Below are 111,916 nucleotides of genomic sequence, written 5' to 3'. Positions count from 1 at the left end.
CGCGCAATTCCTGCGCTTTCATCACCTGATCATCCTCGGCAGCGGCGTCCACTTCGGCCTGCTTGGCCGGGATGACGGTGTCGTCCAGTTCCTTGATCTTCTCCTCGCCCGCGGCGATGTAGAGCGCCAGTTCATCATAGAACTGCAACGTCTTTTCGTAGAGCAGGTCGAGCGACTTGATGTCCTTCAAGAGCGTGTGTTCATGCGCCAGCAGGTCGTCGGTGATCTTGTCGATTTGGCCCTGCACCGTCTCGAACTTGGCGGTGAACTTAGCGAAGGGGGCGGCACGGCCCAGCAACTTCTCCCAGAAGCTGCGCTCGCGCCGCACGTCTAGTTCGGAGACTGAAAAACCGCGGATCGTGGTGACGATGTTGCGTAGAGAGTCGCCTGCCGGGCCCACATCCTTGTTTCGGACGTCCTGCAGCATGGATTGGCTGATTTCCTGCAACTCGGCCTGCGCTGCCGACCCGAAGGACACGATGGATTGCGTGTCTTCCATGTCGATCTCGTCCATACGGGCGCGGATTTCTGTGCCCACGGGCGCGTCGGCTTGTTCGAGCGGGACAATCGCGTTGGCGTCCTTGGGTTCGGGCAGCACCACGGCGGTGACTTCCTCGACCTGGGCAAGGGCGGCTTCGGCCTTTTGGCGGACTGTTTCGGACATGACGTGATCCTTATCGTTAGACATCATCAGCGGGCGACACGCGCACGCCTTCGCGCTGCAAGCGGTCGCGCAGCACGTCGATTTCGATGGTGAGGTCGGAGCGATCCTCGGTGAGCAGTTTGCGGGTGCGCGCGGCGAAGTTTTTTTCCAGGTCGTCCAGAAGGGCCGCGTAGTCGGCACGGGCCTGTGCGTCGCGGCTGCGCCCGTAGATGTCGGCGAACTTGACCGTCGCGTCACGTGCGCCGATCAGGTAGACGCCCAGATATTTGCGGGCGGCAGTCAGGTCGCGCGGGTCTTCCTCGACCGTGCGGATGAGGTCGCGCACGGTGGTCTGGAACTGGTCGAGCCGCAGTTCCATCTTGCGATCTTCGGCCCGTTTCATGGCGTCGCGCATGTCGGTGAGCAGGTCTTCGGCGCCGTCCACGACGCGGGCCACGCGGTCCTGCTGGAAGCTGTCGACGCCTTCGAGCCCCTTGGATTTCAGGGGGTCAATGCCGAAGGCGGCAAAGTGCAGGCCGAAAGCTGCGAGGCCGTAGAGCAGTGGTGCGATGATCCCCGGATCAGAGCGGTAGGCGGCCAGCGTGATACCAAAGCCCACGAGGAAGGCTGCGATGATTTTGCGCGGCAGGGCAGGGCGGCGGGCGACCTTGCGGGTGTGGTAAGCGGCCTCGGCCTTGAGCCCCTCGCGCAGCATGAAGGCGCCGCCGGTCAGAAACCCTGCGGACACCAGTGCGGTGACAAGGCCCGCCGCACCGTCGTTCAGCGCCAGAAACACCATCGGGACGGCGGGCACGAACATCAGGTTGGCGCGCGCGCCGACGGGATCGACCTTGGCCCGGTCAAAGGCCGGGCGGTTGCCCGTGTCGGTTGCGTCGGTGGGGTCGGGGCTGAATTTGCCGCCAAAGCGCTTGGCCATTGTCTCAGCTCCTTCCCGCGCAGGGAACGGGGTAGGTCAGCGTTCCGGCGGGGTAGGTGCGCCCGGCTTCAAAACAGGTGACTCGGTTTGGCCCGTCTGCCCAGTATTGATGTGGGTTGGTGCCGCGCTTGCCATCCCGCAGATAGCGCATATGCCCCCAGAATGTGCCCTTTTCCGGTCCGCGCCACGCGCGGCCCAGTTGGAAATGCAGGTGGCGCACGGCCACGATGCACCTGAAATCCCTGTGGTTGTTGCCGAGCGCGCCGATGGTTTGGCCGCGGCGCACGGTCTGACCCGCCTTGACCTTCATCTGGCCGAGATGCCCATAGGCGGCGATCAGGCGTTTGCCGTCGGTGCCGGTGCCGTGATCCAAGACGATGGTCGGTCCCCAGCAGGATCCGACATCGGTTTCGAGCACGCGCCCGTCTGCGGCGGCGAGGATGGGCATGCCGTTGGGGCCCTTGATGTCGATGCCCTGGTGCCGTGCGCCACGGGGCAGACCGTTCACCCCTTTGCGCGACCGGAATTCAGAGGCGATTTTCGGTGCGCCCGGTGGATAGAGTACGGTGTTGCCCGTTTGGGCCTGTACAGGGGACAAAAAGACGCAAAGCACAGCAGCCGATAAGCCGGTGACTGCGCGGTTGATGGACCGGTGCACGTAAGCCAGATGCCCCCCCATCAGGTCAGAGACCACCGAGCAGGCCCAGCGTCACGCCGAACATCAGCGCAATCAGCGCGGCAAAGGCGATTTTCTGAAATGCGGTCGGCTCCATCCCGTCGTTCCCTGTTGGCTATCAATTATATAGCCCGTTTGTGGGTGCGGCACTAGGGGTGCGCGCATCCCCTCTGATCTATGAGAGGTGTGACGCGCAAATGACGGGCGCAAGGGGAATGTTTTGCGATATGCGTCACATATGCATCTAGCGCCGTTGCGGCTTGCGCGTGCGGCGGGGTTTGCCTTTGGGCTTGGCGCCGGGTGTATCAGGTTCGGGGTCGAGACCCAGCTGGTCGCGCAAGACACGTCGGCGGACTTCCTCGACCGCGCCCTGTTTCAGCTCGCCCAGTTGGAAGGGGCCGTAGCTGACGCGGATCAGCCGGTTCACGGCGAGGCCGATGCTGTCCATGGCGCGCCGGATTTCGCGGTTTTTGCCCTCGCGCAGACCGACGGTGAGCCACGCATTTGCGCCTTGCTGACGGTCGAGTGTGACCTGCATGGGTTGGAAGTGCTCACCCTCGACCGTGACGCCCTTGCGCAGAGGTTCGAGCTGCGGGTCGGTGGGACGCCCGTTCACCCGCACGCGGTAGCGGCGCATCCAGCCGGTGCTGGGCAGTTCGAGCTTGCGTTTGATGCCGCCGTCGTTTGTCAGGAGGAGCAATCCTTCGGAATTGAGGTCGAGGCGGCCGACGCTCATCACGCGCGGCATGTCTTCGGGTAGGGTGTCGAAGATGGTCTTGCGCCCCTGTTCGTCCTTGGTCGTTGTCACAAGGCCCGCAGGCTTGTGGTAAAGCCAAAGCCGTTCAGGATCAGGGGCTTGCAGGGGTTTGCCATCCACCGTGATCTTATCGCTGTCGGTTACGTTCAGCGCCGGGCTGTCGATCCGCTTGCCGTTCACGCTCACGCGGCCTGCGGTGATGATGTCCTCAGCGCCGCGGCGGCTGGCGATGCCCGCGCGGGCGAGAACCTTGGCGATGCGGTCGCCTTTGGGGGTGTCCTGGGTCATGGGCCGGGCTTACCCCTGGGTTGCGCGGCAGGCAAGCGGCGTGGCAGGGAAGCGCCATGGAGTTTCGATCATTCATGGATCAGGCGCTGGAGGAGGCGCGGGCGGCTGGTGCGCGGGGCGAGGTGCCTGTGGGGGCGGTTGTGGTGTCGCCTGAAGGGCAGATCGTGGCGCGGGCAGGCAACCGGACGCGGGAGCTGAGTGATCCGACGGGCCATGCTGAGGTTCTCGCAATCCGGGCGGCGTGTGCCGCTGCGGGGTCGGAGCGGCTGGTGGGTCATGATCTTTATGTGACGCTGGAGCCCTGTGCGATGTGTGCAGCCGCCATTGCTGCTGCGCGGATTGCGCGGGTGTATTACGGGGCGTCTGATCCGAAGTCGGGCGGGGTGGCGCACGGGGCGCGGGTGTTTTCGCATGCGCAGGCGCATCACGTGCCCGAGGTCTATGACGGGATTGGAGCGCGCGAGGCTGAAGACTTGCTCAGAGGGTTTTTCGCAGACCGGCGGTAGCCGTTTTCTTAGAAAGAAAACGGTCCGGAATTTTTTTGAATTTTTGAAAAATTCCGGGTGCGCCCGGTCAGAGGGTGATGGCTTTCATCATGTCGGGTTCGATCACCTTCACGCCCGGCAGCTCTTTCTTCAGCACATCTGCTGATTGTTCGAGAAGCGGAAAAGTCTTGTAGTGACAGGGGATTACCGTGTCGAAGTGGAAGTAGTGTCGTGCAGCATAGGCCGCGCCTGCCATGTCCATCGTGTAGTAGCCCCCAGCTGACAGGATGCCGATATCGGGTTTGTGGTAGTCCCCGATCCATTGCATGTCGGCCATGATATCGGTGTCGCCCGAGATATAGATCACCTTGTCTTCGCCCCGCAGGATGAAGCCGCATTCCTGGCCGGAATAGCGCGGGTTCTCATCGTCTCCGATAGAGGATGAATGTGATGCAGGGACGAGGGTCGCGGTGACATCGCCAAGGCTGATCGTGCCGCCGCGACCGTAGGCATGACCTTGGATCGCACCCTTGGCGAAGAGGAGATTGCCCAGTTCGAAGACCGCCGAGACGGGTGCGCCGGTTTGCTTGCTGATCTCGACGATGTCCGCGGTGTGGTCGAAATGGCCGTGCGTCACGAGGATGTGGGTGGCGTCTTGGATGGCCGCTTTATGCTGGTCTTCGGGGAGCATGGGGTTGCCTGTGAGCCATGGGTCGATCAGGAGGATCTGGTCTCCGATTTCGATGCGGAAGCTGCCGTGGCCGAGCCAGATGATGTTCATGATGTCTCTCCCTTTTGATCGAGTGTAGCGCCGAATTGAGAGTGCGGGAGCCTCCGGCGGGGATTTTTTTGAAACAGGGAATTCGGACCGGTCCGCGCAGCGACAAACACCGTGAGGCGAAGCCCCGGACCGGTGCGATTCGCTCTGGGATTTACCCGATATTCAGGGAGGTTAAGGGGTGGTGGCAGGGTGTCACCCCCTGTGCACCATCCGTACACCCCCTGTGCACCCCCATCGGGCGGTTTGGTGAGGGTTAACGCAACGTGCGGTGCCCCTCTTGAACGGCGCGGGTTGAGGGGTAGGTGAAAAGGCATGGAACTCTTGCGCCAGATTGACGGGTATTGCGAGCGGGTGGGGCCACATTATTGGGCCGAGCCGGTGAATGCGGTGACCAATGCGGCCTTTGTCATTGCGGCGCTCTGGATGTGGCGGCGCAGTGCGGGGGTGCCGCTGGCCCGTGCCTTGTGCGTCGTGTTGGCGTTGATCGGATTGGGCAGCTACCTATTTCACACTCACGCGCAGGTGTGGTCGGCCATTGCGGATGTGGCACCTATTGCCGGGTTCATCCTGCTTTATATCTTTGCCATCAACCGTGATGTCTGGGGTATGCGGACCGGCTGGGCACTGGGGGCGACGGCGTTGTTTTTTCCCTATGCAGCGGTGACCGTGCCGCTGTTTCAATATGTGCCGGTTCTGGGCGTGTCGGCGGGCTATTTGCCCGTTCCGGCCCTGATCGTGGTCTATGCGGTGCTGCTGTATCAGCGTCACCCGAACCTCGCGCGCGGATTTGTGATCGGCGCGGCGATCCTGCTTGTGTCGCTTACGGCGCGTTCTGTTGATGAAATGCTGTGCGCGCAGATCCCACTGGGCACGCATTTTCTGTGGCACATCCTGAATGGCCTCATGCTGGGCTGGATGATTGAGGTCTATGTGCGTCATATGCGCAGCCAATCAGGGGCCAACAGGCTTGAAGGCGCACCCGCCCCGCGATAAAGCCGCCAAAGACGCAAAAGAGGGATTTCATGTCCATCGATCAAAGCACCGCCGCGCGCGTGGCGAAACTGGCCCGGATCAAGGTCGAGGATGACCAGCTTCCGGCTCTGGCCGCTGAATTCAACACGATCCTTGGCTTCATCGAGCAGCTGAGTGAGGTGGATGTCGAGGGTGTGGAGCCCATGACCTCCGTCACCCCGCAGCGCCTGAAGCGCCGGGTGGACGAGGTGACCGATGGCAGCCAGCAGGACAAGGTGCTGGTGAATGCGCCTGATGCCCGCGAGGGGTTCTTTGCCGTGCCAAAGGTGGTTGAGTGATGGCTGAATTGAACAAGCTGGGGCTGGCCGAAGCCCGTGATGCGCTGCGCAAGGGTGATGTGACATCTGTCGAGTTGACCGAGGCGTGTCTGACCGAGATCGAAAGGGCAGGGGCGTTGAACGCCTTTGTCCACAACACGCCCGAGATTGCACGTGATCAGGCCAAGGCTGCTGATGCGCGGATCAAGGCGGGCGATGCGCCCGACATGTGCGGGTTGCCCATTGGCATCAAGGACCTGTTCTGCACCAAGGGTGTGCCGAGCCAGGCCGGGAGCCGCATTCTGGAAGGGTTCCTGCCGGAATATGAGAGCACCGTGAGTGGTAACCTGCTGGATGCGGGTGCGGTCATGTTGGGCAAGCTAAACATGGATGAGTTCGCCATGGGGTCGTCCAACGAAACGTCCGTGTATGGCAATGCCGTGAACCCTTGGAAGGTTGATGACCGTGAACTGACACCGGGCGGGTCGTCGGGCGGCTCGGCCAGCGCCGTGGCCGCTGACTTGTGCCTGGCGGCGACCGGGACGGATACGGGTGGCTCCATTCGCCAGCCTGCGGCGTTCACCGGCATCACGGGCATCAAACCGACCTATGGGCGTTGTTCGCGTTGGGGCGTGGTGGCCTTTGCTTCGTCTTTGGATCAGGCGGGGCCGATGACCAAGTCGGTTCGCGATGCGGCGATCATGCTGGAAACCATGTGCAGCCATGATCCGAAGGATTCGACCAGTGCCGATCTGCCAGTGCCGAATTTCGAGGCGATGCTGACCGGCGACATAAAGGGCAAGAAGATCGGCATTCCGGCGGAGTACCGCATGGACGGGATGCCGGATGAGATCGAGACGCTTTGGGCGCAAGGCCGCGAGATGCTGGCCGATGCGGGGGCGGAGATTGTCGATATCTCTTTGCCTCACACGAAGTATGCGCTGCCCGCCTACTACGTGATTGCGCCTGCCGAGGCGTCCTCGAACCTCGCCCGATATGACGGGGTGCGCTATGGCCATCGCGCCAAGCTGGATCAGGGCGACGGCATCACCGAGATGTATGAAAAGACCCGCGCCGAAGGCTTTGGCGATGAGGTGAAGCGCCGGGTGATGATTGGGACTTATGTGCTGAGTGCTGGGTTCTATGACGCTTACTACAACCGTGCCCGCAAAGTGCGGACGCTGATCAAGAAAGACTTTGAAGATGTCTTTGCCCAAGGGATTGACGCGATCCTGACGCCTGCGACGCCCTCTGCCGCCTTTGGACTGGGCGAAGCGTCGGATGATCCAGTGCAGATGTATCTCAACGATGTGTTCACCGTGACCGTCAACATGGCTGGCCTGCCAGGTATTTCGGTGCCGGCGGGAACCGATGCGCAGGGTTTGCCGTTGGGACTGCAGTTGATTGGTCGACCGTGGGAAGAGGGTGATTTGCTGAACACCGCCTACGCCCTTGAGGCGCGGGCGGGTTTTGTAGCAAAACCCGGTAAATGGTGGTAATTCGGTTCGACCAAAACCCAAAGAGGGTGGAGCAGATGATGAATTTCCGCAGCTTTCTGATGCTGGGCGCCGTGGCCGGACTGGCTGCGTGCCAGCCCGCCATTCCCGACAGCAATCCGGGCGATTTTGCCGATCCGGGGCGTGGTGTGGGCTTTGAAAACCCCAACACGCTGGAGGCCCGTCAGTCGCGTGATGCGCAGTTGACCGGACCTGCGGTGCAGGCAGCCCCTGCGGTTGGCACACAGCCGCTACCGCCGACATCGCAGGCTCAGGCCGCACGCCAGACGCCGCGTGCCGTGTCGAATCCGGCCAGTCTGGATGCGGAACTGGCGCAGATTGCGGCGGCCAATGACGCGGCAGCGGCGCAGGCCAATTCCGGGCAGGCGGTGGTCAATGCAAGCCCGTCCAATGCGGCACCCGTGATCCTGAACAACCCCGGCATTTCGGACGAGAATGACTTTGACGCTGTGTCGTCGCGCCAGTCCATCGAAAGCGATGCGGCGCGTTTGGAAGCGAACCGGCAGCAGTATCAGGTCGTGCAGCCTACAGCCCTGCCATCGCGGGCGGAGAGCGCGCAGCCGAATGTCGTTCAGTACGCCCTGCAGACGCGGCATCCGAAGGGCACGCGGGTGCATCGCCGGTTCGGCGTCGGTTCCGCTGCGCGCTTTGAACGCAATTGCGCGGCCTACAATTCCGCCGACGAGGCGCAGATCGACTTCCTTGCCCGTGGCGGGCCCGAGCGGGATCGCCAAGGGCTGGACCCGGATGGCGATGGGTATGCCTGCGCGTGGGACCCGGCCCCATTCCGCCGCGCGGCTGGCAACTGATCCTGCATCAGCATCCATCGCCCAATTGCGGACTGCGCCGTGACGGGCTGCGACCGACGCATGTCGTGCTGCATTACACGGCAATGGCAACGGCCGAGGCGGCGATTGAGCGACTATGCGACCCGGCGGCCGAAGTGTCGGCGCACTACGTGATCTGCAAAACAGGGCGAGTGACCCAGCTGGTGCCGGAGGGCCTGCGCGCCTGGCATGCGGGGGTTGGAGAATGGGACGGGTTGCAGGACATCAACTCACGGTCGATCGGCATCGAACTCGACAATGACGGGCAGGGACCTTTTGCGCAGCCATTGATGCAAAGCCTTGAGGTGCTGCTGGCGAGCATCCTCGCGGGCTGGGCGATCCTGCCTGAAAATGTCATCGGGCATTCCGACATGGCGCCGGGTCGCAAGTTCGACCCCGGACCGTTCTTTGACTGGGCGCGGCTTGAGGCACGCGGCTTGGCGGCACGGCGTGTGGTGGGTACGTCTTCATCCGGCATGGGCAACGACGCGTTTCGGCATCTGGCGCGGGCTGCCGGATACGCCGCTGACGTGTCAGACGATGCGCTTCTTGCTGCGGTTCGCCTGCGCCACCGGCCAGACGCGACCGGGCCGCTTGGTCCCGAGGACTTCGCCGCTTTGACATGCAGAACACCGGTCTGCACCTGAGCGTTGCGATCCTTCTTCATCTTGCCAAGTAAACTCCCGCCGGAGGCTCCCGCACCCACCACCTGCGCAACACCACCCATTGACGCGCCCCCGCCTTCACCCGTATGCGCGTCCAGCGCGGAGGGGCGGATGGCTGCGGCAGTGATGTCGAGGAAAGTCCGGACTCCCAGAAGCAGCGGTGCCGGGTAACGCCCGGGCGGGGCAACCCGACGGAGAGCGCCACAGAAAACAAACCGCCTCGCAAGGGGTAAGGGTGAAACGGTGGGGTAAGAGCCCACCGCCGGGCTGGCAACAGACCGGGCATGGCAAGCCCCACCGGGAGCAATGCCAAATAGGGATCGCGTGGACCGGCAACGGTCCGGGGCCGCTTCTGCCCCAGCAGGTCCGGGTTGGCAGCTAGAGCGGCACTGGCAACAGTGTCGCGAGATGAATGGTCATCTCGGGGCGGGCAACCGCCCTAGACAGAATCCGGCTTACAGCCCCTCCGCGCGTTTTTTCTGCTCCTGTTGCTGAACCCGCTCCGGTCGGGGTTGACTCGGGGCGGGGCGCGGGTAAAAGCGCGGTTCAAGACGAATTTCCCGCTGGCGGGCCTTGCAGGCTTTTCTGGCGACGCAGGAGACAGAACATGGCCAAGCCAACCACGATCAAGATCCGCCTGAACTCGACCGCAGGCACCGGCCACTTCTATGTGACCAAGAAAAATGCACGCACCATGACCGAGAAGATGGTCGTACGGAAGTACGATCCCGTGGCGCGCAAGCACGTCGAATACAAGGAAGGCAAGATCAAGTAAGATCGCCCCTCTTTCGATGTCAAAGGCCGCGCCCTCCGGGACGCGGCCTTTTTCTTTTTCTGGAGATGGATCATGGACAGCCTTACGCTCACCCGCCGGTCGGATGGCCTTGTGTACCGCTTTGCGCGCGACGCGCAGGTGGCGAGATGCTATCGGCGCGCGGATCGGCCGGACCTGACCCTTGTCTGGGATGAGGTTCTAGGCTGGATCATGCGTGACCCGCAGAGCCGTGCGCTGGTTGGACGGACATGGGAGGTGCCGGTGGCAGAGCAGGGTGCGTGCCCGCCTGAGGGCCCTTGGGTCACGGCAAAAGGGGCCAAGAGCTACGTCTATGATTTGTCCTATGCAGCGATGGAAGAGGAGCAGACATGATGCAGGTCAGACCCACGACCAAGGCGGATTTGGCTGCCGTGGACGCGCTGTTGGCGCGGACCTATCCGAAGCTGTTGAAGGCGGATTATCCGCCGTCTGTGCTGGTCACAGCGCTGCCCATCATCAGTCGAGCGCAACCGGACCTGCTGGCCTGCGGCACATATTATGTGGTCGAGGAGGATAATGTGGTGCTGGGCGCGGGCGGTTGGACGCCGGACCGCAAGGAGACCGGTGTGGGCCATATCCGGCATGTCGTGACCGATGACCGTGCATTGCGGCGCGGAGTGGGGCGGTTGTTGATGCTGCACTGTTTTGCTGTGGCGCGCGCTGCGGGTGTGGTGCGGATGGAGTGTTCGGCCACACGGACGGCGGTGCCTTTTTACGAAGCTGTGGGGTTTCGGCAGGTTGGGTTGATCGACGTGCCGTTGGGCGATGGGATCGTCTTTCCATCGGTGCGGATGACGCAGACGCTGTGATGTCGTCGGGTGCTCTGTTTTGCGCTGACGCGCAAAAGGCGCCCACCCGCCGACCCGGCAAAGAAAAAGGCCGGTCGCTTGGACCGGCCTTTTGTATCTGTGCGTGGTGTGCAGCCTATTCTTGCTGGCCCATGAACATCAGCAGGAACTGGAACATGTTCAGGAACGAGATGTAGAGGCTCAGCGCGCCGTCGGAGGCAGCTTTATCCAGCCATTCCTGATCGCCGTGCGATGCGTGGGCGATGTAGGTGTTCTTGATGTCCTGCGTGTAGAACGCGGTCAGACCTGCAAAGATCAGGACACCGAGCGCCGAGATGGCCATCATCATCGGTCCGGACTGCAGGAACAGGTTGATGATCATCGCCACGATCAGGCCGATCACACCCATCATCAGGAACGTGCCCATGCCGGACAGGTCCTTTTTCGTGGTGTAGCCCCAAAGGCTGAGGCCCGCGAAGGCGATGGCCGTCACCAGGAAGGTCTGTGTGATCGAGTAGGGTGTGAACACCAGGAAGATCGAGCTCATCGACACGCCCATGACGGCGGCGAAGATGAAGAAGCCTGTCTGCACGGCCGCGGCAGAACCACGGCGCATGAGCGCGCCCCAACCGAAGAGGATGAATGCCAGCGGGGCAAACATCACGACCCAGCGCAGCGGTGTCGTGTAGAGCACCTCACCAAGGCCCGTCAGGTACTGGCCTTCGCGCAGGGCGACGGTGGCACCTGTCGGATCTGTCGTCACAGCCAGTCCGGCAATCGACCAGGCCGCGAGGGCCGTGATCAGCATGCCGCCGGACATCGTGCCGTAGACTTTATTCATGTGGGCGCGCAGGCCCGCATCGATCTGGGCGGCGCGTGTACCGGCCGCGGACCGGATCGTATTCAACTCAGCCATATTTGACCTCCAAATTGATACAAAGCCCGGTGGTACATCCACCGGTCGCGGATTTCCGCCCGCGTTGCGTCAAATATCGGGTCAGTGCCCCTGTCATTCAAGGGTTTTTAAAGGGTTTTAGGCCCATGATGTGCGACATTCCGACCGTTTTTGTCATAAATGCCGCACAACATGTTGTGTGATCAGGTGCGCCAGGTGGCGGGCACGTCCCAGATGGGCTTGGCGCTCTCGCGGGCCGCGACCTTTGCGTCGATGCCGACATCGGAAAGTCCTTGCGCGTCAAGGCGCGCCAGCGCCCGGCGGGATCTCCAGACGGTCAGCAGGGTGCGCAACGAAAACGGACGACGGGGTGCCGGTGAAAGTGCGGAGTTGCGGGGGGTGACATCGATAAGGGCCATGGGTCGTCCTTTCTGATTTTGTGATTGAATTTTGCAGTTACATCATTTCTGTTGATGTATATGGTGCATGTCGGCATATTCTTGAAACGAATGTTTTTGATATGACCCATCAGGAGGATTGATGTGAGAAATCTGGACATCACAACGCTCAGGTCCTTTGTCGCGGTTGCGGAGAGCGGGGGGGTCACGCGGGCTGCGGGGTTTTTGCACCTGACGCAATCGGCCGTGTCCATGCAGCTCAAGCGTCTGGAGGAGCTTTTGGGCCTGGATCTGTTCGACCGGTCGGGCCGCACGATTGCCCTGACGGCATCGGGCGAGCAGCTGCTGGTCTATGCCCGGCGCATGGTGGCGTTGAATGACGAGGTGATCACCCGGCTGACCGACCAAGCCTATGAGGGCGAGATCACGTTGGGCGTGCCGCATGATATCGTCTATCCGGCGATCCCGCGGGTGCTCAAGCAGTTCCACGCGGCCTTTCCGCGGGTGAAGGTGCAACTCGACAGCTCTTACACCCGGCGGCTGAAGGCCGAATTTGCCAAGGGGGCCTGCGATATCATCCTGACAACCGAAACCGGCATTGATGCAGGCGGCGAGCAGTTGTGCACCAAGCCGCTGTGCTGGGTGGGTGCGCCGGGCGGGTCAGCATGGCGTCAACGACCGCTTAAACTGGCCTTCGGGCGGCAATGCACCTTTCGCCCGCGGGTGGTTGAGCAGCTGGATGCGGCGGGCATTCCCTGGGACGTGGTGGTTGAAACGGAAAGCGACCGGACGATTGAGGCCACGGTGAGTGCTGATCTGGCTGTCCATTCGATGATTGAGGGGACCGAGCCGCCGCACCTGGACCGGATCGAGCATGGCGGCGCGCTGCCTGAACTGCCTGCGCACAGCATAAACCTGTATGGGGCGGGTGGTGCGAGCGGTGAGGTGCATGACGCCCTTGTCGGTTTCCTGCGCAGGGCCTTTCAAGCGCCGGATGGCGTTGCATTGCGCGCTGTCTCGGGTGTTTGAAACGCTATCCCGAATCGAATGCGTCAGCGGAATTTGGCCGATGGGTGAAATGCGCCCCAAGACCCTTTCTCGGGACTGAATTGACGACTTTCGTTGCGAGATATGTTTTCGCTTTTCAATTATAGGTAGCAAAAAGCGCATCACGTTTACCGCGTAACGTGTTGAACCGTGCGAAGAAACGACCTGATCGCTGCATCATGCGGCACAGTGCAAATTGCGCGTGTGCGAGACCTGTTTTCTCAAAAATGTCCACAGGTTTTGATGTATTGCTGTGTCGTATTCGCGCGTTGCGGGTGGATTTCATTGAAAACTGGCGCGGTTCCAACTATTGTTAGTACAACTTTTCAGTGCCGAGCGGTATTTCGAATGCGCGTATAGGTGCTGTTGTAACGCAAGTATCAAGGTTGGATTCACATGGCACATCTGGTGGACGTTCATGTCGGCAAGCGGATCCGACAGCGCAGATGGCTGATCGGCATGACGCAGCAGAAGCTGGCGGACATGGTCGGTATCAAGTTCCAGCAGATCCAGAAATACGAAACCGGCGCGAACCGCGTGAGCGCCTCCCGGTTGTGGGACATTGGCGAAGCGATGGGTGTGCCCGTGGCGTTTTTCTTTGAAGGGCTGAAAGAGGACGCGTCGCAAGAAGCACCGACAGGCAACGTGCCGACGGATATGCTGAGCGACAAGGAAGCGATGGAACTGGTGCGGACCTACTACGCCATTCCAGAGGCCCAACGCCGCCGCCTGTTTGAACTGGCGCGTGTTCTGACGGACGTCGCATAGCACCACGTCAAGTCTTGCCTTGCACTGACCGCGCCGCTCTGGCACGCGGTTGGGCATGAGACACCTCCTACCAGAACTGACAGATGTCGCGCATGCGATGGCGGATGCTGCATCGGAGGCGATCCTGCCGCATTTTCGAGGCGCCGATCTGGGCACCGAAAACAAGGATGCGGGCGGGTACGATCCCGTGACCATTGCCGACAGGGCGGCCGAGCAGGCGATGCGTCTGGTTCTGGCCGAACGGCGCCCGATGGACGCCATTCTGGGCGAGGAATTCGGCACGCAAACGGGGCAGAGCGGTTTGACCTGGGTGCTTGACCCCATTGACGGCACGCGCGGGTTTGTGGCCGGGACACCGACCTGGGGTGTTTTGATTGCCGTCGGTGATGAGGCTGGCCCGGTCCTTGGCATGATTGATCAGCCTTACATACGCGAGCGGTTCTGGGGCAGCGACAAAACCGCGTGGCTCAGGGGCCCCATGGGCGAGGGTCGGATCAGAACCCGTGCGCCGCGTGGCCTGTCTGACGTGGTGCTGTTCACGACATTCCCCGAAGTGGGCAGCGCGACTGAGCGGGCAGGTTTCGAGGCTGTGGCCGACCAGGTCAAGCTGGTGCGCTACGGCATGGATTGCTATGCCTATGCGCTGCTGGCGGCAGGACAGATTGATCTGGTGATCGAGGCTGGCCTGAACAGCTACGACATTCAGGCCCCCATCGGTGTGATCGAGGCGGCGGGCGGTATCGTGACCGACTGGTCCGGTGCGCCTGTCCATATGGGCGGGCGGGTCGTGGCCGCGTCGCATGTGGATGTGCATCGCGCGGCGCTCGATATTCTGGCGGGCTTCGTTTGACCGAAACTCTGATCCGCCGCGCGTCCCATCTGGTCACGATGGATGATGACCGGCGTGTGTTGCGTGATGCCGATGTCCTGTTGAAGGACGGGCAGGTTGCCGAGATTGGCCACGGTTTGACACCAGCGGGGGAGGTTGTGGACGCCCAAGGCTGCGTGGTGACACCCGGCCTCGTCAACACGCACCATCATCTCTATCAGACGCTCACACGTGCCGTGCCGGCGGCGCAGGACGCGCTTCTTTTTGGCTGGTTGAAGACGCTCTATCCCATCTGGTCACGGTTCACGCCCGAGCACATGTTCGTCTCTGCCCAGATCGGGTTGGCGGAACTGGCGCTGTCCGGCTGCACGCTGTCGTCGGATCACCTCTATCTTTATCCAAACGGCGTGCGGCTGGAGGACACCATTGCGGCTGCGGCGGAGGTCGGGCTGCGCTTTCATCCCACCCGTGGTGCGATGAGCATTGGCGAGAGCAAGGGTGGCCTGCCCCCGGATGCGTTGGTCGAGGAGGAGGAGGCGATCCTATCGGATATGGTGCGTGTCATTGATGCGTTTCACGATGCCAGCGCGGGTTCCATGTGCCGGGTGGGTGTCGCGCCGTGCTCTCCGTTCTCAGTCAGCCGGGACTTGATGCGCGATGCGGCCGTTCTGGCGCGCGACAAGGGCGTGATGATGCACACCCATCTGGCCGAGAATGATGAGGATATTGCCTATTCCCTCGCACAGTTCGGCTGTCGGCCCGGCCAGTATGCCGAGGATCTGGGCTGGGTCGGACCGGACGTGTGGCATGCGCATTGCGTCAAGCTGGATGCGTCGGAGATTGATCTATTTGCCCGGACCAGCACGGGCGTCGCCCATTGCCCCTGTTCGAATTGCCGACTTGGGTCCGGCATCGCGCCAGTGCGTGCAATGCGGGATGCGGGCGTGCCTTTGGGGCTGGGCGTTGACGGGTCGGCCAGCAATGATGCGGGCAACCTCGTGGCCGAGGCGCGGCAGGCGATGTTGCTGCAACGTGTGGCGCGGGGTGCGGATGCCATGAATGCGCAGGAAGCGCTGGAGATCGCGACGCGCGGCGGTGCCGCCGTGCTGGGCCGTCCGGAGTGCGGTCATCTGTCGGTTGGTGCGCGAGCCGATGTGGCGATCTGGGATGTGAGCGGGATCGAAGCCGCAGGCAGCTGGGACCCGGCAGCGTTGCTGCTGGCGGGCCCGACGACTGTGCGCGATCTGTTTGTCGAGGGGCGCCAGCTCGTGCGGGACGGGCAGGTGGTGACCTTTGATCTGGCCACCGCCATCGCGCGGCAGACTGCGTTGGCCAAGGGGTTGAGCGAGGTGATATGAGGCATTTTGTTCTGATCGGGGTGTTTGCTGTGCTTGGGTCTGTCGTGTCGGCTGATCCTGTGGCCTTGGCCGCCATCAACGCCGAACGCGCGGCACAGAACCGGGCGCCTCTGGTTTATGATCCGGTGCTTGAGGCTGTGGCGGCTGGTCATGCGCGTGACATGGCCGCCAACGGTTTTTTTTCCCATAGCGGCTCGGACGGCTCCGACATTGGCCAGCGTCTGACGCGCGGCGGATACCGGTTTTGTTTTGGGGCGGAAAACATCGCCTCGGGCCAGCGGTCGCTGACCGAAGTGATGGCGTCGTGGATGGCGTCGCGCGGTCATCGCCGCAACATCCTGCACCGGCAGGCGCAGGCGGTTGGGCTGGCGCAGACGCCCGGCAACATCTGGGTGATGGTTCTGGCCGCGCCCTGCTAGGTGCGCCGCTGCCCTGCGACCCAGACATCCGCCACGGCCCGGTCATCGCCCATCATGATGGTGGGAAAGATGGCGTCCCAGACATCATCCGCCCGCGCGTGGCGTTGCGCGATAGCGGGTGTGGAGGCGAGGTTCAGCACGCACAGGTCGGCGGCAAGTCCCGGCGCGATCTGTCCGATTTCGTCCTGACGGTGCAGCACGCGGGCCGAACCTGCCGTGGCGAGCCAAAGGAGTTGCGCAGCGTGGACTGCCACGCCGCGCAGTTGCGCGATCTCGTAGGCTGCTGCCATGGAGCGCAGCATCGAAAAGGATGAACCGCCGCCCGTGTCCGTCGCAAGGCCTGCGCGCAGCCCCTGGGACGTGAGGCCCATCAGGTCAAAGAGACCGGAGCCGATGAACGTGTTGGAGGTCGGGCAATGCACCAGTCCGCCTTCCACCTCGCGCAGCCGGTCAATCTCGCGCGGTTCCAGATGGATGGCGTGGCCGTAAAGGCCTCGTGCGCCGAGGAGGCCATGGACCTCGTACGTGTCGAGATAGTCGCGCGCGGTGGGGTAGAGGCCGCGGACCCATTCGATCTCGTCCACCTGTTCGCTCAGATGCGTTTGCATCAGCGCATCGGGATGCTCGGCCCAGAGCGCGCCGAGGGCGGCCAGTTGGTCTTCGGTCGAGGTGGGCGAGAAGCGTGGCGTGATGGCGTAGCGCGCGCGGCCTATGCCGTGCCAGCGCTGCAGCAGCGCCTTGCTGTCGTCATAGGCGGACTGCGCCGTGTCGCGCAGCCCGTCGGGTGCGTTGCGGTCCATGCAGGTCTTGCCCGCGACCACGGCCATGTTGCGGTAGGCGGCTGCGGTGAAGAGGGCATCGACGCTTTCCGGGTGGATCGTGCAGAAGCTGGCAACGGACGTGGTGCCGTGATCAAGCAGCAGGTCCAGGTAGCGTTCGGACGTAGCCTGCGCATAGGCAGGATCACCAAAGCGCATCTCTTCGGGGAAGGTGTAGGTGTTGAGCCAGTCGATCAGCCGCTTGCCCCAGGACGCGATGATGGCCGTCTGCGGGTAGTGGGCGTGTGCGTCGACAAATCCGGGGCAGATCAGGTGGCCGGGGTAGTCGTGGCGTGTGGCATCTGCGCCCCTTGCCATGGCGTCCGCGCCGATGGCCGTGATCCGACCGTTTTCAATCAGAACGGCACTGTCTTCCTCGATCCGCACGGCGTCGGTCCATGGGACCACGAACGGGTCGTCGGAGAAGGTCAGGACATGGCCGGTCAAAAGCTGTGCATTTGTCATCCCCGCCTTATGCCGAGGCGGCCCGAACAGCGCAAAGCGAAATCCGGCCCATTGTCAGCCCAAGGGGTGCGCCCTATGGTCTGGCCAGACGCGAAGGAAGGGAGACGCACGCCATGTCAGATCAGATTGACGTGACTGAACCCGCCCAGGACGAGAACGCCTATGTCCTTGAACGCAAGGACGTTTCCGCGATCCTTTACGCTGTCGATATCGAGGATCGCGAGCAGCTGACCAAGCTGATGGAGCCGCTGCACGCGGCCGACATTGCTGACCTTCTGGAACAGATCAACGCCTTTGACCGGTCGCGCCTGATCCGGCTCTACGACCGCGAGTTTGACGGTGACATCCTGTCGGAACTGGACGAGTCGATCCGGGAAGAGGTGATCGGCGTCCTTAAGCCGGCCGTACTGGCCGAGGCGGTGCGTGATCTGGACAGCGATGACGTTGTGGATCTGGTCGAGGACCTGGATGATGCGCAGCAGGAAAAGATCCTCGACGCGCTTGAGGATACGGACCGCGCGCTGGTCGAGCAGTCACTGGCCTTTCCCGAATACTCCGCGGGCCGCCTCATGCAGCGCGAGGTTGTCATGGCACCCGAGCACTGGACCGTGGGCGAGGCGATTGATCGCCTGCGCAGTGCGGACGAGGATGCGTTGCCCAAGCAGTTTTACCACATCGTCCTGGTCGATCCGCGCCTGCATCCGGTCGGCAATGTCACCTTGGGCAAGCTCATGCGCTCGCGCCGCGAAGTGCCACTCGCTGATCTGGTGGAGGAGACGTTTCAGGTCATTCCCGCCACCCAGGAAGAAAGCGATGTTGCCTATGCCTTTAACCAGTACCACCTGATTTCGGCCCCTGTTGTCGATGACGAGGGGCGGTTGATTGGTCTGATCACCATCGACGACGCGATGGCCGTGCTGGATGACGAGCACGAGGAGGACATCTTGCGTCTGGCCGGGGTGGGCGAGGAGTCGGCGCTGTCCGATTCCGTACGGGAGACGACGAAGCGGCGCATTCCCTGGCTGGCCGTGAACCTTGTGACGTCGATCCTTGCTTCGCTTGTGATTGCGCAGTTCGACGCGGCCATCGCGCAGATCGTGGCCTTGGCCGTATTGATGCCGATTGTGGCGTCGATGGGGGGCAATGCGGGCACGCAATCGCTGACCGTGGCGACCCGTGCGCTGGCCACCAAGGACCTGACAGGTGCGAATGTGTGGCGCGTGATCCGGCGCGAGGTTCTGGTGGGGCTGATCAACGGAGCCGTCTTTGCCGTGGTGATGGGAGTGATTGGCATCATCTGGTTCGGCTCACCCGCGTTGGGCTATGTGATTGCGGCGGCCATGGTCGTGAACATGGTTGTGGCGGGTTTGGCTGGCACTGGCATTCCCATTGTTCTTGACCGGATCGGGATTGATCCGGCGCTGGCGTCGGGCGCGTTCGTGACGACTGTGACCGACGTGGTTGGGTTCTTTGCCTTTCTGGGCCTTGCTGCGGCGGTGCTGTTGTGACGGGTGCGGACGCTGTTTGCGCTGGCGCGCAAAGCCGCCCCGCCCACCGTCCCGTAGGGGGGTACTCATGGGACTGACAGACGAAAAAGCAGCCATCCGCAAGGCAGCCTTTGCGGCACGCAAGGCGGCGTTTGATCTGGATGCGGGCGGGGGGTCCGGCCTGTTGTCCTCCGTTCTGGCTGGCTATCGCGGTGTGCCCTTGTCGGGCTACATGCCTATCCGGTCGGAGATTGATCCGCTTCCTGCGATGTCCGAGGCCGCAGCACATGGCCCTGTCGCCGTACCGGTGATCCGGGCGGCGGGGCAGCCGCTGGTCTTTTCCCGTTGGACCCCCGATGCGCCGATGGCCGAGGGGCCATTCGGTGCGCAGGTCCCCGCGGTCGAGGACCTGCTGGAGCCTGAGATCGTGATTGTGCCCCTTGTGGCCTTTACCCGAACGGGCGGGCGTCTTGGTTATGGTGGTGGTTTCTATGATCGGACGCTGGAAGGGCTGCGCGCGCGGCGCGCGACCCTTGCCATAGGGTTCGCCTATGGCGCGCAGGAAATGCCGGACCTGCCCCTGGAGCCTACTGATCAGACGCTCGATATGATCGTGACCGACACCGACATCATCGAGGTCTGAGGGGGCCAGCCCCCCGGCCTGCGGCCGTCCCCCGGGATTTTTTTTGAAACAGAGAAGGGACATGGGCTGGCGCATTTCGCTTGCCGTTCCCGTCCGTCGGGGCATATGGGCAGGTATGAAACTGCTTTTTCTGGGTGATGTGATGGGCCGTGCGGGCCGTCAGGCGATCACCGATAATCTACCGCGTTTGCGTACCGAGTGGGATCTCGATTTCGTCGTGGTCAACGGCGAGAACGCGACCTCGGGCATGGGGCTGTCTGGTGCGCATGCCAAGGTGTTGCTTGAGGCAGGCGCAGACTGCGTGACGCTTGGCGATCATGCCTTTGATCAGAAGGACATGCTGGGCTTTATCGCGCAGGAGCCGCGCATTATTCGGCCCCTTAATTTCTCGAAGGCGGCACCGGGCAAGGGCGCGCGGCTGTTCACGGCCCGGAACGGGAAAAAAGTGCTGGTGGCGCAAGCGCTGGGTCAGGTGTTCATGAAGCGGCCCTTTGATGATCCGTTCTCTGCCCTGGAAACGGTGTTCCGGACCCATCCTCTGGGCGGTCAGGCCGACGCGATCATCGTGGATTTTCATTGCGAGGCGACGTCTGAGAAGATGGCCATGGGCCATTGGTGTGACGGGCGGGCGAGCCTGATGGTGGGCACCCACACCCATGTACCGACGGCGGATGCCATGATCCTGTCCAAGGGCTGTGCCTATCTGACCGATGCGGGCATGTGTGGTGACTATAACTCGGTCATCGGGATGCAGCGCGACGAACCCCTGCGCCGCTTTATCACCGGCATGCCGAAGGAACGGTTTGCGCCCGCCCTTGGCCCTGCCACGCTGTCGGGCGTCTATGTCGAGACGGGCGACGATGGACGTGCCACGCGGATCGAGATGGTGCGCGAGGGAGGGCTGCTGCGGGCCAGTGGGCCGTGACAGGGCGCGCGGCGCTGGGGTTCAGCCTGGTCCTTGTGGTGCTGGGGGCCGGGTGGGGGCTGACCATGCCCCTAACCAAGATCGCTGTCAGCACTGGCTACCAGCATTTCGGACTTCTGTTTTGGCAATTGGTAATCGGTGCGGTCGTGATGACCTTCCTGGCCGTTGTGCGAGGGCTTTCACTGCCGCTCGGGGCCGCACAGATGCGGGTCTATGTGGTGATCGCGCTGATTGGGTCCGTCCTGCCGAACTCTGCCAGCTATCAGGCGGCGGTGCATCTGCCGTCGGGGATCATGTCGATCCTGCTGAGCATGATCCCGATCTGGGCTTTTCCGATTGCGCTCTCCCTCGGCCTTGACCGGTTTGAATGGCGGCGATTTGGTGGCCTGTGCGTCGGATTGACCGCCGTGATGCTGATCGTGCTGCCCGGTGCGACCCTGGCGGGTGGCATTCCGGTCCTATGGGTGTTCGTGGGCCTGATCTCCGGTCTGTTCTATGCGTTTGAGGGCAACTATGTGGCCCGCTGGGGCACGGCGGGGCTGGATGCGATACAGGTGCTGTGGGGCGCATCCATCGTCGGGTCGATCATCGCCTTGCCGCTCGCCCTCTTCAGCGGCCAGTGGATTGATCCGCGCCCTTCCTATGGCGCGGCAGAGCTTGCCCTGATGTTGAGTGCGACGATCCATGTGCTGGTCTATGCGGGTTATGTTTGGCTTGTTGGGCGTGCAGGTCCCGTCTTTGCGGTGCAGGTCAGTTTTCTGGTGACCCTCTTCGGTGTCTTCTGGGCGCGGCTTATCCTGAGTGAAGATTACGCACCGACGGTCTGGATTGCCCTTATGCTGATGCTTTTGGGTATGTTTTTGGTTCAACCGCGCAGGCGCCGGGTTGAAGACCATGTCCCCTTGGGGGACAGTGTGCGCCGATCTGTGCACGACTAAGGATCACGGCATGGGGCTGATCGAGCTTTCGCAAACCGGCAACGCGGTACTGACACTGGCGGTGGTCGGCGTCATGTTTGTGTTGTTTCTGCGCGAGCTGTTTCCGACGGAAGTGGTTGCCATCACGGGCACGGCAATTCTGTTGGCCATGGGGGCCTTGCCGTATGAGCAGGCGTTGAGCGTATTGTCGAACCCGGCGCCGTGGACGATTGCGGCGATGTTCATCATCATGGGCGCGCTTGTGCGGACTGGTGCCCTTGATGCCTTTACCGGCTTGGCCGACCGGCAGGCCCGCACCAATCCTGCGGTGGCCGTGGTCATGTTGATGGCCTTTGTCATCCTCAGTTCGGCCATCGTGTCCAATACGCCCGTCGTGGTCGTGATGATCCCAGTGATCATTCAACTGGCCAAGACGATGGGGCTTGCGCCTTCGAAGATGCTGATCCCGCTGAGCTATGCGGCTATTCTTGGCGGCACGCTGACGCTGATCGGCACCTCGACCAACCTGCTGGTCGATGGCGTCGCGCGGACCCAGGGCATGGAGCCCTTCACCATTTTTGAGGTGACCCCGCTGGGGATCATCCTTGTGATCTGGGGCATGATCTATCTGCGCTTTTTTGGACCCATGCTGCTGCCCGAGCGGGACAGCATGGCGGGGCTCCTGAGTGATCGCAGCCGGATGAAGTTCTTTACCGAGGCGGTGATCCCACCGGAATCGAACCTTGTTGGCCGTGACGTCACGGGCGTGCAGCTGTTCAAGCGGGATGGCGTGCGCCTGATTGACGTGATCCGGGGTGACCAGTCCTTGCGTCGCAACATGGCTGGCGTCCAGTTGCAGGTGGGGGACCGGGTGGTGTTGCGCACCCAGATGACCGAACTTCTGAGCCTGCAGCGCAACAAGGAGCTCAAGCGTATTGATCAGGTGGGCGCGGTGGAGACGACCACGGTGGAGGTCTTGATCACCCCCGGTTGCCGCATGATCGGTCGGAGCCTTGGCGCGCTGCGCCTGCGGCGGCGGTATGGGGTGTATCCGTTGGCTGTGCACCGGCGGAACCAGAATATCGGGCGGCAGCTGGATGATCTGGTGGTGAAGGTGGGCGACACGCTGCTGCTGGAGGGCGCGCCCGAGGATATTCAGCGTCTGGCTGCTGATATGGATATGGTTGACGTATCGAAGCCCTCGCAGCGTGAGTTTCGGCGCAGCCACGCGCCCATTGCGCTGGCGGCTTTGTTGGGGATCGTGGTGCTGGCCGCCTTGGGTGTGGCGCCGATCCTGATGCTGTCGGTGCTGGCGGTCGCGACCGTTCTGATCACCGGCTGTATCGACGCGGATGAGGCGTTTTCCTTTGTGGATGGTCGGTTGCTGGCGCTGATCTTTTCGATGCTGGCCATCGGCGCTGCATTGGAGGCCACGGGGGCGGTGGCGTTGATTGTGGATGCTGTCGCGCCGGGGTTGATGGTTTTGCCGCCCTTCCTGATCGTGTGGGCGGTTTACCTGCTCACCTCGGTCCTGACGGAGCTGGTCAGCAACAATGCCGTGGCGGTCGTTTTGACCCCCATCGCGATTGGGTTGGCCACGGCTTTGGGGATTGATCCGCGGCCTCTGGTGGTGGCCGTTATGGTTGCGGCTTCGGCCTCGTTTGCGACGCCGATCGGGTACCAGACCAATATGCTGGTTTATGGTCCTGGCGGGTATAAATTCACCGACTTTATGAAGGTGGGGATCCCTTTGAATTTGAGTGTGGGTCTACTCGCCTCGGCGGTGATTCCGTTTATCTGGCCGCTTTGAGATGCACCACCTGTCCCAGCGTGGGACATGGGCGCAGCCTTGTAAGATCAAGGGCTTGCAGGGGCGACTTAACCTTTTGTTCAGGAAGTGTCGCGCCTCGGCGTGGCGGGTTTGCATCTTGAGAGATCTGGAAGCAAATCTGCTATTTGGCGTGGCGCGAAGCGTATAAAGATTGCTGATGTTCACAGTTTTGCCGCTTGCGTCGTAACCGATTTTTCACGACCGGCTGGTACCGGTTGGGCATAACGCCATGCCTGACCTTCGCCGCCCTCCACATCTGATCACGCCCGCCTATGAGGACAATGGCCTGTTCCGCTCGCCTGTCCGGCGGGTCACGGTTGGGCTTGTGCCGCAGGCGCATCGCAACAACCGGCAGGATCTGGTTGTGCGGGGCTTTCTGCCCGATGGTGCCGCCATAGAGGTGGTGTTTGCCGGGCGCCGCAACACGCAGGCGCTGGCCATTGAGCGCCGGTTGCGCGCCTTGCTGTTTCAGACGCGCGCCAAGACCCCCGGTTGGCGGGCGGAAGGTGTGGACACTGTGCAATTGCCCCTGCGTGTGGAGGGCGTGTGGCGGTCACGCTTTACCCGCGATGCCTGGGGGTGCGAGACGCGGCAGTACCAGTTGATCGCCGCGCGCTGGGCGATGTTTGATGAGGCGGGTGTCGCACATCTGTTTGGGGAGGCGCCTGTGCATCTGGCCCCGGACAAGCCGGTGCAGATCGATGGAGGGTAAGATGTAGGATGCCGTTGACCCATGCCGCATCGGCAGCGGTTGGGTGATCATCAAAGGGCAGTAGGGATCGGTGGTTTTGGTGAGGCGGCTGTGATTTCAGTCCCCTCGCGCCCGTCATCTGCGAGGTTGAGCACGGTCATACCTGTCGTGACATATACTTGTGTTCGTTCGGCAATCGGCGGCGAGGTGTCGGGTGTTTGCTTCCTGCACCTTTGCTATCGCTTCTTCGATTGGGGGCGTGTTTTCCGTGAGCCAAACCTTGGCCCAGCGTTTGCCTGAAACCCGGCCGAGATCGTTGTCTATGGCGCAGGGGCCATTGTGGCCCAAGTCGCTGATCTGGCTGCCTGACGAGGGCGGTTTCCCGGAACCGCACGCGCCCGCCGTCATGGCAGTGGTGCCTTCTGCTGTGGGAAAAACAAGCCCGCGAATCCCCGGCAGATCAACGTCTGTTTCATCATTGTGCGCTGGTTTGTCCGTGTGGCATCGGAGCATGGCAGTGGTGGTGCGATGTTTTTAACTGTCGCGCGCAAGGACGTGATCCCGGCCACGGGTTGCATGACGTTGCGCGGGTTTTCGGCTCAGGCGATGGCGGTTGAGCGGCCCGCGTTGCGGCCCGAGAAGATGCAGCCGCCTAGAAACGTCCCTTCGAGCGCGTTGTAGCCGTGGTAGCCGCCGCCGCCGAAGCCTGCGACTTCACCGGCCGCAAAAAGGCCGGGCACTGGCGTTCCGTCGGTGCCGATCATCTGGGCATCCAGCGTGGTGTGCAGACCGCCAAGCGTCTTGCGCGTGAGCACGTGCAGCTTGACCGCGATCAGGGGGCCGTTCGCGGGGTCGAGGAACTTGTGCGGTTTGGCCGTACGCAGCAGTCTGTCGCCCCGGTAGTTGCGTGCGGCGTGGATCGCCATCATCTGCGCGTCCTTGGAGAACGGGTTGTCGATTTGTGCGTCGCGCACCTCGATCTGTTTGCGCAGCTTGGCCTCATCAATGAGGTTGCCGCCTGCGACCTGGTTCATGCCACGCACGAGGGTTGTGAGGTCATTGGCCACTACGAAATCTTCGCCCCGCTCCTTGAACGCCTCGACCGGGGCGGTGGCGTTTTTGCCTGACAGGATACGCTGCTTGATCACCTCGGACCATTTTTTCGAGGTGAGGTCGGGGTTTTGTTCGGAGCCCGAGAGGGCGAATTCCTTTTTGATGATCTTTTGCGTGAGGACGAACCAGCTGTAGTCGTAGCCTGTGGCCAAGATCTCGCGCAGGGTGGACATGCTGTCGAAGCCGGGGAGCGCTGGGGGTGCGAACCGGTTGCCTGTTGCGTCGAACCACATGGAGGAGGGACCCGGCAGGATGCGGATGCCGTGGCTGGGCCAGATCGGGTCCCAGTTCTTGACCCCTTCGGTGTAGTGCCACATGCGGTCGCCGTTGATGACATGGCCGCCTGCGGCTTCCGAGATGCCGATCATGCGGCCGTCGACATGGGCGGGGACGCCGGCCACCATGGAGGCGGGTGCGGGGCCGAGCCGGTCGGTGGGCCAGACCTTGCGCACCATGTCGAAATTGCCGCCGATGCCGCCGGAGGTGACGATCACGGAGGGCGCTTTGAGGGCGAAGTCACCCACGGGGTCGCGGTTGGTTTTCTGGCCGCGTGCGGCGCTGTCGTCGGCGAGGAGGGTGCCGCTGACGCCTTTGGCGGTGCCGTTTTCCATGTCGATCCGGTCGACTTGGTGGCGGAAGTTGAACTGGATGAGGCCCGCGCGTTCGTGGTCTTCGCAGCGGCGGATGAAATGTTCGATGATGCCGGGGCCGGTGCCCCATGTGATGTGGAAGCGTGGGACGGAGTTGCCGTGCCCGTCTGCGTAGCTGCCGCCCCGTTCGGCCCAGCCCACGACGGGGAACCAGCGCAGGCCCATGGCGTGGAGCCAGGGGCGCATCTCGCCTGCGGCGAAGTCGATATAGGCCTCGGCCCATTTGCGGGGCATGGCGTCTTCGTCGCGGTCGAACTGGGCGCTGCCCATCCAGTCGTTGAGGGCGAGGTCGCGGCTGTCGCGGATCCCCATGCGCCGCTGTTCCGGCGTGTCGATCATGAAGAGGCCGCCCAAGGACCAGAAGGCTTGACCGCCAAGGAAACTGCGGGGTTCCTGATCGACGATGATGACCTTCTTGCCCCGGTCGCCCAATTCGGCGGCGGCGGCGAGGCCGGCCAGGCCGGAGCCCACGACGATGGCGTCTGCTTGATCCATGAGTGTCTCCTTAAGCTCTGCGGAACCACGCCACGAAGGGTGCGGCGACGATGTACATGAGGATACCATAGACGCCCGAGGGCAGGGCCATGGCGCTGAGCCCTTCGGCCTGGCCCGAGATCAGGGCGGCGAGGGTGATGCCGAGCGTGGCGTTCTGGATGCCGGTTTCGACCGAGATGGTCTTGGCCTGGTCCCAGGGCAGGGCGAGCGCGAGGGCGAGACCCAGGCCGATGAGGAGGAGGACGGCGTTCAGGACGATGAGGGCGGGGCCGAGCGTGCCGAGATTGGCGGTGAAGACGTCCCAGTTGGCGGCGAGGGCGGCGACCACGATGATGATGAAGAGGAGGGTGGCGAGGCGGGACAGGAACGGCTCGATCCGAATGGCGAAGTTGGCGGCGAAGTGGCGGATCAGGACACCGATGAGCACGGGAAGCGTCACGATGATGAAGACCGATATGGCGAGGCCGGTCACCGACACGTCGGGGGCTGCGTCGCCCATGAAATGCACGACGGACCATGCAGCGAGGATGGGCACCGTCAGGATGCTGAGCAGGCTGACCACGGCGGTGAGGGAGACAGACAGGGCGACGTCACCCTTGGACAGCCGCGCGATCATGTTTGAGGTGACCCCGCCTGGGCAGAAGCTGAGCAGCATGAAGCCCACGGCGATTTCGGGGCCGAGGCCGAAGGTGACGACGATGGCGTATGTGACGACGGGCAACAGGATGATTTGTGCTGTTGCGCCGATGGCAAAGGCCTTGGGTGTGCGCAGGACGCGGGCGAAATCGGCGAAGGTCAGGCCAACGCCAAGGCTGAGCATGATGATCGCCAGCGACAGTGGCAGTACCACGTTGAGTAATATGTCCATGATGTCTCTCCCTGATGGGGAGGTTAGACGGGCGGATTGGCGGCGCGCAACGCTGACGCTTGGTCAGCCGTTTTCTGACACAGAAAACGGACCGGAATTTTTGAAAAATTCCAGCGCCCGGTCAGAGGGGCCAGAAGACGAGGATGGCGGGGATCGATACGGCGATGACGATCACTTCGAGCGGCAGGCCGATGCGCCAGTAGTCGCCGAATTGGTAGCCGCCGGGGCCGAGGATCAGTGTGTTGTTCTTATGCCCGATGGGGGTGAGGAAGGCCGAGGAGGCCGCGACTGCGACGGCCATCAGAAACGGGTCGGGGGAGACGCCGAGTGTCTGTGCCATCTGGATGCCCACGGGGGCGGCCACGATGGTTGTGGCTGTGTTGTTGAGGACGTCAGACAGGCTCATCGTAACGATCATCAGTACTGTCAGCACGGCCCAGGCGGGCAGGCCGTCCGTCATCGTGACGAGCCAGCCTGCGATGAGTTCGGTGCCGCCCGAGGTTTCCAGCGCCGCGCCGAGTGGGATCATCGAGCCCAGGAGGACGACGACGGGCCATTCGATATGGGTGTAAAGCTCGGACAGGGGCACGATTTTGGACAGGACATAGGCCACCACAACGAGGCCGAGGGCGATGGGCAGGTAGAGCAGGCCCACGCTCGCGGCGGCGACGGCGCCTGCGAAAAGGCCGATGGCGAGCCAGACTTTTTCATCCGCCGTCACCGCCAGCCCGCGTTCCGCCAGCGGCAGGCAGCCGAGCCATTGCGTGACGTCTTGGCCGGTGTCGCGGGGCACCAGCAACAGGAGGATGTCGCCTGCGCGGATGGGGGTCTTGCGGATCTGTTTGGTGATCCGTTTGCCGCCGCGCGAGATGCCCATGAGCACCGTGGATTGTCGCCAACTGAGCCCCACGCTTTGCGCGGTGCGTCCGATCAGGCGGGACTGGTCTGTGACCACGACCTCAATGATTTCAACGCCTTCCCCGGCGGCCTTTAGTTGCTCTTCGCGTTTGGCGTCGGCGACGGACAGGCCGAGGGCGGCGCGGAATTCGTCGAGCGCGTCTGGCGTGGCTTCGAGCACCAGCGCGTCGCCCTCTTGCAGCAGCGCGTTGCGGGCGCGGCCGTAGCGGCGCTGGCCGTCGCGGATCAGGCCAATGATGGCGACATCCGCCTTTTCGGCGTCTTCGTAGAGTTCGCCGACGCGCTTGCCTGCGTGTTTGGAGCCTTCGGGGATGGTGAGTTCAGCGATGTAGGCTGAGAGTGCCTCGGTCGGGCCTTCGGCATCGGCGCGGGCGGGGATGAGCCGCCAGCCGATGAGCGCCACGAACGCGAGCCCGGCGATGGCCGCGAGACCTCCGACAGGGGCGAAGTCGAACATGCGGAAGGGTTCACCCAGTGCGTCCTCGCGGATCGTGGCGATGATGATGTTGGGGGGCGTGCCGATCAGGGTGACCATGCCGCCGAGGATGGTCGCGAAGCTGAGCGGCATGAGGCTGAGCCCCGGGGATCGCCCTGCCTTGCGCGCCGTTTGCATGTCCACCGGCATCAGGAGGGCGAGGGCCGCCACGTTGTTCATGAAGGCCGACAGCACGCCGCCGATGGCGCCCATGAGCGTGATATGTGCGCCGAGGGAGCGGGACGCATCGACCAGCGTGCGCGTGATCAGGAAGACCGCGCCGGAGCGCACCAGACCAGCAGAGACCACCAGCACCAGTGCCACCACGAGCGTGGCGGGGTGGCCGAAGCCGGAGAAGGCATCTGCGCTTGGCACCACGCCGAGGACCACGCCGAGCATGAGCGCTGTGAAGGCGACGATGTCGTAGCGGAGCTTTCCCCAGAGCAGGAGGCCGAAGACGGCGCCGAAGAGGGTGAAAAGGATGATCTGGTCTGTCGTCATCCCGGCAGGGTAGGGATGTGGGGGTGGCGGTGCCAGTTGTAATTCGGTCACGTGATTTGAATGCCGCGCTGAAGCGCGACGACATTTTGAAGGGGGCTCCGCCCCGGCGCTTGCGCGCCTCCCCCGAGGTATTTTTAGCCAGAAGAAAGGGCTAGTCGGGGCGTGGTATTGTGCGGTGGGGTGGTTGGGTCCAGTTGACCTTGGGGCCGGCGGGGATGATGCCCAGCGGGTTGCGCAGCTCGGATGGGGAGAAGTAGCCCGCTTTGTAGATGTCGGGTTTGACGGTGTCGGCCACGCCGGGCAGGGCGTAGAGCGCGCGGGCGTAGTCCCAGAGCGCGGGGTAGTCGCTGAGTTTGGCGAGGTTGCATTTGAAGGCGTAGTGGTAGGCCATGTCGAAGCGGGCGAGCGTGGGAAAGAGGCGGAGGTCGGCTTCGGTAAGTGTGTCGCCTGTGAGCGTTGTGTTGTTGGTGAGGTGGGTTTCGAGTTCGTTCAGTGTGGCGAAGAGGTCGGTGACGGCGGTGTCGTACGCCTCTTGCGTGCGGGCGAAACCGGCGCGGTAGACGCCGTTGTTGATTTTTGCGTGAATGAGGGTGTTCCAGCGGTCGATCTCTGCCTCGTGTTCGGGTGGGCAGAGGCGGCGGTGTGGGTCGAAGCCGGTGCCCAGCATCCGCACGATGTCCGCGCTTTCGTTGGAGACGATTTGTTCTGCTTCTTTGTCCCAGAGGACCGGGACCGTGATCCGGCCCGTGTAGGCGGGGCGGTGGCGGGCGTAGATTTCGTGCAGGGCGGTGGCTTGCAGTTCGGGGTCGGAGAATGCGCCGTCTGTGTCGAAGACCCAGCCCTGGTCTGTGCGGCGGGGTTTGGCGATGCTGATCGTGATCGCGTCTTGCAGGCCGAGGATGGCGCGGATCAGCAGGGTGCGATGTGCCCAGGGGCAGTTCCACGCCACGAAGAGGTGATAGCGGCCTGGGTCGGGGGTGAAGGGGCCGTCGGGGGTGATCCAGTGGCGCAGCGTGCTTTTGGCGCGTTCGTAGGTGCCGTTTTGGGTGGTGCCGGGGCCGGGGTCTTCGGCCTCGTACACGCCGTTGATCATCACGCCCATGGGTTGCCTCCTGTTTGTGTGCTTGCAAGGTAGCGGCGGTGCAGGCGTGCGCCACGCACGGGGGCTCTGCGCGGGTGCACAGGGTGGCCTTGCCCCGCCTGCGTGCGATGTCCTATAGACGCCCGGACCACCGAATTTGCGAGACAGGAGGCGCGCATGGCCGGGCACTCAAAATGGGCGAATATTCAGCACCGCAAGGGGCGTCAGGACAAGCTGCGCGCCAAGCTGTTTTCGAAGCTGTCGAAGGAGATCACCATCGCCGCCAAGATGGGCGATCCCGATCCCGACAAGAACCCGCGCCTGCGTCTGGCCGTGAAAGAGGCCAAGTCGCAGTCGATGCCGAAGGATAATATTGATCGCGCGATCAAGAAGTCTGTGGCCGGTGAGGGCGAGGATTACGAGGAAATCCGCTATGAGGGTTATGGGCCCAATGGTGTGGCTGTGATTGTCGAGGCGATGACCGACAACCGGAACCGGACGGCGTCGACCGTGCGGTCGACCTTTACCAAGAATGGCGGGAACCTGGGCGAGACGGGCAGCGTGGGCTTTATGTTCGACCGCAAGGGGGCTGTGAGCTACCCGGTTGAGGTTGGTGACGCGGATACCGTGATGATGGCCGCCATCGAGGCCGGGGCCGAGGATGTGGAGAGCACCGAGGATGGGCATGTGATCTGGTGTGCCGACACTGATCTGAACGAGGTGTCCAATGCGCTGGAGGCCGAGTTGGGCGAAAGCGAGAGCACCAAGCTGATCTGGCGTCCTACGACGACCACCGAGATGGACCTGGAGGGCATGCAGAAGCTGATGAAGCTGGTGGATGCGCTGGAGGATGACGACGACGTGCAGACCGTTACTACCAATTTCGAGGCCAGCGACGAGGTGATGGCGCAGCTTGACGGGTAGGGCGCGCTTTGCCCCCGCGTTGGGCGGAGGTGGTGCGTGTAGCAGTCGAATGGGCTGCTTGAACGAGGCCACTCGGCGACGATCACCTTCTGTCGCATTGCGTATCTCCAAATAGACTGAGCCGACCCTGTTTCCGGGATCGGCTCGTTCCTACCTCCGACGTCGGATGTCAGGAGGTGTAAATGGCGTTGTATCCAAGCGCCAAATCCAGAGAGACGCCGGAGATTGACGCGCCCGCCTGTCCGGCGAGGAACAGCGCGGTGTTGGCAATGTCTGCCGGGGTCAGCGCGGGGCGGTCGCCCACAGGCAGCATCGGATTGATCGCCGCATCCTGTTCCGCTGCTGTGGTCACGCCCATGGCTGCCATCTGCCCTTCGGACCGGTACATTGGAGTGTCGACCGGACCGGGTGCGATTGCGTTGACGGTGATATTGTCGGGACCGAGTTCGATCGCCGCTTGCTTGGTCAGGCCAATCACGGCCCATTTGCTGGATGTGTAAGCGCCGTTGCCGGGGACGCCCTGTCGGCCGCCAATGGAACTGATCGAGATCAGCCGACCACCGCCGCGCTGGCGCAGCGCAGGCGTGGCGGCGCGGAAGGTGTTGGCCACACCCCAGACATTGACGTCCAGAACACTTTTCCAATCCAGCGCGCGCCCGTCGGCAAAGCCGTGCCAGCGCACATAGCCTGCATTGGCGACGGCGATGTCGAGACCACCAAAGCGCGTGATGGCCTGCGAGACTGCGCCGTCCATATCGCCCTCGCTGCGCACATCGCCCCGGATCTGGGCGACATTCGGGTTGATTGCCCGCACAGCTTCGAATGCCACGTCGAATTCTTCGCTGTTGGCGATGCGGAACCCTTCGACCGGCGGCACGGCGGACGGGTTGGCCACATCAAGCATCACGACGGAGGCGCCGTGTCGGGCGTATTCTTCTGCGATACCGCGACCGATGCCGCTGGCCGCGCCGGTGATGAGTGCAACCTTGCCTTCGAGCGTGCCGGATGGGGCGGTCTGGGCGAAGGCGCCGGTTGCTGCGGCAAGGCCAGCGCCCGCGGCGGCGGCCCCTGCGATGCCGGAGGTCAGAAGGCTGCGGCGGGTGGTGTCGATGTGATCGGTCATGTTTTCGCTCCTTGGTTCTGGGCCCCGTTTCCGGTTGTGGCCCGTTCATGTCTGAAGCGAATATGTGCCCGTTGCCGTTGTTCGATAATCAGCTATCTTCTGGATGGCCTGTTAAGTCTGGCTAATGAATGAAGCGAACCGATCTTGATGGCGTGCTGCCCCTTCTTGCTGTTGTCGAGCACGGCAGCTTTCGCGCGGCGGCCAGCGCGCTTGGTGTGACGCCGTCTGCCGTCAGTCAGGCGGTCAAACTGTTGGAAGAGCGGATCGGCGTGCCCCTTCTGACGCGCACGACCCGGAGTGTGGGGCTGACGCAGGCGGGTCGCGTTTTTGTGGATCGGGTGCGGCCAGCGCTGGCTGAGGTGAGCGACACACTGGCGTCGATCCGCGAATTCGGAGAACGCCCCTCTGGCCTTTTGCGCATCAACGCGCCGCGCATCGCCTATCCGGTCATCTTTGAGCCGGTGCTTCCCGCCTTTCTGGAGGCCTACCCTGATGTCGAGGTCGAGGTGTTCCTTGACGATGGTCTTGCCGACATTGTGCGGGATGGGTTTGACGCCGGTATCCGGCTGGGCCGGATGGTGGCGCCGGACATGATTGCGCGCGCGCTGACGTCGCCGTCTCGCATGGTGGTGTGTGCATCGCCGGCGTATCTGGTTAGGCACGGCACGCCAGAGACACCGGATGATTTGGCGCATCATCGCTGCATCAATTTCCGCCGCCCGACACAGAAGACGATCTATAACTGGCGCTTTGTCGAGAGGGGGGAGGACCGGCACGTCCCCGTTCATGGATCAGTGACCGTCAACGATCCGAACGCCAAGATCCACGCGGCACTTGCGGGGTTGGGGCTGGCCTATGAGGTTGGTCCGATTGTGCAACCGCATCTTGATCGCGGCGATTTGGTGCAGGTTCTGGAAGGTCATTTGCCGGATATTCCCGGGTTCCACATCTATTACCCGGGGCGTGCGCAGATCATGCTGAAACTGCGTGTGTTCATTGATTTTGCCGCTGCCGCGCTGCGCACGTCACAGACCTAGCGACACATCCCGAAAGCCGTCATTTGCCATAGGGGGCTTTTGCGCTTGAGGTGGTCAGCGGCATCCTAGCTGAATGACAGCAGGTCCTTGCTGTTCTTCTGATGTCGCTGGACCAGGTTTTTCATCTGCTTGCCCTTTTCGGGGATGAACCGCGCGCTTGTCGGGGCGTAGTCGGGGTCGAGGATTTCGGGGAACAGTGCCGCGATTTCCTGTTGTGCATCCGGGGACACGGACTTGAGCGCTTCGGGGCCGGTATACAGGCTTTCTGTCGGCGCCCCGTTTGAAAACACGATCTCGTGGTGGTCGAAGAGCATGTGGAAATATGCGACGTCGTGCAGATCGTCGACAATGTCGATGCCGTCGATGTCCAGCAGCTTGATGGCGGGTATCAGGACCTCATCCGTGTCAAACATCCTGATCGCGATTGTGGAGCGTACTAGGACGCGGTGTTGCCGGGAGACCGTGAGATCGCTGGCGGGCAGGCCGCTTCCCAATGCCCCGGCGCGGATGCGGATGGGCCGCAGCTTTGGGTTTTCGGACAGCGTGTCGGCAGGCACCTGTGTGCCGCCGATCCACTGGACGCGCTGATAGCCGTTGTCCATCGTCAGGACACGGTCGCCAATCTGCAAATCCTCGATCAGACGCTCACCGTTGATTGTTTTGATCAACGTCCCCTTGGCGAAGCAGACGACGTTGGTGTTGTCGAATGTCAGATCGTCGCCTGCGACCGCGTTGCCAGTGCCGTCCAGCAGGGTGAGGTCGATGCCTCCGATCTCGGTCGTGTAGTCGGTGCCGTCGATGATGCCGTCCAGTCGGCCGTCGGCGGCATCGGCCCGCATCATGGCAAGCGCATTTCCGAAGTTGCCGCCAACCCCGTTCACAGTAGTGAGCGTTGTTGTGTTGTAGAAGCCGCTGAGGTCTACGAAGTCGTTGTTTGACTGGTCGCCGTCATTGATCGAGCCGGTGTTGCCAAAGTTAAAGTCCGTAATGACATCTGCGCCTTCACCGGCGCCTTCGTTAAAGATGTCATTGCCGAGGCCGCCGGTGACCGTATCGTCACCCGTGAACAGGTTGAAGATGTCATCGCCTGCGCCGCCGTCGAGCAGGTCGTTGCCCGCGCCGGAGTTGAAGACATCATTGCCTTCGCCGCCGGTGACCGTGTCATCGGCATCGCCCCCGGTGAAGGTATCGTTGCCTTCGCCAAGATCGATTGTGTTTGACGATCCCACGGCGTTGAAGACCGTGACTTGGTCATCATCCGCCCCGGCATCGATGTTGACGGTGATGACACTGCCTGTGACCGTTATCGCGTCGTTTCCGGCGCCACCGCTAAAGCTGCCGCCATCGCCATCATCGGTGATGAAATCGTCGCCCTCACCGGCGACGACGTTGTCGAACCCTTCGCCGGTGGTAATCGTATCATCGCCCGCGTTGGCGGCGACGTTGGCGTCTTCCAGATCTGTCGGGCCCGCGTAGTCCGGTCCGTCGATCGTGGAAAAGAGGCCAACCTGTCCGCCCGCCTCATAGTAGATGATGACGATTTCGTGCTGGCCGGGCCCCAGCGTTATACTGCCGGTTTCGATCGTCCCGACGGGCCGCGCCGCGTCGCTTTCGACGACTTCCTGGCCGTTCACATAGAGCCGCGAGCCGTCGTCGGAATTGAGCGTGAAGGTGTATTCGCCGCCCGTTTCGACCTCGAGTGTTGTCGAGATGCGGATGCCGAAGAAGTCGTCGTTGTTTCCAAGTGTGCCGGACTGGGTGGGCAGGTTCAGGGTGTTGGACGTGCCCGCATTGTAGACTGTCTGTCCGGGGCCCAGAGAGCCATCGGCGATGTTGAAGCCCGCAGCGGCCAGGCTGTTTTCAGACAGGCTTGGGAATTCGATCCATTCAAACCAGAAATTACCGTCCCCGAACGTGTTGTCCGGGTTCTGATTGACACCGCCCGTATTGTCGCTGCCCCTCACATTCGTCATTGTCAGTGTCCTTCAACTCTTAAAAAAAATGTGGCTTCCCTGAAAAACACGCCGCTTTGGCAGCAGGAGCGAAATGGGCGTTACTTTTGAGATGGCTTTTGTTCAGCAATGACGGACCTTGTTGATGTGGCGGCGACCGACGGCCAGAAGGGCGCAATTTCATTCACCCTCGTGCCGGAGGACGGCACAAAGTCAGAATTCAAATGGGGGTACCTGAGCCGATACACATAACCGCACTACACGTTTGGGTTGAAGGTTATGGCGGGGTAAACCGTCTTTCAAGCGCTTGGAATGTATCGATATGTCGGTGGCATGTTTTCGCGCAGGGCCGCGGTTTTGCTGGGCGCACCATGTGCGCCGTACCGCGCCGACGGCACGGTGCGCGTATCCCGGAAAGGGCCGGATTTCTGGGAAAAAGCACGAATTTTGGTTCCGCTGTACGGCGTGTAATAGAGCGTCGCGCGCGCCTGTCGTCTGGCTGTTTTTTATGCATTCCGTCGCGATGAAGTGCGGGCTTTCCCCTCAGTCTGATCCGGGCCGCGGCATTGCTGCCATGGACGCACGTTGCGGGATCGAAGGTCGGGGCTTGAGTTCAGGCATGTGCGCTTGCGAACACTGAACCCATGACATCAAAACGCCGCCCTTGGATATGGGGCGGCGTCATTGTATTGTTATGAAAATTTGATCTGAGCCGGATTAGAAAAACAGCTGCCGGGCCACCTGGCTCCAGCTTTGGGTGCCATCGGCATGGGGGGCAGGGGTCTGGCGGCGCAGGCGGCGCATCAGCCCTTTGAGATCATTGAGCCGTGTGCGAGCAGCGGCACCGCCCGCGCGGCTTTGCACGGACAGGATCTTTTCCTGGGTCTGGAGCGCAGCCTCGATCAATTCGAGGTCCTGCTTGGTCAGATCAACGGTATGTCTATCGTCAAGCATCGGATTTCATCCTTGTTATCGTTGACCAGCATATGGCGTCTGTAAGGTCATACGCCAATCATCAAAGATCAGATCAACGTGATACCTGTGTCAGATGACATCTGCTGGCAGTAGGAATGCGTGATATTGCACGCGGGTCGCCAGCATATAGGAAGTGTTTACCGAGAATACTCTGCACATTTGCGCAAGGCTGCTGTGCAAAAAACGTATGGCTCGTGCGGGGTTGCGGTGCGGAGTTCATATCGATGCGTCCTTTGGGCTTGCTGTGTGAACTCAGGTATTGCGCTTTCGTTCCCGGATGTTTTGTGTCGCTGTTGCGGATCCTTGCCATCCGAGCGTGACGGCGCTTGTCTTGTGACACGCGGTTTCAGTGATGCAGATGCTTTCTGCCGTGCATGACTGCCATCTGTTGCTGCTGCTGTCGCGCCTTGTGCTTAACCCCGCTTTTGGGGTTGATGGGCGCATGAACTCTTCCCCCTCTCGTCCGCTTGTTGCCATTTTCTGGATGCTGGTGACTGGCTTTTGCTTTGTCGCGGTCACGGCGCTGGTGAAATATATGGGCGACCGCATTCCCCCGGCTGAAGCGGCGTTTTTGCGGTATTTGCTGGGGCTGGTGTTTCTGCTGCCGATGTTGCCCGCGTTGAAGGCGGCGCATCTGACGGGGCGGCAATGGAAGCTGTTCACGCTGCGGGGGGCGTTTCATACCGGTGGCGTGATCCTGTGGTTCTTTGCCATGACCCGCATTCCCATCGCCGAGGTGACGGCGATGAACTACCTCGCGCCCGTGTACGTGAGCATTGGCGCGGCTCTGTTTCTGGGAGAGCGGTTGGCGTTGCGCCGGATTGCGGCGATTGCCGTGGCGTTGATCGGGACGGCGGTGATATTGCGCCCCGGGTTTCGCGAGGTGGCGCCGGGGCATATCGCGATGCTGTTCTGTGCCGTCAGTTTTGCGGGGTCGTACCTGCTGGCCAAGATCATGGCGGATGAGGCGAAACCGGCTGTTGTCGTGGCGATGCTGTCCATCGTGGTGACGATCTGTTTGGCCCCCTTTGCGCTTGCCAACTGGGTGTGGCCGACGGGGTGGGAGCTGGGCCTGCTGTTCCTTGTCGCCTGTTTCGCGACCGCCGGGCATTACACGATGACAATGGCCTTTGCCGCGGCCCCCGTGACCGTCACGCAGCCGGTGACGTTTTTGCAATTGGTGTGGGCCGTGTTGCTGGGCGCGCTTGTCTTTGCCGAGCCGGTGGATGTCTGGGTGATCCTGGGCGGGTCGCTGATTCTGGCTGCCGTTTCTTTCATCACCTGGCGCGAAGCGGTGCTGAAACGTGCGCCAATCACGCCGCCCAGCCCGGCGACGAAACTGTGACGGGTTTTGTTGATTGACGGGTCAATAAAAAACCGGCACGTTACGCCGCATCTTTGCGAATGGGGGTGCATGTGCCGAAAATTGGGATGGAACCGATCCGTCGGGCGGCGCTGGTCGAGGCGACGATTGCCGAGATCGGGGAGGCCGGGTCGCTTGATGTGACCGTGGGCCAGATCGCCAAGCGGGCGGGGATGTCCTCGGCCTTGGCGCACCATTATTTCGGCGGTAAGCACCAGATTTTCCTGGCGGCTATGGCGCAGATCCTGCGCGATTTTCGCAAGGAGGTTGTCGAAGAGCTGCGCGGCGCGCGGACATCGCGGGAACGGGCAGAGGCGTTGATTGCGGCCAGCTTTGCGCCATCGAGCTTTGCGCCAGCGACCGTGGGCGCGTGGATGACGCTCTATGCGCAGGCAACGACCCATCCTGAGACGCACCGTTTGCTCGCGTTGTACCAACGGCGTTTGCGGTCGAACCTGACCTATGCGCTGAGGGGGCTCAGCTGTGATCCGCGTGGGGATGCCGAGATGTTGGGGGCGCTGATTGATGGGCTCTATCTGCGGGCGGCGTTGTCGAAGGATGCGTCGCGCGATGCGGCGCAGGCGACGGCCTTGCGGGCGCTGGATACCTTGACGGGGGCCTATCAATGACGCGGCCCAACATCCTGATTTTCATGGTGGATCAGTTGAACGGGACGTTGTTTCCCGATGGTCCTGCCGAGTGGTTGCACGCACCGAACCTGAAGAAGTTGGCAGCGCGGTCGACGCGGTTTCGGAACGCCTATACCGCCTCGCCGCTGTGCGCGCCGGGGCGTGCCGCGTTTATGTCGGGGCAGTTGCCCAGTGCGACTGGCGTCTATGACAATGCGGCTGAGTTTCCGTCATCGATCCCCACCTACGCCCACCATCTGCGCCGCGCGGGGTATCAGACGTGCCTGTCTGGCAAGATGCACTTTGTCGGGCCAGACCAGTTGCACGGGTTCGAGGAGCGGCTGACCACGGATGTGTATCCACCCGATTTCGGCTGGACGCCGGACTATCGCAAGCCGGGCGAGCGGATTGACTGGTGGTATCACAACATGGGGTCTGTCACTGGCGCGGGGGTGGCCGAGATCACCAACCAGCTCGAGTTTGATGACGAGGTGGCCTATCACGCCACGCGCAAGATCTATGATCTGGGACGAGGGCATGATCGGCGCCCGTGGTGCCTGACTGTCAGCTTTACGCACCCGCATGACCCTTATGTGGCGCGTAAGAAGTATTGGGACCTCTACGAGGATTGCGAACACCTGATGCCGGAGGTGGGGCCGATCCCCTATGAGGATCAGGACCCTCATTCGCAGCGCATTCTGGATGCCAATGACCGGGATAACTTCACGATCTCGGATGAGGATATTCGCCGGTCGCGTCGGGCATACTTCGCCAACATCTCATATCTGGACGACAAGATCGGTGAGGTATTGGAGGCGCTGGAAGGCACGCGGCAAGAGGCCATCATCCTGTTCGTGTCCGACCATGGTGACATGCTGGGCGCGCGGGGGCTGTGGTTCAAGATGTCCTTCTACGAAGGGTCGTCGCGGGTGCCGTTGATGATTGCGGCCCCGTCGATGGAGCCGGGGCTGGTGACTGACCCGGTGAGCAACATTGATGTGTGCCCGACGCTCTGTGATCTGGCGGGTGTGGACATGTCCGAGGTGATGCCGTGGACCACTGGGCAATCGCTGGTGCCGCAGGGGCAGGGTGTGGAGCGCACCGAGCCTGTTGCGATGGAGTATGCGGCCGAGGCGTCTTATGCGCCGATGGTGTCGCTGCGCTATGGCAAGTGGAAGTACAACCGCTGTGCGCTGGACCCGGACCAGCTGTTTGATCTTGAGGCTGATCCGCATGAGTTGACCAACCTTGCGGATGTGCCTGCGCATCAGGGTACGCTTAGCCAATTGCAGGCCAAGGCAGATGCGCGGTGGGACCTTGCGCGTTTTGACGCCGACGTGCGCGCATCGCAGGCGCGGCGCTGGGTGGTGTACGAGGCTTTGCGGCAAGGTGGGTATTACCCCTGGGATTACCAGCCGCTGCAAAAGGCATCCGAGCGCTACATGCGCAATCATATGGATTTGAATGTTTTAGAGGAAAATCAGCGGTTTCCCCGCGGAGAATAAACCATCGCATGAAGACCCTTGGCGTGGGCAGACGATGGGTTCTTACCAAGCGCCACAGCCAACGGGTCAACATGGAGGGACCTATTTTATGCTTACGACAATCATTTCTTTCGGGGTGATCCTGGCCTTTGTGCTGGTTGCCTTTGTCACCATCAAATACTGGAATGTGCGCCTGACCGGGCCGCAACCGGTCAGCCTGTTTGTCTTTATCGCGATCCTGTTCACATCCGGTCTGGATGTCGGATTGATCATGTTCCCGATCGCTTTTGACTTCCCGCTTTATGCCGATACGGCGGCGGAACCGGCCTATGCGTTTACCAACCCGCTGGCGCTGGAGTTCGGGTTCTGGGGCTTTCTGATCTGGGCGTTCTACTTCCTGACCGCATTCTATTTCTGCGCCATCGAGCCGCGCGTGAAGTTCTTTGAGAACGGGATCGTGAAGCTGATCAACAACATGGTGATCATCACGACCTGTGCGTTCACCGGCGCGCTGTTCCTGATCTACATGCCTTACTACATCCCCGAAGTGGGCGACGGCGAGACGGTGATCCCGGCCTTTTACGTCATCTGCTTCCTGGTGATCCTGGCGGCGTCCTATTCCTCGACCGACATCAAATACGTGAAGATCCTGTCGGTCGCTTCGACTCTCGTGTTCTTTGCCCTGATTGCCGGCATGTGGATCAATGCGGGCATGGGCTTTGGCGAGTTCCTGAGCACCGGCAGCAATATCGGCGGGTACTTTGCCAACATCCACAAGTTCATCATTCCGCTGACGGATTATCACGAGTTCTACCTGTTCTGGTGGTTTGCGTGGTCGATCATGATCGGGCAGTTCACCTCGCGCTTCGTGGGCGGGCTGCGGACATGGCAATTGCTGGCCGCACTCCTGATCTTTCCGTCGATCCCTTTGGGCATATGGTTCACGGTGGCCTATTGGTATCACCTGAACAGCATCGACATGACCGGGCTGGTCAATTGGTCGATGACCGTTGTGGGCATCCTGTTTGTCATCAACTCGTTTGACTCGCTGATCCGGCTTTACACCGACAATCTGAACGTGACCGCCGACCGCTACGGGAAGGTGCAATACGTGCTGGGCAACGCCGCACTGCTGTTTGTGCTGACCTTGCTGTTCCAGAGCCAGTGGTTGCAGATCCAGTGGGTCGGGACCGCGGTCATCGGGATGTATGTGGCGTGCCTGGCCTGGGTGCTGACCCGCCGCGAGACGCTGGGTGATTTGCGCAGCATGCACGCCGCCCCCGCAGAATAGACATCGCGCGGGCGACGGGTGTGGCCCGTCGCCCCGTACAACACCATGAGGAATTGAATGCAGACCCAACCGACAGCGAGCCACTTCATTGGTGGCGCTTATGTGGAAGACACCGCGGGCACGCCCATTGACGTGATTTATCCGGCGACGGGAGAAGTCATTGGCCGCGTCCATTCCGCGACGCCCGCGATCATTGATCAGGCGCTGACATCCGCGCGCGCGGCACAGGCCGAGTGGGCCGCGATGACCGGGACGGAGCGGGGCCGCATCTTGCGCCGTGCCGCCGACATCCTGCGCGCGCGCAATCACGAGCTGTCGGTGCTGGAGACCTATGACACCGGCAAGCCCTATCAGGAGACGAGCGTGGCTGACGCCACAAGCGGGGCCGATGCGCTGGAGTATTTCGGTGGTCTGGCCGCAAGCCTGACGGGCGAGCATATCCCGCTGGGTGAGGACTGGGTTTACACCCGCCGCGAACCTTTGGGCGTGTGCGTGGGGATCGGGGCGTGGAACTATCCCACGCAGATTGCCTGCTGGAAGGGGGCACCTGCGCTCGCCTGCGGCAACACGATGGTGTTCAAGCCGTCCGAGACGACGCCGCTTTGTGCCTTGAAAGTGGCGGAGATTCTGCACGAGGCGGGCGCGCCCGCGGGTGTTTACAACGTCGTGCAGGGCTTGGGCGATGTGGGGGCGGCTTTGGTGTCCGAGCCCCGCGTTGACAAGGTGTCGCTGACTGGCTCGGTGCCCACGGGGCGCAAGGTCTATGCCGCCGCTGCGGCCGAGATGAAGCATGTGACCATGGAGCTTGGGGGCAAGTCGCCGCTCATCATCTTTGACGATGCCGATCTTGAGAATGCGGTGTCGGGCGCAATCATGGGCAACTTCTACTCCTCCGGCCAGGTCTGTTCCAACGGGACGCGGGTGTTTGTGCAGTCGGGCATCAAGGAGGCGTTTCTGGCGCGTCTGACCGAGCGGCTGGGCAAAGCGGTGATCGGTGATCCGCAGGATCCCGAGACGAGCTTTGGCCCCATGGTCAGCGCGCGGCAGACGGAGATTGTGCAGGGCTACATCGCCAAGGGGCAGGACGAGGGCGCGCGGCTGGTGACTGGTGGCAAGCGGGTGGAGCGGGACGGGTTCTTTTTGGAGCCGACCGTTTTCGCCGACGTGACGGACGACATGACCATCGCGCGGGAAGAGATTTTCGGTCCTGTCATGGCGGTTTTGGATTTCGAGGATGAGGCCGACGTCATGGCGCGCGCCAATGACACGGAGTTCGGGTTGGCTGCCGGGGTGTTCACACGCGATCTGACCCGTGCGCACCGTGTTGCTGCCGGGTTCGAGGCGGGAACCTGTTTCATCAACAGCTACAATGACGCGCCGGTCGAGGCGCCCTTTGGCGGGGTCAAGGCCTCGGGCGTGGGGCGCGAGAATTCGAAGGCGGCCATTGAGCACTACAGCCAGGTGAAGTCGGTCTATGTGCGCATGGGCGATGTGGAGGCGCCGTTTTGATGGGTCGGGACGCCCTTTTTCGGAGCGCGCCCGCCCACCCACCCCGCACTCCGAAAAAGGGCGGGCAGGGGGCGGATGTTGCGCGAGTTGCGATGTGAAGGATGTGTGCTGAGAGGTGCTTGAGGGCGCTTTGTCCGCCTCAAGACACCCTTTCAAGGATGAGATGCGATTCCCCGAAGCCTCAAGGACGAGCCGCGCCTGCGCGCGGTGCTGCGCATCCTTGACCCTTCGGAGAATCACGGAAGGTGAGAGATGGAAGCGGATTACGTGATTGTGGGGGCCGGGTCGGCGGGGTGCGCCGTGGCCTATCGTTTGGCCGAGGCGGGCAAGTCGGTGCTGGTGATCGAGCATGGTGGCACCGATGCGGGGCCGTTCATTCAGATGCCTGCGGCCTTGTCGTACCCGATGAACATGAAACGCTATGATTGGGGTTTCATGTCCGAGCCGGAGCCGCATTTGGGTGGGCGTCGGCTGGTCTGTCCGCGCGGCAAGGTCGTGGGGGGGTCATCGTCGATCAACGGGATGGTCTATGTCCGAGGGCACGCGCTGGACTATGACCATTGGGCCGAGAGTGGCGCCGATGGCTGGGCCTATGCCGACGTGCTGCCGTACTTCAAGCGGATGGAGGCATGGGATGGCAATGGCCATGGCGGCGATCCGGCTTGGCGTGGCAAGGATGGGCCGTTGCATGTCACGCGCGGGCCGCGCCGGAACCCACTGTTCCAGGCCTTTGTCGATGCGGGGCAGCAGGCGGGCTATGAGGTCACGGACGACTATAACGGGCAGAAGCAGGAAGGCTTTGGCCCCATGGAGCAGACCGTGCATAACGGGCGGCGCTGGTCAGCGGCGAATGCTTATCTGAGGCCTGCGCTGAAGCGACCCAATTGCGACCTGGTGCGCGGGCTGGTGGAGCGGATCGAGATGGCGGACGGGCGCGCGACTGGCGTGGTTCTGGCCGGTGGGCAGGTGGTGAAGGCGCGGGTGGAGGTGATCCTTGCAGCCTCGTCCATCAACTCGCCGAAGATCCTTATGTTGTCGGGGATCGGGCCAGGGGCGCATCTGGCGGAGCATGGGGTTGATGTGGTGGCTGACCGCCCCGGTGTGGGGGCGAACCTGCAGGACCATCTGGAGATGTATATCCAGTATGCCTCCAGCCAGCCGATCACGTTGTATAAGCATTGGAACCTGGCCTCGAAGGCGATGATCGGGGCGCAGTGGCTGTTCACGGGCACTGGCTTGGGCGCGTCAAACCAATTTGAAAGTGCGGCTTTCATTCGTAGTCGGGTTGGGGTTCCCTATCCTGATATTCAGTATCACTTCCTGCCGATGGCGGTGCGCTATGACGGGCAGGCGGCGGCCGAAGGGCACGGGTTTCAGGCGCATGTGGGGCCGATGCGGTCGCCGTCGCGGGGGGCGGTGACCTTGCGGTCGGCGGATCCTGTGGACGATCCTGTGATCCGGTTCAACTACATGAGCACCGATCAGGATTGGAAGGACTTCCGGGCCTGCATTCGCCTGACGCGCGAGATCTTTGCGCAAGAGGCGTTCGCGCCCTTCGTCAAGCATGAGATCCAGCCGGGTGCGGCCCATCAGAGCGATGAAGAGCTGGATGAGGTGATCCGCGAGCATGCCGAGAGTGCGTACCACCCGTGCGGCACCTGCCGGATGGGGCGGGCCGATGATCCGATGTCCGTTGTCGACCCGGAGGGGCGTGTGATCGGGGTGGATGCCTTGCGCGTCGTGGACAGTTCCGTCTTTCCGCGCATCACCAATGGCAACCTCAACGGGCCGTCCATCATGACGGGCGAGAAGATGGCCGACCACATCCTGGGCCGCAGCCTGCCGCGCAGCAATGACGTGCCGTGGGTGCATCCTGAGTGGGAGACCGCGCAGCGTTAAGAATAGTCACCGCCACCGTTTGAACTCGGTCAGGTCCGTTGTCATATTAACGGAATGTTAAGACTTTGTTCGGTGCTTGTTCTGTCCCTGTTGCCCTCTTTCGGGTTCGCAGATTTCATCGGTGTTGTGCGTGTGATTGATGCGGACACGGTGGATGTGGGCGACGTTCGCGTACGGTTGCACGCCATTGATGCGCCTGAACTGGATCAGACCTGTGAGACGGCGGCAGGCCAACCATTTGCCTGCGGGATGTGGGCGACCGCGCAGGTGGAGGCGCGGTTCGGCGGGCAAACGGCCCGGTGCGAGGCACTGGATACGGACCGGCACGGTCGGACTGTCGCCAAGTGCCGCGTTGGTGAGGCGGACATGGGGGCTGAGATCGTGAGCGCCGGATGGGCCTTTGCCTATCGGCGTTACGGGATGGACTATGATCTGGATGAAAAGGTGGCCTATGTCGCGGGGCGCGGATTGCATGGCTACCGGGTGCAGTCGCCTGCGGCGTTTCGTGAGGCGCGGGGGCAGGGGCGCCTGCCGCCTGATCCGGCCTGTCGGATCAAGGGCAATATCTCCGGTAACGGGCAGATCTTTCACGTGCCGGGGCAGGAATTCTATGACCGGACCGGCATCAACGAGGCGCGGGGCGAGCGGTGGTTTTGTTCAGAGGCCGAGGCGCTGCGGGCCGGATGGCGTCCCGCGCGGCGCTGAGGCGCAAGCGTAAGGCGGATCCTGGTCCGCCTAGTTCACCGCATAGGGCAGCACATCCCGTGTGTCGGGATCGACCGACAGCTTGCGTTCCAGCGGCGGGACGGAGCGCTGATGGCACATCTTGCGCTCGCAGATCCGGCAGGAGATGCCTATGGGCTCAAACGCCTCCGCCCGCGTGATGTCGAGGCCGTCGGCATAGACGAGCTGGCCTGCATGGGTCACCTCGCACCCCAGAGCAATCGCATAGCGCCGGACGGGCGCGCCGAAGCGGCCGCCGGATTTGGTCACATCGCGGGCAAGGCTGACATAGCGCACGCCGTCGGGCGTTTCGGCAAGCTGGCGCAGGAACTGGCCCGGTTGTTCGAACGCACGGTGCACATTCCAGAGCGGGCAGGCCCCGCCGAAGCGGGCGAATTGCAGGCGTGTGGCGGAGTGGCGTTTGGTGATCGTGCCTGCCTGATCGACCCGGACGAAGAAGAACGGGATGCCCTTGGCCCCCGGTCGTTGGAGCGTGGAGAGCCGGTGGCAGACCTGTTCGATGGACGCGCCGAAGCGGGTGGCGAGTTGTTCGAGGTCGTGGCGGGTGTCCTGCGCTGCTTGCAGGAACTGGCCGTAGGGCATGAGCGCGGCCCCAGCGAAATAGTTGGCGAGGCCGATCTTGGCGATCGCGCGCGCCTCTTCCGTCTGAAAGCGGGCGAAGTCGAGGGTCGCTTCGAGCAGTTTGTTCTGTCGCAGCAGGGCCACCTGTAGCAGCAGTTGGAAGGTCTGGCTTTCCTGGCTGGCGCGATGGGACAAGACGAGGGTTTGGGTCTCGGGGTCGTAGCGGCGCAGCGTGTCGGTGTCTTCGAAACTGACCTCGACACCACCATTGGCGAGGGAGGACACAGCGGCGACACGGATGTTGCGGTGGTGTCCTTCGGCATTTGCAAAGTGTTCGGCGGCGCGGTCCACGGCGTCAATGTAGTTGTCGCAGTAGTGGAAGAAATCGCGCACTTCCTCCCAAGGGCTGGGGCGTGCGCGGGCGTCCTCGCGCCCCAACGCTTCGTCCAGAGAGGCGAGCCGTTCGTGGGTCTGTCGGTAGGCGCGGTGCAGTTCGAGAAAGGCGTGTGCGAGGGCCGGGGCGTTCGAGGCGGCGAGCCGCAGGTCTGCCATCGGGGGCATGTCGCTGGAAAAGACCGGGTCGGACAGGGCCTCGCGCATGTCGGAGACGATCCGTTCGCCGTCGCCGGAGCTGAGTTCGGTCACGTCCAGCCCGAATTCCTGCGCCAGTGACAACACCACCGTCGTGCTGACCGGACGGTTATTATTTTCCATTTGGTTTAGATAGGGCAGGGAAACACCGAGCTTGGCGGCGAAGTCTTTCTGGGTCAGGCCGACGCGGGTGCGCACCTCGCGCAGCTTGGCTCCGGCATAGAGTTTTGGGGTGGCCATGGCGGTGTTGTCTTTGCAGGTTTGCAGTGCGGCGACACTAGGTTTGCAAAGCTGTGAGCGCAAGCGTTACGCGACTGCGAGCCTGCGTTCGCGCCGGTAGACCGCGCCGATGGCCAGCAACGCGCAGATGCCTGTGATGCACATGATATAGAGAAGCGGGTAGGCCCCGGTTTCTGGGGTCAGCAGGAAACCTGCGAGCGCCGAAAGGGCTGCTCCACCGCCGATCATGATCGCGCCGCCGAGGCCGGAGGCTGTGCCCGCCAGATGCGGGCGCACCGACAGCATCCCTGCGGTGGCGTTGGGTATCACGAGGCCGTTGCCGAGGCCCACAAAGGTCATCATGCCGAAGAAGGACAGGGGCGTGCCCATGCCGACAACGAAGATGGCGAGGGAGATGAAGGTGCCGAAAGCATTCGCGATGGAGCCCCAGAGCACCAGCCGGTTGACCCCGAAGCGGGTTGCGAACCGCCCGCTCAGGCCGTTGCCGATGAAGTAGCCGACGGCTGGGGCGCCAAAAAAGAAGCCGAGGACGGCGGGCGTCATGCCGAACACTTCGGTGCCCACGAAGGGCGCGCCGCCGAGATAGGCGAAGAATGAGCCGGAACAGAAGGCTGCCGCCAGCGAGTAGCCCCAAAAGCGGGGTGAGCGGAGCAATTCGGGGTATTCCTTGAACTGGCCGATCAGGGACTTGGACGATGGCTGGGCTGTTTCGCCGACATCCTTGTGGACAAGCCACAGGAGCAGGGCGCCGGTGATGAAGAAGAACCAGAAGACGGACTTCCATCCGAGCCCTTCGTCCAGCAAGCCGCCGAAGAAGGGCGAGATCATTGGGACGACCGCCATGCCCATTGTCACGTAGCCGATCATGGAGGCCGAGTGATCCTGATCGTAGAGGTCGCGAATGATGGCGCGGCTCAGCACCATGGCGACGGCGATCACCGCCTGACACATGCGGAAGAACAGAAAGACTTCGGCGTTGGGTGCGTAGATGCAGCCGAGTGTGGCCAGCATGAAAAGGCCAATCCCCCACATCAGCACCTTGCGCCGCCCGAGATTGTCGGAGATCGGGCCGATGATGGTTTGCATGATGGCCGAGACGGCCAGGTACAGTGCCACCGACAGCTGCATCAGCCGGTATTCGGTATCGAAATACTCGGTCATGTTCGGCAAGCTGGGCAGGAACATGTTCATCACCATGGCCGACACTCCGGCCAGGAGGATCAGTGTGATGATATGTGGCGGGGTCGTGCGGTCCAGAAAGCGGACCTTGGGCGGCGCTTGCATGGCGCAGAGGTATGCTTGGTCTACTACACTGTCCAGTGCAGTGGCGCACCAATAGGTGTGCTTTGCGGGTTTGCAATTTGCATCATGAATGCTGAATAGGGTTTGCAAATATTCGGATTGACCCTTCATCTTGGCCTATTTGCACTTGTATAAGCCAGTCAAACCACCAGCGGGGACAGCATGAAAGATATTCTGACCGAATTGGAATCGCGGCGCGCGGATGCGCGTCTGGGCGGCGGGCAAAAGCGGATCGACGCGCAGCACGGGCGCGGCAAGCTGACCGCACGCGAGCGTATTGACCTGCTTCTGGACGAAGGGTCGTTCGAAGAGTTCGACATGTTCGTCACACACCGCTGCACCGACTTCGGGATGGAGAAACAGAAACCCGCCGGCGACGGTGTCGTGACCGGCTGGGGCACGATCAACGGGCGGCAGGTCTATGTGTTCTCTCAGGACTTCACCGTGCTGGGCGGGTCCGTGTCGGCCACGCATGCCGCCAAGATCTGCAAGATCATGGACAAGGCGGTCGAGAACGGTGCGCCGGTGATCGGCATCAACGATTCCGGTGGTGCGCGTATTCAGGAGGGCGTCGACAGCCTTGCCGGTTATGGCGAGGTATTCCAGCGCAACATCATGGCGTCGGGCGTGGTGCCGCAGATATCTGTCATCATGGGGCCGTGTGCCGGTGGTGCGGTGTATTCGCCCGCCATGACCGACTTCATCTTCATGGTCAAAGACAGCTCGTACATGTTCGTGACGGGCCCGGATGTTGTGAAGACCGTGACCAACGAACAGGTGACGGCTGAGGAGTTGGGCGGCGCGTCCACCCACACCAAGAAGTCGTCGGTGGCCGATGCGGCCTTTGACAACGATGTCGAGGCGCTGGCCGAGGTGCGCCGCCTTGTGGACTTCCTGCCCCTCAACAACCGCGAAAAGCCACCCGTTCGCCCGTTCTTTGACGAGCCCGACCGGATCGAGACCAGCCTTGATACGCTGGTGCCCGACAACCCGAACGTGCCCTATGACATGAAAGAGTTGATCGTGAAGCTCGCCGATGAGGGCGATTTTTACGAGCTGCAGGAAGAGTTCGCCAAGAACATCATCACCGGGTTCATCCGGCTGGAAGGGCGCACCGTGGGTGTCGTCGCGAACCAACCCATGGTGCTGGCGGGTGTTCTGGACATCGATAGCGCGCGCAAGGCGGCACGCTTTGTCCGTTTCTGCGACTGCTTCGACATTCCGATCCTGACCGTCGTTGATGTGCCCGGCTTCCTGCCTGGCACCACGCAGGAATATGGCGGCGTGATCAAACATGGCGCGAAGCTGCTGTACGCCTATGGCGAGGCAACGGTGCCCAAGGTCACCGTGATTACCCGCAAAGCCTATGGCGGCGCTTACGTTGTGATGGCATCCAAGCATCTGGCGGCTGATTTCAACTATGCCTGGCCCACGTCCGAGATTGCGGTGATGGGTGCCAAGGGTGCGACCGAGATCATCCACCGCGCCGATCTGGGTGATGCCGAAAAGACGGCGCAGCACACGAAGGACTACGAGGACCGCTTTGCCAACCCGTTTGTGGCGGCCGAGCGCGGGTTCATCGACGAGGTGATCCAACCCCGTTCGACCCGCAAACGGGTCAGCCGTGCCTTTGCGTCACTGCGCAACAAGAAGACTCCTATGCCGTGGAAAAAGCACGATAACATCCCGCTGTGATGTCGCATCGCCACTGGCATATCCTGCGCGACAACACAGGGTTCACCCTGTGTCGGCATCTGCCGCCGCGGTTTGATTTTGCGGTCTGCACTGTTTTGCCCTGCGGGAAGGCTATTCGACTGGCCCATCAGATCCGTCAGGATCTGTGGCGCGCATTGCAGAATTTGCGTGGCTTTTCCCCGGTCGTGCGACTGGAGCGTGCCGCGGAGGGCTGGCTGGTTACTGCGGGTGGGCGCGCGGCGGGGCCGGTGCCTGCGGCCGTTGTTGCACGCGCAGATGCGGTTTTGAACGACGCCTCCAACCGGGTGCGTTGGGTGCGCCATGCGGGATGGCGGCCATGAAATTGTGGACAAAACAGGTCTTTGCCATCTCGCGCGCGGATATTGGTGTAGTCCAAGGCAGAGGCCTGTGTCCCTTTTTCGAACATCCTCAGCTTGGCAATTCCAAGACGATGAATAGTACCTATGGCACCGATGTGATCCGCGCTGTTCCCGGCATCGGAGGCCTCGGTGCGAGGCATTCGCGTGATCTGAATTGCCAGATGGCCGATGTCACCAAAAGCTCGGTAACCTTTGAATATGAAGGGCAGGGCGAACACGTTTTGAGTGCAGGGTGCCCCGTTCTACAACCTACTAGGATTGTGCACAGAGAAATTCGTCACTCTGACGTCCCGGAATTGATCGAAATCACCTCGCCTGCGACCTTTACAATGCAAGAAGAAGATGCACGATGAAGGGTAACAGGCAACATACTGTGCCGAATGGAATAGTGCGACGGGTTATCACCGCACGCACCGCAACCCCGGAGGGAGGAGCCCGGACCCGGAAACGGAGATGGGTCCGGGGTTGCGTTTCGGCTCTGTTGTTCTGCGCGTCTCCGGTCTTTGCGTTGGATGTGCCTTCGGGCCAGCCGGTGACATTGTCCGAAGTTCTTGTGGACGAGGTCGGTGCGGAACTGTGGATGCGGTTTCGGTTTCTGGCACCTGACATCGCGCGGGATGCAGCCGCTGTGACATACGCCGATGCCGAGGGTGACTTTCAGGCGCTGTGCGACGATTTTGCGTTGTCCTACATCGCAAGCTTTGGGTTCAGCGCTGACGTTGTTGTCATTTCGCTGATGGATCGCCCGGTGGCTTTTGGCGCTGCCGATCCCGAGGCCACGCAGTTTTTCGAAGCCTTCAGACCAAGCCCGGACGGCTGTGTGTGGGAGGAATTGTGATGCTTCGGCAAAAAACCGCATATGCGTCTTTGAGGCCACAACACGCGCAAGCCTGTCGGCCCCCGTATCTTTCAGCCCGAAAATCACGTATACGCAGGCCAAGGGGTCCCCAAGACCCCCCTACCTCGCATCGGGCGTGCAATTTCGTGCGTCTGGAAGTTGAATACAGGAGAGACAGATGTCGAAGAGCATCAAAGTGTTGGGCATGGTTAGCCTCATGGTTCTGGTCGCAGCATGCGCCCGCAACAACAACGAAGAGTTTGTCGTTGTTGAGCCTGAGCCCATCAGCACAGAGCCGGTCCACACGGGCAAGTTCAAGTAATTCTACAGGGCGGGCGGTTCAGCCCGCCCTGACACCCCTCGCCGCGGGGGGCAGCGCATGCTGAAACATCGCGGATTCCCCGGTCGGCTGACCGGCACAGACTTCCAGTTCACAATCCGGCGCCCGAACCCCAAAGGGGTGACACCGCTTCAGCGGCGTGAACGCTTTGCCGATCGCAAGCCCGCAGACCGGCGCGCGGACGCGGCATTTATGGCAGCGTTGTGGACCCATTTCGGCACAGACCCTTTTGAACGTGGCAATTTGGATGCCGGGCGCTTGTCCTGGCTGTTCGGGCGCGAGGTGATTCCAGCGACCGATCCCTTTGATCCCGCTGATTATGAAGCACTTTTGCAGATCGATGAGGCCGTGGCGCGTGCATCCTTTCCCGACTCATTTCAAGAGGGGTTAGCGTGATGTCTTTGGCACGCATAGGCGGTTTCTCGCCGCTCGATTCCCGTATTTGGCGAAACCTGGCTCATTCTCGCCGTGACACACACTTGCCCTTTGTGCGTCCTGACAAAGCGTGCGACCGTGTTCATGCAGCGTCGCTTCCCCAGGTTATCTGCGGCGCTGTGTACCATTTCCGTACCCCTTCCCCTGGTGGGCAGCAGGTGTCGCAAGATATTATGCTGCCCACCTTTTTTTTCGTTTCATTCGGCCTGGTGTTGGCCAATATCCGCCGGCTGGCGTTCGGTCGGCAGCAATTGGATGCATGCAAACATGCGTTTCGGCGGTCCGATGCGTATCTGCGGGCAGTTGGGTTGGAACGATTGATCGACCTTGGCGTTTGTCACACGACAAATGCGTCAAACAAAGGAAGATCAACATGCGTATCAAATTCGCAATTCTTGCCACAGCGGCCGCGCTCGGTCTGGCCGCGTGTGGTGACACAGTGGGTGAGCAGGCTGTGTTCGGGGGCGCTGCTGGCGGCGTCGGAAGTGCCGTTCTTGGCGGCAACGCCGTCGCGGGTGCCGCTGTCGGTGCCGGAGCGAACGTGCTTTATTGCGAAGCAAACCCAAGCAAATGCTAATATCCTGACGCGCGTAGCGCGAGTTTTTCAGTCACACGCGGAACGCCGTCTTGCCCCCGGGCAAGGCGGTGTTTTGCGTTTCAAGACCCAGAGAAGTGAGGCCCTATGTTCAACAAGATCCTGATCGCCAACCGGGGTGAGATCGCCTGCCGCGTCATCAAGACGGCGCGCAAGATGGGCATTCCCACGGTTGCCATTTACTCGGACGCAGATGCCAAGGCGTTGCATGTTCAGATGGCGGACGAGGCGATCCATATCGGGCCGCCGCCCGCAAACCAGTCCTACATTGTCATCGACAAGGTGATGGACGCCATCAAGCAGTCGGGCGCGCAGGCTGTGCACCCCGGTTACGGCTTCCTGTCGGAAAATGCCAAGTTTGCCGAGGCGCTGGAAGAGGCGGGCGTCGCCTTTGTTGGGCCGCCCAAGGGTGCCATCGAGTCGATGGGTGACAAGATCACCTCGAAGAAGATCGCGCAGGACGCGGGCGTCAGCACGGTGCCAGGCTACATGGGCCTGATCGAAGATGCCGACGAGGCCGTCAAAATTTCGACCGAGATTGGGTACCCAGTGATGTTGAAAGCCTCCGCTGGCGGCGGCGGTAAAGGGATGCGGATCGCCTGGAACGATGAAGAAGCGCGCGAGGGCTTCCAGTCGTCCAAGAACGAGGCCGCCAACAGTTTTGGTGATGACCGGATTTTCATTGAAAAGTTCGTCACCCAACCGCGCCACATCGAAATCCAGGTGCTGTGCGACAGCCACGGCAACGGCATCTATCTGGGCGAGCGCGAATGCTCGATCCAGCGCCGCAACCAGAAAGTGGTCGAGGAAGCGCCGTCGCCCTTCCTGGATGAAGCGACCCGCAAAGCCATGGGGGAGCAGGCCGTCGCCCTGAGCAAGGCTGTGGGCTATGCCAGCGCGGGCACCGTCGAATTCATCGTGGACGGGGACAAGAACTTCTATTTCCTCGAAATGAACACCCGTCTGCAGGTGGAGCACCCCGTGACCGAACTGATCACCGGTGTCGATCTGGTGGAACAGATGATCCGTGTCGCTGCGGGCGAAAAACTGTCGATCACCCAGGACGACGTGAAGCTGAACGGCTGGGCCATCGAAAACCGGCTTTATGCCGAGGACCCGTATCGCGGCTTCCTGCCGTCGATTGGCCGTCTGACCCGCTATCGTCCACCGGCCGAGACCGAAAGCTACAGCCCCGGCGTGACGCCCGAAAACATCGTGATCCGCAATGATACCGGCGTTTACGAAGGCGGCGAGATCAGCATGTATTACGACCCGATGATCGCCAAGCTCTGCACATGGGGGCCGGACCGCGCCACGGCGATTGAGGCGATGCGCGTGGCGCTCGACAGTTTTGAGGTCGAGGGAATTGGCCACAACCTGCCGTTCCTGAGTGCCGTGATGGACCATCCGAAATTCATTTCCGGCGATATGACCACGGCGTTCATTGCCGAGGAATATCCCGAAGGTTTCGAAGGTGTGGACCTGAAAGAAGATGATCTGCGCCGCGTGGCCGCTGCTTGTGCCGCCATGCACCGCGTGGCCGAAATCCGCCGCGCCCGCGTGTCGGGCCGGATGGACAACCACGAGCGCAAGGTCGGTACCGATTGGAATGTCGCGCTGCAGGGCCAGTCCTACGACGTGGTGATTGACGCGGACCCGGATGGCGCCACGGTCACGTTCGACGGTGGTTCCGCCCTGCGCGTGTCGGGCAACTGGACGCCGGGCGACCAGTTGGCAGAAATGACTGTCGATGGTGCGCCGCTCGTGCTGAAAGTTGGCAAGGTGTCGGGCGGGTTCCGCATCCGCACCCGTGGCGCTGACCTCAAGGTCCATGTGCGGTCTCCCCGTCAGGCAGAACTGGCGCGCCTGATGCCCGAAAAGCTGCCGCCTGATACCTCCAAGATGCTGCTATGCCCAATGCCCGGTCTGGTCGTGAAGATCGATGTGGCCGAAGGCGACGAGGTGCAGGAGGGGCAGGCGCTGTGCACCATCGAGGCGATGAAGATGGAAAACATCCTGCGCGCCGAGCGGAAGGGCATCGTGTCCAAGATCAACGCAGGTGCAGGCGACAGCCTGGCGGTCGATGACGTGATCATGGAATTCGAGTGAGTGCGACCCGTCATATCCTTGACGGGTTCGCCGCCGTTGATCCCCGCATCTGGCAGGCTGTCATTGCGGGGCTCTTTGTGGCTGTGGGGTGGATCGTCAACGGCGCGCAAAACCGCCGTGACGCCGCCCGGCTGCGGCTTGAACAGTGCGAGGATGTGCAGCGCGCGCTGGCGGCCGAGATCAAACACTATCTCGAGGTGCTGGAAGGGGAGGACCTGAATGCGGCGTGGGAGGCGATGCAGCCGCGCATCGCTGATGGCTATGTGCCGTTCCTGCCGACCGAATATAACGACATGGTCTTTCAGTCGGTGCTGGACAACATCCACATCCTGCCGAAATCTGTGATCGACCCGGTTGTGAAGTATTACTCTCAGCTCAACGCAATCGAAGTGCAGATCGCCGATTCACGCCTGAAGCCGTTTATCGACGGCACTGATGAAGCGAGCCGTAAACGGCGCGAGATTGCGTATTTTCAGTATCTGCAGATGAAGCAGCGCGCACGGACTTATGCCGTTGAGGCGCTGAAGCAACTGGGGGCGGACCCGGCTGTCAGTAGCCCGGGCTCGGCCCGTTCCGACCAGTGATGGGAGTGGTACGTTTGGGTGTATCCGACATATCCCTCTCCTTTCCAGCTGCGGCGCAGCCGCCATTTGGCTGCATCTGCAATATAGGATGTGCGTCTGTTTTGCACAAGCGCGAGGGCACAGCTAGCCCGCAATCGTTAACGTGCGGTGACGCGGGCGTTCAACTGCCGCTTCCGCGCCGTTCACGAATTTCGCGTTGCCGGATCGGCATCTTGTCGATGGAGCGTGTGATTTCGCGCACGTCCCATGGAAACGGTTTGCGCAATTTGACCGTGCCGTCCTTGCCCACAAGCACCAGCATGAAGCCGCGCGGGCGGAACTTCAGGCGCAAATCGCTGTCCACGGACGGGTCGGTGTCAGTCAGGACGATGACATCCCGGTCGGCCAATTCACCGGCGCGGTCTTCCAGAAAATCCATCTGTTGCCCGAAGTTCGGATCGTTCGGGCTGTCGGCAAACACGATGATGGGCCGCTTTTCCCAGACAAATTCGCTTAAATCCGGGATATTGCCGGTGACGAAGATGGAAGGCTCAGGCGCGTCATCACTTGCCGCAGCGACAACGGAACCGCCGAAAAGTCCAACCAGAACAATAGGTAATAGTTGTTTCATCTGCCCTCCTGCTCGCTTCTATGTAGCGGCTTTTTTTGCGATTGCGACGCCTGCTCGCGTCAATTTTAGCTTTAATCGCTCAGCAAGGCTTGCTGTGCGATCGCTGACCCATCTGCGTCTGCCCGATAAGGGGCGTTTGACGCGCATGGCAAAGGATCGCGGCGGCATGAAAGTTACTCTGCATATCGGGGCGCATCGGACGGCAACGACGTCCTTTCAGGCCTATATTCGGCAAAACGCGGACTTTATGCGCGCCCGGCGTCTGGGTTTCTGGGGACCGTTGCGAACGCGCAAGGGATTGTTTTCGGGTGTTCTGCCGTCGCCGACGTCGACGCCGCAAATGGCGCGCAGGGCCCGAGGGCGCGTCCTGTTGCATCTGAACAAGGCTGAGCAGAACGGCACGAAATCGCTGATCATCTCGGATGAAAACATGATTGGCACGATGCGCCGGAACATGCGCCGCCTCTCGCTCTATCACGACGTCGGAGAGCGGATGGCGCGTTATGCTGCTGGCTTTGATGGACGCATAGACACGGTCGTGTTGTCGATCCGGTCGTTGAACCACTACTGGACTTCGGCTGCCGCGTATTGCGTGGCGCGCGGCCATGCGATGCTTGAGCCCGATCAATATGTGCGCATCGCGTTTGGCGCGCGGACATGGCGGGATGTCGTGACGGATGTTGCCTGTGCCGTGCCGTCTGCGCGTCTTGTCGTTGTGCCGTTCGAGCGCACCGCCGGGCGACCGGATGCGATGTTCCGGGCAATGACCGGCCTGCACGGCCCCCGTGCAGGGGCGGAAACCTGGCTGAACCGGTCCCCGGATGTGACCCAGTTGCGCGACATCCTTGCGGACCGTGGCGAGGACCCGGGCATGATCCCCGGGACCTCCGGAAGCTGGGCGCCTTTTGATCCCGCCGCGAGCGCCGCCATGCGCGAGGCGTATCTGGACGACATTCACTGGCTGACCGCCGGTGCCGATGGACTTGCAACACTGACAGAGGATTTGGGCCAGAGAGGAGCGGGGCAAACCCTGCCGCATGGTCCGCTGACAAGAGGACATGGATATGACCAACAAGAAAGACGATTGGCAGACCCTCGCGGAGGGTGAGCTGCGGGGCCGCCCGGTCGAGGATCTGACCTGGAACACGTTGGAAGGGATCGACGTCGCGCCGATCTACACCGCTGACGATCTGGAAGGCGTCGACCACCTCGGCACAATTGCCGGTGAGGCGCCTTTCACCCGCGGTGTGAAGGCCACGATGTATGCGGGCCGTCCCTGGACGATCCGGCAATATGCGGGCTTTTCGACCGCCGAGGAATCCAACGCTTTCTACCGCCGCGCGCTTGCGTCGGGGCAGCAGGGTGTGTCGGTCGCCTTCGACCTTGCCACCCACCGCGGCTATGACAGCGATCACGAGCGGGTTGTAGGCGATGTGGGCAAGGCTGGCGTGGCCATCGACAGCGTCGAGGACATGAAAATCCTGTTCGACGGCATCCCGCTCGACAAGGTGTCGGTGTCGATGACCATGAACGGGGCTGTGATCCCCATCCTCGCCAACTTCATCGTTGCCGGGGAAGAGCAGGGCGTGGACCGCGCATTGCTGTCTGGCACCATTCAGAACGACATTCTGAAGGAGTTCATGGTCCGCAATACCTACATATATCCGCCCGAACCTTCGATGCGGATCATCGCGGACATCATCGAATACACCTCGAATGAGATGCCGAAGTTCAACAGCATCTCGATCAGCGGCTACCACATGCAGGAAGCGGGCGCGAACCTTGTGCAAGAGTTGGCGTTCACGCTTGCTGACGGGCGCGAATACGTCCGTGCCGCCATCGCGCGCGGCATGGACGTGGACAAGTTTGCCGGGCGGCTGTCCTTCTTCTTTGCCATCGGCATGAACTTCTTCATGGAAGCGGCCAAGCTGCGGGCGGCGCGCCTGCTCTGGCACCGCATCATGTCGGAATTTGAACCGAAGAACCCCAAATCCATGATGCTGCGCACCCATTGCCAGACCAGCGGTGTCAGCCTTCAGGAACAGGACCCCTACAACAACATCGTCCGCACCGCCTTCGAAGCGATGAGCGCCGTGCTCGGCGGCACGCAATCGCTGCACACCAACAGCTTCGATGAAGCCATCGCGCTGCCCACGCAATTCTCAAGCCGTATCGCGCGCAACACGCAGCTCATTTTGCAGAACGAGACGGGCGTGACCAACGTGGTCGATCCGCTCGCGGGCTCCTACTACGTCGAAAAGCTGACCCACGATCTGGCCGAGGAAGCCTGGAAGCTGATCGAAGAGGTTGAGGAGATGGGCGGCATGACAAAGGCCGTCGGCTCCGGCATGCCCAAACTGCGGATCGAGGAGGCCGCGGCACGCCGTCAGGCCATGATCGACAAGGGCGACGAGGTGATCGTCGGTGTCAACAAGTTCCGGCTCGAGAAAGAGGACGAGATCGACATCCTCGACATCGACAACGCGGCTGTGCGCGACGCACAGGTCGCGCGGCTGAAGAGCATCCGCGAGGATCGCGATGAAGCCGCGTGCCAAGCCGCGCTTGATGCGCTCAGCGCGGTGGCCGCGTCAGAAGGTAACCTGTTGGAGGCCGCGGTGAACGCGGCGCGGGCACGTGCAACGGTGGGAGAGATCAGCATGGCCATGGAAAAAGAGTTCGGTCGCCACCGGGCAGAAGTGAAAACGCTCGCCGGTGTATATGGCGCGGCATATGAGGGCGATGAAGGCTTCGCCGCGATCCAGAAATCGGTCGAGGATTTCGCCGAGGCCGAAGGCCGTCGCCCGCGCATGCTTGTGGTCAAGATGGGCCAGGACGGGCACGACCGGGGGGCCAAGGTGATCGCGACCGCTTTTGCCGACATTGGCTTTGACGTCGATGTAGGCCCGCTGTTTCAGACCCCAGCAGAGGCAGCGCAGGACGCCATCGATAACGATGTGCACGTGATCGGCATCTCATCGCAGGCTGCTGGTCACAAGACGCTGGCGCCCCAACTGGTTCAAGCGCTGAAGGAAGCGGACGCCGAGGATATCATCGTAATCTGCGGCGGCGTCATTCCGCAGCAGGACTACCAGTTCCTATATGATGCGGGGGTCAAGGCGATCTTCGGGCCGGGCACAAACATCCCGGACGCAGCGCAGGAAATCCTGACGATTCTACGCGCCGCCTAAAGCTTAAGGGCCGTACACGTTGCGCGGCCCTCTCCACCGGGACTAGGGAACTGTGAGCTGCAGTTTTGTGGTCTTGGCCCTTCAACTTGCGGTCATGCGCTGCAATACTACGCACCGGCGTGGTAGCACGCTGTTGAACCGCAAGTTGTTGGAACATTGATGCTATTTGATCATCTCGTTGTGGGGGGGCGCACACTCGCCTCTGCCCGCGCTTGCGTTGAGAATGCGCTGGGTGTGCAAATGCAGTCCGGTGGCGAACATGCCGTTTTTCAGACGCATAACGCGCTTCTGGGACTGGAAGATGGGCTCTATCTTGAAGCCATTGCTCCGAACCCTGCCGTGCCCGCGCCCAAACGGCCACGCTGGTACGACCTGGACCGTTTCACAGGCGTTGCACGGCTGTCAAACTGGGCCTGCTCCGTGACGGACATGGACAGTGAATTGGCAGAAATGCCGAATGGTTCCGGCGCACCGGTGGCCGTCCGCCGCGGTGATTTGGCCTGGCGGATGGCGGTATCGGATGACGGTACAACGCCGTTCGAAAACCTCTGGCCCGCGTTGATTGAGTGGCCAATCGGCGTACATCCGGCCGGGCGCCTTGAACCAACTGGTATCCGCCTGCAGCGGTTCACCCTGTCGCACCCGGACGGAGATACGCTGGCCGCAGTTCTTGCGCCGCACCTGTCAGATGATCGCGTCGCCTTTGAGGTCGGAGAGGTCGGTATGCATGCGGAGTTCGACACACCGCACGGGCCGCGTAGCCTATGATCCGGAACGCGACACCGCGCGACGCCCCGTGGATCGCCGACATCTGGAACGACGTGATTGCGCACACGCAAATTACATTCACAACGACGCCTAAGCGGTTGCTCTTTATCGAAGAAATGATCTCTGCATGGCCCGTTTTAGTTCTACCAAACGAGGGTGGATTTGCAACCTACGGCCCGTTCCGCAGTGGGCCGGGCTATGCTGCAACGGTCGAACACACCATTTTGTTGGCTGAAAGCGCGCGCGGACATGGCCATGGCAAAACGCTTTTGACGGCTTTGGAGGCGCGCGCGCAGGCAGACGGTCATCATGTCATGGTCGCTGCGATCAGCGGCACGAATGATGCGGCGATTGCCTTTCATGCAGCCATGGGCTTTGCCAAGGTCGCGCATATGCCCGAGGTTGGCCGCAAGGACGGCATGTGGCTTGATCTGGTGCTGATGCAAAAGCGGCTGGGTGCGACGGCAAGCGCTGACGCCACGCCAGAAGATACGGTATAGGTTACCGCCATGTCACTTTGGGCCCGAATATCCGACGCGCTTGCTGCGCTGACCGCAGGCGAAAGCCTGACAGACGTTTTTGACAAGTTGCGCGCCCCGCCGGAACGCAGCGTGGCCTTCGCCATCGCGGTCATCGCACTGGGGGCCAAGATGGCCAAGGCCGACGGGCAGGTGACCCGGGATGAGGTGACGGCCTTTCGCGAAGTCTTTCACATCGCCGCCAAGGACGAGGCGGGTGCGGCCAAGGTATTTAACCTCGCACGTCAGGATGTGGCCGGTTTCGAGGACTACGCCACGCGCATCCATGCCATGTTTGCGAGTCAACCCGAGACACTGACCGATCTCATCGAAGGGCTGTTTCACATCGCCATGGCGGACGGTTTCTATCACCCGAACGAGGATGCGTTTCTTGAGGAAGTGGCGCATATCTTTGACATCTCAGACTTGGATTTCCGCGCGCTGCGGGCACGTTTTGTCCCGGATGCGACGCCCGATCCGTACTCGGTTCTGGGGGTTGATCCAGCCTTGGACCTGAATGACATCCGCATGGCGTGGCGCAAGCTGGTGCGCGAGAACCATCCGGACGCGATGATGGCGCGCGGGGTTCCGGAAGAGGCGGTGCGCCTGGCGGAGAAGCGGATGATCGACATCAACCGCGCCTGGGAAGAAGTGCTGAGCACCCGAAGCTGATGCGCCTGGCCACCTACAACGTCGAATGGATGAACAGCCTGTTTGATGACGACGGGGCACTGCTCAACGATGACAACTGGTCGTCCCGTCAGGACGTCACGCGCGCCGCGCAGATAGAGGCGCTGCGCGTGGTCTTTCGGGCCATGGATGCCGACGCCATTATGGTGATCGAGGCACCTGATAACAGTCGCAGCCGCGATACGATACGCGCGCTGGAAACCTTTGCCCGTTTTGCCGACTTGCGCGCACGACAGGCGATCATCGGGTTCTCGAATGACACGCAGCAGGAAATCGCTCTGCTCTTCGACCCGGATGTGCTGACCGTGACTCACGCGCCGCAAAGCCATCCTGAGGCTCCGGGATTTGATGGCAGCTTCCGCATCGATCTGGATATCGACGCCACGGAAGATGCGGTGGTGTTTTCCAAACCACCCCTGGAACTGCTGGTCGAAACGGCTGGTGGCACGCTGCTCAGGATGATCGGGGCACATCTCAAGTCCAAGGCCCCGCACGGTGCCCGCGACCGGGACGAGGTCATGCGCATATCTATCGCGAACCGGCGCAAGCAGTTGGCGCAGGCCATTTGGCTCAGGACGCGGATCGACGCTGTGCTGGCCGAGGCGACGCCGCTTGTCCTGCTGGGCGATCTCAATGACGGTCCGGGGCTTGATGAATACGAACATCTCTTTGGCCGATCGTCGGTCGAGATCATCATGGGTGCGGGGGAGACGGCCCTTTTCGATCCGCACGCGCGACAGGCGTTGCAGCGGCGTCTGGGTGCAACCCCGACCACGGCGCGCTTCTGGATCGGGCCGGAACAGCGGTTTTTGCAGGCGCTCTTGGACTACATCATGATCTCGCCTGATCTGGCGGCGCGGTCCCCGACCTGGCGCATCTGGCACCCGCTTGATGATCCGCAGTGCTGGTCCGACCCTGCGCTGCGCGACGCTTTGGTCACCGCATCGGATCATTTTCCGGTGAGCTTGGATATCGTGCTATGATCCCCATATGGTTGGCATGAAACCGATTGTTGCCGCAGCTTGCATCGCGATCCTTGCCGGGTCCGCCACCGCGCAAGAGGCCGAGGATGAACGCGGGCTGTCCCTGATGGAACGCGGGGCGCAAATGCTCATGGAAGGGCTGATGCGCGAGATGGAGCCCGCGATGGACAATTTGCAGGGCATGGCCGAGGAATTTGGACCCGCCATGCGCGATTTCGCGTCACAGATGGGACCGGCCTTGCGCAACCTTCTGGATGAGGTCGAGGACTGGAGCGTGTATCACCCGCCCGAGAAACTGGAAAACGGCGACATCATCATCCGCCGCAAGACACCGCAAGAGCTTGAACAGACACCCGATGCAGGCAACGAGATCGACATCTAGCGCCGCCGTTTTTTCACCGTAACTTGCGCGCCCAGTGAGCTGGCGAGGGAGTTCAGGCGCGCTTCGGCCACCTCACCAAAGAGCGGCATGGCGTCAGGCGACAGGTGCAATTCCAACTCGCGTTTCTTGGGAAACCAGCGGAACTCGCCACGTTCTGCATCCTTCTCCATCCACAACATGGCCCCGAAGCGCATCGCCTTTCCCAGGATTTCGGCGTCGCGCTTGGTCTTGTCGTCGATCAGGTCGTAAAGTCCCTCGAAATGCGTGCCCTCGCGCTTGTTCGTATAACGGTGCAGCAACGCCAGCCCGAGGAAGATACGTTCAGAGTGTTTCAACCCGCCCAGATTGGCGCGGGTCGCATTGTCAAAACAGACCTCGGCCCGGTAATCGGGATGCGCGCGCCAACTGACGTCATGCAGCAGGCACGCGGCCTTGATCAGTCGTTTGCGCTGCTCCGGCGCGGATTTGAAGATCGGCTCGATGAATTGATAGAGCAGCTTGCCAAACCCGGGCATGCGCGCGTCCTTGGCCTCGGCAAAGCGGCAGGCTTCGATCAGCGGATCGCGATCACGCAGGCGTTGCGGCATCTGTTCATAAAGCATGCCCTCGCGGATGCCGTAGCTTGAGACGGCGATGTCCTTCGGCTTGAAGGTCTTGACTAGGCGCCACAGGACTTCGGCGGCCAGCGGGACCAGCGCCATGCGCGCAGAGGAGATGCCACAGGCGCCGCGCAGCGCTTCGTGATCTTCATGCTCACGGATGAATTTTGCAGTGCGTTGGACAGCCTGCGGCGTCATCCGGTATTCGTGCAGCACGTGCAGGGGGTAGCCGCGGCGGTGCATGTCGACGCGCGCAATGGCGCGCCAGGACCCGCCAACGAGGAACAGACGGTCGCGTTGTGCGCCCATTTCCGACTGCAACCGCTCCATAACCGCCTTGATATGCGCGCGCCGCCCTTTCTTGCCGCCCTTGACGGTTTGCAGCTTTAGCGGCCCAAGGTCCGAGGTCACGCGCCGCCCGACCTCGCCGTCGGAAATTTCGGCCAATTCCATGGACGACCCGCCGATGTCGCAAACCAGACCGTAGGATCCCGGCCAGCCCAGCAGCACGCCCTGCGCTGACAGCCGTGCCTCTTCCCGGCCGTCGATGACCCGGACGTTGAGCCCCGTTTTGCGCAACACGTCCGAACGGAACGCCAACCCGTCGCTTGCGTCCCGGACCGCAGCGGTCGCAACCACCGACAGATCCGACAGGCCCATGCCTTCGGCCAGCCGCTGAAAGCGGGTCAGCGCGTCAAGCGCGCGTACACGCCCTTCGGGATTGAGGTGCCCAGTGTCCGAAAGACCTGCGCCAAGGGCGCACATGATCTTTTCGTTGTAGAAATAGGCGGGCGAGCGTGCAGCCCCGTCAAAGACCACCAACCGGACCGAGTTCGATCCGACATCCACCACCCCCACACGCGACAGGGCGCGGGCCGACGGATCGTCGAACAAGGGCTTGCCGAAAAGGCTGCCGTCGCCGGTCTGTGGCGAAACCGATACGTTCATAAGGCCCCCGAAATACGCACGTTTACCCTTTGATGAACCAGCCGGAGGTGTGGGTCAATGACGGCGTCGGTCGGGTGGCTCTGTTTCGGCGAGCGCCGAAAGGCGCCCACCCGCCGACCCATCTGTCGCGCCTAGTCTTCTGTATGGGTCAGTTTTGGTACATCCGCGGCACCCGCCGACCCGCGACCCGAAAGGGACGGGTTTTCCATGAAGAAGCGGTGGCAGTTGAAGGCAAACGTACCTTCGGCCAGATCAGGCCGGGAAAACGATCCTTCGGGCGCCATCACCCAGCTTTGCGCGACGTCAGCGAGGTTTGCGGCCATCACCTGGCTTACGATCTGTGCCTTGACCGTGTTGTTTTCGATCTCGACCAGCGTTTCTACGCGCCGGTTCAGATTGCGCCCCATCCAGTCGGCAGAAGATATGAACACCCGTGCCTTTTTCGAGGGCAGTCCGTGGCCGTTGCCGAAACAGACGATGCGGCTGTGTTCCAGAAAGCGGCCCACGATGGACTTGACCCGGATGTTGTCCGATAGCCCCTTGATGCCGGGCCTTAGCCCGCAGATGCCGCGGATGATCAGACTGATTTTCACCCCCGCCTGGCTGGCGGCATAGAGTGCGTCGATTACCTCGCTGTCGATCAGCGAGTTCATCTTGGCCCATATTTCCGCAGGCTTGCCCGCGCGCGCGTAGTCTGCTTCCGCCGCGATCATCTCAAGCAGGCGGGGTTTCAGCGTGGTCGGCGAAATGGCGAGGTTGTCGAGCCCCTCGGGCGGGGCATAGCCCGACAGGTAGTTAAAGACCTTGGTCGCATCCCGCCCCAGCTTGGCATCGCATGTGAACAGCGAAAGGTCGGTGTAGATGCGCGCCGTAATGGGGTGATAGTTGCCGGTGCCGTAGTGGGTGTAGGTGACCAGTTCCTTGCCCTCACGCCGCACCACGGTGCTGATCTTGGCGTGGGTTTTTAAATCCATGAAGCCATAGACGACATGCGCACCGGCTCGTTCCAGCCGTCGCGACTGGCGGATGTTGGCGGCTTCGTCAAAGCGGGCCTTGAGTTCGACAAGGGCGGTGACGGACTTGCCATCCTCGGCCGCTTCGCACAGCGCCTCGACGATGGGCGAGTTCTTGGACGTGCGGTAGAGCGTCTGCTTGATGGCCACCACGTTTGGATCGCGCGCGGCTTGCTGCAAAAAGCGCACGACCATGTCGAATGTCTCGTAGGGGTGGTGCAGCAGCATGTCCTTCTGCCGGATGGCCGCCAGCATGTCGCCGTCAAAATCAGTAACCCGCTCGGGTACACGCGGCGTGAAGGAGGGCCAGAGCAGGTCGGGGCGGGCGTCAAAAACCAACTCACCCAGATCCGCCATGCCCAACATGCCGTCCATCTCGATCACTTCGGCATCGCTGACGCCCAGTTCTTCCATGATCACGGCCTTGAGCGCCTTGGGCGCGCCCGCGGAATGGGTCAGGCGCACAACCTCCCCCCGGCGGCGGCGCTTCAGGGCGACCTCGAACTCGCGCACGAGGTCTTCGGCCTCTTCCTCAACCTCGAGATCGCTGTCGCGCAAGACCCGAAACCCGAAATGGGACTTCAGCTTGTAGCCCGGAAACAGGCTGGGGATGTGAAGGACCAGCAGTTCCTCCAGCGGCAGAAAGCGGTGGCCGGGGCCGGGCAGGGCGATGAAACGATCGATCTGCGCAGGGATCGGCAGCAGGGCCTGAAGGGACCGTTTGTCCTTGGACCGTTCCAGCTGCAATGCCAGCGCGAAGCCGGTGTTCGGGATGAAGGGAAAGGGATGGGCAGGATCAATCGCCAGCGGGGACAGGACGGCAAAGACGCGGTTCAGAAAGACATCGGCCAGATGCGCCTTGTCTTCTTCGGTCAGGTCGGTGGCGGTCAGGACGGAAATCCCCTCGGCCTCCATCTCGGCCTTCAACGTTGACAGGACCTCGGTCTGGCGCTGGATCAGTTGGCGTGCGTTCTCGTCGATCAGGACCAGTTGTTCGGCTGGCGTCAGCCCGTCTGCGGCCGGGGTCGTGTTGCCAGCGATGGCCAGTTCGCGCAGACCCGCCACGCGGACCGTGTAAAACTCGTCAAGGTTGCCCGCGCTGATCGACAGGAACCGCAGCCGTTCCAGCAGCGGCACACGCGGGTTCTCGGCCTCTTCCAGCACCCGCCAGTTGAACCCGAGCCAACTCAGTTCGCGGTTGAAAAAACGACCTGGACCGCTGGTGTCCAGATCGGGAAGGGGCGTGGGCTCGGGAAAATCCGAGCCGAGAAAGTCAGCATTGGTCATGCGCGGCTTATCTGAGCGGAGTGTAAAGGTTGAGTGACACTTATCCGCCGGATCACCGGGGATTGTCCAGACATGCCGCTGCAAGCGCCCTTGTAATGGGCTTTTTCTGGGCAAGACTGCGCGCGTCTATGGCAGCCACGGCCGAGCGGGCGGCAGCAAAGCTGCGTTCCATATGGGTGACGAGGTAGGGGATGACATCCGGGCGCGGGGTCAGCTGCCGGTCGGCAAAGAGTTTCGCAAGAACCGCAGCCAGCAGGCTGTCATCGGGCGCATCCAGCGCCGCATGGCCTGCCGCATCTACCCGGCTTTGCAAATCCGGCAGGCTCAGACGCCACAGGTTTGGTGCCTGTTCACCCGTGATCAAAAGCGGGTGGCCCGCCGCCTGCAGGGCGTTGTGGATGTGAAACAGGGCGGTCTGGCACGCCATGTTTTGCGCAATGCGGTCCACGTCCTCGACGGCCAAAGGCCCGTTGAACAAGGTGTCCGGCGCCGTCGTCTCAAGGTCGTGGGCCGCAATGATCCGTGCGCCACTTTCGGCGGCCCAGACATGGGCCAGATGTGTCTTGCCGGACCCTGCGGGACCTGTCAGCGCCAACTTGCCCGAGGGCCAGGCCCGCCAGGCATCCACCATCGACAGGGCAACGGCATTGGACGGCGCGACAAGGAAATCATCCCGCCCCAGTGCCACGCGCACCGGAAGGTCAAAGCCAAGCTGCTGGGCCATGATCAGTCCTCGGCCTCTGGCGTGGCCGTTGGCGCGGGTGTCTCTGCCTGTGCCTGCCCGGTGACACCGGTGTAAAGACGGCTGCTTTGATACTGTTCGATGACAAAGCGCACCAGCACGCCGAGCGCTGCGGCCATCGGCACGGCCACCAACATGCCCACAAACCCGAAGAGCGCGCCGAAGACCGACAGGGCGAGGATCAGCCAAACGGGGTGCAGCCCCACGCTGTTGCCCACCAGCTTCGGGGTCAGGAAGTTGCCCTCGGCGATCTGTCCGATCTGGAACACGACCGCGACGGCCACGATCCACCACCACTCGCCCCAGAACTGAAAGAGCGCCAGCCCAACCGCCAGCAGCCCGCCCACAATGGCCCCGACATAAGGAATGAAAGTCAAAAGACCGGCCACAAAGCCGACGACCAGACCGAACTGCAAACCGATCAGCATCAGGGCGATGGCGTAGTAGGTGCCGAGGATCAGGCAAACGGTGCCCATGCCCCGAATGAACCCGGCAAGGGTCGTGTCCACATCTGCCGCAAGGCGCCGGATCACCGGCGCGTGGTCGCGCGGCAGCAATTCATCGACGCGGGCGATCATGCGGTCCCAGTCCAGCAGCAGATAGACACCAACCACCGGCACGATGACAAACAGCACAACGATGTTGATCAGGCTGGCCGCCGATGTCAGCGCGGTTTCAAGCAGCTGCCCGCCCCGTTCCGAGATCGTCTGGCCCAGCGAGTTGATCGTCTGGCGTACGGTGGAGCCTTCATCAAGCAGGCTGGGAAAGCGTTCGGTCAGGAACGTGCTCAGATCGCGCGCAAGCTGTGGCGCGGCGTTGAAGAGTTGAACGGCCTGTTCAACCAGCGTCGGTATGACCAGCAGGGCCACGATGACAAATATGATGATGGCGCTGATCGTGATGATGCCGGTGGCCAGCCCGCGGCTGCATCCGTGCGCCTCCAGCCAATCCGCGACCGGATCAAGAAAGTATGCGATGGCCGCGCCCAGAAAAAACGGCAAAAGCTGGTCGCCAAGGGCGTAGAGCAGAAAAAAGAAGACCGCTGCCGCGATCCCCCAATACTTGAATTGTTTGCGGACGGGCAGGGCCATGAGCATTCCACGTTTTGCGTTGCGCTTAGAGATGCGGGGTTTTGCCCGTGGCTTCAAGGGCCTTGGTGTCACGCTTGATCCAAAGGCGCGCTGACGCGCACGACATTTTTATGGGGGGCTCTGCCCCCGGCCTGCGGCCTCCCCCGGGATTTTTCTAAAACAGGGAAGGGGACGTTGCGGGCGTTTGGGCTTTGTCCTAATCAGGGCGAAATGTTGTGAGGGAGCGCGTAGATGCGTTTGAGCCGTTATTTTCTGCCCGTGCTGAAGGAAAACCCCAGCGAGGCGCAGATCGTCAGCCACCGTTTGATGCTGCGCGCAGGCATGATCAAGCAATCGAGTGCTGGGATTTATTCCTGGCTGCCTTTGGGCTTCAAGGTGCTGCGCAAGCTCGAAAACATTGTGCACGAAGAACAGGTGCGCGCCGGTCACATCCCGATGCTGATGCCCACTCTGCAATCAGCCGACCTGTGGCGTGAGAGCGGGCGCTATGACGATTACGGTCAGGAAATGCTGCGCATCAAGGACCGGCATGACCGCGACATGCTGTTCGGTCCTACGAACGAAGAGCTGATCACCGACATCTTCCGTGCACATGTGGGCAGCTACAAGGACCTGCCCCTGACGCTCTACCATATCCAGTGGAAATTCCGGGACGAAATCCGCCCGCGCTTTGGCGTGATGCGTGGCCGCGAGTTCTTTATGAAGGATGGCTACAATTTTGACCTGACGAAAGAGGACGCGCTGCACGCATATAACCGGCATCTCGTCAGCTATCTGCGCACGTACGAGCGCATGGGGCTTCAGGCCATTCCGATGCGCGCAGATGGTGGACCCATCGGCGGCGACTACACCCACGAATTCCTTGTGCTGGCCGAAACGGGCGAAAGCGAGGTGTTCTATGACAGTGCTGTCACGGACCTGACCTTTGGCGACCGCGACATCGACTATGACAGCGTGGAACAATGTCAGGCCGTGCTTGAGGAGTTCACCTCCAAATACGCCCGCACGGACGAAACCCACGACGAGGCGCTGTTCAACGACATCCCCGAAGACCGTCGCCGTGTCGCACGCGGCATCGAGGTTGGCCAGATCTTCTATTTCGGGACCAAGTATTCCGAGGCCATGAACGCGGTCGTCCAAGGCCCCGATGGCAAGCAGGTGCCGGTCCATATGGGCAGCCACGGTATCGGCGTCAGCCGCCTGATGGGTGCGATCATCGAGGCGAGCCATGACGACAAGGGCATCATCTGGCCCGAAGGCGTCACGCCCTATCACTGCGGGATCGTGAACCTGAAACAGGGCGACGAAGAAGCGGACGCGGCCTGTGACGCGCTCTATTCCAGCCTTACGGCGCTCGGGCTTGAGCCTCTATATGACGACCGCAACGAACGGGCAGGGGGCAAGTTCGCCACAATGGACCTGATCGGTCTGCCCTGGCGTATCACGGTCGGGCCGCGCGGGCTCAAGAACGGGGTGGTCGAACTGACCTCACGCCGCACGGGCGAAAGCGAGGAACTGCCGCCCGAGGCAGCGGTGCAAAAAGTGGCGGAGATCTACGCGGAGTTGTGATAACTTGACGGCAATGCAGGCGTTTTTCAGAACGGTTCTATGCGCGGCGGTTGTGTCCGCGCCCACGATACCGCACGCGGGCGAAGACCCGTCCGCGGTGCATCGGGCTTTGGAAAGCGCTTTTGTCGAGTGGTTGAAGGCCAACAACACCAGTGGCCTGATCGGTGCAAGCGTCTTTGATACGAGCGGTGCTTGGCAAACCCATCGCCACATCGCGCGCGCTGATACGACATCAACGGTCGCAGACCTAGCGAGCGTGTCCAAATCCATCACCGCCGTCTGCATGATGCACCTCGTGGACGACGGCCTTGCCGACTGGTCGAACCCGCTGCACAACTTCGTTGAGCCCGCGCCCGATGTCACTTTGGGCGAACTGGTCACGCACACGTCGGGCATCGCGCCAGATACCACCCAAATCGCGATGCTGGGCTGGCTGGGCCTGACAGCTGGTGACAGCGGCCATTTCAGCCGCCAAGTGCTCGACCTCGTCAACGCCAAGGGAGAGCCAAGCGGCCAGCGCGGCCAATACGCCTACAACAACGAAAACTACGCGATCCTGGGCCTGGTGATCGAAGTCATTGCTGGCCAACCATTCTTTGAGGCCTGCGCCGAGCGGCTGGACCTGCCATCCAGCATTCAGCCCGGCCCCGAAAGCGGGGTGTTCCAGCCCTGGGGGGGCCTGGCGTCTGACGTGGATGGCTATCTGCAGTTCATGCAGACGCATTTCCGGGCGGGCAGCCGGATCGCCTCCGATCCCTTTGCCCTACCGCACGTGGCCCTGGGCGGCGGCGCGTACTACGGCGTGGGCGTGGTGTTTCGCCCCTTCCGCGACAGCTACAACTTCTGGCACTTCGGCGCGCTCTGTTTTCCCAATCGGTTGCAAACGGGCAGCTTTGCCGTGATGTGGGAAGGCAAGGTGAGCGCGATCGCGATGTACGACACGTGCGTTGACCCACAAGCGATGGGTGATCTGGATGCGGCACTCGGCGCTGCAGTCTTTGGGAACCGGCCGTGATCCTGCGCGCCATCGTGCTGGCGGGCGGTCTTTTGGGCGGTGCCATGGCGTCGCAATTCCCCGAGTTCTCCCAGCAGTACCAACAGCGCCTCGGCGGTGCAGTCGATGCGCTGGGCGAGGTGGTCGCCGATTTCGACGCATCGGCGCAGGCGGCGGGCCTGACCCGCGATGCGGCATTGGCCCAGATGCAGGGCACCGACTTTCTGGACCGCAGGCGCACCGACATGACGCGCACCTTCGACCGGTACACGCGATTGCGCGCCGATCTTGACACACTTGCAACAGCCGGTCCTTTCATGCGCGCCTATCACGCAGCCCACTCGACGGATACAGAGGTGGCAAGTGCCGCACTCAGCGCCTTCAAACCCGCCATTCCGCTGACGCTGGCGGGGGTGATCTTTGCGGGTGCAGGCTTTCTCGCAGGTGCTACGGCCCTGTCGCTGCTGCTAAAACTCCTGCTCTGGCCCCTTACCGGTTGGCGACAGACCGCGCGCGGGACTTGACCTTGGCCCCTGACCCGGCCACATCTCACCAAGCCCGAGCAGGAGCCGTAAATGGCCAAACAGACAGCCCCCTTTGCCCCGTTTGAGTGGATGATCGCATGGCGCTATCTGCGCGCCCGCCGGGCCGAAGGTGGGGTCAGCACCATGACCTGGATCAGTCTGATCGGTATCACACTGGCTGTCTTTGCTCTTATCGCCACGCTGGCCGTGCGCTCGGGTTTCCGGGCGGAATTCGTTGACACGATCCTGGGCGCCAACGCCCACGTGACTGTCTACAACATCGGCGAAGTGACCGAGACGGGGCGCATCAACCGCACCATTTCCGACTACGACGCCCTTGCCGCATCTTTGGCCGAGGTGCCGGGTGTCGTCCGCACCGCGCCGCTGGTGCGCGGTCAGGTCATGGCCAACCTGCGCAGCCGCAATGCGGGCGTGCAGGTCTTTGGCATGAGCGCCGAAAACCTCGCCGGACTGCCCCGCATCGCGGACCCGGAAACGTCACAGGGCGACATCGCACGCTTCGAACAGGGCGTCGCCATTGGCTCGGGCGTGGCCCAGGAACTGGGCGCACAGGTGGGTGACCGGATCAAGCTCATATCTCCCAACGGCGTGCGCACCGCCCTTGGCACCAGCCCGCGCATCAATGCGTACGAGGTGACATACATCTTCTCCGCAGGCCGCTATGACATCGACCGGGTCCGCGTCTACCTGCCGCTCGCCGAAGCGCAGAGCTTCTTCAATCGCGAAGGGGTAGTCGACGAAATCGAGGTCATGGTCGACGATCCGGAATCCATCGACCAGTACTTGCCGGGCCTGTTGCAAAACGCGGGCGAACGCGGGCAGGTCTGGACATGGAAAGACGCCTCTGGCGGCTTTCTCCGCGCGCTCGAGGTCGAGGACAATATCATGTTCATCATCCTGTCGATCCTTGTGCTGGTCGCGGCGATGAACATCGTCTCGGGCCTGATCATGCTGGTCAAGAACAAGGGGCGCGACATCGGCATCCTGCGTACCATGGGCCTGACCGAAGGGTCGGTCCTGCGAGTCTTCTTCATCTGTGGATCGTTCACCGGGATTATCGGAACGGCCATGGGCGTGATCCTCGGCTGTCTCTTCGCGATCTACATCGACCCGCTCTTTGCGCTCGTGAACCAGATCATGGGCGGCGGCGTGTGGGATCCGTCCATTCGCGGCATCTACGCACTACCAGCCGAACTGCACCTGCGCGATGTGCTCAGCGCCGTTGCTCTGTCGCTCGGCCTGTCCTTCATCGTTACGATCTTTCCCGCGCGCCGCGCCGCCCGCATGAACCCGGTGGAGGCGCTGCGCTATGAGTGATGCGGTCCTGTCCCTGTCGGGGATCACCAAATCCTACAACAAAGGGTTGCCAGGGCAGGTGGACGTGCTGCGCGGCGTTGACCTTCAGGTCCGGCGGGGCGAAGTCGTGGCCCTCGTCGCCCCCTCCGGCGCGGGCAAGTCCACGCTCCTGCACATCGCTGGGCTGCTCGACACGCCAGACGCGGGCACGGTCACGCTGCACGGTCAGAACCTCACCGGCCAATCCGACAGGCGCCGCACGCTTGCGCGTCGGGCCGAGGTCGGGTTCATCTACCAATTCCACCACCTGCTGCCCGAGTTCTCGGCCCTCGAAAACATCGCGCTGCCGCAACTGGCCGCGGGCACGTCGCGCACCGACGCGGACGCGCGCGCGCTGGATCTGCTGGAAAAGGTCGGCGTCGGCCACCGCGCAACCCACCGGCCCGCCGAACTGTCCGGGGGCGAACAACAGCGCGTCGCCTTCTGTCGCGCGCTGGCCAACGGCCCGGCGTTGCTCCTCGCGGACGAGCCCACTGGCAACCTCGACCCGGCCACATCTGACCAGGTCTTTGACGCGCTGATGGGGCTTGTGCGCGACACCGGGTTGTCGGCGCTGATCGCCACGCACAACCTCGATCTCGCCCAACGCATGGACCGCACGGTTCGTTTGGATGCGGGTCTTCTGGCCTCCGAAACATCAGCGCCCGCTTGACGCCTGCGATTGGGTTTGGTCTGTCTTGACCTCGCGGTATTGGCTGCGGGGGACAGAACGACGATGACGGCAATCACACAGGCCGAGATTGAGCGCACCGTGCAGGCGGCCTTGATGGCGCACGGGGCAGGAGCCTTCCCTGCGGCCGAGGTTGCGCGCGCCGTCGCACAGGCCGAAGCACTGGGAAATCGGATCTGCGGTCTCTACTACCTCGAAAGCTACTGCCAGCAGCTTCAGACGGGCCGGGTGAAGGGCGACGTCATCCCTGTCGTGTCAGCACCCCGCCCGGCGACAGTCTATGTGGATGCGCTCATGGGCTTTGCGCAGCCCGCTTTCGCCTACGGGCTTGCTCCCGCCCTTGACGCCGCACGGCAATACGGCATCGCCAGCCTCGCTGTGGGTCACGCGCATACCTGTACGGCGCTTGGCTACTTCACAGAACAGATCGCGCGGGCGGGCATCATCGGCTTGGGCATGACCAACGCCTCGCCCATTGTGGCGCCGCCCGGTGGCAAGACCCGGATGATCGGCACCAACCCCATCGCCTTTTCCGTCCCCGACGGCGAAGGCAGGCTGGCGATGCAGTTCGACCAATCCACCACGACCGTTGCACTGGGCAAGATCACCATGGCCAAGGCTGCGGGCGAGGTAATCCCCGAAGGCTGGGCGGTCGATGCCGACGGCAACCCGACGACAGACCCCGAAGCCGCGCTTGCCGGATCGCTGGTCTCCACCGGCGGGCCCAAAGGCTGGGGTTTTGGCCTCATGGCTGAACTGCTGACGGCGGGCCTGACCGGCGGCGTTCTCAGCCGAAATGTCAAACCGCTCAAGGCGCCCGAGGGGCCGCCGCATGACCTTGGGCAGTACTACATCCTAATCGACCCCAGCGCATCCGGCGCTTTCATGGACCGGCTGGATCAGTTCAAAACCTACCTCGGCGAAGACCCCGCAGGCCGTATGCCAGGCCAGATGCGCAACCCCGCAGACCCAGTGAACGTCGATCCCGCCGCCTGGGCGCAAGCACAAGCGCTCGCAGGTATCGAAGACTAGGCCAACTGCGTCAGCCACACCCCCGCAGCCATCAACGCGATCCCACCCATCCGTGTCGCACTCAGCGCCGTGGCCTGTGCGCCAAACAGGCCGAAATGGTCAATCGCCGCGGCCGAGATCAACTGCCCCAGCAGCACGAAGAACACCGCATTGCCCACCCCGAAATGCGGCGCGATATAGGTGATGCTGAGCACGTAAAACGCAATCAGCACACCCGCCAAAAGCAGATGCTTCGGTGCCGCCGCAACCTTCGACAACCCCTGGGCCCCGGTCAGTACAAAGACGGTTGCCGCCGTAACAAAGGCGATGATGAACAGCACCGTGGCGGCTGCGGCAGGGCTGCCCACGCGCGTGCCAAGGGCGGCGTTCAAAGCCGCAAGGATCGGGATGCCGATCCCTGCCAGCAGCATGATCAGGGCGTATTGGGCCATGGAATTCCTCCGGGGTGGTGATGGTCAGCTGCAGATGCCGTTCACCTGCACCCCGTCCCAGGGCAGCAGCACATCGCTCTGACGGGACTGGGGCAGGGGGGCCACGGGCATCGACTGCGAAATCAGGGCGTGCAGGCGATGCGTCCGCTCGCCTTGCGGATCAAGGGCACGGCAGCACACGAACTCCTCGACGATAGAGCCCTGCTGTTCGAACCCGAAATCCAGAAACCGGCGGTTCTCCGATACGTCAAACAGGTACGGATCATCACTGATCCGATGCTCACGGGCCGCACGCAGCGGCGAATACCCCGTCACCTCCCGGTTCTGCCACTGCCAGATATGGGTCAGCTCATGGGCCAGCAGCATGGCGGCGATCAGGTTGATCTCACCCGGATAGTCCGGAACGTAATCGTCCAGATACCAGTCCTTGTCGAACAGCACGGTCTGCCACAGTGCCACTGCCGCAGGCTTGGCGGTGACAATATCGGTCGTGGGCGGCGGCAGGATCTTCTCCCGGCAGGTCGTGCGGGGCCGCGCCTTGCGCTTGAAGGTGACAGCGCGGGTCGGTGCACCATCCACCAGCCGCACACGGTCGTGGCTCAACTGATCGCCATGGATCGCGCTGGCAAAGGCGCGCTCGGCCTCTGTCAATGGACGACCGCAACCGGCCAGCAAGGTCAGGATCAGAAGAGCACGCAGGATCATGGCTGCAGTAGGGGCCAGATCGGGCCGGGGATCAAGACAGGAAACCGCAACACAGCGCACGACACCGTCGCATCTCCGTGATCAGAGGTGATGGATACGGGGGTGTTTGTGTCAACGGGGCGTCCCCACGTCTTAACCATCATCGCGGAAACACCTTCCGCGGACCGCACCGCAGGCCACCACTCACGGGTTCCCGGCCTGCCTGGAAAGGAGAAGATGAGATGGCAAAAGTCATTGTGCCGACCCTGTTCGGCTTCGCCAGCCTGATGAGCCTGTGGGCCATTGTCGGCGTCACGATCTGATGGGGTTCGCCCCCGGTTGTCTGGACGTCCCGGGGGTGATCAGCGCGGCGGAGGGCCCTTTTCGTTTGTCCCCCCTTAACGAGTATGTCCCCCGCCGCCTTTGACATGCCCCGAAGATGCCCCGCTTTGGTAAACGCTCGTTAACCATTGAGGGAGCATACAGAGGCAACACCGGCCACGTTGGCCAGGTTGGCTTAGCGAGTACCGGCGGAGGCGAAAGCCTCCGTCGTTTTTGTTTGCACAACACGAAGAGCCATGCGGTGTCTCCTCTGTCCTCATTAGAACTGCGCACCAGAGGGCGGAATCAAGGCCATAGGCCGCCGCCCGATCGCCGGGCCGCCCCCCGGGCACGGCGATATGGTTGATGTCTGCGCGTCGCTCGGATCGAAGATGTACCTTGCAACCATAAAGCGCTGCTGCGGAGAGGCCGGATCGTCGCACCGCGGCCCGTCGACGGGGCTTTCTCGAATGGCTAATGTGTGTAAACAATCTAGGATGATGAATCCTGAAAAATACTTGGAGTTGGTAAAGCAGGACCTATTCTCGGCACGTGTCGAATGGCGATTGTATCGGTCTCTTTTTGGAACAAATGAGGAAACTGTAGACCTCTTGAACGAGGTTTCTGGCCCAACTGCAAATACCCTCGAGCGAGTTTTATTCGAGCGGACGCTATTAAATATTCGGAAACTGAATGAACCCCCAAACAACGAAAGACGAAGGACTAAGTCTGTATCCGTTCAAGGGCTTCGCAAGTTTTGTTTTCCTGATGACCAAGTTTTGGCAAGCTTAGTGAAGACGTCCATCGAATTGGCTGCTTTTGCGAGAAATTGGTCGAACAAGCGTATCGCTCACTCGGATTTTGACTATCGCGATGGCCATGCGAAACTTGAGAAAGCCAGCCGAGCAAAAGTAGAGGCTGCGTTCGGCGCCATAGCTCAAACGCTAAAGCATGTATCAACGACGCATTTAGACACGACTTTGATTACACATCCTATACCGCCGTTGAATGACGAACGGCGGATGTTAGAGGTACTTTACTTGGGTCAAAGGGAGCGGCGGAATCTAAAGTCCGACAAAAAGAGGTACTTAGAAGAGCGAAACTACAGAGCTTTAGATGAGTTACGCAGTCAGGATCGGACACGTTTTCCCAGTTGGCTACACAGGGATAACCCGCCCTTGGACGTCGACTAAACATCCAACTCCTCCACAAACCGCGCGTTCTCCTGGATGTACTGAAACCGCATCTCCGGTTTCTTGCCCATCAAACGCTCGACCAGATCGCCGGTCTCGCCCGGTTCATCCTCGTCAATCGACACGCGGATCAGTTTGCGTGTCTCGGGGTTCATGGTGGTGTCCTTCAGGTCCTTCGCGTCCATCTCGCCCAGACCCTTGAAGCGGGAGACGTCGATCTTGCCCTTGCCGCCCAAACCGCGCTCCATCAGGTCGTTCTTCTCAATCTCATCAAGGCAATAGACACGGCGCGCGCCCTGCGTCAGCCGGAACAGGGGCGGGCAGGCGAGATACAGGTGCCCCGCATCGATCATGGGGCGCATCTGGGTGTAGAAAAAAGTCATCAAAAGTGCCGCGATATGTGCGCCGTCCACATCCGCGTCGGTCATGATGATGACCTTGTCATAGCGCAGATCATCCAGGTTGAACTTCGCCCCAAGACCCACGCCAAGCGCCTGAGTCAGATCAGAAATTTCGGCATTCGAGCCCAGTTTGGACGACGCCGCGCCCAACACGTTCAGGATCTTGCCGCGCAGCGGCAACAGCGCCTGCGTCTTGCGATCCCGTGCCATCTTGGCCGACCCGCCCGCAGAATCTCCTTCAACAATGAATAACTCCGTGCCGTCCCGTGTTGAAGAAGAGCAGTCCACCAATTTGCCGGGAAGCCGTAGTTTCTTAGTGGCGGATTTGCGTTGTGTTTCTTTCTCGGCCCTCCTGCGCAGCCGTTCCTCAGCGCGCAGGACCAGAAAATCAAGGATGGCCCCGGCAGATTTGGTGTCGGCGGCCAGCCAGTTGTCAAAATGGTCGCGGACCGAGTTCTCGACCATCCGCTGCGCCTCGACCGTGGCCAGCCGGTCCTTGGTCTGGCCCACGAATTCAGGCTCGCGGATAAAGCAGGACACCAGCGCACCGGCCCCGGTGGTCAGGTCTTCGCGGGTGATGGTGCTGGCCTTCTTGTTGTTGACCAACTCGCCATAGGCCTTGATCCCCTTCAGGATCGCGGCCCAGAATCCGGCCTCGTGCGTACCACCCTCGGGCGTGGGCACTGTGTTACAGTAGCTCTGGATGAACCCGTCGCGCGACGGCGTCCAGTTGATCGCCCATTCGACTTTGCCCGGCACCTGGAACTTCTCGAACGACACCGACCCGGCAAAGGGGGCTTGCGAATAGGTGGTCGCCCCGCCCAAGGCTTCAGTCAGGTAGTCGGACAGACCGCCGGGAAAGTGGAACGTCGCCTCGCGCGGCGTCTCCCCATCGTCGATGCCGGATTTCCAGCGGATTTCCACGCCCGAGAACAGATAGGCCTTCGACCGCGCCATCTTGAACAGGCGGGCGGGCTTCAGCTTGAGCGACCCAAAGATCTCCGCATCCGGATGGAAGGTCACCGCCGTGCCGCGCCGGTTGGGCGCCGCGCCGACCTTCTCAAGCTTGCTCTGCGGCACACCCCGGGCGAACTCCATCGCGTAAAGCTCGCGGTTCCGCGCCACCTCGACCCGCAGATGGTCGGATAGGGCGTTCACGACGGACGAACCAACCCCGTGCAAACCACCCGATGTCTCATAGCTGTCGCCGGAAAACTTGCCGCCCGCGTTCAGCGTGCAGAAGATGATCTCAAGCGCCGATTTCGAAGGGTCCTTTGGGTGCGGATCGGTGGGGATGCCACGCCCATTGTCGCGCACCGACACATGCCCGTTCTCGTGCAGTTCCACCTCGATCCACGTGGCATGCCCGGCTACGGCCTCATCCATCGAGTTGTCGATGATCTCCGCCACCATATGGTGCAGCGCGCGGTCGTCCTTGCCCCCGATATACATGCCGGGGCGCAGGCGCACGTGCTCCATGTCCTCCAACACCTGGATCGAGGATGCGTCATAGTCGGAAGACTTGGGTGTCCCGCTCAGAAGGTCGGTCATGGCAGCTGCTCTTTGTTGATTGGCGGCCACTATGCCAGAGCGGATCAGACGGGGAAAGAGTGATCAGGCAGGCCAGTGGGTGCCAAGCACGCCCGCTGCCTGTTGCGCAGTCACCATCTCCTGATACCTGTCCATCTGATGATCAAAACGCAGGAACTTGCGCTCGCCTTCACCGGCATGCACCTCGCCTAGATGCTGAAAGCTTGAGGGCAGGTCGCACACCCGGTCGTCATTGCGGTTCAGGCACAGGCATTTCGAGGCGGGCGCCGGTTGCACGATCCCCCGCGTCACGCGCGGCGCGGCAAAGGCGATGCCCGGAACGTCATGGGTGCGCACCAGGATCTGTGTCGCCGCCGCCCCCAGCGAGTGGCCAATGATGTATTTGGGACGATAGCGGTTCTTCTGCATCCAGTCGGCAATCACCTTGGCATGGCGCATGAACCCCTGATGCCAGATTACATCATGGGCACCCCACTTTTCGGTCAACTCGTCGTTCAAACGGTACTTCTTGCCGCCAAAATTCAGAACACGAAGGTTGAACTTCATATAATCGGCGACCGAGTTCGACCCGGGGATCAGCAGAATGTTCTGCTTTAGAAAGACAGCCTGTACGTGGTTCTTGTCCAGCGTGTCCTTCACACTCGTATCCAGCGACGTACGGGGCGGGCGGCGCTTGAACAAAAGGTAGGAGGCTTCGACCATCTGGGCCGCGCGTGCAATATCGTATCTATGGGTCACTGAAATGGTCCGTCGCTGCGAAATATGCGCACGACTATGACGCGAACGGATGCGTCTGTGAAGTCTGTTGGCTAGTCCAGCCAGTCCCGTATGATCCGCGCAACCTCGTCCGGTTGCTGATGCAACAGCCAGTGATCTGCGTCCGCCACATGCGCGCGCGTCAGCTCGGGGGCAAACGCCTCCAATCCCTCGGTCGATACCGGCAGCAGCGCCGTGTCGCCATCCGCCCAGATCAGCAGATGCGGACAACGCACCTGCAACCGCTCCAGCGGCAGGTCGGGCATCTCCACGGGCACACCCGGGTCCGCCACGATCAGGGGCGAGGCGCGGTACCAGTGGATCATCCCCTTCAGCTCCGACTGCCGCCAAACGGCCTTATAAGCCTCCAACCGGTCCCCATGCAGCCAGGACATGTCCATCTTGGCGGAAAACAGCTTCAACAGCTTGTCAAAATCATCGGCGGCCAAGGCATCTTCCGACCCCGGGCTGCGCAGAAAATTGATGTATTGCGACGCCTCGGATTGCGCACCGCCCGCGGCCATGGCCCGCTGAAACGGCACGGGATGCACACCATTGGCGATGATCAGGCGCGACACCAGATCGGGGCGGAACATGGCCAGACCATAGGCGACGGACGCGCCCCAATCATGGCCCATGACGATGACCGGACCCCGATCGCCAATCAGGGCCGCCATGTCACCCACCAGTTTCGACGTGGCATAGGCACCCACGTCATCCGGGGCATAGCTCGCGCCATATCCGCGCTGGTCGGGTGCCACGCAGTGGTAGCGATCCGACAACCGGGTCGCGACCTCGTCCCAGGCGCCCCCATATTCGGGAAACCCATGCAACATCAGGATCATCGGCAGCGCCGGATCACCCCAACTGCGGACTTTAAACTCATGCCCGCCAAGTGTGCGGGTCGCCACCTGCATCACTGGCCCTTGGGAAGCGTCTCGAACCGCAGGCCCTTTGCTGTGCGGGGGGCAAAGCCCTTCCAATAGGTGTGGTCTTCGGTCGGCTCGCCCGCATTGTCCACGGCAACGATCCCGTCGGCGGCATTGGGCACCAGCTCAAGATACTCCGCCTTCTCGGTGTCGCTTTTCAAATGCAGTCCCATAAAGGCGGTCGCGAAATGCTGGGCGATGTTGTTCATGCGCGTCGTGTCCCACACCGCATCCGCATAGTGTTCAAACGGCACGAATTCGAGGCCCTCAACCGGCTGCCAGCTTTCCTTGGGCGCAGGCATTGGGGCGGCAGCATTGTGGTTGGCATAGTCAAAGGTCAGCAAATGCCGGTCCGTGCCAGCCGCGCCGGTGAAAAAGGCGCGCATCGCATCGTAAACGGACACATCATCGTCACTGCCCGCCATGAACAGCGTGGGCACCCGCAGATCGGCGACACCGCTTGCGTCCCAGAACCCTGCATTGTTGCCCCACGGACCCACCGCAATGATAGCCTTGACCCGGCTGTCCAGCAGCGCCTCGTGGGTCTCCGACTGTTCAAGATGCACTTCAAGCAACCCGCCCGGGGCACCCCAGCTGAACTCGGTCGAGGCTTTGGTGACCCCGGCACCGCCAAAGATCAGCGCCCCATAGCCGCCCATGGAATATCCGATGACACCGGTGTTCTCGGCATCAATGATATCGCCCAAGGGGCCCTCCAACGCAGCCATATGGTCGAGGGTAAAGGCCTGGTCCAAGGGCCGGTTATACAGTGTCGAGCCAAAGGCCGCCTGATCCGAATAGGTGCTGTCGGTATGGTCGATCGAAACCGTGACATAACCTTTCGAGGCCAGGTTTTCGCCCAAATGGCTCATCAGGTAGCGGTTGCCGGGATAGCCGTGGCTGATGATGATCAGCGGATAGCGCGTGCCGGTCGCCGGGTCCGCGTCACGGGCGGCCCTGCCGGTAAGGGTCACTTCGGTCACGCCGTCGCGCATCATCGCTGTGTAGGCCTCGCCGGGCTCGGTGCCCTCCGCCGCCGGGTACCAGACCTCAAGCGTCAGGGGGCGGTCATATCTGGGAATGACACCTTCCTCGACATTGAGGATATCAATGCTTTCGGGGACCGTGACCTCCAATGTTTGCACGCCGACCGGCAGCGGACCATAAGGGGCCAGTTCGGGGGCGTCAGGCCGGATCTGATCAATGGGGTTGGCCCAGGCGCCAGCGGCCGCCAACGTGGCGGCAATTGCCAGACCCGGGGTGCGAGGAACGGTCATCCAAATGCCCTTTAACAAGATTCAACCTATGGTAACATAGTCACTCGCTACAGTGCCACAGTGACAGAGCCATTTTCCAGTGCAAGCAATGTCTTGTGATGAATTTGACAGTTCTGGCAGAAGCGCGGCTTTGCCCAAATGCCGAAACGGGGTTGAGGCCGCACCGGTCTGTGCCTAAATCTGGTCCCATGCGTTTTGTCCGCTCCTTAGCTCTTGCCGCAGTTTTTGCCTGGCCCGCGACCCTGCCGTCGGCGCACCCGCATGTGTTTATCGACACCAAGCTGCGGGTGATGGTCGGCGATGACGGCACTTTTGAGGGGGTCGAGGTGCAGTGGACCTATGACGACTTCTATTCCCTGCTTTTGCTGACGGATTACGGCCTGGACCAGGATGGTGACGGTCAGCTGACACCCAGCGAATTGAAGCGGCTGGATGGCTTTGATCTGCAATGGATACCTGGGTTCGAGGGCGACAGCTATGCGCTGCGCAACGGCACGCCGGTCACGCTTGGCAAACCGCAGGGCCGGGGCGTCTCGGTCGATGCCGGGCGGATCACCACAGTGCATTTTCGGCCCGCCGAGGGCAGGGCAGAGGGCCTTGTGCTCAAGGCCTATGACCCGACCTTTTACACCGCCTACGATCTGATCGCTCCTGTGGCCGTCGATGGCCCGTGCAACGCGGCAATCCAGCGTGCGGACCTCGATGCTGCCTATACGCTGGTCGAAGAGTTGCTCTACGCCACCCCCGCGGCCGAGGTCGAAGACACCTTTCCCGAAGTCGGCGAAGCCTTTGCTGACACGGTCACGCTCTCATGCTCTGGCTGAGGATTTCCGCCTGCCTCGTGATCGGCGGCACGCTGCTCTGGCTCTTTGGCTTTGGGGGCGTGTCCGATATTGGCCAATGGGCTGCGGCCCAGCAGCGTGACACGCAGAACGCCCTCGCCGGTGGCCTGCGGGCCGTGCGCGCGGGCGAGCCGGGCGCGTGGCTCGCGCTCATGGGCCTCTGCGGGGCCTACGGGTTCTTTCATGCCGCAGGCCCCGGCCACGGCAAGCTGGTGATCGGCGGCTACGGCGCTGCGGAACGGGTCACCGCGCGGCGTCTGTCTTTGCTGGCGGTCCTGTCCTCTCTGGCGCAAGCGGCAACGGCCATCCTGCTGGTGTCGCTGGGCGCCTTTGTCCTCGGCTGGGGGCGGACCGAGATGACGGACACCGCGGACAAGGTCCTCGCCCCCGCAAGCTACATCGCCATCGCCCTTGTTGGGCTATGGCTAATGGTGCGCGGCCTGCGCCGCACCCGGGGGGCCAAGGCGAACACACATCATCATCATCACCACATCGACGACCACGGGCATTGCAGCAGCTGCGGCCACGCCCACGCGCCAACACCTGCACAGGCGGCAGCCGTCACCTCCCTGCGGGATGCAGCGGCCATCATCGGGTCCATCGCGATCCGGCCCTGCACCGGGGCTGTGTTCCTGCTGATCCTGTGCTTTGGGCTGGGCATCCCATGGGCAGGCATCGCGGGGGCCATCGTCATGGGACTGGGCACAGCCAGCGTGACGGTGCTGGTGGCGCTGGCCGCTGTCGGGGCCCGGCAATCTGTCCTTGCAGGCTGGTCCGGCACAGGGGCCGTGCGCGCCATGGCACTGATCGAGGCCGCCGCCGGTGCCCTGATTGCCCTCATCGCCACAGCCCTTGTGCTGCCGCTGCTTTAAACATCCCGTCGCACGCATCACGCGAGGTCTTCCCTTGCCCAAAAAGCAGGCGTAAGGGTGAAGTATGTCCACAACACAGATGTCATATCTGGCCCACGCACGTGCGGTCCTTGTCCTCGGTCTGCCGCTTATCGGCGGGCATCTGGGGCAGGTGGCCATCGGCGTCACGGATACGGTCATGCTGGGCTGGTACGGGGTGGAAGAGCTTGCAGCCCTCGGCGTCGCAGGCAGCCTGTTCTTCGTGATGTTCCTAATGGGCTCCGGCTTTGCCTGGGCGGTCATGCCCATGGTCGCCTCCTTCCACGCTGAAGGAGACGAAACCAACCTGCGGCGCGCCACGCGCATGGGGATTTGGCTGAGCCTTGGCTTTGCGGTGTGCGCTTTGCCGGTGATGCTGATGGCCGAACGGGTGCTGCTTGCGCTGGGGCAGACGGATCAGGTGGCAAAGCTGGGGGCGGAGTATCTTTCCATCGCAGGCTGGGGCATCGTGCCAGCGCTCTTGGTGATGACGATCAAAAGCTATCTCGCGGCACTGGAGCGGACACAGATCGTGCTCTGGATCACGCTTGCCGCAGCTGTTGCAAATGCATTTGCGAACTACGCTTTCATCTTCGGCAACTGGGGGGCGCCGACATGGGGCATCGCGGGGGCGGCGGTGGCGTCCCTTCTGACCCAGTTCGTGATGCTGGCGGGGATCGTCGGCTACGCCCTGATCGCGCTGCCACAACACCAGCTGTTTAAACGCTTCTGGCGCCCCGATTGGGAGATGTTGGGGCGGGTCTTCCGCCTCGGCTGGCCCATCGGGCTGACCAACCTCAGCGAAGTGGGCCTCTTTGCGGCCTCGGCCTTCATGATGGGCTGGCTGGGCACGATCCCGCTGGCGGCGCACAACATCGCGCTGCAATTGGCGTCGATCACCTTCATGGTGCACCTGGGGCTCAGCAATGTCGCCACAATCCGGGCAGGCAACGCCTATGGGCGCGGCGACCTCGATCACATGCTGCGCGGCGCGCGCACGGTGATTGTGATGAGCCTCGCCATGGCACTTGCGACGATCATCCTGTTCATCGCGCTGCCCGAGCCGCTGATTTCGCTGTTCATGGAACGGGACGAACCTGCCCGCGACCAGATCCTTGAGATCGGGATCGTGCTCTTGGCCCTCGCGGCCCTCTTCCAACTCGTGGATGGGGCGCAGGTGATTGCGCTGGGGCTGCTGCGCGGCGTGCAAGACACGAAGGTGCCCATGGTGCTGGCCGCCGTCTCCTACTGGCTGGTCGGTATGCCCGCGTCCTATGTTCTGGGCTTTGTCCTGGGCTGGGAAGGGGTCGGCGTCTGGCTCGGCCTTGTCTTTGGTCTCGCCTGTGCAGGTGTTGCGCTGATGATCCGCTTCTGGACCGTGTCCGTGCCCAGATTGCGCGGCCCGGTCGGATCGGGCGCTGTTCCCGCCCCGTAAAGAGGGGCGGAAAGACGCCCCGCCCGCCGTCCCGTCAGCCCTTGATCAACCGGTCAGCCTTCTTGCGCACCAGCACCGACCGTAGGTCGTGCATGGCCAGCAGCAGCGCATCGGTCACATTCTCCAACTGATCATCCGTCGCCCGGCTTTGCGCCCATTGCGTCGTCAGGTTCAGGTAATCCACCGCCCGGTGAATGTCGTCGATGTCACGATGGGCCAGCACGTCAGCGCGCTCTTCCATCCACGCCTCGATCCGCGCCAAATCCTCCGGCGACAGGGTTCTGTCGCCATGCGGCTTGATCTCTCCATTGCGGATATTGATGACCGCGATCTGGTCCATCTCGATCCGGCGCTGCCGGTTTTCGGTATCGACCCGAAACACGGCCGCCCCATTTTCGCGCACACGGAAATAATAGTCAGGAAGCTCCGCGCCCATATACCAACCCTCGTTATGTAAGCCCCGCACAGAATGTCTGAATGCGGGTGCAGGCCTCTTTCAGGGCCTCGTCCGAGGTAGCGTAGCTGACGCGGAAGTTCGGCGATAGTCCAAAGGCGGCACCGAACACGACGGCCACGCCGGTCTCTTCCAGCAGGGCGGTGCAAAAATCCTCGTCATTCTCGATCTTTACGCCCCCGGCGGATGTCTTTCCGATGCAGCCCGCGATGGACGGATAGACATAGAATGCCCCGTCCGGCACCGGGCAGGCGATGCCCTCGGCCGCATTCAGCATGTCGACGACCAGATCGCGGCGACGCTTGAAGACCTCGTTGTTTGGCGCGATGAAGTCCTGCGTGCCGTTCAGCGCCTCGACGGCGGCATGTTGGCTGATCGAACAAGGGTTCGAGGTCGATTGCGACTGCACCTTGCGCATCGCCTTGATCAACTCTTCGGGGCCCGCCGCATAGCCGATGCGCCATCCGGTCATGGCATAGGCTTTGCTCACGCCGTTGACCGTCAAGGTGCGATCATAGAGACGCGGCTCGATCTGTGCCGGGGTCGTGAACTCGAAATCGTCATAGACGAGGTGTTCATACATATCGTCCGTCATCACCCACACATGCGGGTGCCGCATCAGCACATCGGTGATCTCTTTCAGCTCCTCGCGGGTGTATCCTGCGCCCGTTGGGTTCGAGGGCGAGTTGAAAATCAGCCACTTGGTCTTGTCCGTGATGGCGGATTCCAGCTGATCGGCGGTCAGCTTGAACCCGGTCTGCAACGACGCCTCGGCCACCACAGGCGTGCCGCCTGCGAGCAGGACCATGTCCGGGTAGCTCACCCAATAGGGGGCGGGGATGACAACCTCGTCGCCCTCGTTCAGCGTTGCCATCAGCGCGTTGTACAGGATCTGTTTGCCGCCCGTGCCCACGGTGACTTGGGCAGTCGTATACTCCAACCCGTTGTCCCGCTTGAATTTATCGACGATGGCCTGCTTCAGCTCTGGAATTCCATCGACGGGGGTATACTTCGTCTTGCCAAGCGCGATGGCCACCACGGCGGCGTCCTTGATATTCTGCGGCGTGTCGAAATCCGGCTCGCCCGCACCCAGGCCGATGATGTCCTTGCCCTGCGCTTTCAGGGCAGCCACTTGGCCCGTCAGGGCGACAGTCGGGGACGGTTTGACGCGGTCGAGTGTCGCGGAAAGGAATGTCATGTTGGCCTCTGGGTGCTAGCGCGGTATCCAGCCCCTCATAGGCGGCAGCCCCCGCGCAATCAAGCGCCAGGACCACGAAGGAGAAGACCACATGGACGATCTACAGGGCTGGTATAGCGCCGAGGCGGCAACCTTTGGCGACCGTGTGGCAGGCGCCCGCGAACAGGCGGGCATGACGCAAAAGCAATTGGCCAAGCGGCTGGGTGTGCGTCTGGCGACCCTGCGCTCGTGGGAAGATGACCTGAGCGAGCCGCGTGCCAACCGCCTGTCGATGATGGCCGGGCTGCTGAACGTGTCGATGATGTGGCTGATCAACGGCGAAGGCGAAGGGCTGGATGCACCGGTCGAAGAAGAGCCGCTGACCGCGGACATGCGCGACCTGCTGACCGAAGTGCGCGACATGCGCTCCGACATGCTGGCGCGGGCCGAGCAACTGGGCCGTCTGGAAAAGAAACTCCGCGCCGCGATGCAGGCACCCTCCGATGTCTGAGGAACTGCGCGAACACCGGCTCAAGCGGCTGCACATGCGCTCCATGCGCCGCGGGATCAAGGAAATGGACCTGATCCTGTCGACCTATGCGGGCCGTCATCTGGCGGACATGACGGATGCCGAGCTTGATACCTATGACGCGATGCTGAACGAAAACGATCAGGATCTCTATCGCTGGGTGACGGGGCAAGAGGCCGCGCCGGACCATATCGCCGCCCTGATCGAAGACGTCTCACGCACGTTTCAGCCCGAAAAATAAGGGCTCTGCAGCATTTAACTGAATATTTCCGAATCATCCGCATCTTCTGATCTGAGCAGATCAGGTCGGAGAAGACGGATGAGCATTCAGGACCCCATTGGCCAGGTCCCCGGGGTGGCCGAACGAAACGCAGCAAACGCGGGCTTCATGGTCGGGTATCTTGAGGCGCTGTCGCTGGTGGAGCGGTTGCACAGACTGCTGCTCGACGTCATCAAGGACGAGTTTGAGCGTGTCGGCGTGCTGGAAATCAACGCGGTGCAGGCGCTCTTGCTGTTCAACATCGGCGACAACGAGGTGACGGCAGGCGAGCTGAAAAGCCGCGGCTACTACCAGGGCTCCAATGTCAGCTACAACCTCAAGAAGCTGGTCGAAATGGGCTACATGCACCACCAACGGTGCGAGATTGACCGCCGCTCGGTCCGTGTCAAGCTGACCGACAAGGGGCGCAAGATCCGCGACGTGGTGAACGAACTGTTCCTGCGTCACGCCGAAGGGCTGCAATCCAAGGGTGTGCTCGGCCCCGAAGGGATCATCGACATCACCGCATCGCTCAAGCGGATGGAACGGTACTGGACCGACCAGATCCGCTATATCTACTGACGGCTACTCCAATGATTGCGCCGCATCAGCGGCAGGGGGCGCATCGGGAAACTGGGGCAGGGGGCCCTTGCCCAGAATAAGCGTTTCCAACTCGCGCTCCAGCTTGCGAGCCATGGCGGCGGCATAGTCCTCGAACCCCAGCGCGGTCTCCACAAAGCTGTCAGAGCCGACGATGACATTGTTCTGGAAATAGGCGGACAGTTCCGAAATCTCCGCCTGCCGCGCATCACCAAAGCTGGGCGCATCGGCACCAATGACCAGCGCATTGATGGTGATGCCCGTGGCCTCCACCTCCGGCTTTACATCCGCGGGCCTGATCCCAAGGTTCGACTTCCCGTCGCCGGAGATGTCCAGCGTCAGCTTCCAGCAGTCCGTCCGCTCCATCAGATGCGCCACACCCTCGCGCATGGCCAGACCCAGCGCGGTCCCAGGACTGGCCTGCCGCCGCTCGGTCGCGCGCAAATGTCCGATCACGGCGTCCAGGGCCGGTGCGCTGTCAATGGCCGTCCAGGGCAGGATCACGGCCGGGTCTTCGGGCCCGCTCCACTCGTACACCAGCAGGTGCACCGGCGCCGATGGCATCTGCAACAGGGCCTGCCGTACCCGACCGCTGTCCAGCGCCTCGGCCAGCCCGTCCATCTGCAACTGGTACTCCAGCGCATCAACCGACCCCGACACATCCAACCCCAGCGCCAGCGCCTGCCGACAGGCCCCCTGCGCGCTGGCACCGATCATCCCCGCACAACAGGCCATGATCAGCGCCGCCGTCCTCATCCGCCGCGCTGTCCGGTGTCGAGGCTGCCAATGATGGGCGGCGTCAACTCACGCTCCAGCTTCCGGCGCATGGCGCGCTCATAGTCCTCAAACCCCTGCGCCACCTCCAGAAACGCACCGGGTCCGCGCAACACCTCGCGCTCATAAAACTCGATCAGCATGGTCTCGGACGTAAACTCTGCCGCGTTCACCACCAGCCCGTTCACCGTCACCTCATCAAAGGGAAACTCGCGGTAGGCCAGTTGCGGCCCAAACCCTTCGTTGTTCTGCCCGTCGCCCGCCATGTCGATGGTGCGATACAGACACTCCGGCGCGCGCCCCAGCATCTCGGCCCCAAAGCCCAACGCATAGCCCATCGCTGTGGGAAACTCGTTATGTGACCGCTTGCTTGCGGCGACAGTCTCCGCCGCGTCCAACAACGCCGCAGGGCCGTCGATCAGCGTCCAGTCCAGCACCACTTCCTGATTATACCGGCCCGACCACTCGTACACGGCCAAGGCCACCGGATCATCGGTGGCAAAGAACGCGGCCCGCACCTCTGGCGCAGTCAGCGCCGCCACCAGACCGCCGCGCTGCAACTGGTCTTCTGTCGCATCGACCGAAGACGACACGTCGAGCGCCAACAGCAGCGCCAACCTGCACGCCGCGGCAGGGGATGCCGCGACGCACAAGGCCAAACAGACCGCAGGTCTTACCAATGGCCCGTGTTTTCCATGCTCGCCCACGGCTCTTGTGCGGGCAGGGCGTCACCCGCCTGCAAAAGCTCAATCGAGACGTTGTCGGGCGACCGGACAAAGGCCATGTGCCCGTCGCGCGGCGGACGGTTGATGGTCACACCATTGTCCATAAGGTGCTGACACATCTCGTAAATATTGTCGACGCGGTAGGCGAGGTGACCAAAATGCCGGCTGTCGCTGGGCAATTCGTCATCGCCATCCCAGTTGTAGGTCAGTTCAACCGGACACTCGGGCTGATCCGGCGGCGCCATGAAGATCAGCGAAAACCGCCCGCCTTCGCTGTCATGGCGCCGAGTCTCTTCCAGCCCCAGCAGCTTATAAAACGCCATCGACGCCTCCAGGTCTTTGACCCGAACCATTGTGTGCAGATATGTCAGTGCCATCGCAGCGCTCCCTTTGTCACAGTCACCGCAAGCCTAGCACGCCGACCCGCGCTGTCGAGACGGATGGCAATCACAAACAGGCGTTCAGAAGGATGAACTGATACCAACGCCCAGCGTGACCTGGTTCACGTCGTAGCGGTTGATGTTGGAGCCGGTGGCCCGTCCGCGCAACGTCACGGTCGGGTTGAAGCCGTAGTAATCAACATTCGTGAATGTGGCAGTGGCTGTCGCAAAAATCGACAGATCCTCGCGGCCCGCACGGTCAAAGGGTGACACGTCATAATCGCGCATCTGCGCTGTTACGCCAAAATTGAACTTCGTACCCATGATTTTTTTCGCTGGACTGTAACCTGCAGAAAGGCTGAACTCTTCAAATTCGGCCGGTTCTACCGGTGATGTCGTTTCCGCGACACCTATAGACAGGTCAAGGCGTGCTCCGTTTGATAGCGATCTGATCACGCCAGCCGAAACTCCGATCCTAGTCTCGTCCGCAGTCTGCTGTCCGACCACTTCTCTCAGATTGGCTGATAGACGCAGGTGTGTGCGTTCGTTCAGGCGCGTTATGCGGCCGACATTGGCGGTGGCAAAGCTGCTGTTTTCCTCGCCTCCAAACCAGGACTGGCCAACGGAAAATGCGAGGCTGTTGCGCGCCTTGCCGTCCGACGCAATATGTGTGAAAGCATAGCCGATTTCTGCGCTGCCGACGGCAAAGTCTGATCCAGAAGAGTTCGGGGCCTGCCTTCTTGCACTGTCCGACAGGACATAGGTGCGGTAGCTGCCGCGAAAAAACACGTCTTGCGCAACTTGATCTGTTTGCCTGAACCGGTAGCGCGTTGTTCCATTGACCCCGTATTCCAGCCCGGACAAGGCTTGTGCGTCGCCATCTAGCGCAGTTGCTACTTGTTCTACCGGGACCCCCAATAGCACTTCGATAATTTCTGCCAACGCATAGCCTGGCTGCGTTGTCTCTTTCGAACTGCCATTGTTCACATTCGATGTCGGGGCCAGGGTAAATGACAAGTCGGTGCGCCACGGGTTCCGGCTTTGAACATAGCGGAACCGGTCCTTGGCCAGCGCTTCATGGTTTGCGGTGGGTGCATGTTGCCCGGCCCGACGCAGCCACAGCTGCGCGCGCGTCCGCTTGCCATCCGACGACAACGCTTGCGCCATGATCATGGCAGCGGCAAAGCGGTCCTCGTCCTTCTCTGACAATGACCAGGCCGTACGGGCAGCATGTATTGCCTCGCGAAAATCACCCACATCGCGCAACGCCTGGCTTTTCAGCATCCAGGCGGTGTGATCGGATGTGTCCCGCTGGGTCAGCGCTGTGGAAAAGCGCAGCGCCTGGCGCGCTTGACCCACGCGCAAGGCCTCTGCCGCAGCCACGCGCAGCGCCTGGGGCGACAGCACATGTGATGCCGCGTCGTCGGCTTGTTGCGGTGCCGGATCATGTGTGGCGGGATCGGCAAGGCCCTGTGCGACAAGCACATTTGCCCCCATCGCGACCCCGCAAACAGCAGCCAATCGCGCCACCCTGTCCCGCACACGCCGCACTTTTTTTGCGGCCTGTGCCATGTGCTTACCTCAGAACAATGAAGCCGCTGGTGTCACGGACGGTCGCGCCGTTGCCACCGATACTGCTCGTCGCGACAATCACACCTACGACCTCGTCCGCGTTGTCACCCGAAATGATGGCGTAATAGTTGCCGGTTTCGTAGTTCACGGTCTGGCCGTTGTTGTTCACGAAGTTACTGGTCACCTCGCCAACAATCTCACCGTTCGCATCCAGAACACCCGGCCCAATGGTAAAGACCACCGCGGGGATGTTCGTCAGGCTTGCAGAGGCCTCGGTGTTGATACCGGTGACGATATCATTGGTGATGTCATTGCCGTTGATGTCGAACACCCGGCGATTGGACATCGTGCCGCGCACACCGCTGCCATTGTTGAAGTCGTTGAAATCGATGGCCATTTCCATGTCGGCGGTGGTGTACTGAATGCCACCCGCCCCGTTGAAATCACGCAAACCTGCGGCCTGTCCGGTGTAGACAGCCTGTCCCGTCGTCGGCAGCGTCACGGACCCGTCATGGGTCGCAGTCGCATTCCGCTGATACACAAAACCGCCAAACCCGTACGGAATATACGCCCCCGTCCGCACAATCGCGAACTGCGTCTCACCCGAGGCGCTGACGCCATAGACAGCGCGGTGCCGCAACTGGTTGATCGGCGTGCCAGTCAGGCTGTCGGTAAACTGCGTGTCGGCCTCATACACCGCATAGGGCCCAAGGCTCGACACCGCAGTGCCGCGCGAATAGGCGTTGTCACCATCAAAGGCGAGGTTGTCGACAGAGAACTGGTCCGTCGCAGGGTCATAACTGATGCCGGTCGCAAAGCCGTCCCCGACCTGACCACCCTGGGCTTCGGTCGGTTCAGACCGCACAATCCCGCTGTCGGCCGTCGGCGATGTGGTGCCCGGCGGCAAGTCACGGGCCGGGTTGTCAATTCCAGTGCCCGGGTCCGACCCGTTGCCTGTGTCCGTTCCGGTATCCGTGCCCGTCCCAGTATCGGGAGAGGTGTCACCTTGCTCATCCGTAAACGGATTGCCATCGCCACACCCGACAAGGCTCAGGGCCAACAGCCCTGGTACGACAATTCTTTTCATAGCGAAGCCTGCTCGATTTTATTGTAACTGCTTATTTTGGCTCAAGAGTCCGCTCTAACCCCCCAAAAGTCAACGCTTTCGTATGGGGAACGATTCGCGCCGCCCGTGAACCGTTGCCAAAAAACCGCCCTCATCTAGCGGTTCTCATGGCGCGATCCCCAAGATAAGGTGTAGGCCCGACAGATTCTGTGGATAAAGGACGCGCCCCATGCCGCTCAGCCCCGAACAACAGTCCGAAATCGACGCCCTGCGCGCCCAGTCCACCCAAACGCTCCGCGCCACCGTCGAAGGCATGGAGGCGCATCTGTATAAAGCGCACGAGGTCCTCGACCACGGCTTTGTCCGCGTCATCGACTACATGGGCGACGACGCCGCCATCTGCCAGGCCGCGCGGGTCAGCTACGGCAAGGGCACCAAGTCCGTGCAAAATGACGAGGGGCTGATCCGCTACCTCATGCGCCACTGGCACTCGACGCCGTTCGAGATGTGCGAGATCAAGCTGCACGTCAAACTCCCCGTCTTCGTCGCCCGCCAATGGATCCGGCACCGCACGGCCAACGTAAACGAGTACTCCGCCCGCTACTCCATCCTCGACCGCGAGTTTTACATCCCGGCCGAGGACGCACTCGCCGCCCAATCCGTCGTCAACAACCAGGGCAGGGGCGAAGCACTGACGGGCGACGAGGCGCAGCGCGTCCTCAACTACCTGCGCGACGACGCCATGCGCTGCTACGACCATTATGAAGAGATGATTTCCCAGGACGGGCAGGCAGGGCTGGCCCGTGAACTCGCCCGCATGAACCTGCCCGCCAATGTCTACACCCAATGGTACTGGAAAGTGGACCTGCACAACCTCTTCCACTTCCTCCGCCTGCGCGCGGACGCCCACGCCCAATACGAAATCCGCGTCTATGCCGATGCCATCTGCGAAATGGTCAAGGATTGGGTCCCCGCCGCCTATAAAGCGTTCGAGGATTACCGGATGGGTGGTGCGACACTGTCGGCTACGGCGCTGGGGTGCATCCAGCGGATGTTGAAGGGGGAAGAGGTGACGCAGGAAAACTCCGGCATGTCCAAGGGGGAATGGCGGGAGTTTATGGGGGTTTTGAAAGGCGCTTCTTAGTGGCTTCGAACGTATTTGTTGCGCCGCCAAGAGCTTCGGGAGCTTGAAGGCGGAAGTGGCCTAGATAGAAATCTGTTTTTACGTGACGGCGGTCTCAAAATGGTTACCATACGTAAACGTATGCACGCATGGTGAGGTAAACAACTTGGACGGTTACGACGATTATCAAAGCGATCCAGAAACCACGAGAGAATTGTTCTGCATGTGGAATGAGAGGCTGTTGATTGCTGCAGCTGCGCATTACTCGGCGGCAAACTATTGCGAGGCTTCAGAAAAAACACTCTCAATTTTCAATATTTCCTTTGCAATCAGTGTATTGTTTTTTAGCTCCAATGGAGCCTACGTTGGCAGCTTTATGTCCTTGTTTGGTCTGTCGTCTGATTATAGCCCACTACTTGTATCGACGCTCAGTCTTCTTGTTGTTCTTTCATCGGCTGCGCAGTATATTTTACAGTTCGGAAATCGCGCCGCACTTCACAAGCAGGCTGGAAATGAGTTTTCGAACTTGCGCCGGAAAATTGAGCGATATTGGAGTAAAAACAACATTCATCCAGAAGCGGTACATTCTCTAAATCGAACATACAATATGATAACGAAGTCGCCGCCGCTTGTGGGCTCGTGGACTTGGAAGAAAGCGAAGCGTGATAAAATTGCCGAGGCGGACTTGATCAAAGAAAGCTTTTATTGTGGCGTGCGAGAAGAAACAGCACGAGAATAGTGGCCCACTACCCTAAACGAAGCTGTCCCCTTTCTTTCGTGCACGGAATCAAGGCCAAAGGCCGCCGTGCCAGCGCCGGACCGCCCCCCGGGCCGGCGCTACATCACCACCAGCGCACCGCCCGACCAAACTCGACAAACGATCACCATAAACCGCGCCGCACCCTCGTCGCTGCGCCAACCCGCGGCCCGGCGCTACCACGGCTCCGCGCTCAATTGAAACCGGCTCCGGGGTTCCGCCTGAGATGGCTTTTAACGATCTCACGGATCGCTTGTTGCTGCGCGAACCGCCCATCAGCCCACGCGGCCCTCTCGTGCATTGCTGCGCAATACACTGTCGGGTGACGCGGCAAAGCCGCTGACCCGGCGCTGCCACGGCTCCGCGCCCTATCGAAACGTCGGATGGCGGGATGAAATCCCGCCCTACCAAGACATGCCAGCGGGCTGGGCAGAGAGCGACCCTCGCCCCCGCCCGCACCATCCCCTCCAATCCGTAGGGCGGGGTTCACCCCGCCATCCCCACATATCAAACCACTCCCGCAAGCCGGACCACCCGCCCCAAAACGGTAGGGTGGGGTTCCACCCCACCACCTCAAACCGCAAGAAAAATCGCCCGCATTAACCACCACCCGGACCCCATCCACGCAAGACACCCGAAAACACGCACTTTCACCCCCAAAATGTGCAGTTTCCCAAAAACACGCCCATTTCCCCCGAAATCCGCCGCCTCAAAACACGCAGTTTCCGCCCGAAAATGTGCACTTTGCCCCCACAGCCCGCCGCACCAATCCGTCCGCCGACCCCATTCCCGACGGGTAAACACAAAGCGCGCAGTGTTTAGACACCGTTCACCCTTCGGGCCCGTTTTAACCAAAATGAACGAAATACTTATCCACAGTGCGTCATAAAACTGTTACGTTGATCGCATGATCAGAGCAGCTGCATTCATGACCCTTCTGGCCACGCCCATCTCGGCCAATCCTATCGCCGAAATCCTCTGCGCGCCCACCAAACAGATGCAGCAAAAGCTGGAACAGCAGTTCCATTCCGCCCGCACGGCTAGCGGAATGCGCAGCCCCGATCAGATGATGGAGGTGTGGACGGATCAGCGCGGCGATTGGGCCATGGTGGTGCGCTATGCCAGCGGCACCTCATGCATCGTCGCGATGGGAGAGCATTGGGAAGAAACGGAAAATCCGACCTAGCGTGTCGCGCGGTCCCGCAATTGGGCAACCAGCGCGCCGTTCTCATCTTCCCACATTTTCCAGGCCCGGTACCCTTCGATCTGCGCCTGCGGTCCGGTCAGATCACCCGCAAAATGCGCCTTGACCGCATGGTAATGCCCCATGCACCGCGCCCATTCGGATGGCGACGGAAACGTCGTCTCGGCCGACACTTCACAGGCGTAATACAGCGCCAACAGTCGCATCAGTTCGGTCATCGGGGGCACCCCTGTGCTGCTCAAACTGTGTCCAGCCTAGCGACAAATCCGCAAAATGAAGGTAAATCATGCGTGCGCTGAGCAAATATCCCAAAATTTCTGGACTTGTGATCACATCAGGGGCATCGTGCCCATAGATTTCGTGGTGTGTTGAAAGAACGAGGGAAGATATGCCATTCAAAAAAGTGATAACAGCCGCAACAGTCTATGCACTCCTAAGTACCGGCGCCGCACTCGCCGACAGCCACAGCGGCCCAAAAATTTACCCCTACCACAGCCAACACAATTACTGCCCCGCAGGCCTGCAACCCGTCACCATGGACGGTGTCATTTGCTGCGGTCGCCCCAACCAGCACATCACGTACCAACAGGCGCTGGCCCACCCGGTGAAAAAGCGTGTGCGCCACGTGCGTCAAAGCAGCTGCCCTGTCGGGACCAAGGGCTGCACCTACGATTGATCTGATCGCACTGGGATCAAGCGGCGCAGGATGGCATTCATGCGCCGCTTTGTCGCGTCTGGGCGCTAGAGCAGTTTCAACTCGCCTGCCATCTGACGCCCATCGCGGCCCTCAAGCAGTTCGAAACTCACTTTTTGATTGTCGGCCAGCCCGGTCAGCCCCGACCGTTCTACCGCTGAAATATGAACAAAAACGTCCTTGCCGCCCTCATCGGGGGCGATAAAACCGTAGCCTTTCGTGGTGTTGAACCACTTCACGGTGCCAGTTGGCATGTTCCCGTGCCTCCTTTACCTTGCAGTCTCCCCCGCGTCGGTCCTTCGGGCAGGGGCCTTGTGCGACGCAGTCAAAACGACTGCGCGCTCATTCAGAGATTGCCCTCAGGACGGGAAAATCAAGGTTGGGCCTCGCAATCCGTGCGAGATGCCGCTTAATTCAACGCAAAAGTGAGGTCGAGATATGGAAATATACGGATTGAAAACATGCGACACCTGCCGCAAGGCCATCAAGGCTTTGTCAGACGCGCAGTTTGTGGATGTACGGGCCGATGGTGTACCCGCCGATGTGATGGACGCAGCACTTGCCGCCTTCGGGGATGCGCTGGTCAACACACGATCGACGACGTGGCGCGGGCTGTCTGAGGAAGAGCGCAAGGGCGCGCCGAAAGACTTACTGGCGGCGCACCCAACGCTGATGAAACGACCGCTGATTGCGGCCAACGGCGGCTTGCACCTTGGCTGGACCAAGGACGTGCAAGCGGCCCTAGGTGTGGCTTAGGCGGCGGCCGGCGCAGGTTTGGGGGCAAGGGCCCGATCGAACGAGATCGGCCCGGCCCCTTTGATCACCAGAAGCAGCAACAGGAACACCCACAGCGCGCGCTGGTCCATGATCAGGCTGTTTGAGGGGGCATCGAACCACGCCCCCAACACCAGCGCGTCGTCCCATTTGCCGTGGCCGTTCAGGTCGGTCAGCGATTGCACAACGATAAACCCGATCATGCCCAGCGACGCGAGCCGCGTCAGCAGGCCAATGATGATGAGAAGGGGCAGAACAAACTCTGCCACAGTGCCCGCCGTCACCACCGCCCAATGATAAAAGCCCAGTTGCGTGACGTCGTAGCCGACATTTTCCATCACCTTGGGAAAGATCTGGGCATAGGCCCCCAGCGACGGTTGGAAGATGCCAAAGATGCCGTCGCCCAGCTTGGTCATGCCCGACACCCAGAAATAAACCGCCAAAACAGCGGCAAAGAGGAAACGGGCGAGGGTTGGCAACAGCCAGTCCGTGCGTTCAAGCGGGCCAAAGATCGCGTCATGCAGGCGGGATAGGGCAGTCATGGTTCAGTCCTTTGGAGTGGAGATGTCAGTCAGGGCGTTGTGCTGGATCAGAAGGGTCAACAGCGGCCCAAGGTCGAATTCGGCGTCGTGCGCGGTCGCCGCATCCACGGCTTTTTCCAGCGGTGCGTTCTCTGCAATCGCCTGCAGCCAAGCGGCTTGGGCGAGTGTGAGGGCATGGGGCTCTGGGTCAAACGCGGCTCGTGTCACGAGGACCGGCTGAGCGATGCCACGCGGCTTTGGCGCATCCGCTTGGGTGTTGTACCGCCAGATGTCGTGAATGGGCCACCGGGAATGGACCAATTGCACGGTTGGCGACAGGTGCAACCGTGTTTGCATCAGAACATCTGGATCGAGTGCGCCCAGCCGTGCCGGATCAAGAGCCGTTCTGTCCGCTGCATGATACGCGCGGCGCAAGGCCAGTTCGAGGCGTGCGACATCCGGCAGATACGCAATATGCGCCAGCGGTTCGAAGCTGTCGAGGAAGGCAGGTAAATCCTCACCATAGTGCATCATCAGCGGTGATGTCGGTGGGTGCGCGCGGGCGAAGAGCCGGGCAAGCTGATCAAAGTTCTGATCACCCAAAAGCTTGCACAAAACCGGAAACCCGGTGCGCAAGGCGTCGATCAGTGCGACGGTGACATTGTTGCGATAGACGGCAAAACGGCGGCTGGTCGGCTGGCCCTTCGGATCGGTCAGCCCGTCCGGCACGGCGCGCGCAGGGTCAAGCAATGCGGCGCGAAACTCGGCTTGCGTGGTGGTCATTGCGTCACCCGGCGGGCACAGAGGCCAAGGCACTGGCGGCACGCTCGGCCTCGGCCCGCAGGGTGGGCCAGTCGGGTACATCATTGTCCCATTCGACCAGCACAGGTGCGGGCCCTGTCCCAGCAAGCGCGTGATCAAGCAAAGCCCAGACAGGCTCCGCGGCCTCGCGCCCATGGCTGTCGATCAACAGCGGCGCGCCATGATCGTCTTCATCCTCGTCATGTCCACCCACGTGGATTTCTCCAATAGCGGCAAGGGGATAAGCGTCGAGATATGATTGCGGCGTGTAGTCGAGATTGGTGGCGGAGATGAACACATTGTTCACGTCCAGCAGCAGACCGCAGCCGGTGCGGCGGACCAGTTCGGCCAAGAAGTCTGTTTCGGACCAGGTGCTTTCAGCAAAGGCCAGATAGCTTGACGGGTTCTCAAGCAGCATCCGGCGGCCCAGAACCTCCTGCACCTCGTCAATGTGCTCAGCCACGCGGGTCAGGGTCGCATCTGTGTAGGGCAGGGGCAGCAGATCGTCGAGAAACTCGGCCCCGTGCGTCGACCATGCCAGATGTTCGGAGAAGCTGGAGGGTTCCAACCAGCTTACCAAATGTTTCAGCCGACCCAGATGGTCCGGATCAAGGCGGCCGTCACCGCCGATCGACAGACCCACGCCATGGACCGAAATGGCGAAATCCTCGCGCAGTGCGCGCAGTTGGGCATGCGGGCGACCGCCATCGCCCATGTAATTTTCTGCGTGTATTTCCAGCCACTTCACCGAGCCGGGCGCGTCGCGCAGGTCGGCGAAATGCTGCGCTTTGTATCCCACGCCGGGGGCGGCGGGCAGGCGGGGCGGTGTCAGTGTCGCATCCAGCATCTCGGACCCTTTGAAGCAGTGGGATCAGGTAGGGGGCGCCGGACCCGCCAAGGTCCGGCGCAGGCGTGTGACGCGCGCCTTAAGCGGAGGGCAGGTCGCGGTCCAGCTCTTCGAGCGAGCCCTGACGTGCGGTGCCGTCTGCCATGGCAGGCAGCTCGATCTCGGCGCAGGTGCCAGCGTCAACCAGTGTCCAGGCGTTACCCTGGTAGTCCACGGTCGATGTGCCCGCGCATGTGGTGCCGGGGCCTGCGGCGCAATCGTTCTCACCGGCTAGCGAAATGCCATAGCACTTCTCTTTGCCAGCTGCTTCGGCAGAGGTAGCGGAATGGGCGGTCATGGCAGCGGCAACAGCGCCAACGATGGCAACGGATTTCATGGTTTTTGACATCTTCAAACGTCCCTTTCGGAGATCGGTTACTGTGCGTTCGTGAGCCATACATAAGATGGCTTGCCCAAAACTTACCACTCACGAGGTGGTGTGTCACAGACCCGTTATCAGATGTCAGAAGATGGGCCGAAATCCCCTTGGATTCCGGCCCATTGTTGCAGTCTGCTGCATCTTTTGTTGCAAAAACGGGTGTTTACCGCAGATCCGGCGGTGTGGCCTCGGCCGCAAGCTGTGCGGTCACATCTGTCAAGGCCTGCACGCTGGTCTGTTTTTGACCCAGGCGGCGCACGGATACGGTTTTCTCCTCAACCTCACGCGCGCCCACGGCTAGGATGACCGGCACTTTCGACAGCGAGTGTTCGCGCACCTTGTAGTTGATCTTTTCGTTGCGCATGTCCGCCTCGGCCTGCACACCTGCTTTGCGCAGGGTGTCGACCACCTCTTGCACGTATCCATCGGCCTCCGACGTGATCGAGGCGACCACGACCTGGCGCGGGGCCAGCCAGAAGGGCAGCTTGCCTTCCCAGTTCTCGATCAGGATGCCAGTGAACCGCTCAAGCGAGCCAAAGAGCGCGCGGTGCAGCATGACCGGCGCCAGTTTCTCGCCCGAGGCGCTGACATAGGTTGAACCGAAGCGTTCCGGCAGGTTGTAATCCACCTGCAGGGTGCCGCATTGCCAGTCACGCCCGATGGCGTCGCGCAGAACGTATTCCAGCTTGGGCCCGTAGAACGCCCCTTCGCCTTCGAAGATGGTGTAGTTCATGTTCGCATCTTCCAGCGTGGTGCGCAGTGCATCTTCGGAAAGGTCCCACACCTCGTCGCTGCCGATCCGGTTTTCCGGTCGGGTCGACAGTTTGACATGCACGTCTTCGAAGCCGAAATCCTTGTAGATGGACAGGATCAGTTTGTTGACCTTGGCACATTCTTCGAACAGCTGATCTGGGGTGCAGTAAATATGCGCATCGTCCTGGGTAAAGCTGCGGACACGCATAAGACCGTGCAGGGCACCCGACGGCTCGTACCGGTGTACCTTGCCGAATTCCGAGATCTTGATGGGCAATTCCCGGTAGCTGCGCAGGGTATGATTGTAGATCATCATATGACCCGGGCAGTTCATCGGCTTGAGCGCATAGTCCCGGTCGTCATGGGTCTGGGCCAGGAACATGTTGTCCATATAGTTGAACCAGTGGCCCGAGGTTTCCCACAACGCCCGGTCCATGATGTCGGGTGTGTTGACCTCGATGTAATCAACCGCGTCCTGACGGCGGCGCATATAATCGATCAGGGTCTGGAACACGCGCCAGCCGGCGGGGTGCCAGAACACCGACCCTGGTGCGACCTCTTCGAAATGGAACAGGTCCATTTCGCGGCCCAGTTTGCGGTGGTCACGCTTGGCGGCCTCTTCCAGCATGGTCAGGTGCGCTTTAAGCTTTTCCTTGCCGGTGAAGGCGACGCCATAGATGCGCTGCAACATCTGCCGGTCGGAATCGCCGCGCCAGTAGGCACCGGCAACGCTCATCAGCTTGAACGCATCGCCGGGGACCTGACCGGTGTGTTGCAGGTGCGGCCCGCGACACAGGTCCTGCCAGTCGCCGTGCCAGTACATACGCAGCGGTTCGTCGCCTGGAATGCTCTCGATCAGCTCGACCTTGTAAGGCTCGTTCCGGTCCTTGTAGAACTGGATTGCCACATCGCGGTCCCACACCTCGGTGCGCACGGGGTCACGCTTGTTGATGATTTCTTTCATCTTCTTTTCGATGAGACCGAGATCTTCGGGGGTGAAGGGCTCTTCCCGGTCGAAATCGTAGTACCAACCATGCTCAATAACGGGACCGATGGTCACCTTGGTATCGGGCCAGATCTCCTGCACGGCGCGCGCCATGATGTGGGCGAGGTCGTGGCGCACGAGCTCATTGGCCTGCGCCTCGTCCTGCATGGTGTGGATGGCGACCGTTGCGTCGCCCTCAATGGGCCACTGCAAGTCCCAGTGCTGGCCGTTCACGGTCGCGCTGATGGCTTTCTTGGACAGGCTCTTGGAAATGCTCTCTGCCACGGCAGCGGGTGTCACGCCTGCGTCGTAGGCGCGTGCATTGCCGTCGGGAAAAGTAAGGGAAATCTGCTGCTGATCTTTGGCCATATCGGCATCCTCGTCAGTTTGGCGCCCACGGAACGCCCGGTTGCTAGGGTATGTGTGCAGGCGCTTTGACAGGCGCAGAGGCGTCCGTCAAGCGGTCTGTGGCGTCGGGCTGCGTTTGATGGACAAGCTGAGGTGCAAAAGCGCAAGGGCGGATCCGATCCCAGCGGCGAGACCCACATAGATGATGCCAAAGCTGTCGATGACCCAACCGCCAAGCGCCGACCCGACCGCGGCCCCCACGTAGATGGCCGCCGCATTCAGGGCCAGCACCACGGGCGCCTGCGGCCCCGACAGGCCGATCAGACGCATCTGCTGGCCTGCCATGAACGCCCAACCGGACGTGGCCCATCCAAGCGCCAGCAGGATCACGGCGAGGTCTGACTGAGGCAGCAGCGAAAACAGGGGCATGAGCACGATCTGGCAGATGCACAGGAGTGTCAGCGTCTTTGCCCAACCGATCCGGTCGGCCAGAAAGCCGCCCGCGATGTTGCCGATCACCGCGCCGACGCCAAAGATCGCAAGTACAAGCGTCACGCCATCACGGCCATAGCCCATCGTCTCGCTCAAGAGCGGCGCGATGTAAGTGTAAAGGACGTAGATGGCCCCGAGGAATGTGCCTGTGAACAGAACGGCCAGCATCATCCGCCCGTTGCGCAGCACACCGCCAAGGTCACGCAGCGACACTGGCTGAAAGCTCAAGCCCCTGGGCACAAAGGTCCAGATCAACGCGAGCGCGGGCAGGGCAAGTACTACGACCACCCAGAAGGCCCAGCGCCAGCCGAAGGTGTAGGCGATCCAGCTGCCCGCAGGCACACCGACGACTTGCGCCAGTGTCAGGCCAAAGAACACGGCCGCCAACACGCGCGCCCGCATCTCGACCGGATAAAGCGCCGCCGCGACGGCCGCTGCTACGGGTGTGAACATACCCGCACCTGCTGCGGCCATGATGCGCGCAATGCTCAGCACAATCATGTTGGGCGCCAGCGCAGACAGCAGCGCCGCGGCCAGGAAAAGGGACAGCCCGAACGCCATAACCCGCCGTCGTCCGACCGCTCCGGTCAGTGCCACCAGTACGGGCGACAGCACCGCATAGCCAAGGGCATATGCCGTCATCAACGTGCCCGCCGATGCAGGCGTGATCCCGAAATCCGCGCCCAGCGGCTCCAGCACGCCCACGATGACAAAGGCACCCACCCCGATCAGGAAGTTGCAGGCGGACAGGATAGGGATCAGCAAACGGGGCGGGGTCATTGCCCGGTTATGGCGCATATTGAGGCAGCTTCAATGCCGCATACAAAGGCATACAGGCAAAACGACAAATATCAGGCCAAAACCGACCTTTTGTACTGGACGCGCGCGGGCGAATCCTTGATTACGGTGGTTGTTCACTATCGGAAACTTCTGATCGCGAGAGGAACGCGCAGTGCCCAAGTACAACAAGACCTTCGAACTTTCCGTAGAAGACCTGGATCTGATCGAGGATGCGCTGCGCGCGTCCGAAAGTGCCGCCATCAATGATGACCTCGCCTGCAAAGCGGCGAATGACGACGTGCGTCAGATCCACGACCTCTTGGGGCGGCTTCACAATCAAAAGACGTTCTACCGCCCCGCGAAAGGGCCTTATGTCGGCGGGTAAAGCATGTCGCTGACAAGTGGCTTGCACTTTTCAGCTTTTCGACATGCGGCAATTGTCATGCTAGACGCACGCTGAAACGTGGGCCAGGGCCGCTACGGCGCAGGAACCCCTCGCGTTCATAGAACCGCATGGCCTTGCGATTGTCGGGGTGCGTGCCCACGGTCATAAAACTACACTCCATCTCGCGCGCTTGCTTCTGACAGGCACGCACCAGTGCCCCACCGACACCATTGCCGCGCGCATCGCGACTGACAAACAGGTGGTGCATATCCATGCCGCGTACGCCGAACTGCAACTGCGCCATGGGCAGCAGCGCCGCATATCCCAGCAACTGTGACCCGCCATCTGCGACCAGCACTGTCGCCCATGGGTGCGGTCCCAGCGCATCACGCGCCAAACGCTCCGCATCAATGTCCGGCTGATCGTCATGGCAGGCGGCCAAGCCGTTGATCATGGTTACGACCTGCGGCACATCGGCTTCGGTCATCTTGCGTATGTCTATGGGCATCTCTGCCTCCTTTCTCAAACGCGCCGCGTTCGGGAAGGCAGGGAAAGGCCGCTCGAACGCGGCCTTGGTGTTATGCAGACACACCAAAAGCACGCAGGGAATGCGTGCCATAGTAATAGCGGTGTGTAATGCGGTTGCTCATGCACATACCGAAACCGGCAAATCCGCGCCCGTCAAGGGCGCGGATCGGCATCAGGCCGCAAAAAGCGCCCAGCCCATCAAAAGGCAACATACCCAGCCGCCGGTAAAGATCAGCGGACGGCCTGGAAAGCGCGCCGTGCCGGTGATGTAGCCCACCGCATGCGCGATCCGCAGCAGCAGAAAGGCGATGCTGGCCCAAAGCGTAAGCGCCGTGAACCCGTCCACGCGATCGACCAGCAGGACCAGCACGGCAAATGGCACAGATTGCTCCAGCAGGTTCAGATGCGCCCGATATGCCCGCCGCACCCACGGGCGGTGCACATTCGGGTCGGGCGAGAGGATAAAGCCGTCAGGCGCATCAGCCGGGATCGACCCTTCGGGAGCGGTATTCACGCCGACGATGTACGGAATCCACAGGGACGCTGCCATCAGCGCGAGTATCCCCAGAACACCAAGTTCGGTCGCCATGACTTACGCCTCCACCTGATCCATGGGGCCGATATGGGCGTCTTCACCCGTCTCAAGCCAGGTTTTTAGCCCCGCGGCCCAGCGCACCCATCCATCGGCCACCCCTTCACCCGGCACGGCCGGTTCGCCCAATTTATAGTGTTCGACGGTCAGACGGACAAAATCACCCTCGGGACGTATCAAGTACACCACGCGGCTGGCTGGGATCTCGGTTGTGGGGCCCCAATGCGGCTCGAATGTCCATTCCTGCCGGCTTTTGGGATCCGATGACAGCAGCCGGTTGGTCAGCATGGGCGAGCCATCGGGAAAGTGCATGGTGATCGCATCACCATTGCGCGTCGCCTTGCTGCAGATGAAGTGGTAATGCCGCACTGCATCTTCATCCAGCAGCACCTCCCACAAACGGTCCTGCGTGGTCTTGATATATGTCTCCATCACGAAATCGGGTTTTGACATCTCGGGGTCTCCTTCGTCTTCAAGCTGATATTTGAGGTCGAGTACCGCTCGGGCCGCAGGTTTGACCCGGTAGGGGTCGATCCAACGGTCAATCGCTTCCTGCAGGGGCAGGGCGTTGAGATAGTGGTGCTTGAAGCGCCCCACCTTTTTCGTGGTGATCAGCCCGGCCTCTTCCAGAACACCCAGATGCTTCATGACCCCGAACCGGGTCATGTCGAGCAGGCCCTGCAAGTCCTGCAGGGTCTGACCGTCACGGTCGCGCAAAGCATCAAGCAGCGTGCGGCGAGCGGGGTCGGACAAGGCTTTGAACAGATCATCCATGGAATTCTTATATGTGATTATATAGTCACGTGACAATATGGTAACCTATAGAATTTGTAATGACCGGGATGGACAGTCGCGAAATCCTTCAGGATGATCCGCCAAAACGCAGGAGGATGGACATGAGCGGACCGGACTATCTTGAGACACCACACGGACGGCGGCTGGCCTACCGCCGGACCGACGGGTCGGGGCCGTTTGTCGTGTTTCTGGGTGGTCTGAAATCCGACATGGAGGGGACGAAGGCGATCCACCTTGAAGCATGGTGCCGCGCGCAGGGCCGCGCTTTTCTACGGTTCGACTATTCCGGCCACGGAGAAAGCTCAGGTACATTTGAAGAGGGATGCATCGGCGACTGGGCTGAAGACACGGCGCATGCCCTAGACACGCTCACAACCGGCAAGTTGATTGTCGTCGGCAGTTCCATGGGCGGCTGGCAATCGCTGCTTTATGCCCGTGCACATGCCGATCGGTTGGCGGGCCTAGTCACCATCGCTGCTGCGCCGGATTTCACCGAGGATGGTTACTGGGCCAGCTTCACAGACGCGCAAAAGGCCGAGCTTGAGGCGAAGGGTCAGATCGCAATGCCGTCGGACTACATGGAGCCCTACATCATCACCAAACGGTTGATCGAGGATGGGCGCAACAACCTGGTCCTGCGCGAACCACTTTCCCTGCCATTCTCCGTCCGTTGCCTTCAAGGCACTGCCGACACGGCGGTCAGCACTGAAACGGCCGTCCGCCTTCTGAACCACGCTGACAGCCCTGACATGCGGCTCACTCTGGTCAAGGATGCGGATCACCGGTTCTCCGACGACACGTGCCTGCGCCTGATCGAACGGGCGGTGGAGGAGGTCAGCACACTCTCCGCGTGACGTCGCGTTTTGTTGGCGCTGGGGCCGATTTTGGACAAGGTGGCGCAAAACCGGACCTGGGGAGGGGACGTTATGGCGCTGTCGCGCGGACAAAAAGCAGGCTGGGGCCTAGCGGACATGGGCATCGTGGTCTTTGTGGTGGCCAAGCAATTGCTTGTACTTGCCTTCCTGACTTCCGTGCTTGGGGTGCCAGTTGCCATTGCGGGAATGATCACCACGGGCATTCTGGCCTTTGACATCATCACCGATCCGCTCGTCGGCTACCTGTCGGACAACACGCAAAGCCGCTGGGGCCGTCGCGCGCCCTGGATGATCGTAGGTGCCTTGGTGATGACGGCAGGGACCGTGGCCATGTTCATGTCTCCTGCAACCGGTACATCCGGCGCCCTCTGGGTCGCAGGCTTCTTTGTCGTGGCAACCATCGGCTTCACCATGGTCGTGATCCCTTACGGCGCGACGGCAGGGGAGATGACCCAGGACCCCCGCGAACGCTCTGCCATGACCGGCTGGCGCATGGCCTTTGCGTCCATCGGTATCCTGATCGGCGGCGCCGTGATCCCCGGCCTTGCACAGGGCCAGGGCTATGACGGTGCGATGCTGATCGCGGCCCCGTTGATGGTGCTGCCCATTTGGGCCTCGGTCTGGTTTACGCGCAGGGCCCCCCGGATCGAACACAGCAGCGAGGTCGGCCTTATGGCCTCCCTGCGGCTCGTCCTTTCAAACCCGGCATTTGCTACGCTCGTTGTGCTATACGGCGTCATGACCCTCGCCGTCTCGACCATCACCGCCGGTCTGCCCTTTGCCGCGCTCTACCTCGTGCAGGACACCGGCGACACAATGCTCAGCGGTGCCGTGCAAGCGCTGTCGATGCTGTCGTTGCTCTTTGCAGCCTTTGTGGTGGGCGCGATCCTCAGTCAGATCATCTGGGTGCTCGCCTCCGGGCGCCTTGGCAAGCTTCAGGCCCTGATCCTCGGGCTCGTCCTCTACATCGCGTTGCTCAGCACGCTCTACACGCTGTTACCCAGCACAAACACCACGCTCATGGCAGGCATGTTCGTCCTCGCCGGCATGACCAACGGCGCCTACCAACAGATCCCCTGGGCCATGTTCCCCGACCTCATGGACGTCACACGGCGTGAGACCGGTGCGGCGATCGAAGGGGCGTTCTCCGCCGTCTGGATATTCGGCCAGAAAGTAGCCAACGCCATCGCCCCGCTGCTGCTGGGCCTTGTGCTGGCCACCTATGGCTGGCAGGAAACAACCCAAGGCGTCACTGACCAGACGGATGCCGCCATTGGCGCGCTGCGCCTGTCGATCACGCTGCTGCCTGCACTCATCCTCGCCCTCTCCATCATCGGCCTCCTGCTGATCTACCGCCCCCGCGCCCGAGCGCTTCTGAGAGCCGACCATGCCCTTTGACCCCACTCGAATCGGCCCCGATATCGACGCCTATTTTGCCGAAACCGAAGCGCAGTTCACCGACATCAAACCGGGCACGGAAAAGCGGGTGATCTGGGCCACCACACCCGGCACCCGCACGGATTGGGTCGTGGTCTACATCCACGGCTTTTCCGCCTCGTCCGAGGAAATCCGCCCCGTCCCCGACCGCATCGCGGGCGAACTGGGCGCAAACCTCGTCTACACCCGGCTTGCCGGCCACGGGCGCGCGCCCGACGCCATGGCTGAGGCCACGCCGGACGCTTGGACCGACGACGTTACCGAAGCGCTGACAGCCGCGCGGGCTGTGGGCGACAGGATCATCGTCATCAGCACCTCGACCGGCGGCACGATCGTCACGGCGCTTTCGCAAGACAAGGACGTGATGGAAGGTGTTGCAGGCTTCATCTTCGTCGCCCCCAACTACGGCATCAACAACCCGTTGGCGCCCCTGCTGAAATGGCCGCTGGCCCGCCATTGGCTGCCCTGGATTGGCGGTAGGCGGCGCACCTTTGTTGCGCGCAGCGACCGGCATGCCACCTACTGGACACTCGACTATCCTAGCATCGCGGTCATGCCGATGGTGCCGCTGATCGACCGAGTACATGCGCTGGACCACGGCAAACAAACGATCCCGGCGCTCTTCTGGTACGCCGAACAGGACAACATCGTGCTGTCGGACCGCACCAGAACTATTGCCGCAGCCTGGGGGGCTCCGAGGCAGACGGTGCACCCGATCCTGACAGAGAAGGACGACATCGAAAGCCACGTGGTTGTGGGTGACATCCTGTCGCCGGGGCAGACGGAAACTGCGGTCACAGGCATGCTCGACTGGATCAGGAGGCTCGACTGATGCGCCGCCCCGGCAGCATGTGGAGCCTCGAAACCCTCGGGCGCGTCCGGCTGTCGAAACATTTCTACGTGCGAGACTTTCTCTATTCCGAGATCGGCAACTACCACCAGATCCAGAACCTGCCGCGCGATCCGAACCTCGCTATCGCCAACGGGCGGGAGCTTTGCACCCAACTCCTCGACCCGCTTGAGGAAACCTTTGGACGTCTCGCCATCCGCTCGGGCTACCGTTCGCACGAACTCAACCAATATGGCAATGACAACAAGCTGAACTGCGCGCGCAACGACAACCCCATCGAATGCCACATCTGGGACTGGGCGGACGGGGACAAGGCCATTGCTGGCACGTCGCTCGCGATCCCTTGGTTCACGGACCAATACGAACAGGGGCGCGACTGGCGGGACCTCGCATGGTGGATCCACGACCACCTGCCATATTCAGGCATGTGGTTCTTTCCCAAGCTCTGCGCCTTTAACCTTGATTGGCGACCGGTCCCGCATCGCATGATTGGTAGCTACATCGCGCCCAGGGGGCTGCTTCTGCGAAGGGGCGAAAACCCAACCGAGCCCTTGGCGCAACGTCAGCGGCGTTACGCAGATTTCCCGCCATTCCGAGGAATCGCCTACCCCTGATGCGGTGCGCCTGATGCGCGAACTGTCAACCAATATACTTGCGCGCAATATCTGGTTTGTGAGTTGACGTAGCCCAGCAAAATAAGGGATTTTGTCGCCCAAATACATCCTGGGGGAACGGGTAATGAAACGATTCTTGGGGGCGGCGGCGCTTGCGCTGGCCGGATCTGCCACTGTTGCAACCGCCCAGTCCTGTGGTGGCGTCTACACGGTGCAGCGCGGTGACAGCCTATCGCTGATCGCCGACCGCCAGTACAAGAATGCCGCCACCTGGACCGAAGTGCACCGCAACAACCTGTCGGTGATCGGCGAGAACCCCAATGCCTTGCGCGTGGGCATGGAATTGCGGCTGGGCTGCATCGATGGGCTGCCTGTGGGCCTGCCGGGCGGCAACGCCACTGTCGCAGCGCCAGCGATCCAGACAGCATCGGCTGCCACCCCGTCGCGTCGCAAACTGGAACAGTCCATCAACCTCGTGACCGCCGGTGACTTCGCCCCCTTTACCGACCAGGCGCTGGAAAACGAGGGGCTGATCACTGACGTGGTGCGCACCGCCATGCAAAGCTCGCAATCGGCGGACAATTACAACGTCCACTGGGTCAACGACTGGTCCTCGCATCTGGATCCGCTGATGACCAACGCGATGATGGACATGGCCTTTCCCTGGTACAAACCCGATTGTGCAGGCTCGCCCGACAATTACCGCTGCACGAATTTCCATTTCTCAGACCCGATGTTCGAGATGCTGATCCTGCTGTTCGTGGACAAGACGCGGCCCATCCCCTTCGCCCAGGACAGCGACATCGAAGGGCGCACTCTCTGCCGTCCGGCGGGCTATTTCACCCATGATCTGGACCGCGCAGACCGGCGCTGGATTTCCGATGGCAAGATCACCTTGAAACGGCCACAGACGGTCAAGGGCTGCTTTGACATGCTTGTCGCGGGCGAGGTGGACGCAGTGGCCATGAATGAGTTCACCGGCCGCTCTGCCATCAAGGATCTGGGGCTGAAGGATCAAGTCGAAGTGGTGCAGGGCCGCCCGGTCTCCATCGAAGGGCTGCATGTGCTGGTGCACAAGGATCACCCGCAGGCGGACGCGCTTCTGTCCACGATCAATGGGGGCCTCGATGCCATCAAGCTGTCGGGCGCATACCAGCAGGTGATCGACAGGCATATGTCCAAGATCTGGGCGGAGTTCTGATGTCAGTGCGCAGCTTCGCCTTGTCGGTAACGGCCACGCTCGGTGTCGGGTCTGCCGCCATGGCGTGCGAGCCTTCAGTTGTGGTGGCACCTGGCGACACGCTCTTTTCCATCGCCGAAGATCAGCTTGGCGATTTGTCCCGCTGGTCGCTGATCTTCTACAACAACCCAGACATCCAGGGCGGCAGCCTCTTGGATCTGCCCGCAGGGACGGTGCTGTCGATTCCATGCCCCAATGTCGCTGCCCAGCCTGCAGCACCTGCGCCGGTGGTTCAGGCCGATCCCAAGCCCTTGCAGCAGGAGGCCGAGGCGGAAATCAAGCTTGTCACCGCATCGAATTACGCACCCTTCACCGATCTTGACTGGCCGGGGCAGGGGATGCTGACCGAATTGGTCAATGCCGCGTTCGAGGCAACGCCGAACCCGCTCACATACTCCATCGAATGGGAAAACGACTGGTCCAAGCACCTCTTTCCCATGCTCGACAGCAAGGAATTCGACATGGGGTTCCCGTGGTTCAAACCGGACTGCGCGGGCAACCCGTCGAATGAGCGCTGTGCAAATTTCCATTTCTCGGACCCGCTGGTCGATCTGGTCATCTTGCTCTTTGCGCACGGCGACAACCCGTTCACCTTCGACCAGGACAGTGACCTGCACGGCAAGACGCTGTGCCGCCCCGCCGGGTACTTTACCCATGACCTCGACCGCTCGGACAGGCGGTGGCTGTCGGAAGGGCTGGTGACGCTGAAACAACCTGCCACCCCGGACGACTGCTTCAACATGCTGGTCGCGGGTGAGGTGGACGCTGTGGCGTTGAACGAGTTTCTGGGCGTGCAGAAGATGTTCGAGATGGACCTGACCGACCGGGTTGCACCCCTGTCGCGGCCGGTGTCGGTTGAGGGGTTGCACGTGCTTATCTCGAAAAAGCATTGGCGGGGGACCGCGCATCTCTACCGCTTCAACGCAGGTCTTGCGCGACTTAAGCAATCAGATCGCTATAACGAGATTGTCAGCCGTCATCTGGCGCTGTTCTGGGATCAAATTAAAAGCTGATACCTAGCGGCAGGGCTTGTGGTGCCTGTGCGGTCGGGTCATGGTTAGCTAAAAGTAAACGACAAGGCGAAGACAGGCAGAGCATGGCGAAACGCGCAGGGCAGGGGCATGGCTGAACCCCTTGTTTTTCTTCCCGGAATGATGTGCGACGCGCGGCTCTTCGGCCCGCAGATCGCCGAGTTGTCCTCTGAGTTTTCTGTCATGGTGGCGCCCGTTACCCGCGGGGAACGGATCGAGGAGATTGCAAGCGGTCTTCTTGACGAACTGCCCCAGCGCTTTGCCCTTGCCGGTCTGTCGATGGGCGGGATCGTGGCGATGGAGCTGTTGCGCCGCGCCCCTGACCGGATCACACGGCTGGCACTGATGGACACCAATCCGCTGGCCGAGACGCCGCAGATCGCCGCCGCGCGCGAGCCCCAGATCGTCAAGGTGCGTACGGGCCGGATGCACGAGGTGATGCGGGACGAGATGAAGCCGAACTACCTTGCACCCGGTCCGTATGTTGATGAGATCCTGGCCCTGGTCATGGATATGGCCGATGCGCTGGGGCCCGACGTGTTTGTCCGCCAATCCCGCGCCCTGCAGCGCCGCCGCGACCAACAGGGCACGTTGCGCAAGTGCAAGGTGCCGACGCTTGTGCTGTGCGGCGCGCATGATGCGCTGTGTCCGGTTAAGCGGCACACGTTCATGGCGGAGCTGATCCCGGGCGCGGAATTGAAGGTGCTGGAGGATGCAGGGCATTTGCCGACACTTGAAGCACCAGCCGAAACAACGCAGGCGCTGCGCGACTGGCTGAAGCAACCGCTTATTTTACGGTGATGCGGCGCGTGTAGCTGTTCTAGCCTGACGTGACTCTGACTTTGCCGGTCGGCCTGTCAAACAGCTGAAATCCGACATCCTCCCACATCCGGGTCCAAACTTGGTAGTCGGTGAAGTACCCCAAGTGACCGGCGGCATCGACGTCGAGGTTCTGTTTCACGCCCGTATCCTCGTCGATCCGCGTACCCACATAGTCGTCGATCCGGTAGATGTTATGCCAAAGCAGACCGTCTGGCATTTTGTCCGTAGACACCTTGAAAGCGTGTGGAAAGTAGTGCCGGTAGACCTGTGTCACAGGCGAACCCATCGTGATAAGTGTCACCGGCGGGTTGCCATACTTTGCAAGTAGGTCGTGGACCCGTCCGCTTTGCAGCATCTGTG

118 protein-coding genes and 1 other RNA gene (2 of these 119 only partly in view) are annotated in these 111,916 nt (G+C 61.7%); 72 read left to right on the top strand and 47 right to left on the bottom strand.

The window, feature by feature from the left end; translation table 11 throughout:
• The 4 genes from RA29_RS02665 to RA29_RS02650 all read right to left on the bottom strand — a co-directional run.
• A protein-coding gene (locus RA29_RS02665; protein ID WP_039682705.1) for a toxic anion resistance protein crosses the window boundary here: on the bottom strand, nt 1–664 show its 5' portion. Its footprint begins 533 nt before the window's first position; only the first 664 of its 1,197 coding nucleotides appear in the window; it begins with the start codon at nt 662–664; its stop codon lies off the left edge, out of view.
• A gap of 16 nt (nt 665–680) precedes the next feature.
• Nucleotides 681–1,580 carry a 5-bromo-4-chloroindolyl phosphate hydrolysis family protein gene (locus RA29_RS02660; RefSeq protein ID WP_039682703.1) on the bottom strand — a complete coding sequence of 300 codons (900 nt, stop codon included), beginning with the start codon at nt 1,578–1,580 and terminating at the stop codon, nt 681–683.
• 4 nt (nt 1,581–1,584) lie between these two features.
• Complete coding sequence (locus RA29_RS02655; RefSeq protein ID WP_039682701.1) at nt 1,585–2,274, bottom strand: M23 family metallopeptidase; 690 nt, start codon at nt 2,272–2,274, stop codon at nt 1,585–1,587.
• Nucleotides 2,275–2,500: 226 nt separating this feature from the next.
• Entirely contained in the window at nt 2,501–3,301 is an 801-nt protein-coding gene (locus RA29_RS02650; RefSeq protein WP_039682693.1) for a pseudouridine synthase, read from the bottom strand.
• Between the two features lie 56 nt (nt 3,302–3,357).
• Between RA29_RS02650 and RA29_RS02645 the strand changes: the two genes are divergently transcribed.
• Complete coding sequence (locus tag RA29_RS02645) at nt 3,358–3,807, top strand: nucleoside deaminase (RefSeq protein ID WP_039682691.1); 450 nt, start codon at nt 3,358–3,360, stop codon at nt 3,805–3,807.
• A 67-nt stretch (nt 3,808–3,874) separates the two neighbouring features.
• Here RA29_RS02645 and RA29_RS02640 read toward each other — a convergent pair whose 3' ends face one another.
• A complete protein-coding gene (locus RA29_RS02640) occupies nt 3,875–4,567 on the bottom strand; it encodes a metal-dependent hydrolase (protein WP_039682689.1) in 693 nt (230 codons plus the stop codon).
• 312 nt (nt 4,568–4,879) lie between these two features.
• Here RA29_RS02640 and RA29_RS02635 point away from each other — a divergent pair, with 312 nt between their 5' ends.
• The 9 genes from RA29_RS02635 to RA29_RS02600 all read left to right on the top strand — a co-directional run bounded on the left by RA29_RS02635 (nt 4,880) and on the right by RA29_RS02600 (nt 10,488).
• Entirely contained in the window at nt 4,880–5,560 is a 681-nt protein-coding gene (locus tag RA29_RS02635; protein WP_039682688.1) for a ceramidase domain-containing protein, read from the top strand.
• 29 nt (nt 5,561–5,589) lie between these two features.
• Nucleotides 5,590–5,877 carry an Asp-tRNA(Asn)/Glu-tRNA(Gln) amidotransferase subunit GatC gene (gene gatC / locus RA29_RS02630; protein ID WP_039682686.1) on the top strand — a complete coding sequence of 96 codons (288 nt, stop codon included), beginning with the start codon at nt 5,590–5,592 and terminating at the stop codon, nt 5,875–5,877.
• Nucleotides 5,877–7,355 carry an Asp-tRNA(Asn)/Glu-tRNA(Gln) amidotransferase subunit GatA gene (gene gatA / locus RA29_RS02625; RefSeq protein WP_039682684.1) on the top strand — a complete coding sequence of 493 codons (1,479 nt, stop codon included), beginning with the start codon at nt 5,877–5,879 and terminating at the stop codon, nt 7,353–7,355. The genes gatC and gatA overlap by 1 nt, the downstream gene beginning before the upstream one ends.
• A 35-nt stretch (nt 7,356–7,390) precedes the next feature.
• Nucleotides 7,391–8,182: an excalibur calcium-binding domain-containing protein gene (locus tag RA29_RS02620; RefSeq protein WP_039683845.1), complete on the top strand. Its 792-nt coding sequence runs from the start codon at nt 7,391–7,393 to the stop codon at nt 8,180–8,182.
• Complete coding sequence (locus RA29_RS02615; RefSeq protein WP_241462536.1) at nt 8,143–8,847, top strand: N-acetylmuramoyl-L-alanine amidase; 705 nt, start codon at nt 8,143–8,145, stop codon at nt 8,845–8,847. Before RA29_RS02620 ends, RA29_RS02615 begins: the two co-directional genes overlap by 40 nt.
• A gap of 117 nt (nt 8,848–8,964) precedes the next feature.
• An RNA gene (gene rnpB / locus RA29_RS21760) (RNase P RNA component class A) lies at nt 8,965–9,339 on the top strand.
• A 133-nt stretch (nt 9,340–9,472) separates the two neighbouring features.
• The gene (rpmG, locus tag RA29_RS02610; RefSeq protein ID WP_039682682.1) at nt 9,473–9,640 is read left to right on the top strand and encodes a 50S ribosomal protein L33; all 168 of its coding nucleotides are present in this window, start codon (nt 9,473–9,475) and stop codon (nt 9,638–9,640) included.
• 72 nt (nt 9,641–9,712) lie between these two features.
• Nucleotides 9,713–10,012 carry a hypothetical protein gene (locus tag RA29_RS02605; RefSeq protein ID WP_039682681.1) on the top strand — a complete coding sequence of 100 codons (300 nt, stop codon included), beginning with the start codon at nt 9,713–9,715 and terminating at the stop codon, nt 10,010–10,012.
• A complete protein-coding gene (locus RA29_RS02600) occupies nt 10,009–10,488 on the top strand; it encodes a GNAT family N-acetyltransferase (RefSeq protein ID WP_039682679.1) in 480 nt (159 codons plus the stop codon). Before RA29_RS02605 ends, RA29_RS02600 begins: the two co-directional genes overlap by 4 nt.
• Nucleotides 10,489–10,603: 115 nt before the next feature.
• Here the strand turns inward: RA29_RS02600 and RA29_RS02595 are convergent, their stop codons facing one another.
• A complete protein-coding gene (locus RA29_RS02595) occupies nt 10,604–11,383 on the bottom strand; it encodes a Bax inhibitor-1/YccA family protein (protein WP_039682678.1) in 780 nt (259 codons plus the stop codon).
• A gap of 182 nt (nt 11,384–11,565) precedes the next feature.
• Nucleotides 11,566–11,781 (bottom strand): hypothetical protein, encoded by a 216-nt coding sequence (locus RA29_RS02590; RefSeq protein WP_039682676.1) that lies wholly within the window; start codon nt 11,779–11,781, stop codon nt 11,566–11,568.
• Nucleotides 11,782–11,904: 123 nt separating this feature from the next.
• Between RA29_RS02590 and RA29_RS02585 the strand changes: the two genes are divergently transcribed.
• From RA29_RS02585 to RA29_RS02565, 5 genes are all read left to right on the top strand, one after another.
• Nucleotides 11,905–12,789, top strand: coding sequence for a LysR family transcriptional regulator (locus RA29_RS02585; RefSeq protein ID WP_039682674.1), 885 nt, complete (start codon nt 11,905–11,907; stop codon nt 12,787–12,789).
• Between the two features lie 414 nt (nt 12,790–13,203).
• Entirely contained in the window at nt 13,204–13,575 is a 372-nt protein-coding gene (locus RA29_RS02580) for a helix-turn-helix domain-containing protein (protein WP_039682672.1), read from the top strand.
• Between the two features lie 55 nt (nt 13,576–13,630).
• Nucleotides 13,631–14,425, top strand: coding sequence for a histidinol-phosphatase (gene hisN / locus RA29_RS02575; RefSeq protein ID WP_082029407.1), 795 nt, complete (start codon nt 13,631–13,633; stop codon nt 14,423–14,425).
• Nucleotides 14,422–15,762 carry an 8-oxoguanine deaminase gene (locus RA29_RS02570; protein ID WP_039682668.1) on the top strand — a complete coding sequence of 447 codons (1,341 nt, stop codon included), beginning with the start codon at nt 14,422–14,424 and terminating at the stop codon, nt 15,760–15,762. The genes hisN and RA29_RS02570 overlap by 4 nt, the downstream gene beginning before the upstream one ends.
• Nucleotides 15,759–16,181, top strand: coding sequence for a CAP domain-containing protein (locus tag RA29_RS02565; protein WP_052249430.1), 423 nt, complete (start codon nt 15,759–15,761; stop codon nt 16,179–16,181). Before RA29_RS02570 ends, RA29_RS02565 begins: the two co-directional genes overlap by 4 nt.
• Here the strand turns inward: RA29_RS02565 and guaD are convergent.
• On the bottom strand, nt 16,178–17,464 hold the full coding sequence (gene guaD / locus RA29_RS02560) for a guanine deaminase (RefSeq protein WP_039682666.1): 1,287 nt from the start codon (nt 17,462–17,464) through the stop codon (nt 16,178–16,180). The genes RA29_RS02565 and guaD overlap by 4 nt on opposite strands.
• Before the next feature lie 113 nt (nt 17,465–17,577).
• On the opposite strand from guaD, the gene mgtE reads away from it, so the two are divergent.
• From mgtE to RA29_RS02530, 6 genes are all read left to right on the top strand, one after another.
• The gene (mgtE, locus tag RA29_RS02555) at nt 17,578–18,972 is read left to right on the top strand and encodes a magnesium transporter (protein WP_039682664.1); all 1,395 of its coding nucleotides are present in this window, start codon (nt 17,578–17,580) and stop codon (nt 18,970–18,972) included.
• A 67-nt stretch (nt 18,973–19,039) separates the two neighbouring features.
• Nucleotides 19,040–19,594, top strand: coding sequence for a 5-formyltetrahydrofolate cyclo-ligase (locus RA29_RS02550; RefSeq protein WP_039682662.1), 555 nt, complete (start codon nt 19,040–19,042; stop codon nt 19,592–19,594).
• A 115-nt stretch (nt 19,595–19,709) separates the two neighbouring features.
• Nucleotides 19,710–20,519 (top strand): TIGR00282 family metallophosphoesterase, encoded by an 810-nt coding sequence (locus tag RA29_RS02545; protein WP_039683840.1) that lies wholly within the window; start codon nt 19,710–19,712, stop codon nt 20,517–20,519.
• Entirely contained in the window at nt 20,516–21,457 is a 942-nt protein-coding gene (locus RA29_RS02540) for a DMT family transporter (protein ID WP_039682660.1), read from the top strand. The genes RA29_RS02545 and RA29_RS02540 overlap by 4 nt, the downstream gene beginning before the upstream one ends.
• Before the next feature lie 10 nt (nt 21,458–21,467).
• Complete coding sequence (locus tag RA29_RS02535) at nt 21,468–23,246, top strand: SLC13 family permease (protein WP_039682658.1); 1,779 nt, start codon at nt 21,468–21,470, stop codon at nt 23,244–23,246.
• A 250-nt stretch (nt 23,247–23,496) separates the two neighbouring features.
• On the top strand, nt 23,497–23,979 hold the full coding sequence (locus RA29_RS02530) for a hypothetical protein (protein WP_052249429.1): 483 nt from the start codon (nt 23,497–23,499) through the stop codon (nt 23,977–23,979).
• Between the two features lie 578 nt (nt 23,980–24,557).
• Here the strand turns inward: RA29_RS02530 and RA29_RS02525 are convergent.
• From RA29_RS02525 to RA29_RS02510, 4 genes are all read right to left on the bottom strand, one after another.
• Nucleotides 24,558–26,216: an FAD-binding dehydrogenase gene (locus tag RA29_RS02525; RefSeq protein ID WP_039682656.1), complete on the bottom strand. Its 1,659-nt coding sequence runs from the start codon at nt 26,214–26,216 to the stop codon at nt 24,558–24,560.
• A 10-nt stretch (nt 26,217–26,226) separates the two neighbouring features.
• Complete coding sequence (locus tag RA29_RS02520) at nt 26,227–27,084, bottom strand: bile acid:sodium symporter family protein (protein WP_039682654.1); 858 nt, start codon at nt 27,082–27,084, stop codon at nt 26,227–26,229.
• A gap of 121 nt (nt 27,085–27,205) precedes the next feature.
• Nucleotides 27,206–28,978 (bottom strand): SLC13 family permease, encoded by a 1,773-nt coding sequence (locus RA29_RS02515; RefSeq protein ID WP_039682652.1) that lies wholly within the window; start codon nt 28,976–28,978, stop codon nt 27,206–27,208.
• 151 nt (nt 28,979–29,129) lie between these two features.
• Entirely contained in the window at nt 29,130–30,080 is a 951-nt protein-coding gene (locus RA29_RS02510; RefSeq protein WP_039682650.1) for a glutathione S-transferase C-terminal domain-containing protein, read from the bottom strand.
• Nucleotides 30,081–30,236: 156 nt separating this feature from the next.
• Between RA29_RS02510 and RA29_RS02505 the strand changes: the two genes are divergently transcribed.
• Nucleotides 30,237–30,983 (top strand): YebC/PmpR family DNA-binding transcriptional regulator, encoded by a 747-nt coding sequence (locus RA29_RS02505; RefSeq protein WP_039682648.1) that lies wholly within the window; start codon nt 30,237–30,239, stop codon nt 30,981–30,983.
• A 169-nt stretch (nt 30,984–31,152) separates the two neighbouring features.
• Here the strand turns inward: RA29_RS02505 and RA29_RS02500 are convergent, their stop codons facing one another.
• A complete protein-coding gene (locus RA29_RS02500; protein ID WP_052249428.1) occupies nt 31,153–32,106 on the bottom strand; it encodes an SDR family oxidoreductase in 954 nt (317 codons plus the stop codon).
• Between the two features lie 128 nt (nt 32,107–32,234).
• Here RA29_RS02500 and RA29_RS02495 point away from each other — a divergent pair, with 128 nt between their 5' ends.
• Nucleotides 32,235–33,143: a LysR family transcriptional regulator gene (locus RA29_RS02495; RefSeq protein ID WP_039682646.1), complete on the top strand. Its 909-nt coding sequence runs from the start codon at nt 32,235–32,237 to the stop codon at nt 33,141–33,143.
• Between the two features lie 65 nt (nt 33,144–33,208).
• Here RA29_RS02495 and RA29_RS22275 read toward each other — a convergent pair whose 3' ends face one another.
• Together RA29_RS22275 and RA29_RS02485 are read right to left on the bottom strand one after the other, a co-directional pair.
• On the bottom strand, nt 33,209–35,116 hold the full coding sequence (locus RA29_RS22275) for a Hint domain-containing protein (protein ID WP_082029406.1): 1,908 nt from the start codon (nt 35,114–35,116) through the stop codon (nt 33,209–33,211).
• 696 nt (nt 35,117–35,812) lie between these two features.
• Nucleotides 35,813–36,049, bottom strand: coding sequence for a hypothetical protein (locus tag RA29_RS02485; protein WP_039682644.1), 237 nt, complete (start codon nt 36,047–36,049; stop codon nt 35,813–35,815).
• Nucleotides 36,050–36,512: 463 nt separating this feature from the next.
• On the opposite strand from RA29_RS02485, the gene RA29_RS02480 reads away from it, so the two are divergent.
• The 7 genes from RA29_RS02480 to RA29_RS02450 all read left to right on the top strand — a co-directional run bounded on the left by RA29_RS02480 (nt 36,513) and on the right by RA29_RS02450 (nt 44,950).
• Entirely contained in the window at nt 36,513–37,415 is a 903-nt protein-coding gene (locus RA29_RS02480; protein WP_039683831.1) for a DMT family transporter, read from the top strand.
• 86 nt (nt 37,416–37,501) lie between these two features.
• Nucleotides 37,502–38,062 (top strand): transcriptional regulator BetI, encoded by a 561-nt coding sequence (gene betI / locus RA29_RS02475; RefSeq protein WP_241462535.1) that lies wholly within the window; start codon nt 37,502–37,504, stop codon nt 38,060–38,062.
• Complete coding sequence (betC, locus tag RA29_RS02470; protein WP_039682641.1) at nt 38,059–39,567, top strand: choline-sulfatase; 1,509 nt, start codon at nt 38,059–38,061, stop codon at nt 39,565–39,567. Before betI ends, betC begins: the two co-directional genes overlap by 4 nt.
• A gap of 88 nt (nt 39,568–39,655) precedes the next feature.
• The gene (locus RA29_RS02465) at nt 39,656–40,837 is read left to right on the top strand and encodes a BCCT family transporter (protein WP_039683826.1); all 1,182 of its coding nucleotides are present in this window, start codon (nt 39,656–39,658) and stop codon (nt 40,835–40,837) included.
• Nucleotides 40,838–40,894: 57 nt separating this feature from the next.
• Complete coding sequence (gene betB, locus RA29_RS02460) at nt 40,895–42,346, top strand: betaine-aldehyde dehydrogenase (RefSeq protein ID WP_039682639.1); 1,452 nt, start codon at nt 40,895–40,897, stop codon at nt 42,344–42,346.
• Between the two features lie 252 nt (nt 42,347–42,598).
• Nucleotides 42,599–44,245: a choline dehydrogenase gene (gene betA / locus RA29_RS02455; RefSeq protein ID WP_039682637.1), complete on the top strand. Its 1,647-nt coding sequence runs from the start codon at nt 42,599–42,601 to the stop codon at nt 44,243–44,245.
• Nucleotides 44,246–44,317: 72 nt separating this feature from the next.
• Entirely contained in the window at nt 44,318–44,950 is a 633-nt protein-coding gene (locus RA29_RS02450) for a thermonuclease family protein (protein WP_342666375.1), read from the top strand.
• 30 nt (nt 44,951–44,980) lie between these two features.
• Here RA29_RS02450 and RA29_RS02445 read toward each other — a convergent pair whose 3' ends face one another.
• A complete protein-coding gene (locus RA29_RS02445) occupies nt 44,981–46,381 on the bottom strand; it encodes a helix-turn-helix transcriptional regulator (protein ID WP_039682633.1) in 1,401 nt (466 codons plus the stop codon).
• Nucleotides 46,382–46,447: 66 nt separating this feature from the next.
• Nucleotides 46,448–47,665 (bottom strand): multidrug effflux MFS transporter, encoded by a 1,218-nt coding sequence (locus tag RA29_RS02440; RefSeq protein WP_039683824.1) that lies wholly within the window; start codon nt 47,663–47,665, stop codon nt 46,448–46,450.
• 180 nt (nt 47,666–47,845) lie between these two features.
• On the opposite strand from RA29_RS02440, the gene RA29_RS02435 reads away from it, so the two are divergent.
• The 9 genes from RA29_RS02435 (at nt 47,846) to RA29_RS02400 (ending at nt 54,659) form a co-directional block, all read left to right on the top strand.
• Nucleotides 47,846–49,378, top strand: coding sequence for an acyl-CoA carboxylase subunit beta (locus RA29_RS02435; protein ID WP_039682631.1), 1,533 nt, complete (start codon nt 47,846–47,848; stop codon nt 49,376–49,378).
• A complete protein-coding gene (locus RA29_RS02430; protein WP_039682629.1) occupies nt 49,378–49,719 on the top strand; it encodes a hypothetical protein in 342 nt (113 codons plus the stop codon). Before RA29_RS02435 ends, RA29_RS02430 begins: the two co-directional genes overlap by 1 nt.
• Complete coding sequence (locus RA29_RS02425) at nt 49,716–50,111, top strand: cupin (RefSeq protein WP_152612902.1); 396 nt, start codon at nt 49,716–49,718, stop codon at nt 50,109–50,111. The genes RA29_RS02430 and RA29_RS02425 overlap by 4 nt, the downstream gene beginning before the upstream one ends.
• A 161-nt stretch (nt 50,112–50,272) precedes the next feature.
• On the top strand, nt 50,273–50,596 hold the full coding sequence (locus RA29_RS02420) for a DUF6497 family protein (RefSeq protein ID WP_275041499.1): 324 nt from the start codon (nt 50,273–50,275) through the stop codon (nt 50,594–50,596).
• A gap of 178 nt (nt 50,597–50,774) precedes the next feature.
• Complete coding sequence (locus RA29_RS23115; RefSeq protein ID WP_193743447.1) at nt 50,775–50,918, top strand: hypothetical protein; 144 nt, start codon at nt 50,775–50,777, stop codon at nt 50,916–50,918.
• A gap of 57 nt (nt 50,919–50,975) precedes the next feature.
• Complete coding sequence (locus RA29_RS02415; RefSeq protein WP_039682625.1) at nt 50,976–51,332, top strand: hypothetical protein; 357 nt, start codon at nt 50,976–50,978, stop codon at nt 51,330–51,332.
• A 412-nt stretch (nt 51,333–51,744) separates the two neighbouring features.
• Nucleotides 51,745–51,948 carry a hypothetical protein gene (locus RA29_RS02410; protein WP_039682623.1) on the top strand — a complete coding sequence of 68 codons (204 nt, stop codon included), beginning with the start codon at nt 51,745–51,747 and terminating at the stop codon, nt 51,946–51,948.
• Nucleotides 51,949–52,053: 105 nt separating this feature from the next.
• Entirely contained in the window at nt 52,054–54,075 is a 2,022-nt protein-coding gene (locus tag RA29_RS02405; RefSeq protein WP_039682621.1) for an acetyl/propionyl/methylcrotonyl-CoA carboxylase subunit alpha, read from the top strand.
• Nucleotides 54,072–54,659 (top strand): hypothetical protein, encoded by a 588-nt coding sequence (locus tag RA29_RS02400; RefSeq protein WP_039682619.1) that lies wholly within the window; start codon nt 54,072–54,074, stop codon nt 54,657–54,659. Before RA29_RS02405 ends, RA29_RS02400 begins: the two co-directional genes overlap by 4 nt.
• Before the next feature lie 160 nt (nt 54,660–54,819).
• On the opposite strand, the gene RA29_RS02395 is transcribed toward RA29_RS02400, so the two are convergent.
• Nucleotides 54,820–55,269 (bottom strand): DUF4174 domain-containing protein, encoded by a 450-nt coding sequence (locus tag RA29_RS02395; protein ID WP_039682617.1) that lies wholly within the window; start codon nt 55,267–55,269, stop codon nt 54,820–54,822.
• 166 nt (nt 55,270–55,435) lie between these two features.
• Between RA29_RS02395 and RA29_RS02390 the strand changes: the two genes are divergently transcribed.
• The 7 genes from RA29_RS02390 (at nt 55,436) to RA29_RS02360 (ending at nt 61,798) form a co-directional block, all read left to right on the top strand.
• On the top strand, nt 55,436–56,377 hold the full coding sequence (locus tag RA29_RS02390) for a hypothetical protein (protein ID WP_039683820.1): 942 nt from the start codon (nt 55,436–55,438) through the stop codon (nt 56,375–56,377).
• Entirely contained in the window at nt 56,334–58,457 is a 2,124-nt protein-coding gene (gene scpA, locus RA29_RS02385) for a methylmalonyl-CoA mutase (RefSeq protein ID WP_039683818.1), read from the top strand. Before RA29_RS02390 ends, scpA begins: the two co-directional genes overlap by 44 nt.
• Before the next feature lie 159 nt (nt 58,458–58,616).
• Entirely contained in the window at nt 58,617–59,225 is a 609-nt protein-coding gene (locus tag RA29_RS02380) for a VOC family protein (protein ID WP_193743446.1), read from the top strand.
• Nucleotides 59,222–59,725: a GNAT family N-acetyltransferase gene (locus RA29_RS02375; RefSeq protein ID WP_039682613.1), complete on the top strand. Its 504-nt coding sequence runs from the start codon at nt 59,222–59,224 to the stop codon at nt 59,723–59,725. Before RA29_RS02380 ends, RA29_RS02375 begins: the two co-directional genes overlap by 4 nt.
• Before the next feature lie 9 nt (nt 59,726–59,734).
• Nucleotides 59,735–60,415: a molecular chaperone DjiA gene (locus tag RA29_RS02370; RefSeq protein WP_039682612.1), complete on the top strand. Its 681-nt coding sequence runs from the start codon at nt 59,735–59,737 to the stop codon at nt 60,413–60,415.
• A complete protein-coding gene (locus tag RA29_RS02365; RefSeq protein WP_039682610.1) occupies nt 60,415–61,416 on the top strand; it encodes an endonuclease/exonuclease/phosphatase family protein in 1,002 nt (333 codons plus the stop codon). Before RA29_RS02370 ends, RA29_RS02365 begins: the two co-directional genes overlap by 1 nt.
• 16 nt (nt 61,417–61,432) lie before the next feature.
• The gene (locus RA29_RS02360) at nt 61,433–61,798 is read left to right on the top strand and encodes a hypothetical protein (protein WP_052249490.1); all 366 of its coding nucleotides are present in this window, start codon (nt 61,433–61,435) and stop codon (nt 61,796–61,798) included.
• Here the strand turns inward: RA29_RS02360 and RA29_RS02355 are convergent.
• The 4 genes from RA29_RS02355 to RA29_RS02340 form a co-directional block, all read right to left on the bottom strand.
• Nucleotides 61,795–63,345, bottom strand: coding sequence for a Ppx/GppA family phosphatase (locus RA29_RS02355; RefSeq protein WP_039682606.1), 1,551 nt, complete (start codon nt 63,343–63,345; stop codon nt 61,795–61,797). The genes RA29_RS02360 and RA29_RS02355 overlap by 4 nt on opposite strands.
• A 131-nt stretch (nt 63,346–63,476) precedes the next feature.
• The gene (locus RA29_RS02350; protein ID WP_039682604.1) at nt 63,477–65,645 is read right to left on the bottom strand and encodes an RNA degradosome polyphosphate kinase; all 2,169 of its coding nucleotides are present in this window, start codon (nt 65,643–65,645) and stop codon (nt 63,477–63,479) included.
• Between the two features lie 52 nt (nt 65,646–65,697).
• Nucleotides 65,698–66,369, bottom strand: a complete 672-nt coding sequence (locus RA29_RS02345) for a DnaA/Hda family protein (RefSeq protein ID WP_039682602.1) — start codon at nt 66,367–66,369, stop codon at nt 65,698–65,700.
• Nucleotides 66,370–66,371: 2 nt separating this feature from the next.
• Nucleotides 66,372–67,478 carry an AI-2E family transporter gene (locus RA29_RS02340; RefSeq protein ID WP_052249489.1) on the bottom strand — a complete coding sequence of 369 codons (1,107 nt, stop codon included), beginning with the start codon at nt 67,476–67,478 and terminating at the stop codon, nt 66,372–66,374.
• A 231-nt stretch (nt 67,479–67,709) separates the two neighbouring features.
• Here RA29_RS02340 and proS point away from each other — a divergent pair, with 231 nt between their 5' ends.
• The 6 genes from proS (at nt 67,710) to RA29_RS02310 (ending at nt 73,644) form a co-directional block, all read left to right on the top strand.
• Nucleotides 67,710–69,047 carry a proline--tRNA ligase gene (proS, locus tag RA29_RS02335; RefSeq protein WP_039682600.1) on the top strand — a complete coding sequence of 446 codons (1,338 nt, stop codon included), beginning with the start codon at nt 67,710–67,712 and terminating at the stop codon, nt 69,045–69,047.
• A 52-nt stretch (nt 69,048–69,099) separates the two neighbouring features.
• Nucleotides 69,100–70,062, top strand: coding sequence for a serine hydrolase (locus RA29_RS02330; RefSeq protein WP_206540131.1), 963 nt, complete (start codon nt 69,100–69,102; stop codon nt 70,060–70,062).
• Entirely contained in the window at nt 70,059–70,565 is a 507-nt protein-coding gene (locus RA29_RS02325) for a DUF2937 family protein (RefSeq protein ID WP_039682596.1), read from the top strand. The genes RA29_RS02330 and RA29_RS02325 overlap by 4 nt, the downstream gene beginning before the upstream one ends.
• A gap of 51 nt (nt 70,566–70,616) precedes the next feature.
• Nucleotides 70,617–71,903, top strand: coding sequence for a lipoprotein-releasing ABC transporter permease subunit (locus RA29_RS02320; RefSeq protein WP_039682594.1), 1,287 nt, complete (start codon nt 70,617–70,619; stop codon nt 71,901–71,903).
• Nucleotides 71,896–72,594 (top strand): ABC transporter ATP-binding protein, encoded by a 699-nt coding sequence (locus RA29_RS02315; protein ID WP_039682592.1) that lies wholly within the window; start codon nt 71,896–71,898, stop codon nt 72,592–72,594. The genes RA29_RS02320 and RA29_RS02315 overlap by 8 nt, the downstream gene beginning before the upstream one ends.
• A 63-nt stretch (nt 72,595–72,657) precedes the next feature.
• A complete protein-coding gene (locus RA29_RS02310; RefSeq protein WP_039682590.1) occupies nt 72,658–73,644 on the top strand; it encodes an Ldh family oxidoreductase in 987 nt (328 codons plus the stop codon).
• On the opposite strand, the gene RA29_RS02305 is transcribed toward RA29_RS02310, so the two are convergent.
• Nucleotides 73,641–74,075: a DMT family transporter gene (locus RA29_RS02305; RefSeq protein ID WP_039682588.1), complete on the bottom strand. Its 435-nt coding sequence runs from the start codon at nt 74,073–74,075 to the stop codon at nt 73,641–73,643. The genes RA29_RS02310 and RA29_RS02305 overlap by 4 nt on opposite strands.
• 24 nt (nt 74,076–74,099) lie before the next feature.
• Entirely contained in the window at nt 74,100–74,780 is a 681-nt protein-coding gene (locus RA29_RS02300; RefSeq protein WP_193743445.1) for a hypothetical protein, read from the bottom strand.
• A gap of 797 nt (nt 74,781–75,577) precedes the next feature.
• On the opposite strand from RA29_RS02300, the gene RA29_RS02295 reads away from it, so the two are divergent.
• Nucleotides 75,578–76,273: a hypothetical protein gene (locus RA29_RS02295; RefSeq protein ID WP_039682586.1), complete on the top strand. Its 696-nt coding sequence runs from the start codon at nt 75,578–75,580 to the stop codon at nt 76,271–76,273.
• Here RA29_RS02295 and parE read toward each other — a convergent pair.
• The 4 genes from parE to RA29_RS02275 form a co-directional block, all read right to left on the bottom strand.
• Entirely contained in the window at nt 76,270–78,225 is a 1,956-nt protein-coding gene (gene parE / locus RA29_RS02290; protein WP_039682584.1) for a DNA topoisomerase IV subunit B, read from the bottom strand. The genes RA29_RS02295 and parE overlap by 4 nt on opposite strands.
• Before the next feature lie 63 nt (nt 78,226–78,288).
• Nucleotides 78,289–78,963, bottom strand: a complete 675-nt coding sequence (locus RA29_RS02285; RefSeq protein WP_152612900.1) for a hypothetical protein — start codon at nt 78,961–78,963, stop codon at nt 78,289–78,291.
• A gap of 71 nt (nt 78,964–79,034) precedes the next feature.
• Nucleotides 79,035–79,898: an alpha/beta hydrolase gene (locus RA29_RS02280; protein WP_039682582.1), complete on the bottom strand. Its 864-nt coding sequence runs from the start codon at nt 79,896–79,898 to the stop codon at nt 79,035–79,037.
• Complete coding sequence (locus RA29_RS02275) at nt 79,898–81,187, bottom strand: alpha/beta fold hydrolase (protein ID WP_039682580.1); 1,290 nt, start codon at nt 81,185–81,187, stop codon at nt 79,898–79,900. Before RA29_RS02275 ends, RA29_RS02280 begins: the two co-directional genes overlap by 1 nt.
• Nucleotides 81,188–81,375: 188 nt before the next feature.
• On the opposite strand from RA29_RS02275, the gene RA29_RS02270 reads away from it, so the two are divergent.
• The 3 genes from RA29_RS02270 (at nt 81,376) to RA29_RS02260 (ending at nt 84,354) form a co-directional block, all read left to right on the top strand.
• Nucleotides 81,376–82,011: a DUF1007 family protein gene (locus RA29_RS02270; RefSeq protein WP_039682578.1), complete on the top strand. Its 636-nt coding sequence runs from the start codon at nt 81,376–81,378 to the stop codon at nt 82,009–82,011.
• Nucleotides 81,999–82,901: a membrane protein gene (locus RA29_RS02265; RefSeq protein ID WP_039682576.1), complete on the top strand. Its 903-nt coding sequence runs from the start codon at nt 81,999–82,001 to the stop codon at nt 82,899–82,901. Before RA29_RS02270 ends, RA29_RS02265 begins: the two co-directional genes overlap by 13 nt.
• Nucleotides 82,902–82,965: 64 nt before the next feature.
• A complete protein-coding gene (locus RA29_RS02260; protein WP_039682574.1) occupies nt 82,966–84,354 on the top strand; it encodes an MATE family efflux transporter in 1,389 nt (462 codons plus the stop codon).
• Nucleotides 84,355–84,388: 34 nt separating this feature from the next.
• Here the strand turns inward: RA29_RS02260 and RA29_RS02255 are convergent, their stop codons facing one another.
• Both RA29_RS02255 and RA29_RS02250 read right to left on the bottom strand, forming a co-directional pair.
• Nucleotides 84,389–84,790, bottom strand: coding sequence for a hypothetical protein (locus RA29_RS02255; RefSeq protein WP_039682572.1), 402 nt, complete (start codon nt 84,788–84,790; stop codon nt 84,389–84,391).
• 13 nt (nt 84,791–84,803) lie between these two features.
• Nucleotides 84,804–86,006 carry a pyridoxal phosphate-dependent aminotransferase gene (locus RA29_RS02250; protein WP_039682570.1) on the bottom strand — a complete coding sequence of 401 codons (1,203 nt, stop codon included), beginning with the start codon at nt 86,004–86,006 and terminating at the stop codon, nt 84,804–84,806.
• Between the two features lie 91 nt (nt 86,007–86,097).
• On the opposite strand from RA29_RS02250, the gene RA29_RS02245 reads away from it, so the two are divergent.
• From RA29_RS02245 to RA29_RS02235, 3 genes are all read left to right on the top strand, one after another.
• Nucleotides 86,098–86,496, top strand: a complete 399-nt coding sequence (locus RA29_RS02245) for a helix-turn-helix domain-containing protein (RefSeq protein ID WP_039682568.1) — start codon at nt 86,098–86,100, stop codon at nt 86,494–86,496.
• Nucleotides 86,489–86,755 (top strand): succinate dehydrogenase assembly factor 2, encoded by a 267-nt coding sequence (locus tag RA29_RS02240; protein ID WP_039682566.1) that lies wholly within the window; start codon nt 86,489–86,491, stop codon nt 86,753–86,755. The genes RA29_RS02245 and RA29_RS02240 overlap by 8 nt, the downstream gene beginning before the upstream one ends.
• Before the next feature lie 147 nt (nt 86,756–86,902).
• Nucleotides 86,903–87,355: a winged helix DNA-binding protein gene (locus RA29_RS02235; RefSeq protein WP_189799395.1), complete on the top strand. Its 453-nt coding sequence runs from the start codon at nt 86,903–86,905 to the stop codon at nt 87,353–87,355.
• Nucleotides 87,356–87,358: 3 nt separating this feature from the next.
• On the opposite strand, the gene RA29_RS02230 is transcribed toward RA29_RS02235, so the two are convergent.
• The 5 genes from RA29_RS02230 to RA29_RS02210 form a co-directional block, all read right to left on the bottom strand.
• Nucleotides 87,359–88,129, bottom strand: a complete 771-nt coding sequence (locus RA29_RS02230) for a DUF1194 domain-containing protein (protein WP_052249426.1) — start codon at nt 88,127–88,129, stop codon at nt 87,359–87,361.
• Nucleotides 88,126–88,827: a DUF1194 domain-containing protein gene (locus RA29_RS02225; RefSeq protein WP_039683809.1), complete on the bottom strand. Its 702-nt coding sequence runs from the start codon at nt 88,825–88,827 to the stop codon at nt 88,126–88,128. The genes RA29_RS02230 and RA29_RS02225 overlap by 4 nt, the downstream gene beginning before the upstream one ends.
• The gene (locus RA29_RS02220; protein ID WP_039682562.1) at nt 88,821–89,249 is read right to left on the bottom strand and encodes a VOC family protein; all 429 of its coding nucleotides are present in this window, start codon (nt 89,247–89,249) and stop codon (nt 88,821–88,823) included. Before RA29_RS02220 ends, RA29_RS02225 begins: the two co-directional genes overlap by 7 nt.
• An 84-nt stretch (nt 89,250–89,333) precedes the next feature.
• Nucleotides 89,334–90,824 (bottom strand): tetratricopeptide repeat protein, encoded by a 1,491-nt coding sequence (locus tag RA29_RS02215; protein WP_039682560.1) that lies wholly within the window; start codon nt 90,822–90,824, stop codon nt 89,334–89,336.
• Nucleotides 90,825–90,828: 4 nt separating this feature from the next.
• The gene (locus RA29_RS02210; RefSeq protein ID WP_039682558.1) at nt 90,829–91,911 is read right to left on the bottom strand and encodes a hypothetical protein; all 1,083 of its coding nucleotides are present in this window, start codon (nt 91,909–91,911) and stop codon (nt 90,829–90,831) included.
• 208 nt (nt 91,912–92,119) lie between these two features.
• On the opposite strand from RA29_RS02210, the gene thyX reads away from it, so the two are divergent.
• From thyX to RA29_RS02200, 3 genes are all read left to right on the top strand, one after another.
• Nucleotides 92,120–93,034, top strand: a complete 915-nt coding sequence (thyX, locus tag RA29_RS02205) for an FAD-dependent thymidylate synthase (RefSeq protein WP_039682556.1) — start codon at nt 92,120–92,122, stop codon at nt 93,032–93,034.
• 145 nt (nt 93,035–93,179) lie between these two features.
• Nucleotides 93,180–93,752 (top strand): SLATT domain-containing protein, encoded by a 573-nt coding sequence (locus tag RA29_RS22685; protein ID WP_152612899.1) that lies wholly within the window; start codon nt 93,180–93,182, stop codon nt 93,750–93,752.
• Between the two features lie 946 nt (nt 93,753–94,698).
• Complete coding sequence (locus tag RA29_RS02200; protein ID WP_039682554.1) at nt 94,699–94,956, top strand: hypothetical protein; 258 nt, start codon at nt 94,699–94,701, stop codon at nt 94,954–94,956.
• Here the strand turns inward: RA29_RS02200 and RA29_RS02195 are convergent.
• Nucleotides 94,953–95,192, bottom strand: a complete 240-nt coding sequence (locus RA29_RS02195) for a hypothetical protein (RefSeq protein WP_039682552.1) — start codon at nt 95,190–95,192, stop codon at nt 94,953–94,955. The genes RA29_RS02200 and RA29_RS02195 overlap by 4 nt on opposite strands.
• Nucleotides 95,193–95,362: 170 nt before the next feature.
• Here RA29_RS02195 and RA29_RS02190 point away from each other — a divergent pair, with 170 nt between their 5' ends.
• Complete coding sequence (locus RA29_RS02190; RefSeq protein WP_052249424.1) at nt 95,363–95,650, top strand: hypothetical protein; 288 nt, start codon at nt 95,363–95,365, stop codon at nt 95,648–95,650.
• 65 nt (nt 95,651–95,715) lie between these two features.
• Here RA29_RS02190 and RA29_RS02185 read toward each other — a convergent pair whose 3' ends face one another.
• On the bottom strand, nt 95,716–95,922 hold the full coding sequence (locus RA29_RS02185) for a cold-shock protein (RefSeq protein ID WP_039682550.1): 207 nt from the start codon (nt 95,920–95,922) through the stop codon (nt 95,716–95,718).
• 184 nt (nt 95,923–96,106) lie between these two features.
• On the opposite strand from RA29_RS02185, the gene RA29_RS02180 reads away from it, so the two are divergent.
• The gene (locus tag RA29_RS02180; protein ID WP_039682548.1) at nt 96,107–96,424 is read left to right on the top strand and encodes an ArsC/Spx/MgsR family protein; all 318 of its coding nucleotides are present in this window, start codon (nt 96,107–96,109) and stop codon (nt 96,422–96,424) included.
• Here the strand turns inward: RA29_RS02180 and RA29_RS02175 are convergent.
• The 6 genes from RA29_RS02175 to RA29_RS02150 all read right to left on the bottom strand — a co-directional run bounded on the left by RA29_RS02175 (nt 96,421) and on the right by RA29_RS02150 (nt 102,387).
• Nucleotides 96,421–96,984, bottom strand: coding sequence for a DoxX family membrane protein (locus RA29_RS02175; protein WP_039682546.1), 564 nt, complete (start codon nt 96,982–96,984; stop codon nt 96,421–96,423). The genes RA29_RS02180 and RA29_RS02175 overlap by 4 nt on opposite strands.
• A gap of 3 nt (nt 96,985–96,987) precedes the next feature.
• Nucleotides 96,988–97,746, bottom strand: coding sequence for a DNA-binding domain-containing protein (locus tag RA29_RS02170; protein ID WP_039682544.1), 759 nt, complete (start codon nt 97,744–97,746; stop codon nt 96,988–96,990).
• Between the two features lie 4 nt (nt 97,747–97,750).
• Nucleotides 97,751–98,611, bottom strand: a complete 861-nt coding sequence (locus tag RA29_RS02165; protein ID WP_039682542.1) for a DUF692 domain-containing protein — start codon at nt 98,609–98,611, stop codon at nt 97,751–97,753.
• Nucleotides 98,612–98,690: 79 nt separating this feature from the next.
• The gene (locus RA29_RS02160) at nt 98,691–98,999 is read right to left on the bottom strand and encodes a DUF2282 domain-containing protein (protein WP_039683806.1); all 309 of its coding nucleotides are present in this window, start codon (nt 98,997–98,999) and stop codon (nt 98,691–98,693) included.
• A gap of 193 nt (nt 99,000–99,192) precedes the next feature.
• Complete coding sequence (gene thrS, locus RA29_RS02155; RefSeq protein WP_039682540.1) at nt 99,193–101,136, bottom strand: threonine--tRNA ligase; 1,944 nt, start codon at nt 101,134–101,136, stop codon at nt 99,193–99,195.
• 87 nt (nt 101,137–101,223) lie between these two features.
• The gene (locus RA29_RS02150) at nt 101,224–102,387 is read right to left on the bottom strand and encodes an MFS transporter (protein WP_193743444.1); all 1,164 of its coding nucleotides are present in this window, start codon (nt 102,385–102,387) and stop codon (nt 101,224–101,226) included.
• Nucleotides 102,388–102,559: 172 nt separating this feature from the next.
• Here RA29_RS02150 and RA29_RS02145 point away from each other — a divergent pair, with 172 nt between their 5' ends.
• The gene (locus RA29_RS02145) at nt 102,560–102,772 is read left to right on the top strand and encodes a hypothetical protein (RefSeq protein ID WP_039682536.1); all 213 of its coding nucleotides are present in this window, start codon (nt 102,560–102,562) and stop codon (nt 102,770–102,772) included.
• Nucleotides 102,773–102,827: 55 nt separating this feature from the next.
• Here the strand turns inward: RA29_RS02145 and RA29_RS02140 are convergent, their stop codons facing one another.
• The 3 genes from RA29_RS02140 to RA29_RS02130 form a co-directional block, all read right to left on the bottom strand.
• Entirely contained in the window at nt 102,828–103,280 is a 453-nt protein-coding gene (locus tag RA29_RS02140; protein WP_039683804.1) for a GNAT family N-acetyltransferase, read from the bottom strand.
• 192 nt (nt 103,281–103,472) lie between these two features.
• Nucleotides 103,473–103,889 carry an MAPEG family protein gene (locus RA29_RS02135; protein ID WP_039682534.1) on the bottom strand — a complete coding sequence of 139 codons (417 nt, stop codon included), beginning with the start codon at nt 103,887–103,889 and terminating at the stop codon, nt 103,473–103,475.
• A gap of 3 nt (nt 103,890–103,892) precedes the next feature.
• Entirely contained in the window at nt 103,893–104,666 is a 774-nt protein-coding gene (locus RA29_RS02130) for a helix-turn-helix domain-containing protein (RefSeq protein WP_039682533.1), read from the bottom strand.
• Between the two features lie 122 nt (nt 104,667–104,788).
• On the opposite strand from RA29_RS02130, the gene RA29_RS02125 reads away from it, so the two are divergent.
• The 7 genes from RA29_RS02125 to RA29_RS02095 all read left to right on the top strand — a co-directional run bounded on the left by RA29_RS02125 (nt 104,789) and on the right by RA29_RS02095 (nt 111,535).
• On the top strand, nt 104,789–105,541 hold the full coding sequence (locus RA29_RS02125; RefSeq protein WP_039683802.1) for an alpha/beta hydrolase: 753 nt from the start codon (nt 104,789–104,791) through the stop codon (nt 105,539–105,541).
• Between the two features lie 72 nt (nt 105,542–105,613).
• Nucleotides 105,614–106,960 carry an MFS transporter gene (locus RA29_RS02120; protein WP_039683800.1) on the top strand — a complete coding sequence of 449 codons (1,347 nt, stop codon included), beginning with the start codon at nt 105,614–105,616 and terminating at the stop codon, nt 106,958–106,960.
• On the top strand, nt 106,950–107,831 hold the full coding sequence (locus RA29_RS02115; RefSeq protein ID WP_052249422.1) for an alpha/beta fold hydrolase: 882 nt from the start codon (nt 106,950–106,952) through the stop codon (nt 107,829–107,831). Before RA29_RS02120 ends, RA29_RS02115 begins: the two co-directional genes overlap by 11 nt.
• A gap of 17 nt (nt 107,832–107,848) precedes the next feature.
• Complete coding sequence (locus tag RA29_RS02110) at nt 107,849–108,463, top strand: hypothetical protein (RefSeq protein WP_039683796.1); 615 nt, start codon at nt 107,849–107,851, stop codon at nt 108,461–108,463.
• Nucleotides 108,464–108,587: 124 nt separating this feature from the next.
• A complete protein-coding gene (locus RA29_RS02105) occupies nt 108,588–109,664 on the top strand; it encodes a transporter substrate-binding domain-containing protein (protein ID WP_039682531.1) in 1,077 nt (358 codons plus the stop codon).
• A complete protein-coding gene (locus RA29_RS02100; RefSeq protein ID WP_039682529.1) occupies nt 109,664–110,716 on the top strand; it encodes a transporter substrate-binding domain-containing protein in 1,053 nt (350 codons plus the stop codon). Before RA29_RS02105 ends, RA29_RS02100 begins: the two co-directional genes overlap by 1 nt.
• 108 nt (nt 110,717–110,824) lie before the next feature.
• Complete coding sequence (locus RA29_RS02095) at nt 110,825–111,535, top strand: alpha/beta fold hydrolase (RefSeq protein ID WP_039682527.1); 711 nt, start codon at nt 110,825–110,827, stop codon at nt 111,533–111,535.
• A 19-nt stretch (nt 111,536–111,554) separates the two neighbouring features.
• Here the strand turns inward: RA29_RS02095 and RA29_RS02090 are convergent, their stop codons facing one another.
• Nucleotides 111,555–111,916, bottom strand: partial view of a hypothetical protein gene (locus tag RA29_RS02090; RefSeq protein ID WP_039682526.1) — the 3' portion only. It continues 1,753 nt past the right edge of the window; 362 of the gene's 2,115 nt are visible here — the last part of the coding sequence; its start codon lies beyond the right edge, outside the window; it ends in the stop codon at nt 111,555–111,557.

Origin of the sequence: Tateyamaria sp. ANG-S1 (assembly GCF_000814025.1) — a bacterium.
Lineage (GTDB): Bacteria > Pseudomonadota > Alphaproteobacteria > Rhodobacterales > Rhodobacteraceae > Tateyamaria.
This window is presented reverse-complemented; position numbering and strand designations above follow the sequence as displayed.

Bases quoted from the DNA above. Each gene is read 5' to 3' on its own strand.
- RA29_RS02660 (WP_039682703.1), bottom strand. From the start codon at position 1,580: ATGGCCAAGCGCTTTGGCGGCAAATTCAGCCCCGACCCCACCGACGCA.
- betI (WP_241462535.1), top strand. From the start codon at position 37,502: ATGGAACCGATCCGTCGGGCGGCGCTGGTCGAGGCGACGATTGCCGAG.
- RA29_RS02275 (WP_039682580.1), bottom strand. From the start codon at position 81,187: ATGACCGTTCCTCGCACCCCGGGTCTGGCAATTGCCGCCACGTTGGCG.
- RA29_RS02640 (WP_039682689.1), bottom strand. From the start codon at position 4,567: ATGAACATCATCTGGCTCGGCCACGGCAGCTTCCGCATCGAAATCGGA.
- betB (WP_039682639.1), top strand. From the start codon at position 40,895: ATGCAGACCCAACCGACAGCGAGCCACTTCATTGGTGGCGCTTATGTG.
- RA29_RS02480 (WP_039683831.1), top strand. From the start codon at position 36,513: ATGAACTCTTCCCCCTCTCGTCCGCTTGTTGCCATTTTCTGGATGCTG.
- RA29_RS02510 (WP_039682650.1), bottom strand. From the start codon at position 30,080: ATGGGCGTGATGATCAACGGCGTGTACGAGGCCGAAGACCCCGGCCCC.
- RA29_RS02250 (WP_039682570.1), bottom strand. From the start codon at position 86,006: ATGACATTCCTTTCCGCGACACTCGACCGCGTCAAACCGTCCCCGACT.
- RA29_RS02405 (WP_039682621.1), top strand. From the start codon at position 52,054: ATGTTCAACAAGATCCTGATCGCCAACCGGGGTGAGATCGCCTGCCGC.
- RA29_RS02310 (WP_039682590.1), top strand. From the start codon at position 72,658: ATGACGGCAATCACACAGGCCGAGATTGAGCGCACCGTGCAGGCGGCC.
- RA29_RS02160 (WP_039683806.1), bottom strand. From the start codon at position 98,999: ATGTCAAAAACCATGAAATCCGTTGCCATCGTTGGCGCTGTTGCCGCT.
- RA29_RS02195 (WP_039682552.1), bottom strand. From the start codon at position 95,192: ATGACCGAACTGATGCGACTGTTGGCGCTGTATTACGCCTGTGAAGTG.
- RA29_RS02135 (WP_039682534.1), bottom strand. From the start codon at position 103,889: ATGGCGACCGAACTTGGTGTTCTGGGGATACTCGCGCTGATGGCAGCG.
- betC (WP_039682641.1), top strand. From the start codon at position 38,059: ATGACGCGGCCCAACATCCTGATTTTCATGGTGGATCAGTTGAACGGG.
- RA29_RS02530 (WP_052249429.1), top strand. From the start codon at position 23,497: ATGCCTGACCTTCGCCGCCCTCCACATCTGATCACGCCCGCCTATGAG.
- RA29_RS02240 (WP_039682566.1), top strand. From the start codon at position 86,489: ATGTCTGAGGAACTGCGCGAACACCGGCTCAAGCGGCTGCACATGCGC.
- RA29_RS02500 (WP_052249428.1), bottom strand. From the start codon at position 32,106: ATGACCGATCACATCGACACCACCCGCCGCAGCCTTCTGACCTCCGGC.
- RA29_RS23115 (WP_193743447.1), top strand. From the start codon at position 50,775: ATGTCGAAGAGCATCAAAGTGTTGGGCATGGTTAGCCTCATGGTTCTG.
- rpmG (WP_039682682.1), top strand. From the start codon at position 9,473: ATGGCCAAGCCAACCACGATCAAGATCCGCCTGAACTCGACCGCAGGC.
- betA (WP_039682637.1), top strand. From the start codon at position 42,599: ATGGAAGCGGATTACGTGATTGTGGGGGCCGGGTCGGCGGGGTGCGCC.
- RA29_RS02605 (WP_039682681.1), top strand. From the start codon at position 9,713: ATGGACAGCCTTACGCTCACCCGCCGGTCGGATGGCCTTGTGTACCGC.
- proS (WP_039682600.1), top strand. From the start codon at position 67,710: ATGCGTTTGAGCCGTTATTTTCTGCCCGTGCTGAAGGAAAACCCCAGC.
- RA29_RS02415 (WP_039682625.1), top strand. From the start codon at position 50,976: ATGCTGAAACATCGCGGATTCCCCGGTCGGCTGACCGGCACAGACTTC.
- RA29_RS02315 (WP_039682592.1), top strand. From the start codon at position 71,896: ATGAGTGATGCGGTCCTGTCCCTGTCGGGGATCACCAAATCCTACAAC.
- hisN (WP_082029407.1), top strand. From the start codon at position 13,631: ATGAGACACCTCCTACCAGAACTGACAGATGTCGCGCATGCGATGGCG.
- RA29_RS02125 (WP_039683802.1), top strand. From the start codon at position 104,789: ATGAGCGGACCGGACTATCTTGAGACACCACACGGACGGCGGCTGGCC.
- RA29_RS02190 (WP_052249424.1), top strand. From the start codon at position 95,363: ATGCCATTCAAAAAAGTGATAACAGCCGCAACAGTCTATGCACTCCTA.
- RA29_RS02620 (WP_039683845.1), top strand. From the start codon at position 7,391: ATGATGAATTTCCGCAGCTTTCTGATGCTGGGCGCCGTGGCCGGACTG.
- gatC (WP_039682686.1), top strand. From the start codon at position 5,590: ATGTCCATCGATCAAAGCACCGCCGCGCGCGTGGCGAAACTGGCCCGG.
- RA29_RS02235 (WP_189799395.1), top strand. From the start codon at position 86,903: ATGGTCGGGTATCTTGAGGCGCTGTCGCTGGTGGAGCGGTTGCACAGA.
- RA29_RS02345 (WP_039682602.1), bottom strand. From the start codon at position 66,369: ATGGCCCAGCAGCTTGGCTTTGACCTTCCGGTGCGCGTGGCACTGGGG.
- RA29_RS02445 (WP_039682633.1), bottom strand. From the start codon at position 46,381: ATGGCCACCCCAAAACTCTATGCCGGAGCCAAGCTGCGCGAGGTGCGC.
- RA29_RS02185 (WP_039682550.1), bottom strand. From the start codon at position 95,922: ATGCCAACTGGCACCGTGAAGTGGTTCAACACCACGAAAGGCTACGGT.
- RA29_RS02110 (WP_039683796.1), top strand. From the start codon at position 107,849: ATGTGGAGCCTCGAAACCCTCGGGCGCGTCCGGCTGTCGAAACATTTC.
- RA29_RS02245 (WP_039682568.1), top strand. From the start codon at position 86,098: ATGGACGATCTACAGGGCTGGTATAGCGCCGAGGCGGCAACCTTTGGC.
- RA29_RS02210 (WP_039682558.1), bottom strand. From the start codon at position 91,911: ATGAAAAGAATTGTCGTACCAGGGCTGTTGGCCCTGAGCCTTGTCGGG.
- RA29_RS02645 (WP_039682691.1), top strand. From the start codon at position 3,358: ATGGAGTTTCGATCATTCATGGATCAGGCGCTGGAGGAGGCGCGGGCG.
- RA29_RS02435 (WP_039682631.1), top strand. From the start codon at position 47,846: ATGAAAGATATTCTGACCGAATTGGAATCGCGGCGCGCGGATGCGCGT.
- RA29_RS02430 (WP_039682629.1), top strand. From the start codon at position 49,378: ATGTCGCATCGCCACTGGCATATCCTGCGCGACAACACAGGGTTCACC.
- RA29_RS02410 (WP_039682623.1), top strand. From the start codon at position 51,745: ATGCGTATCAAATTCGCAATTCTTGCCACAGCGGCCGCGCTCGGTCTG.
- RA29_RS02515 (WP_039682652.1), bottom strand. From the start codon at position 28,978: ATGACGACAGACCAGATCATCCTTTTCACCCTCTTCGGCGCCGTCTTC.
- thyX (WP_039682556.1), top strand. From the start codon at position 92,120: ATGCCGCTCAGCCCCGAACAACAGTCCGAAATCGACGCCCTGCGCGCC.
- RA29_RS02580 (WP_039682672.1), top strand. From the start codon at position 13,204: ATGGCACATCTGGTGGACGTTCATGTCGGCAAGCGGATCCGACAGCGC.
- RA29_RS02650 (WP_039682693.1), bottom strand. From the start codon at position 3,301: ATGACCCAGGACACCCCCAAAGGCGACCGCATCGCCAAGGTTCTCGCC.
- RA29_RS02590 (WP_039682676.1), bottom strand. From the start codon at position 11,781: ATGGCCCTTATCGATGTCACCCCCCGCAACTCCGCACTTTCACCGGCA.
- parE (WP_039682584.1), bottom strand. From the start codon at position 78,225: ATGACCGACCTTCTGAGCGGGACACCCAAGTCTTCCGACTATGACGCA.
- RA29_RS02220 (WP_039682562.1), bottom strand. From the start codon at position 89,249: ATGGCACTGACATATCTGCACACAATGGTTCGGGTCAAAGACCTGGAG.
- RA29_RS02260 (WP_039682574.1), top strand. From the start codon at position 82,966: ATGTCCACAACACAGATGTCATATCTGGCCCACGCACGTGCGGTCCTT.
- RA29_RS02535 (WP_039682658.1), top strand. From the start codon at position 21,468: ATGGGGCTGATCGAGCTTTCGCAAACCGGCAACGCGGTACTGACACTG.
- RA29_RS02100 (WP_039682529.1), top strand. From the start codon at position 109,664: ATGTCAGTGCGCAGCTTCGCCTTGTCGGTAACGGCCACGCTCGGTGTC.
- RA29_RS02365 (WP_039682610.1), top strand. From the start codon at position 60,415: ATGCGCCTGGCCACCTACAACGTCGAATGGATGAACAGCCTGTTTGAT.
- RA29_RS02120 (WP_039683800.1), top strand. From the start codon at position 105,614: ATGGCGCTGTCGCGCGGACAAAAAGCAGGCTGGGGCCTAGCGGACATG.
- RA29_RS02380 (WP_193743446.1), top strand. From the start codon at position 58,617: ATGCTATTTGATCATCTCGTTGTGGGGGGGCGCACACTCGCCTCTGCC.
- mgtE (WP_039682664.1), top strand. From the start codon at position 17,578: ATGTCAGATCAGATTGACGTGACTGAACCCGCCCAGGACGAGAACGCC.
- RA29_RS02255 (WP_039682572.1), bottom strand. From the start codon at position 84,790: ATGGGCGCGGAGCTTCCTGACTATTATTTCCGTGTGCGCGAAAATGGG.
- RA29_RS02130 (WP_039682533.1), bottom strand. From the start codon at position 104,666: ATGGATGATCTGTTCAAAGCCTTGTCCGACCCCGCTCGCCGCACGCTG.
- RA29_RS02280 (WP_039682582.1), bottom strand. From the start codon at position 79,898: ATGCAGGTGGCGACCCGCACACTTGGCGGGCATGAGTTTAAAGTCCGC.
- RA29_RS02370 (WP_039682612.1), top strand. From the start codon at position 59,735: ATGTCACTTTGGGCCCGAATATCCGACGCGCTTGCTGCGCTGACCGCA.
- RA29_RS02350 (WP_039682604.1), bottom strand. From the start codon at position 65,645: ATGACCAATGCTGACTTTCTCGGCTCGGATTTTCCCGAGCCCACGCCC.
- RA29_RS02600 (WP_039682679.1), top strand. From the start codon at position 10,009: ATGATGCAGGTCAGACCCACGACCAAGGCGGATTTGGCTGCCGTGGAC.
- RA29_RS02105 (WP_039682531.1), top strand. From the start codon at position 108,588: ATGAAACGATTCTTGGGGGCGGCGGCGCTTGCGCTGGCCGGATCTGCC.
- RA29_RS02150 (WP_193743444.1), bottom strand. From the start codon at position 102,387: ATGACCCCGCCCCGTTTGCTGATCCCTATCCTGTCCGCCTGCAACTTC.
- RA29_RS02295 (WP_039682586.1), top strand. From the start codon at position 75,578: ATGATGAATCCTGAAAAATACTTGGAGTTGGTAAAGCAGGACCTATTC.
- RA29_RS02495 (WP_039682646.1), top strand. From the start codon at position 32,235: ATGAAGCGAACCGATCTTGATGGCGTGCTGCCCCTTCTTGCTGTTGTC.
- RA29_RS02465 (WP_039683826.1), top strand. From the start codon at position 39,656: ATGCTTACGACAATCATTTCTTTCGGGGTGATCCTGGCCTTTGTGCTG.
- RA29_RS02095 (WP_039682527.1), top strand. From the start codon at position 110,825: ATGGCTGAACCCCTTGTTTTTCTTCCCGGAATGATGTGCGACGCGCGG.
- gatA (WP_039682684.1), top strand. From the start codon at position 5,877: ATGGCTGAATTGAACAAGCTGGGGCTGGCCGAAGCCCGTGATGCGCTG.
- RA29_RS02140 (WP_039683804.1), bottom strand. From the start codon at position 103,280: ATGCCCATAGACATACGCAAGATGACCGAAGCCGATGTGCCGCAGGTC.
- RA29_RS02320 (WP_039682594.1), top strand. From the start codon at position 70,617: ATGGCCAAACAGACAGCCCCCTTTGCCCCGTTTGAGTGGATGATCGCA.
- RA29_RS22275 (WP_082029406.1), bottom strand. From the start codon at position 35,116: ATGACGAATGTGAGGGGCAGCGACAATACGGGCGGTGTCAATCAGAAC.
- thrS (WP_039682540.1), bottom strand. From the start codon at position 101,136: ATGGCCAAAGATCAGCAGCAGATTTCCCTTACTTTTCCCGACGGCAAT.
- RA29_RS02355 (WP_039682606.1), bottom strand. From the start codon at position 63,345: ATGAACGTATCGGTTTCGCCACAGACCGGCGACGGCAGCCTTTTCGGC.
- RA29_RS02635 (WP_039682688.1), top strand. From the start codon at position 4,880: ATGGAACTCTTGCGCCAGATTGACGGGTATTGCGAGCGGGTGGGGCCA.
- RA29_RS02595 (WP_039682678.1), bottom strand. From the start codon at position 11,383: ATGGCTGAGTTGAATACGATCCGGTCCGCGGCCGGTACACGCGCCGCC.
- RA29_RS02390 (WP_039683820.1), top strand. From the start codon at position 55,436: ATGAAAGTTACTCTGCATATCGGGGCGCATCGGACGGCAACGACGTCC.
- RA29_RS02305 (WP_039682588.1), bottom strand. From the start codon at position 74,075: ATGGCCCAATACGCCCTGATCATGCTGCTGGCAGGGATCGGCATCCCG.
- RA29_RS02265 (WP_039682576.1), top strand. From the start codon at position 81,999: ATGCTCTGGCTGAGGATTTCCGCCTGCCTCGTGATCGGCGGCACGCTG.
- RA29_RS02550 (WP_039682662.1), top strand. From the start codon at position 19,040: ATGGGACTGACAGACGAAAAAGCAGCCATCCGCAAGGCAGCCTTTGCG.
- RA29_RS02165 (WP_039682542.1), bottom strand. From the start codon at position 98,611: ATGCTGGATGCGACACTGACACCGCCCCGCCTGCCCGCCGCCCCCGGC.
- RA29_RS02270 (WP_039682578.1), top strand. From the start codon at position 81,376: ATGCGTTTTGTCCGCTCCTTAGCTCTTGCCGCAGTTTTTGCCTGGCCC.
- RA29_RS02360 (WP_052249490.1), top strand. From the start codon at position 61,433: ATGAAACCGATTGTTGCCGCAGCTTGCATCGCGATCCTTGCCGGGTCC.
- RA29_RS02545 (WP_039683840.1), top strand. From the start codon at position 19,710: ATGAAACTGCTTTTTCTGGGTGATGTGATGGGCCGTGCGGGCCGTCAG.
- RA29_RS02180 (WP_039682548.1), top strand. From the start codon at position 96,107: ATGGAAATATACGGATTGAAAACATGCGACACCTGCCGCAAGGCCATC.
- RA29_RS02485 (WP_039682644.1), bottom strand. From the start codon at position 36,049: ATGCTTGACGATAGACATACCGTTGATCTGACCAAGCAGGACCTCGAA.
- guaD (WP_039682666.1), bottom strand. From the start codon at position 17,464: ATGACAAATGCACAGCTTTTGACCGGCCATGTCCTGACCTTCTCCGAC.
- RA29_RS02505 (WP_039682648.1), top strand. From the start codon at position 30,237: ATGGCCGGGCACTCAAAATGGGCGAATATTCAGCACCGCAAGGGGCGT.
- RA29_RS02200 (WP_039682554.1), top strand. From the start codon at position 94,699: ATGACCCTTCTGGCCACGCCCATCTCGGCCAATCCTATCGCCGAAATC.
- RA29_RS02215 (WP_039682560.1), bottom strand. From the start codon at position 90,824: ATGGCACAGGCCGCAAAAAAAGTGCGGCGTGTGCGGGACAGGGTGGCG.
- RA29_RS02565 (WP_052249430.1), top strand. From the start codon at position 15,759: ATGAGGCATTTTGTTCTGATCGGGGTGTTTGCTGTGCTTGGGTCTGTC.
- scpA (WP_039683818.1), top strand. From the start codon at position 56,334: ATGACCAACAAGAAAGACGATTGGCAGACCCTCGCGGAGGGTGAGCTG.
- RA29_RS02440 (WP_039683824.1), bottom strand. From the start codon at position 47,665: ATGCAAGCGCCGCCCAAGGTCCGCTTTCTGGACCGCACGACCCCGCCA.
- RA29_RS02115 (WP_052249422.1), top strand. From the start codon at position 106,950: ATGCCCTTTGACCCCACTCGAATCGGCCCCGATATCGACGCCTATTTT.
- RA29_RS02230 (WP_052249426.1), bottom strand. From the start codon at position 88,129: ATGAGGACGGCGGCGCTGATCATGGCCTGTTGTGCGGGGATGATCGGT.
- RA29_RS02520 (WP_039682654.1), bottom strand. From the start codon at position 27,084: ATGGACATATTACTCAACGTGGTACTGCCACTGTCGCTGGCGATCATC.
- RA29_RS02375 (WP_039682613.1), top strand. From the start codon at position 59,222: ATGATCCGGAACGCGACACCGCGCGACGCCCCGTGGATCGCCGACATC.
- RA29_RS02425 (WP_152612902.1), top strand. From the start codon at position 49,716: ATGAAATTGTGGACAAAACAGGTCTTTGCCATCTCGCGCGCGGATATT.
- RA29_RS02525 (WP_039682656.1), bottom strand. From the start codon at position 26,216: ATGGATCAAGCAGACGCCATCGTCGTGGGCTCCGGCCTGGCCGGCCTC.
- RA29_RS02300 (WP_193743445.1), bottom strand. From the start codon at position 74,780: ATGATCCTGCGTGCTCTTCTGATCCTGACCTTGCTGGCCGGTTGCGGT.
- RA29_RS02395 (WP_039682617.1), bottom strand. From the start codon at position 55,269: ATGAAACAACTATTACCTATTGTTCTGGTTGGACTTTTCGGCGGTTCC.
- RA29_RS02175 (WP_039682546.1), bottom strand. From the start codon at position 96,984: ATGACTGCCCTATCCCGCCTGCATGACGCGATCTTTGGCCCGCTTGAA.
- RA29_RS02170 (WP_039682544.1), bottom strand. From the start codon at position 97,746: ATGACCACCACGCAAGCCGAGTTTCGCGCCGCATTGCTTGACCCTGCG.
- RA29_RS02340 (WP_052249489.1), bottom strand. From the start codon at position 67,478: ATGGCCCTGCCCGTCCGCAAACAATTCAAGTATTGGGGGATCGCGGCA.